The organism is Micromonospora sp. bgisy143, assembly GCF_057708145.1.
The window spans coordinates 1-114,359 of sequence record NZ_JBYIRN010000017.1 but is presented as its reverse complement, the minus strand read 5'-3'; the positions used below and the strand labels follow the sequence as shown (position 1 = coordinate 114,359).

The window sequence follows — 114,359 nt, the reverse complement described above, 5'->3', positions numbered from 1 at the left end:
CGACGCACTGGCCACGGCCTGCGACCGGGCACTGAACGCCGACGGCGCGCTCATCGAGGCACATCAGACTGACCGCGCCGATTCCATCGACCTGCACAGACGCACGATGCTGCGTGCCATGACGGCCTTGGCCGCCGCCCCAGCTGTCGCGCCCCTGGCCGGACTGGAGGCTCTTCGTCATGGCCTCGGCGACGCAGCGACTCCCGACCATGACGAGTGGGAGCAGATCGCCGCCGACTACGGCCACGGCTACTACCGACAACCCCGCTCCGCGTTGATGGCCCAACTGAGCGCTGACCTGACGGTGTTGCAACACCAGATCGCCGCCGACGCCGGCACGCGCCGCCCTGGTCTCCTGCGGGCTGCCGCGCGGCTATCCGTCATCGTCGCGTTGAGCCTCGTCGCGTCGGGCCACGTCGTGATGGGCCGCCGCTGGTGGCAGACCGCACGTCGGGTTGCCGACGAGTCCGGCGACGCCGATACCCAGGTGTTGGTGCGGGCGTGGAATGTGGTGAACGGCTGTTACGACGGACGTCCACCGTCGACGGTCATCGCCCTGTCGGACGAGGTGGTGCCTCTGCTGGGCCGGCAAGCCACGTCAGCGGCCTGCGGGCTGCTCGCCGGCCGGGCGCAGGCACTGTCGTTGGCCGGGCGGCATACGGAGGCGGTGGCAACGGTGCGGCAACTCGCCGAATTCGCCCAGCGGTTGCCGGCCGCGATCGCGAGGGACGTGGAGTCGCTGTGGGGGTGGCCGGAACATCGGGTCCACCACACCGAATCCTGGGTGTACACCCACGCCGGCCGGCTTGCGGACGCTGAGGTCGCGCAGGATCTGGTCCTCGGCCTGTATCCGGCGTCGCAGGCGCGGCTACGTGCGCAGGTGCAACTGCACCAGGCAGCCCGGCTGATTCGGGGCGGGCACGTTGCCGACGGACTGCGGCACGCCACCGACACCCTCGACGCACTGCCAGGCCACCTGCACAACCATTCGCTGCGTTCGGTGGCCGCTCAGGTCACGGACGCGGTACCCACGGTGGAACGGTCCAGGACGGGGTTCACTGATCTCGCCGAGCGGCTTCAGGCTTAAGGCTCCGCCACGATGCCCGTGACGTACACCCTGCACAGTCCCGAATCGGCGGTCGCCGTGTTTCCGGCGCTGGTCCGCCTCTACGCGGTCGTCTACGCCGAACCGCCTTACGCCGAGGGACCGGAGCAGGTGGCCGGCTTCGCCAGCTGTCTGCCCGACGAGTCGCGACGTCCGGGGTTCACCCTCGTCGCCGCCGCGGACACGGGCGATCTGGTCGGTGCGGCGTACGGGTGGACGATGGCCGCCGGCCGGTGGTGGACGCGTGCCGACATCGAGCCTCCGGCCGATCTTCGCGCTGCCGAGAAGTTCGCGGTCATGGAGTGGGTCGTGCATCCCGATCGGCGTGGCGAGGGGATCGGCGCGGAACTCATCCGCCGGCTCCTCGACGGGCGGCCCGAACGGTGGGCGACCCTCGCGGCCAACCCGGCCGCACCCGCCCGTGCCGTCTACCGGCGCGCGGGGTGGCAGCAGGTCGGCGGATCGGCGATGCCCGACGGCACACCCATGCACCTGCTCGTCCTGCCGTTACCCCCTGTGCCGGTCCGGCGTCGCTGACCTCCGGCCGCATCCGCCGTGCTGAGCGACGACAGAGGTCAGTGGCCGCCGGAGTGGCCCTCGGGCGACCGGCGCGGGGTGGGGATCGAGCGCACCGCGTACTCCTGCACGGCCGCCGCGTGGTCGGCCTCGTCCAGGATCCAGTCGGCGTGACCGGGGGCGTGCCGGCGGCTCAGCACGCCCTGCACGGTGTCCACCATGGTGGCGACGCCGGCCCGGGGTCGGCTACGCCAGAGCTGCTCACCCTCGGCGGTGATGCGGAACCACCCGTCGGCGACGGTGACCAGGCCCGCGCCGACCAGCCGCTGGACCGCGGCCTCCACCTCGTGCCGTTCGGGGATCGCGTGGTTCAGGTGGTCGGCGGTGGACAGCACGTCGGCCAGACGTACGCCTTCCGGCCGGCGGCTGGTCGCGGAGCGTCGGTGCCGCCCGGCGCCGCTCGCGATGACCAACGACACGAAGATCCAGGCGTCGCTCCAGCGCCAACCGTTCTCCCCCATGCAGAGATGATGACGGCGAGCGACGCGGAAGGGAACACCCACCCTCCAACGAGCCCACTTCCACCAGCGCGGCGTGCCGGTGCGTGAACGGTCGGTGAACGCCTCACGCGGCCGGGGCAGGCGACGGATCACCGGCGGTGACCGCCGATTCGTCGTCGCCGTCGGCCGCGGCCGGGGGCACCGCGACGAGCGGGATGAAGAACTGCGCCAGCGGGCCGATGGCCAACGCGTACGCTACGGTGCCCACTCCGACCGTGCCGCCGAGCAGCCAGCCCAGCGCGAGCACGGTGACCTCGATGACGGTACGCACCAGGCGTACCGAGAAACGGGGACGACGGGCGACGAAGCCGGTCATCAGCCCGTCGCGTGGACCGGGGCCGAGGCGGGCGCCGAGGTAGAGCGCGGTGGCCGCCCCGTTGGCGACGATCCCGGTGATCAACAGGGCGATGCGGACGGCGAGGGGGCCACCGGAGGGCAGCAGGACCAGGGTGGCGTCCACCACGAGGCCGACCACGACCACGTTGCTGACGGTGCCGAGGCCGGGCCGCTGGCGCAGCGGGATCCACAGCAGCAGCACCAGCGCGCCGACACCGATGGTGACCGTGCCGAAGGAGAGCCCGGTCAGCTCGGACAACCCCTGGTGGAAGACGTCCCAGGGGTCCAGGCCGAGGTCGGAGCGGACCATCAGGGCCATGCTCACCCCGTAGAGGACAAGCCCGGCGTAGAGCTGGCTGAGCCGTCGTACCGGCCGCTCCCGCAGATTGCCAATCAGTGCCATGCATGCCACCCTAGGTGCCAATCCTCCCGGAGGAAGAAGCCAATATCCGAGGAGTGGCCATGACCGGTCAGGTGCGAGGGGTCCAATTGGCGCGGCTGCTGGGGCAGTGGCACGCCCTGCCGGGCCGTCGCCGCAGCCCCGACTACGCCGCGCTCGCCGGTGCGGTACGCGGGCTGCTCGCCGACGCCCGGCTTCCCCTGGGCGTCCGACTGCCGGCCGAGCGTGAGCTGGCCGAGGCGCTGCGGATCAGCCGTACCACGGTCACCGCCGCGTACCGGGAGCTGCGCGAGACCGGCCACCTGGCCAGCCGCCGGGGCGCCGGCAGTTGGACGATGCTGCCCGGCAACCACCGGGTCGCCAGCACCGGCCTGTGGACCCCGCTGGACGACCGCGACATGATCGACCTCGGCGTCGCCGCGCTGGCGGCCCCGCCGCAGTTGCCCGCGGCCGCCCGGGCCGCCGTCGAGGATCTGCCCCGCTACCTGGGCGGCGCCGGCTACCACCCGACCGGCATCGGTGAGCTGCGCGAAGCGGTGGCCGCCGGCTACACCGCGCGCGGACTGCCCACCTCGGCCGACCAGATCATGGTCACCAGCGGTACCCAGCACGCCCTGGACCTGGTGCTGCGCCTGGCCCTGGCACCCGGCGGCAGCGTGCTGGTCGAGTCACCGACCTATCCCAACGCGCTCGCCGCGCTGGCCGGTCGACGGGCCCGGATCACCACGCACGGGCTGTCCGCCGAGGCCGGCGGCTGGGAGCCCGACCTGCTCCTGGGCAGCCTGCGGCAGACCCGACCCAAGCTGGCGTACCTGATCCCGGAGTTCCAGAACCCGACCGGGCACCTGATGCCCGCCGCGTTGCGCGAGCGGGTGGTCGCCGCCGCCCACGCCGTGGGCACCGACCTGATCGTCGACGAGTCCTTCGTCGACCTGCCGCTGGACGGCGTCGAGCTGCCCCCGCCCACCGCCGCGTTCGACCGGCACTCGCGGGTGGTCAGCATCGGGGGGATGAGCAAGCCGTACTGGGGTGGCCTGCGGATCGGCTGGGTACGCGCCTCCGCGCCGCAGGTGCAGCGGCTGGCCGCCGTCCGGGTCGGCGTGGACATGTCCAGCCCGGTGCTCGACCAACTCGTCGCGGTGCACCTGCTCGCCGACGCGGCGGCCATCGTCGCCGACCGTCGGGCGCAACTCGCCGCCCAGCGTGACGCGTTGCTCGGCGCGCTGGCGGACCGACTGCCGGACTGGCGGGTGACCGTGCCGCGCGGCGGCGTGACCCTCTGGGCCGAACTGGACGGCCCGGTCTCCAGCGCGCTCGCCCGGGCCGCCGAGGAGGTCGGCGTACGACTCGCGCCCGGGCCCCGGTTCGGTCTGGACGGCACCCTGGAACGTTTCCTGCGGTTGCCGTTCACCCTGCCGGCAGCCGAGCTGACGGAGGCGGTGGAGCGGATCGCCACGGTCCGGTACGACCTGGACCGCAGCGGCCGGCAGCGGTGGCCGGAGCCGTCCGTCATCGCCTGAGCGCGGGAACGCCGGTGGCCCCGCACCCGAGCGGGTACGGGGCCACGACGGTCCATTGCTACAGCTCGGCGAGCGTGCCGGCGTACATCTTGTCGATCTCGGCGGCGAAGTTGCCCTCCACGCCCCGACGCTTGATCTTCAGCGACGGGGTGATCTCGCCGTCCTCGATGGTCAGGTCACGCGGCAGGATCGCCACCTTCTTGATCGTCTCCCAGCGGTTCAGCTTCGCGTTGAGCTGGGCGACGTACTCCTCGACCATCGCCTGTGCCTCCGGCGAGGCGACGATCTCGGTGTAGTCGCGGCCCTCCAGCGGGCCGCCGGCCACCCAGCCCCGGATGGCGTCCGCGTCGAGCGTGACGAGCATCGTGCAGAAGTTGCGGGCCTGCCCGATCACCACCGCCTGCGAGGTGTACGGGCAGATGGCCTTGAACATGCCCTCGATGTGCGACGGCGCGATGTACTTGCCGCCCGAGGTCTTGACCAGGTCCTTCTTGCGGTCGGTGATCCGTAGGTAGCCCTGCTCGTCGAGGGTGCCGATGTCGCCGGTACGGAAGAAGCCGTCCTCGGTGAACGCGGCGGAGGTCTCCTCGGGCAGGTTGTGGTAACCGCGCATCACCGGCCGACCCCGCACCAGGATCTCGCCGTCGGTGTCGATCCGGCACTCCAGGTCGCCCATCGCCTTGCCCACCGTGCCGATGCGCAGCCCGTCCGGCGGGTTGACGAAGTTGCCGGCGCTGGTCTCGGTCAGGCCGTAGCCCTCCGAGATGGGCAGGTTGGCGGCGGCGAAGAACGTGGCGATCTCCGGGCTCAGTGGCGCGGCGCCGGAGACCAGCACCCGCATCCGGCCGCCCAGGCGGGCCTGGAGCTTGCTGAACACCAGCTTCTCGGCCAGCCCGTACCGGAACTTGAGCCCGGCCGGCACCGGCTTGCCGGCCTGCTCCAGCGCGACCTTCTCCTTGCCGACCTGCACGCCCCAGGCGAAGATCTTCGCCTTCGCGCCGCCGGCGCCCTGCGCGGTGGTCACCGCCCGGTTGTAGACCTTCTCGAAGACCCGGGGAGCGCCGCACATCAGCGTCGGTCGGATCACCGCGAGCAGGTCGACCAGCTTCTCCACCCGCCCGTCGACGTACGTCGGCAGGCCGACGTGGATCGCGCCGCAGAGCAACGTCTTGCCGAACGAGTGCGCCAGCGGCAGCCACAGGTACTGCAGGTCGTCGTCGCGCAGCAGCCCGACGTCGGCCTGCGCCACCGCCTCCCAGCACCACCCACCGTGCAACAGCTCGACGCCCTTGGGCTGGCCGGTGGTGCCGGAGGTGTAGATCAGGGTGGCCAGGTGATCGGGGCCGATGCCGGCCACCAGCATGTCGATCAGATCGGGCTCGTCGGCCAGTGCCCGGCTGCCCCGCTCTTCCAGCTCGGTGAGGGTGAGCTGGGGGATCGCGGCATTCGGGTCGGGGGTGCCGTCGAAGAGCACCACATGGGTCAGCGCCGGCAGGTCCGCTCCGGCGATCTTGGCGGCCTGCGCCGGGTTCTCCGCGAAGAGGACCCGCGAGGCGGAGTCAGCGATGATGTACGTCGCGTCCGCCGGCTCGGTGGTCGGGTAGACGGTGGTGGTCGCCCCGCCGGCACACATGATGCCGAGGTCGGCGACCACCCAGTCCAGCCGGGTGTTGGCGAGGATCGCGACCGGGTTCTCCTGGCCGACGCCGAGCGCGTGCAGGCCGGCGGCGACCGCCTTGGCGCGCTGGCCGACCTGCTCCCAGGTCAACCAGTGGGGCCCCGAGTCGTCAGGGGTCGGGGACGCGAACGCGTGCCGGTCGGGGGTGGCCGCCACGCGCTTGAGGAACATGTCCGGGATGGAACGGTACGGTACATCGAGAGCCATCGCTGTAGCCGCCTTCGGGGGTGGTGGCGTGACGGTCGTCACGTCATTTCGGTTACCGAAGAGTATTGCCTGATACCGGGCATCGGCTAGTGCCGGTGATCGTCCGGCGATCTCGTCACGCCGACCGGAGCGCCGAATCAGGCGTAGCGGGCAGCCACCACCGACCAGTCGTAGGTGGCCCGGACCCAGTTGCGCCGCGCGGCCAACGGCGAGTGCAGTGCCTCGACCCCGCTGGCCAGCAAGCCGTCCTCTGCCGCCTGGTACGCCAGCAGCCCCTGGTTGAAGCGGTCCGCCGCGGCCCGGAGCGCGTCCGTCTCGCCGAGGCCGCGCTCCTGGGCGATGACCGTCACCAGGTTGTGCGCGTCCGGATCGGACCGGCTCTCCTTGCCGTAGGAGAAGAGGTCGTTGCACCAGCACACCAGGTCCACCGCCAGCAGATCCAGGGCGGCCAGTGCCGGATCGGCCCGCCGGGCCGGCCCGGGTGGCTGCTCCGACGCGAGATCGGTCAGGGTGAGACAGGGGTGCACGCCGCCGATGTGCCGGCGCAGTTGGACGTACTCCGTCACCCCCGGCACCCGGCGTCGCTGCCGGTTGCTGGCCTCCCAGAGCAGGGCCAGCAGGTACTGGCGCACCTGGCTGACGAACCGCAGCAGCATCGACGCCTGGCCCTCGGCCCGGGTCCGGCGGCACAGGTCGTGCAGCGCGGCGCCCAGCGGACCGGCCTCCGGTGGTGGCGGGGCGGCCGGGTCGCCGGCGCGGTCCAGGACGCCGAGCAGGCCGGCGATGACCGGCGCCAGCCGGCCCGGATCATCCCCCAGGCCGTCCTCGTCGCAGGCGTCGTCCATCACGAAGAGCCAGGAGATCAGGTCGGTGAGAAGGCGCAGCCCCCGCACCGGCCCGTCCGGGCAGGCTCGGCCCGCCAGACCGGCGGCGTCCGCCCGTCGCAGGCGATGAATGTGACCGGAATCGACCAAGCCGAAAGCGCGCGCCCACTCGACGCTCTCAGTGGCCACCCCGTCCGTGAACTTGTGGCGCCCCGCCGTGAAGGAGGGTTCCCGTAGCGCCGAGATTGCGAAACTCCGCATCGTGTGCCCCCACATCGTGCCGCCCCGGCGCGGAACGGCGCGGTGAAGCGTACGGGAGGAGGTATCGGCACGCATCGTTGGGACTGAGGCATTCGTCCGGCATTGCTGTGACCGATTAAGCGCAGAAAGTCACATGCCCAGGCTGGCGTCGCGCAACTGCCGGGCCGACGAGGCGGAGCCGTCGAGCTGCACCCGGGCGACGCGTTGCCGGCCGGAGAGGAACAGGGTCAACTCGGCCGGAGCGCCCACCACCCGCAGTCGTTCGCCGCCCCGGCCGACGGAGACCTCGCCGTACCCGGGCGCCTGCACGTAGAGGTCCGCCGGGAAGCGGCGCAGCGCCAGCCGGGCCATCGGGGCGGCCCGCTTCCACAGGGTGGCCTGGAGGCCACGCGGCAGCTCGCGCGGCTGCCAACCCGCGACCGCCCGCCGCACGTCCTCGTGGTGGATGAAGAACTCCATCGTGTTGACCAACTCGTCGGTCAACGGGTTGCTGATCGGGCTCCACACCGGCGGTCGGCGTACCCGCGCCACCAGCTCCGGGTAGGGGCCGGCGGCGAGTCGGCGACGGACCCGTTCGGCGTACCCCCGCAGTGGTGCCAGCAGGATCCCGCCGGCCGCGTCCAGGCGGCGTTCGCGCAGCACCAGGTGCGCGGCGAGGTCGCGGGTCGCCCAGCCCTCGTTGATCGTCGGTGCGTCGGGCCCGAGGGCCAGCAGGAGATCGGCCAGCGCCTCGCGCTCGGCTCGGGCGTACCGCGACATGCGCCGATCGTAGGCCCGGACCTCCGTCGCCGCGCGTCGAGCGGGGCCCGCCGGTTCCGCTGGGCCCGGCCGGGAGTACGTGATGGTCGACATATCCCGTCCGGGTCGGCGGCACCGGTCCGCAACGGTAAGGATGAGGTAGATAATTGTGGCTTACGGCGGGGGAGAGCGTGGCGAGCAGGACAAGCCGGGACGTGCTCGGCAGAGGGCTGGGGGTTCTGCGGCAGGCGATCCGCGAGCAGCCACGGATCTTCACGGTTGCCGTGGTCGGCAGCGTGCTGTTCGGCTCGATGGTCATCGTCAGCGCGTACGTGGTGGGCGCGGTGGTCGGCGACGTGGTGGTGCCGGCGATCGCGCGCGGCGAGGTCGGCGTCGGGACGCTGGCGCTGGCGGCGGTCGCCCTGTTCGGGATCAGCGTGCTGCGGGTGGTCGGCATCTTCGGCCGCCGGCTCGGGGCCGGTTACATGCAGTACCGGCTCCAGGCCGCCTACCGTCGCCGGGTCACCCGCCGCTACCTGGACCTGCCGCTGTCCTGGCACCACCGCAACGCCACCGGCACGTTGCTGTCCAACGCCAACTCCGACGTGGAGGCGGCCTGGTACCCGATCGCGCCGCTGCCCTTCGCGGTGGGCACGCTGGTGATGCTGGTCGGCGCGATCGTCTCGCTGTTCGCCACCGACTGGGCCCTCGCGCTGGTCGGACTGGCGGTGTTCCCGGCGCTGTTCGCGCTCAACGTCGTCTACTCCCGCCGGATGGCGCCCCGCCAGGCCCGCGCGCAGCGGTTGCGCGCCGAGGTCAGCGGCATCGCCCACGAGAGCTTCGACGGCGCGCTGGTGGTCAAGACGATGGGCCGCGAGGCCCAGGAGACCGCCCGGTTCGCCGGCCGCGCCGGTGAGCTGCGGGACGCCCTCATCGCGGTCGGCCGGTTGCGCGGCGTCTTCGACCCGCTGCTGGAGACACTGCCCAGCCTCGGCACCCTGGCCGTGCTGGTGGTCGGGTCGTTCCGGCTGCGCCAGGGCGCGATCAGCGTCACCGAACTGGTCAGCGTCGCCTTCCTCTTCACCGTGCTGGCCTTCCCGGTGCGGGCCATCGGCTGGGTGCTGGCCGAGCTGCCGCGCAGCGTCGCCGGCTGGGACCGGGTGCGCCGGGTCCTCGACGCCACCGGCGAGATGCCGTACGGGCAGCGGGTGCTCGACCCGGCCACCCCGGGCCCGGCCACGCTCACCTTCACCGACGTGCACTTCTCCTACCCGCCGGCCGAGGCCCACGAGGCCGGTGCGCAGGTGCTCGGCGAGGTCGGCTTCACCATCCCGGCCGGCCGTACGGTCGCCCTGGTCGGGCCCACCGGCGCCGGCAAGTCGACAATCGCCTCGCTGGCCGTGCGCCTGGTCGACCCGGACTCGGGCACCGTCGTGCTGGACGGCGTGGACATCCGCGACCTGACCGCCGCGTCGCTGGCCGGCACGGTCGCGCTGGTGGCGCAGGTGCCGTTCGTCTTCGACGACACCGTACGGGCCAACATCGCCCTGGACCGGCCGGGCATCGACGACGAGGCCGTGTGGGCGGCGCTGCGCCTGGCCGAGGCGGACGGGTTCGTCGCGGCGCTGCCCGACGGGCTGGACACGATGGTCGGCGAGCGGGGCACCTCGCTCTCCGGCGGGCAGCGGCAGCGGCTCACGCTGGCCCGCGCGCTCGCCGGCCGGCCCCGCCTGCTGGTGCTCGACGACGCGACGAGCGCCGTGGACCCCCGCGTCGAGGCGGCCATCCTCGCCGGCCTGCGCTCCTCGGCCGGTGAGCCGGGGGTCCCCGCCGCGTCGATCCTCGTCGTGGCGTACCGCCGGGCCACCATCGCCCTGGCCGACGAGGTCATCTACGTCGAGCAGGGCCGGGTGGTCGCCCGGGGCACCCACACCGAGTTGCTGGCCACCGTGCCCGGGTACGTGGACCTGGTCACCGCCTACGAGCAGGCGGAGGTCGACCGCGCGCAGGAGCGCGCGTACGACGACGAGGTGGCGCCGCTGCCGTCGGGCCTGGAGATCGAGGTGGACCATTGAGTACGACCACGGTGACGACGGACGAGCGGGACGCGCGGACGGAGACGACCTGGCAGACGTTGCGGCGCGGGCTGGCGCTCTCGCCCGAGCTGCGGACCGGGCTGGCCGCCACCCTGGCCCTGGCGCTGGTCTACATGGTGGGCCGGGTGGCCGTTCCGGTGGCGGTCCAGCAGGGCATCGACCGGGGCATCGTCGGCGGTCTGAAGCTGGACGTCGTGTGGTCGGTGGTGGCGGTCACCGCGGCGATCCTGGTGGTCACCACCGCGTGCGGCTACCTGATGATGCGCCGGCTGTTCACGGTCAGCGAGACGGCGTTGGCGAACGTGCGGACGCGGGCGTTCCGGCACGTGCACGACCTGTCGATGCTGCACCAGCAGTCGGAGCGGCGCGGCTCGCTGGTGTCCCGGGTGACCAGCGACGTCGACCAGATCACCCAGTTCCTCCAGTGGGGCGGGGTGATCCTGCTGGTCAACCTGGGTCAGTTGGTGGTGACGACGGCCGTCATGCTGGCGTACTCCTGGCAGTTGACCCTGGTGGTGCTTGCGGCGTTCCTGCCGGCGGTGCTGGTCATCCGCCAGTTGCAGCGCCGCCTGGGCGCGGCGTACGCGACGGTGCGTCAGCGCACCGGCGCGTTGCTGGGCGCGATCGGCGAGAGCGTGGTGGGCGCGCCGGTGATCCGGGCGTACGGCATCGCGGGGCGCACCGAGCGGCGGCTGGACGAGGCCATCGACGCCCAGCGGGTCGCCCAGCAACGGGCCATCCGGATCAGCATCGTGGGCAGCTCGGTCGGTGAGTTGGCGGCCGGGTTGGCGCTGGCCGGCGTGGTGGTGCTCGGTGTGACCCTGGGCGTGGACGGCACGCTGTCGATCGGCCAGCTGACCGCGTTCCTGTTCCTGGTGACGCTGTTCATCCAGCCGGTGCAGATCGCCACCGAGGTGCTCAACGAGGCGCAGAACGCGATCGCGGGCTGGCGGCGGGTGCTGGACGTGCTGGACGTCGCCCCGGACGTCGCGGACCCCGGGGAGCAGGGCCGGGACCTGCCGATCGGTCCGTTGGACATCCGGTTCTCGGGGGTGCGGTTCGCCTACCCCGGCGGGCCGCCGGTGCTGCACGACATCGACCTGGAGATCCCGGCGAAGAGCCGGGTGGCCGTGGTCGGCGAGACGGGCAGTGGCAAGACCACCTTCGCGAAGCTGCTCACCCGACTGATGGACCCGTCGGCGGGCGCGGTGCTGCTGTCCGGGGTGCCGCTGGCGCAGGTGCGCTTCGACTCGCTGCGCTCGCGGGTGGTGATGGTGCCGCAGGACGGGTTCCTCTTCGACGCGACGGTGGGGGACAACGTGCGGTTCGCCCGGCCGGAGCTGACCGACGAGGAGCTGGCGGCCGCCTTCACGGAGTTGGGCCTGGCGGACTGGTTGGACGGTCTGCCCGCCGGCCTCAACACCCCGGTCGGGGAGCGTGGTGAGGCGTTGAGCGTCGGGGAGCGGCAGCTCGTCGCGCTGGCCCGGGCGTACGTGGCCGATCCGGATCTGCTGGTGCTGGACGAGGCGACCAGCGCGGTGGACCCGGCGACGGAGGTGCGGTTGCAGCGCACCCTGGACGCCGTCACCCGGGGACGGACGACCCTGGCCATCGCGCACCGGCTCTCCACCGCCCAGGCGGCGGACGAGGTCATCGTGGTGGACCGGGGGCGCATCGTGCAGCGGGGCCCGCACGACGAGTTGGTCCGCGACGCCGACTCGGTCTACGGGCTGCTGTACGCCTCCTGGCTGGAGCAGACCAGGTAACGGGTCGGTGTCACGGGCTTCCGCTGGTGGACGGGCTGGTCCTGGTGCTCTACGCTCCGGTTAGGTAAGGCTAACCTTTGAAGGAGGTTGCGCCATGCGGCCCAGCCCCGCCGAGATCGTCCGTACCCTCGTCGCCGGTCGCCTGCCCGGCCTCGTCCACCTGGCGCGCCGCCCGGGTCCGCACCATGCCCGGCACGTGACCGACCCCGACGGCCGGGTGCTGCTGCTGGTGCCGGTCGCCAGCCACCTGGGCGGCGCGCTCCAGCCGGCCGCCGGGGGCACCGACGTCGCGGTGGTCCTGGACGTCCTCGACCTGCCGCCCGCGGCCGGCGCTCCCGGTCTCGGGCGGGCCTGGGTCTCCGGCTGGGCCGCCGAACTGCACGACGACGAGGCACGCCGGGCCGCGGTCGACTTCGCCGCCGTCGAGCCGACCGGCGACCTGCTCGACGTGGGCGGCCGCTTCCGGCTGTTCCGCTTCGAGGTGGCCGAGGTCCGCTGGGAGCGGGCCGGCGTCGTGCACCGGATCGACCCGGGGGAGTACGCCGAGGCGGAACCGGACCCGGTGCACCCCTGCGAAGCCCTGCTGCTGGCCGACTTCGCCCGGCACGACCCCGCCGCCGTCACCGACTACCTGCGCCGGCAACTCGGGCTGACCGAGCACACCCCGGACGGACCGCCGCGGGTGGTGCGCATCGACCGCTACGGGCTGGTGGTCGCCCTCGGACGCCCCGGCGCACGACGCCGCGTCCGGCTGGCGTTCCCGTGCCCGCTCAGCGGCCCGGACGAGCTGGGCCGGCTGCTCCCGCCGCTGCGCCGCCCCGCCGACGCGTTCCCGCCCCGCTGAAACGGGGCCTAGATCGGCAGCGGCCCGGTCAGGTACCGCTGGACGCTGGGACCGATGGTGGCAACCAGGATCTCCGGATCGGCCGACGCGACCGGCTCCAGCCGCACCACGTGCCGGATCATGGCGAGCCCGATCAGCTGGGTGGCGACCAGCGAGCCCCGCATCGGGACCTCGGCCGGATCGACGTCGAGCTGGTCGAGCACCCGGCGCAGCACCTGCGTGGTGACGAACTCCCGCAGCAGCCGCGCGGTCCACTCGCTGTTCAGCACCGACCGCACCAGCGCCACCCCGGCGCTGCCGGCCGGCGAGTCCCAGATGCCGACGAAGGTCCGGACCAGGCGCTCGCCGACGCGGTCCTGGTCACCGGCCAGCACGCCCGGCAGCAGCTCGGCGGGGTCCACCGGAAAGTTCATCGCGGCCCGGAAGAGCTGGTCCTTGGTGCCGAAGTAGTGGTGCACCAGCGCCGGATCCACTCCGGCGGTGGCGGCGATGGCACGGATCGGGGCGGCGTCGAAACCGCGTTCGGCGAACGTCGCCCGCGCCGCGTCGAGGATCGCCTCCCGGGTGTCCGGGTTGCCGGGTCGCCGGCCGGTACGCCGCGTCATCGCCGCCCCTCGCTCGTCCGCTGACGCCGCCGGTCCGCCCGGCGGCGGGTGGCGACCCGCCCCGCGCGGGTCGCCGCCGGTCGGTCAGCCGGTGCGCCGGCGCAGCGTCGCCGCCGCGAGCACCAGCGCCAACACCACCGCGCCGAACACCACACCCACGTCCCGCCACATGGTCGCCGTCGGCTCGGCGTGGGCGCCGACCTCCTGCAACGCCTCGATGGCGTACGTCAGGGGCAGCGCGTCGCTGAGCCCCTGGAGCCAGCCGGCCATCTCGTCCCGGGCCACGAACAGTCCACACAGCAGGAGCTGGGGGATCACCACGACCGGGAGGAACTGTACTGCCTGGAACTCGGTGCGGGCGAAGGCGCTGCACAGCAGGCCGAGGGCGACCCCGAGCACCGCGTCGAGCACCGCGATCCCGATCACCAGACCGCTGCTGCCGAGCGTTCGCAGATCGAAGGCCCAGTACGCCAGCCCGGCCGCCAGGGTGGCCTGCACGGCGGCGGCCAGCCCGAACGCGATGCCGTACCCGAACAGCAGGTCGAGCTTGCCCAGCGGGGTGGTGAGCAGCCGTTCCAGGGTGCCGGAGGTGCGTTCGCGCAGCATCGCGATGCTGGTCACCAGAAACATGATCACGAAGGGGAAGGTGCCCAGCATGACCAACGCGACCCGGTCGAACACCGACGGCTGTCCCGGCGGTGTCGGCTTGTCGGCGTACATGTAGTAGACGAGCGTGAGCAGGACGGTCGGCACCACCACCAGCAGCGCGATGGTCCGCCGGTCGTGCCGGAGCTGGCGCAGGACGCGGCCGATGGTGGCCGCCAGGATCCGCCCGTTCATGAGTTTTCCCTTCCGGCCGACGCCTTCGCCTCGCCGGCCCGGATCAGCCGTAGGAACGCCTCGTCGAGGTCATCCACCCCGGCGGCGGCGCGGATCGCGTCCGGACTGTCGTCGGCGATCAGGCGTCCCTCCCGGATCAGCAGCAGCCGGTCGCAGCGGGCCGCCTCGTCCATCACGTGACTGGACACCAGCAGGGTGGTGCCGGCGGCGGCCATGGCGTGGAACCGGGCCCACAGATCGGCCCGCAGCACCGGATCCTGACCGACCGTCGGCTCGTCCAGGATGACCAGTTCCGGGTCACCCACCAGGGCGCAGGCCAGCGAGGCCCGACTGCGCTGGCCGCCGGAGAGGGTGGCGACCAGCTGGCCGGCCGCCTGGGCCAGCCCGACGGCGGTGACCGCCTCGTCGGCCTCGGCCCGGCCGCGCCCGTACAGGGCCGCGAAGTAGCGGGCGTTCTCCCGCACGGTCAAATCGGCGTAGACGCTCGGCGCCTGGGTGAGGTAGCCCACCCGGTGTCGCAGCGCCGGTGCGCCCGCCGGCTGGCCCAGCACGGTCACCGTGCCCGAGGTGACCACCTGCACGCCGACCACCGCGCGCATGAACGTGGTCTTGCCGCTGCCGCTGGGCCCGAGCAGACCGGTGACGGCGCCCTGCGGGACGGCGCAGGTGATGCCGTCCAGCACCCGCCGCCCACCCCGATCGACCACCAGGTCGCGGACGCCTATCGCGTCGTCCATCGCGCACCTCCCGAGAAACTCATCGTTTGTTGAATTCCACGCTAGAGCGGAGTGGGCTGCCCGCGCAACGGCCGGCCTGTCCGCTGGTGCCCGCCCTCGCGCCAAGCGTGACAACGGGCAGTAGGCTTCGGACCGGACAGCGGGTCCGGCAACGGGCATTGCGTGCTGATCGGACGTACGGCACGATGGCGCCGTGGGTCACGCTCCGTTACCGCACAGCGGATTTCTCGAGGACTGGGCCGCGCGGTTGCGGGACGCCGCCGAACGACCGGTCGTCGGCATCCTGCTGCGCGGCAGTCACGCCCGGCGGGCGGCCACCGCGCACAGCGACGTCGACCTCGACGTGCTGGTCGGTGGCTCGCCGTACGCCGCCCGCCGCGCGTACCTGGCCGAGACCGCCGGGCGGGTCACCCACGTCTCGGTGGCGGCGCGCGACGTCCGCTCCTGGGTGCACCGGCTCGGTGAGCCGGCCGACTGGGCGTTCGGACTGCCGGTCACCGCGCCGGCCCGGCTGCTCTGGGCGGATCCGCACTGGCGGCCCCGGATCGACCTGCCGGTGCTCTGCCAACCCGCCGAGCCGCCCCGGCTGGAGGAGCTGATCGCGCTGCTCGGCAAGGCCGCCGCCGCCCGGGCCGCCGCCGACCGCCTCGGCGTCCGGCTCGCCGTGGCGGACCTGGCCCGCCTCTGCCCCTCGGTGCTGCGCCCGGCGAACCCGTCGGTGCGGGTGTCGTCCCGACGCGCGGCGTTCGCGGCCGCCCTGGAACTGCCGGTCGCCCCGGCCGGGTACCGCGAGGACATGCTGCTCTGCCTCGGCCTGCGTCCGGGCGCCACCGGGCAGCTCTGGGCCGCCGCCGTGCGGCTGGTCGCCGGCATCCTGCCGTTGATCCGCCCGTACGCGGCGGAGATCGCCGACGCCTCCGGCGCCGACCTGGCCGACGCCCTGGTCGACGGCCGCCTCGACCGGTACGTGGCCCAACTGGCGCGGCCCGCGGGGCACCGGCCGCACCCTGGGCGGGAGCCGTCGCCGGTGCCCACGCCACGTGCGGGACAATGGGCAACTGTGCCCGTACCTGACGCGCCGGTGACCGGCGTCCCCAGCGAACCGGGCGGCCCGGTGGCGTCGCCGCCGGTCCGTCCGTCCCGGCTCGATCCGGCCATCGCCGCCCGGCTGCGCCGCACCCCCGACGGCCTGGTCGCCGCCGTGGTACGCGCGCACGACTCCGGCGAGGTGCTGATGGTCGCCTGGATGGACGACGAGGCGCTGCACCGCACCCTGACCACCGGCCGGGCCACCTACTGGTCGCGCAGCCGGCGCGAGTACTGGGTCAAGGGCGCCACCTCCGGGCACCACCAGTACGTCCGCTCGGTCGCCCTGGACTGCGACGGCGACGCGCTGCTGGTCAGCGTCGAGCAGGTCGGCGCGGCGTGCCACACCGGGCACCGGACGTGCTTCTTCACCGAGCTGCCGGTGACCACGCCGGACGCGCGGTGACCGCCGTGGGAGCGATCCGGCGCGACATCGCGGCCGCGAACGAGGGGCGGGTCGGCGGATGACCGACGGCGCGGTGAGCCCCGACCTGGCCACCTTCACCGAACTGGCCGCCCGCTGGCGGGTCGTGCCGGTCACCCGACGGCTGCTGGCCGACGCCGAGACCCCGGTGGGGGTCTACCGCAAGCTCGCCGGCGGGCCTGGCACGTTCCTGCTCGAATCGGCCGAGCAGGGGGTCGGTTCGGCGGGCATGGCCTGGTCGCGGTACTCGTTCATCGGCGTCCGGAGCAGCGCGACCCTCGTCGACCGGGACGGCGTGGCGACCTGGCTCGGGCAGCCCCCGGCCGGCCTGCCCACCGACGGTGACCCGGTGCGGATGCTGCGGGACACCGTCGCGGCGCTCGCCGGCCCGCCCGGCGATCCGGGCGACGGCCTGCCCCCGCTGACCGGGGGCATGGTCGGCTACCTCGGTTACGACCTCGTCCGCCGTTTCGAGCGGCTGCCCGAGCTGACCGAGTCCGACCTCGGGGTGCCGGAGCTGGGCATGATGCTGGCGACCGACCTGGTGGTGCTCGACCACTACGACGGCTCGGCGATCCTGGTCGCCAACGCGGTGCTGCCGCCGCTGGACGCCCCGGGCCGCGACGCGCACGTCAGCGCCGCGTACCACCACGCGGTGGGCCGCCTCGACGCGATGACCACCGCGCTGTCCCGGCCCATCCCACCGATGATCTCGACGGTCGCGCGCCCACCGGCCGGCGAGGTCGTCTGTCGTACGCCCGAGGGGGGCTACGTCAAGGCCGTGCAGGCGGCCAAGGAGGCGATTCGAGCCGGCGAGTGCTTCCAGATCGTGCTGTCCCAGCGGTTCGAGCGGGCCACCCACGCCGACCCGTTGGACGTCTACCGCGTGCTGCGCACCAGCAACCCCAGCCCGTACATGTACCTGCTGCGCTTCGACGGGTTCGACATCGTCGGCTCGTCCCCGGAGGCGCACCTGAAGGTCACAGCCGGTGCGGACGGACGGCGGCGGGCCCTGTTGCACCCGATCGCCGGCACCCGGCCGCGCGGCGGCACCCCGGCGGCCGACGCCGGTCTGGCCGCCGAGTTGCTCGCCGACCCCAAGGAGCGCGCCGAGCACGTCATGCTCGTCGACCTGGGCCGCAACGACCTGGGCCGGGTCTGCGAGCCGGGCAGCGTCCAGGTGCCCGAGTTCGCGACCATCGAGCGGTACAGCCACGTCATGCACATCGTCTCCACCGTGACCGGCACGCTGCGTGACGACCGGTCCGCGTTCGACGCGCTCGCCGCGACGTTCCCGGCGGGGACGCTCTCCGGCGCGCCCAAGGTGCGCGCCATGGAGATCATCGAAGAGCTGGAGCCGGTACGCCGGGGCGTCTACGGCGGCACGGTCGGCTACTTCGGCTTCGGCGGCGACCTGGACATGGCGATCGCCATCCGGACCGCGCTGATCCGCGACGGCCGCGCGTACGTGCAGGCCGGCGCCGGGGTGGTCGCCGACTCGGATCCGGCCGCCGAGGAGCAGGAGACCCGGGACAAGGCCGCCGCCGTGCTGGCCGCGATCGCCGCCGCCGAAACGCTCCGGGCTGCCCGATGAGCGCGGTGACCGACCACGAGCGGCCGGAGCCGGGTGGGCGGGCCGGGGCCGGTCGGCGCGGGCTGGCGTACGCGATGCTGCTCTGTCTTGCCGGCGCGGGCCTGGCGGTGTGGGCGGCGACCCGGGGCTGGTCGGTCGAGGTGACCGCGCGGCCGGCGCCGCTGCCGCCGGTGCGGGCGGCCCGCAGCGGGGCCGCCCTGCTGCCGTGGCTGCCGGCGCTGGCCGTGGTGGCGTTGGCCGGTGGTGGCGCGGTGCTGGCCACCCGGGGTCGGGTACGGCGGCTGCTGGGTGTGCTGCTCGGCGCGCTGGGCCTGGCGGTGGCGGCCGGTGCCGGCTATGGACTGGTCGCGGACCTCGGCGGGGTGGTGAGTCGGCAGTGGCCGGCGCTCTGCCTGGTCGGCGGTCTGCTCGTCGCCGTGGGCGGGGCGTGGACGGCGCTGCGGGGCGGCGGGTGGCCGACGATGGGTGCCCGCTACGAGCGACCGACGCGGACCGTCACGGAGAGTACGTCGACGACGGCTGCCGCCCCCGGTCCGATGGCCGGTCGGCGGACCACCGAGGCGTGGGACGCGTTGGACCGGGGAGAGGATCCGACGGCCGGCTGACGGCGCGTCCTCAGCCGACCGGCTGCCGGTCCCGCTGCGGGCGGCCGGCGACGGCGCGGGCGGCGGTCAGCTCGGCCACCAGGCGGTCCAGTTCGGCGCGTCGGTCGGCGCGGGCCCGGTCGGCGCAGACCGCCTCCCAGGCGTTGCCGCGGGCGGTGCGCATCCGGCCCTCGCCGACGACGGCCCGCTCCAGGGTGTGCACCACCCCGACGGCGAGCGACGCCATGGTCCGCGAGATGGTGGTCAGTCCGATGCTGGAGTTCGACTCGGCAGTATTCATGGCTCACTCCGCACGAGGAGTCGACGACGGTGGGGCAGGCGCGTCGTTGAGTCTGCCCGAGGACGATGCTGACCGGCCGACGTTTCGCCCGGGTGACCGCCCCGTCAACTGTCCCGCCACGCCCACGACCTGGGAGGGGCCGTTCGGCCTTGAGCTTGCTCACAACATCGACTGCCGTCGCTGCCGTCGGGCGGCGACCCGGAGTGGATGGCATGATCGATGGGTCGGCTCGGTACGAACGGGGTCGGCGGGCTCTCGTCCTGTGACGGCGGTCGATACCGGAGGTGGCGCTGCGTGACATCCCGTTCACGGCAAGTCGGCCATTATGCCGCAGGCCTTTTCGTGAGCAGCGCCATACCCCCGGCTCCCGGCCTCGGTCGGCTGCCCCTAGCATCGGCCCATGACACCCGGAGAGGGGAGTCCGTTGGTGACTGCTGAGCATGCGCACGCGGAGGGGGACGAGGCCGGTCAGGCGGCGTCCGTAAGCGTGCTCGACGAGATTCTGGCCGGCGTGCGCGAGGACGTCGCCCGTCGCCAGGAGCAGGTTCCGTTGGAACGGATCCGTGAACTGGCCGCGGCCGCGCCGCCGCCGCTGGACGCGTACGCGGCGCTGCGCAAGCCCGGTGTGGCGGTCATCGCCGAGGTCAAGCGCTCCTCACCGTCCAAGGGCCGGCTGGCCGAGATCGCCGATCCGGCCGACCTCGCCGTCGACTACGCGGCGGGCGGCGCGCGGGCGATCAGCGTGCTGACCGAGGGGCGCTGGTTCGGCGGCTCGCTGGACGACCTGGCCGCCGTCCGGGCCGCGGTCACCGTGCCGGTGCTGCGCAAGGACTTCGTGGTCTCCAGTTACCAGGTGCACGAGGCGCGCGCGCACGGCGCCGACCTGGTCCTGCTGATTGTGGCCGCCCTCGAGCAGAACGTACTGATGGGCCTGCTGGAGCGGATCGAGTCGCTGGGCATGACCGCGCTGGTCGAGGTCCACGACGAGGAGGAGGCCGACCGGGCGCTGGAGGCCGGAGCGCAGGTGATCGGGGTCAACGCCCGTGACCTGCGTACCCTTCAGGTGGACCGGTCGGTGTTCGAACGGATCGCGCCCGGCCTGCCGAGCAGCGTCGTCAAGATCGCCGAGTCCGGCGTGCGCGGCCCGCACGACCTGATCCGGTACGCCTCGGCCGGCGCCGACGCCGTGCTGGTCGGCGAGGGCCTGGTCACCCAGAAGAGTCCACGCGAGGCGGTGGCCGAACTGGTCAACGCCGGCAACCACCCGGCGACGCCCCGGCCGGTGCGCTGACCGCGCCGGTGTGCCGCCCCACCGAGAGGATTGTCCGATGAGCGCCGACGCGCTGGCCCCGGTGGCCGGTTCGCAGCCCGACTCCGCCGGTCACTTCGGTCGCTTCGGCGGCCGGTTCGTGCCCGAGGCCCTGGTGGCCGCGCTGGACGAGCTCGACGGGGCGTGGCGTACGGCGATCGCGGACGAGTCCTTCCGGGCCGAGTTCGGCGCGCTGCTGCGCGACTACGCCGGCACGCCGTCGCTGCTCTACGAGGCCCGCCGGTTCTCCGCGAAGGTCGGCGCCCGGGTGCTGCTCAAGCGGGAGGACCTCAACCACACCGGCGCGCACAAGGTCCGCAACGTGCTCGGCCAGGCGCTGCTCACCAAGCGGATGGGCAAGACCCGGGTGATCGCCGAGACCGGAGCGGGCCAGCACGGCGTGGCCACCGCGACGGCCGCCGCCCTGTTCGACCTCGAGTGCGTGGTCTACATGGGCGAGGTCGACACCGAGCGGCAGGCGCTCAACGTGGCCCGAATGCGGATGCTCGGTGCCACCGTCGTCCCGGTCACCACCGGCTCGCGCACCCTCAAGGACGCGATGAACGAGGCGATGCGCGACTGGGTGGCGAACGTCGACGCGACCCACTACCTGATCGGCACCGCCGCCGGGCCGCACCCGTTCCCGGCGATGGTGCGTGACTTCGTCCGAGGCATCGGTGACGAGGCCCGGCAGCAGTGCCTCGACCTGACCGGCGCGCTGCCGGACGCGGTCACCGCCTGCGTCGGCGGCGGTTCCAACGCGCTCGGCATCTTCCACGCCTTCGTCGGCGACGAGGACGTCCGGCTGTACGGCTTCGAGGCCGGCGGGGACGGGGTGGCCACCGGCCGGCACGCGGCCAGCATCACCGGCGGGTCGGCGGGCGTGCTGCACGGCACCCGCACGTACGTGTTGCAGGACGCCGACGGGCAGACCCTGGAGTCGCACTCGATCTCCGCCGGCCTGGACTACCCGGGCGTCGGGCCCGAGCACGCCTGGCTGCACGACACCGGCCGGGCCAGCTACCTGCCGGTCACCGACGAGGAGGCGATGGCCGCCTTCGAGTTGCTGTGCCGCACCGAGGGCATCATCCCGGCGATCGAGAGCTCGCACGCGCTCGCCGGCACCGTGACGCTGGCTCCGAAGCTCGCCGCCGAGCTGGGCCGGGATCCCACCATCGTGGTGAACCTCTCCGGCCGGGGTGACAAGGACGTGCACACCGCCGGGGACTACTTCGGCATCCTCGACAAGGAGCGCTGAGGTGAGTCGTATCGGAGTGGCCTTCGACAAGGCCCGGGCCGACGGACGGGCCGTCCTGGTGGGTTGCATGCCGGCCGGGTTCCCGTCCGTGCAGGGCAGCATCGCGGCCATGACGGCGATGGTCGAGGCCGGCGTCGACGTCATCGAGGTGGAGATCCCGTACTCCGATCCGGTGATGGACGGGCCGGTCATCCAGAAGGCCAGCGACATCGCGCTGGCCGGCGGGGTCCGTACGGCCGACACGATGCGCGTCATCGAGGCCGTCGCGGCGACCGGCGCTCCGGTCGTCACCATGACCTACTGGAACCCCGTCGAGCGGTACGGCGTGGACGTGTTCGCCCGTGACCTGGCCGCCGCCGGTGGCACCGGCCTGATCACGCCGGACCTGATTCCCGACGAGGCGGCCGAGTGGCTGGCCGCCTCGGACGCCCACGGGCTGGACCGCACCTTCCTGGTGTCGCCGTCGTCCACCGACGCCCGGCTCGCGATGACCGTCGAGCACTGCCGGGGCTTCGTCTACGCCACGGCGGTGATGGGGGTGACCGGCGCGCGGGCGCAGACCTCCGACGCCGCTCCGACGCTCGTCTCCCGGGTGCGCGGGGTCACCGACCTGCCCGTCGGGGTCGGCCTGGGGGTGGGCACGGGCGCGCAGGCGAGCACCGTCGCCGGGTACGCCGACGGCGTCATCGTCGGCAGCGCGCTGGTCCGGTGCGTGCTGGACGCCTCCTCCGAGGCCGAAGGGCTGGCCGCGCTGCGTACCCTGAGCGCCGAACTGGCCGAGGGCGTCCGCAACCCGGCCCGCTGACCGTTCGGACCGTTCGCGGCGCGGGCGCCGGGCCTGCCGTGCGTCGAAGACCGTGATGCCTGTGCGTCATCTTGATGACGCACAGGCATCAGGCTCTCTGGCGGGTGCGCTCCCGGTGCACAGGCTCGCCGACGACCGTTCGCCCGGCGCGGGGGCCGGTGTGTCGAGTCAGCGCCTGAGGGACGGGTCCGTCGCCGTCTCGCCGCGCTGTCCAGGGGGCTGACCGGCCTCCGGCCGATCGTCGCGAGCAGCGACCGGCCACGCCCGCGCGGCCGGTTCTCCCTCGGACGTGGGCCCGCTCCGGGTCACGGCCCGCAGTACGCCGGAGCGGCCGCCGAGCGCGTCGGTGACGGCCATCCGGGTGAGCGGGGTGACGGTATCGGGCAGCGCCGTGGGAATGTGCCACGTCAGCCGGCAACCCGGCCGGGGTTCGGCGGTCGAACCGTCGTCGTCGGCGGCGCGGGCGCGGAACACGTGCACCAGGATGTCGGGCAGCGGTCCGGCCCGCCCGGCCGGCGTGTGCGTGGCGGTCGCCGCGAGGTGGTACAGGCCGATCAGGTCGACGAGGTCGATCTCCCGGCCGGTCTCGGCGCGGATGTCGCGCAGCGCCGCGCGTACCGGGCTCTCCGCCGGACGGAGACGGCCGCCGGGCAGCGCGTACCGGCGCTCGCCCCGGCCCTGCCGGCAGAGCAGCACCCGGCCGGCGGCGTCGGTGACGACCGCGGCGACCGCCCAGGTGAGCGCGCTCATGGACAAAGAGCCTACGGCGGCGCAAACCAGAAGTCATCGGGTTCCGCTCGCGGCGGCCCGGGGTGCCGCTGCGGGGGTGCGCAGCGGTAGCGTGTGCACCCGTGACCATCGCCTCGCTGTCCCCCCAGGCGGCCCTGCCCAGTCCCAGCACCGCTGTCTGGCAGCTCGGGCCGTTTCCGCTGCGGGCGTACGCGCTGTGCATCATCGCCGGCATCGTGCTGGCCTGCTGGATGACCGAGCGCCGGCTGCGCCGGCGTGGTGCCGCGCCGGGTGCGGTGCTCGACATCGCCGTCTGGGCGGTGCCCGCGGGCATCATCGGGGCCCGGCTCTACCACGTGATCACCTCGCCGGAGAAGTACTTCGGCGCCGGCGGTGAACCGCTGAAGGCGTTCTACATCTGGGAGGGCGGCCTCGGCATCTGGGGCGCGGTCGCGGGAGGCGCGGTGGGCGCCTGGATCGCGGCCCGACAGCTCGGCATCCCGCTCACCGTGGTGGCCGACGCGCTCGCTCCCGGACTGCCGCTGGCCCAGGCGGTCGGCCGGCTCGGCAACTGGTTCAACAACGAGCTGTTCGGCGGCCGGACGACGCTGCCGTGGGGCCTGGAGATCCACCGGATGGACCCGGACAATCCGGGGCACGCGCTGCGCGACGACGCCGGCCAGCCGATCCTCGAACCGGGCCTCTACCACCCGACGTTCCTCTACGAGCTGGTGTGGAACGTCGGGGTGGCGGTACTGGTCCTGCTGCTGGACCGGCGTTTCCGGCTCGGCCGGGGCCGGGCGTTCGCGCTGTACGTGATGGGTTACACCGCCGGCCGGTTCTGGATCGAGTTGATGCGCACCGACGAGGCGAACCAGATCCTCGGCGTACGGCTCAACGTCTGGACCGCGGCCCTGGTCTTCCTCGGCGCGCTGGCCTACTTCGTGCGGGTCCGTGGCCCCCGGGAGTACCTGATCCCGATCGGCGCGGCGGCCACCCCCACGCCGTCCACCGACTCCGACCTGTCCCAGGTCGACATCTCCGCCCGTGAGACGAGCGCCCGCGCCGCCGCCCCGGAGGGCTACCGGGTGGTCAGCGAGGAGCAGTACGACACCTGGCGGGACACCGGCGTGGCGCCACCGGAGGCGGCCGACGAGGTGCGCCCGGAGGACGCGGAGCCTTCCGCCGACGACGCGACCGACGGTGACCAGGCCGCCGGCACGCCCGAGGCGCGCGACGAGGCCCGGGCCGACGCCACCGGCGTACGCCCCGCCGACCGGGACAGCTGAGCGGGGGCGGTCCGATGCGAAGCGCGGTGGTGGTCGGTGCCGGGGTCGGTGGCCTCGCGGTCGCCGGCGCGCTGGCCCGGTCCGGGTGGCAGGTCACCCTCCTGGACCGTGCCGAGCGGGTCCGCCCCGAGCCGACCGCCGTGGTGCTCTGGCCCAACGGCGTCCGCGCGTTGCAGGCCCTCGGCCTGGGCGCCGGGCTGGCCGCCATCGCCACGCCACTGCCCGACGGCGGGGTACGCCGTCCGGACGGGCACTGGCTGGTGCAGCCCCGGCCGACGCCGGCCGACCGGATGCCCGTGGTGGTGCACCGGGAGGACCTGCACGACGCCCTGATCGCCGGCCTCGGCGACCGGGTCGAGCTGCGTACCGGGGTGACCGTGCGGCACGTCCGCGTCGATCCGGGTGAACGGCCGGGGGTGAGCGACGGCCGGCACACGATCGAGGCCGACCTGGTGGTCGCCGCCGACGGTACGGACAGCGTCATCCGCCGCCAACTGGCCCCCGAAGCCGGCGTCGTCAGCTCCGGCTGCGCCGCCTGGCGGGCCGTCATCCCCTGGTACCGGGCACCCCGGCTGCCCGCCGATGCGCCGATCGCCGGCGAGGTGCTCGGCGCGGGCTACCGCTTCGTGGCCGCCTCGCTGGGCGAGCGGGGCTCCTCGGGTGGCTCCACGCGCGGTGGCATCTACTGGGTGGCCACGGCGGCCGGCGCGCCCCGCCCGGAGCCGCCGGAGACCCAACTCGCTCTGCTGCGCCGCTGGTACGCCGGCTGGCCCGCGCCGATCGGCGCGCTGCTCGACGCCACCGACCCGAGTGATCTGGTCCAGCAGGAGGTGCGCGAGCTTCGTCCGCTGCCCCGCGCGTACGGCTTCGGCGTCGGGCCGGGTGGGGTGGTGCTGCTCGGCGACGCGGCGCACGCCATGCCGCCGCACCTCGGGCAGGGCGCGTGCCTCGCCTTCGAGGACGCCGCCACCCTCGCCTCGCTGCTGCGCGAGGCCCGGCTACCGGACGCCGTGCAGACCTACGACCGGGTACGCCGTCCCCGGGCGGCGACCGTGGTCCGGCAGACCCGGCGCATGTCGGCGGTGTTGCAGACCCGGGGCCGGCTGGCGCTGCGGGCCCGCGACGCCGCGCTCGGCACGATCAACTCACGGCTGCTCTCCAGCGCCGCCGCCTCCGCGGCCCAGTGGCGTCCCCCGGCCTGACCGGCTCGTGCCGGCCCGGCCTGGCCTGACCGGCTCGTGCTGGGCCGGCCTGACCGGCTCGTGCTGGGCCGGCCTGACCGGCTCGTGCTGGGCCGGCCGGCCGGGCGTCGGCCGGGCGGCTCAGGGGACCAGGGCGGCGGGTTCGGCGATGCAGGCGGTGCCGATGCGGCGGAAGCCGGCCCGCAGGTAGACCCGGGCGATCTCCTCGCTGCCGGCGGAGAGGAAGACGAGCCCGGTACCGGCGGCGAGCAGTTCCCGGGCGAGGGTGGCCGTCAGCGCGGCACCCATCCCGCGTCGGCGGGCGGCCGGCAGGGTGGCCACTCCGGCGATCTCGGCGACGTCGTCCACCCGCATCGCCATGCCGCTGGCCAGCGCGCCCTCGGTCGGCGTGCCGGCCAGCGCGGAGATCCGTCGGCCGTCGGCGATGCGGGCGCGCTCCTCGTCGAGGGCGGCCAGCTCCAGCTCGGTGACCGCCGCGTCCCGCTCGGCCGGTCCGGCCTCGCCGGGCGCGGTGCCGGGGACGCCGAACGCCACGGCCGCCACGGCCCGCCGGGCGGCCACGTCCGCGGCGAAGTCGGGCGAGTCCGCCGCCAGCACCCGCACGGGTACGTCGGAGAGCGTCGCCGGGTCGGGCAGGGCGGCCGGGTCGAGGACCATCAGCGGGGCCTCCAGCACGGACAGCCCGGCCGAGCGGGCCACCGCGAGAAGCTCCGGGGTCGTCTCGTGCACCCACTCGAAGGCCTCCGGCAGGCCCAGCTCGCGCTGGCGGGCCCGTACGGACGTCACGTCGGCCAGCGACGGCGTCTCGGTGGCGCCGATCCGGGGCCGGGCGTAGAACGGCCAGCCGGCGCCCTCGCGGACGAACAGCACCAGCGCGCCGTGTTCCTCGACACCGGCGACGTCCCGGGGCACGGCGTCGTAGAAACGTTCCAACCGGTCGAAGATGTCCTTGCGCACCGAATCCACCGCGCGAGACTACACGTCCCAGACTCTGGACGGTGTGATCAATCTTGAGTGGCCTTGTGCCCCCAGCCCTAACGTAGACTCAATAGACCCACGGGCCGACGTCGTCCCCACCATGATCCAACCTGAGTGACGACAGGAGGCCCGGTGGCTCAGCCGTACGCGGATTCGACACAGCCGCACCCGCACAGCCCGCAGGCGTCCCCCACGCCCGGCCCCCGCCCGGAGGCCCAGGGCCTCTACGACCCGGCGCAGGAGCACGACGCCTGCGGGGTGGCCTTCGTGGCGGACCTGTACGGCCGACGGTCCCACTCCGTCGTCGCCAACGGGCTCGGCGCGCTCTGCCGCCTGGACCACCGCGGTGCCCGGGGCGCGGAGCCCAACACCGGCGACGGCGCCGGCATCATGATCCAGGTGCCGGACGCGTTCCTGCGTGCCGTCGCCGAGGTTCCGCTGCCGCCGGCCGGCGAGTACGCGACCGGCCTGGTCTTCCTGCCCGACGACGACGCCGCCGAGGCGCGCGCCCGTCGGGTGGTCGAGAAGTACGCGCTGGTCGAGGGCGCTGACCTGCTGGGCTGGCGGGACGTGCCGATCGAGCCGGACGGGCTCGGCGAGACCGCCCTGGCGGCCATGCCCCGGGTCCGACAGGTCTTCGTGGCCGCGCACCGCCTCACCGACTCGCCCGCCGGGCCGGCCGGCTCTCCGCTGCGCGGCATCGAGCTGGACCGGGTGGCGTTCTGCCTGCGCAAGCAGGCCGAGCGGGAGACCGCCGAGCGGGGCGTACCGGCGTACTTTCCGTCGCTGTCCAGCCGCACCATGGTCTACAAGGGCATGCTCACGCCCGACCAGTTGCCGGCGTTCTACCCGGACCTGCGCGACGAGCGGGTCGACAGCGCCATCGCGCTCGTGCACTCCCGCTTCTCCACCAACACGTTCCCCTCGTGGCCGCTGGCCCACCCGTACCGGTTCATCGCCCACAACGGCGAGATCAACACGATCCGCGGCAACCGGAACTGGATGCAGGCCCGCGAGGCGCTGCTGCGCTCGCCGAACGTGCCGGGCAACATTCGGCGGGTCTTCCCGGTCTGCACCCCCGCCGCCTCCGACTCGGCGAACTTCGACGAGGTGCTGGAGCTGCTGCACCTGGCCGGTCGGAGCCTGCCGCACGCGGTGCTGATGATGATCCCGGAGGCGTGGGAGAACGACCCCGGCATGCAGCCGGACAAGCGGGCGTTCTACCGCTTCCACGCGAGCCTGATGGAGCCGTGGGACGGGCCGGCGTCGGTCGCCTTCACCGACGGCGAGATCGTCGGCGCGGTGCTGGACCGCAACGGGCTGCGCCCGGGGCGCTGGTGGCAGACCAGCGACGGTCTCGTGGTGCTCGGCTCCGAGGCGGGCGTGCTCGACCTCGACCCGGCCCGCGTGGTGGCCAAGGGCCGGCTCCAGCCGGGCCGGATGTTCCTGGTCGACACCGTGGCCGGGCGGATCGTGCACGACGACGAGATCAAGTCCGAGTTGGCCGCCGCCGAGCCGTACGCCGAGTGGCTGCACGCCGGGCTGATCGAGCTGGACGACCTGCCGGCCCGCGAGCACACCGTCTACACCCACGACTCGGTGCGTCGCCGCCAGCAGACCTTCGGCTACACCCAGGAAGAGTTGAAGGTCCTGCTCGCGCCGATGGCGCGGACCGGCGCGGAGCCGCTGGGCTCGATGGGCACGGACACCCCGATCGCGCCGCTGTCGACCCGGCCACGACTGCTCTACGACTACTTCCACCAGCTCTTCGCGCAGGTCACCAACCCGCCGCTGGACGCCATCCGCGAGGAGCTGGTGACCAGCCTGGCGTCGACGATCGGGCCGGAGGGCAACCTGCTCGACCCGACCGCGGCGAGCTGCCGGCAGATCGTCCTGCCGCACCCGATCATCGACAACGACGAGCTGGCGAAGATCCTCTCCATCGACGAGGACGGTGACCTGCCCGGCTTCAAGGCCGTCCGGGTCTCCGGGCTGTACCGCGTGCGCGAGGGCGCGGCCGGGATCAAGGCGCGGCTCATCGAGATCTGCCGGCACGTCTCCGAGGCCATCGAGGACGGCGTGCGCATCCTGGTGCTCTCCGACCGGGACTCCAACGCCGATCTCGCGCCGATCCCGTCGCTGCTGCTCACCGCCGCCGTGCACCAGCACCTGGTCCGCGAGCAGACGCGGACGCAGGCGGCGCTGATCGTGGAGTCCGGCGACTGCCGGGAGGTGCACCACGCGGCGGTCCTGATCGGGTACGGCGCGGCGGCGGTCAACCCGTACCTGGCGTTCGAGTCCGTGGAAGACATGATCTCCACGGGCGCACTCGTCGGCGTCGAGTCGACGAAGGCGGTGCACAACTACGCCAAGGCGCTCGGCAAGGGCGTCCTCAAGATCATGTCCAAGATGGGTATCTCGACGGTCTCGTCGTACTGCGGCGCGCAGGTCTTCGAGGCGGTCGGCCTGGACAGCCGGCTGATCGACAGGTACTTCCGGGGCACCCCGAGCCGGATCGGCGGCGTCGGGCTGGCCGGCGTGCACGCCGAGGTGGCCGCCCGGCACGCGCTGGCCTGGCCGCCGGCGGGCACCGCCGACTCGGACCGGCTGGAGGTCGGCGGCGAGTACCAGTGGCGCCGCGAGGGTGAGCTGCACCTGTTCAACCCGGAGACGGTCTTCCTGCTGCAACACGCCACCCGCAGCCGGCAGTACGACGTGTTCCGCCAGTACACGTCGAAGGTGGACGCGCTCGCCGCGCAGGCCGGCTCGCTGCGGGGCCTGTTCACCCTGCGCACCGGGGTGCGTCCGCCGGTGCCGATCGAGGAGGTCGAGCCGGCCACCGAGATCGTCAAGCGGTTCGCCACCGGCGCGATGTCGTACGGCTCGATCTCGGCCGAGGCCCACGAGACGCTCGCCGTCGCGATGAACCGCCTGGGCGGCAAGTCCAACACCGGCGAGGGCGGCGAGGACGTCGAGCGGCTGCACGACCCGCTGCGCCGCTCCTCGGTCAAGCAGATCGCCAGCGGCCGGTTCGGCGTGACCAGCGAATACCTGGTCAACGCCGACGACCTCCAGATCAAGATGGCCCAGGGCGCGAAGCCCGGCGAGGGCGGCCAGCTGCCCGGCAACAAGGTCTGGCCGTGGATCGCCCGTACCCGGCACGCCACCCCCGGCGTCGGCCTCATCTCGCCGCCGCCGCACCACGACATCTACTCGATCGAGGACCTCGCCCAGCTCGTGCACGACCTGAAGTGCGTCAACCCGGCGGCCCGGGTGCACGTCAAGCTGGTCAGCGAGGTGGGCGTCGGCACCGTCGCCGCCGGCGTGGCCAAGCTCAAGGCCGACGTCATCCTGATCTCCGGTCACGACGGCGGCACCGGCGCGTCCCCGATGAACTCGCTCAAGCACGCCGGCACCCCGTGGGAGCTGGGCCTGGCCGAGGCGCAGCAGACGCTGCTGCTCAACAAGCTGCGCGACCGGGTCACCGTGCAGGTCGACGGCCAGCTCAAGACCGGCCGGGACGTCCTGGTCGCGGCGCTGCTCGGCGCGGAGGAGTTCGGCTTCGCGACCGCGCCGCTGATCGTCTCGGGCTGCGTGATGATGCGGGTCTGTCACCTGGACACCTGCCCGGTCGGCATCGCCACCCAGAACCCGGTGCTGCGTGAGCGGTACACGGGCACCCCGGAGTTCGTGGAGAACTTCTTCCTCTTCCTCGCCGAGGAGGTCCGGGGCTACCTGGCCGAGCTGGGCCTGCGCTCCATCGAGGAGGCGATCGGGCAGAGCGAGCTGCTCGACGTGGCCCCGGCGCTGTCGCACTGGAAGGCCCACGGCCTCGACCTGGCCCCCGTCCTGCACCTGCCGGAGCTGCCCGCCGGCACCGTCCGCCGCGGCGTACGCGCCCAGGACCACGGCCTGGAGCACGCGCTGGACAACGAGCTGATCGCGCTGGCCGCCCCGGCGTTCACCGAGGGCGCGCCGGTGCGGGTCGAGGTCGCGGTGCGCAACGAGCACCGCAGCGTCGGCGCGATGCTCGGTGGCGAGGTGACCCGCCGCTTCGGCGGCGACGGCCTGCCCGAGGACACCATCGAGTTCGTGCTGCACGGCACCGCCGGCCAGTCCTTCGGCGCGTTCCTGCCGAAGGGCGTCACCCTGCGGCTGCACGGCGACGCCAACGACTACGTCGGCAAGGGCCTCTCCGGCGGACGTCTCATCGTCCGTCCGGACGCCGCCGCGCCGTTCCTCGACCCCGACGCCGAGCCGGGGCAGCGCGCGGAGGACCAGATCATCGCCGGCAACACCATCCTGTACGGCGCGACGGCGGGCGAGGTCTTCCTGCGCGGCCGGGTGGGGGAGCGGTTCGCGGTGCGCAACTCCGGCGCGGTCGCCGTCGTCGAGGGCGTCGGCGACCACGGCTGTGAGTACATGACCGGCGGCACCGTGGTGGTGCTCGGCGCGACCGGCCGCAACTTCGCCGCCGGCATGTCGGGCGGCACCGCGTTCGTGCACCGGTTGGACCGGTCCCGGGTCAACGCGGAGCTGGTCGACCTGGCCCCGCTGCGCGAGCAGGAGCAGACGCTGCTGCACGAGCTGGTCCAGCGGCACGTCGCGGAGACCGGTTCGGCGGTCGCCGAGGAGCTGCTCAAGCGCTGGCCAGAGGCGGTGGCCGAGTTCACCGCCGTGGTGCCCCGCGACTACCGCCGGGTGCTGGAGATCATGAAGGCCGCCGAAGCCGCCGGCCATGACGTCGACGACGCGGTCATGAGCGCGCTCAGCGCGCCCGCCGCGCCCGTGCCGCCCGCGCCGCGGGCGGCCGCCCCGGAGGTGGCTCGTGCCTGACCCGAACGGTTTCCTGCGCTACGACCGGCGTCTGCCGGCCCGCCGGCCGGTGCCGGTACGGATCAGCGACTGGCGCGAGGTCTACCCGCCGGCCGGCGAGGAGCTGATCCGCGAGCAGGCCACCCGATGCATGGACTGCGGCATCCCGTTCTGCCACGACGGCTGCCCGCTGGGCAACCGCATCCCGGACTGGAACGACCTGGTGCGGACCGGCAACTGGGACGCCGCCGTGGAGTCGCTGCACGCCACCAACAACTTCCCGGAGTTCACCGGGCGGCTCTGCCCGGCGCCCTGCGAGGCGGCGTGCGTGCTCGGCATCGCCGGCGGCCAACCGGTGACCATCAAGCAGGTCGAGGTGGAGATCGCCGACGCCGCGGCGGCGCGCGGGTTCACCCCGCGCCCGATCCCGGCGCCGTCGGGCCGGTCGGTGGCCGTCGTCGGCTCCGGACCCGCCGGTCTCGCCGCCGCCCAGCAGCTCGCCCGCGCCGGTCACGCCGTGACGGTGTACGAGCGCGACGACGCGGTCGGCGGTCTGCTGCGGTACGGCATCCCCGACTTCAAGTTGGAGAAGCGGCACATCGACGCCCGGTTGGCCCAGCTCACCGCCGAGGGGGTGCGCTTTTGCACCGGCGTGAACGTGGGCGTCGACGTCACCGCCGAGCAGTTGCGTGCCGAGCACGACGCGGTGCTGCTGGCCTGCGGCGCGTTGCAGGGTCGGGACACTCCGGAGACACCGGGGCGGGCGCTGCGGGGCGTACACCAGGCGATGGCGCACCTGGTCGCGGCCAATCGGGCGGTCGCCACGGCGACCACCGACGAGGCCGCCGAGCACCGGTTGGCGCGGGCGGTGCTGCCCGACGGCACCCCGATCGACGCGGCCGGCAAGCACGTCGTGATCATCGGTGGTGGCGACACGGCGGCGGACTGCCTCGGTGTCGCACACCGGCAGGGCGCGGCGGGCGTGCACCAGCTCGACCTGTACCCGCAGCCGCCGACCGAGCGCGACGAGGCCCGGGACCCGTGGCCGACCTGGCCGTGGGTCCTGCGCAACTACCCGGCGCACGAGGAGGGCGGCGAGCGGGTCTTCGCCGTGGCGGTGCAGGAGTTCGTGGACGACGGCACCGGCCAGGTGCGGGCGGTACGGATCGCCGAGGTGACGGTCGAGAAGGTGGACGGCCGGCGGGTGGTGACCGTGGTGCCCGGCTCGGAGCGGGAGTTGCCCGCGGACCTGGTGCTGCTGGCGATCGGGTTCGAGGGCACCGAGCGGCAGCCGCTGCTGGAGCAGTTCGGGGTGGCCCGCAACGCCCGGGGCGCCGTCGACGCCCGGGACGACTGGCAGACCGCCGTCGACGGCGTGTTCGTGGCCGGTGACATGCACCGCGGCGCGTCGCTGATCGTCTGGGCCATCGCCGAGGGACGGGCGGCGGCCTCCGCGATCCACGGCTACCTGGGTGGTGTCGGCGCGCTGCCGGCCCCGGTCGGCCCGGCCGCGCAGCCGCTGGCCGCCCGCTAGCTGAGGGGGGTCCGGCCGGCGCGGCGGTTTCGCCGGGCCGGCCGGACATTCCCCGAGGTGAAACCATTCACAAATCTGGGCAAAAAGGTTTGAGTCGGCAAGACTTGTCGACCGCCGAACCGCGCCGCGATCGGCATGCCGTCATGTCGTCGATCGCTGGAGGTTCGTCGTGGCCACGGGTGCCACCTTCGCCGCGCTGCGCCACCGCAACTACCGGATCTGGGCGCTCGCCGGTTTCGTCTCCGTCATCGGCACCTGGATGCAGGTCCTCGGAGTCAACTGGTACGTGCTGAAGGAGACCGGCTCGGCGACCTCGATGGGCCTCGCCGTACTGCTCCAGGCGGCCCCCACGCTGCTGCTGAGCGTCTGGGGCGGGGTGCTGGCCGATCGTCTGCCCGCCCGTCCGCTGCTGATCGCCGCCCAGCTGGCCCACGCCACGTTCGCCGCGAGCCTCGCGGCGGTCGCCCTGACCGGCGTCGGCGGCCTGCCGCTGATCTTCGCGATCTCGTTGGCCAGTGGCGCTGTCTCGGCGATCGAGGGACCGGTCATGGGCCGCTGGTCCTCGACCCTGGTGGACCGCGAGACGCTGGGCAACGCGCTGGCGCTCGGTTCGCTCACCAACTCCGCCGGACGCATCCTTGGCATGAGCCTCGGGGCGGTCGGTGTCGCCGCCGTCGGCCCGGCGCTGCTCTTCGGCCTCAACGCGGTGAGCTTCGCCGCCGTGGTGGTGGCGCTGCTCGCGGTACGACCGGGGGCCGTGGCCGGCGCGGTGGCCGCCGACGGCCCGACCCGCCATGGGGTACGTGCCGGGTTCGCCTACCTGCGCGGACAACCCGTGCTGCTGCTCGCGCTCGCCCTGTCGTTCGTACTGGGCAGCCTGGGCCGCAACTACCAGGTGACGATGGCAGCGATGAGCGACGGGCCGTTGGCCGCCGGCGCGGCCGGCTACGGCGTCCTGTCGACGGTGTTCGCGGTCGGCACGGTGGTCGGCGCGCTCGTCGCCGCCCGGCGACGGTCGCTCAGCTACGGGACGCTGGTCGGCGCCGGCCTGGTGGCCAGCGGACTGCAGATCGTCGCGGGTCTCGTCCCGGGCGTCTGGAGCTTCGCCGCGGTGATCCTCCCGATCGCCGCCGCCGCGGTCGTCATCGACACCACCGTCGGCACCCGCGCCCAACTCGACACCGACGGCGCGATGCGCGGCCGGGTGCTGGCCGCCCTCGCGGTCACCGGATCGGTCTCGGCCGCGGTCGGCGCCCCGCTGCTGGGCTGGCTGGCGGAACACGCCGGGCCACGGCAGACGCTCGTGCTGGCCGGCTCGGTCGCCGCGATCGCCACCACGGCGGCGGCGGTCGCCCTGGACCGGCAACACGGCCGTGCCGCCTCCCTCACGCTTGTCGTTCCCCGGCCGCGCCATCCGGTACGTCGAGTGGCGTGGCGGGCGGCCCGCGTCGTACGGCCCGCCGGTGCGGTCTGCGTCGTCGCCACCGGTGGCACCGCCGCGCGTCCGCTGCGGCTGGGCGAACTGGCCCTCGCCGGTGAGGCCGCGCGGCACTGAGACAGCGGTCACCGCTTCCGGGACCAGGCGACACGAAGATCATCGTTACGCTGCGATCATGGACAACGAGGAGCGGTTGCGGCGTACCCGCCGGTGGCTGTGGATCGTGCTGATCGGCCTCTTCCTGAGCGGGGCCACCGCGTTTCCACTGGAGATCGAGGTGCGCTGGCTGCTGCGCGCGCTGGACCCGCTCGCCGGCCAGTTCCCGGCGCTCGTCAACTGGGTCGAGCGGGTCCACACCGGACTGGTGACGGCGGACCGGGACTACCCGTTCCTGCTCTACGGCACCGACTGGCTGGCCTTCGCCCACCTGGTGCTGGCGGTAGCGTTCTGGGGGCCGCTGCGTGACCCGGTGCGCAACGTCTGGGTGGTGCAGGTCGGCATGATCGCCTGCGCGGGCATCGTCCCGTTGGCGCTGATCTGCGGCCCGATCCGGGACATCCCGTGGTTCTGGACGCTCGTCGACCTCTCCTTCGCGGTCGGCGCGTTCCCGCCGCTCTGGTTCGCCTACCGACACATCCGCGCCGTCGAGGCGAGCACGGCCGAGCCGGCGCGCGACCCGGTCGACCCCGAATCCGACAGATGACGACGACGCCGGCCCGGCGGTTGACCACCTCTGCGCGTCCTTTGCTCTGCTTCACTCCACGCAACACCGCACGTCCGATAGTCGGACAACCGGTGTTGCGTCCGTTGAAGCAGAGCAAAGGACGCGTGGGGGAGAGGCGGCGGGGCGCAGCGGTGGCAGGTGAGATCGCTCCGGCGGGACCAGCGGGTACGCGGAAAGGCCCGCCGCACGGGCGACGGGCCTTTCCGGGTGACGACTGCCGCTAGTGCGACAGCAGGCGGTGCGCCTCGTGGGAGTCGCGGATCTTGGACCAGGACTTCGGCTCGGCCGGCGGGGCGGCCTTGCGGGCAGCGGTGGCCACGTCGGGGCGGCCGGCGGTGAACAGCCAGGTGGTGAAGAGATCGTCCAGGTCCAGACCGGAGATCCGTTCGGCCAGGGCCTGGAACTGCTCGATGGTGCCGTTGCCGTACCGGTGTTCGGCCGTCCACGCCGGCAGGATCGCGAAGAACGCGTCATCGCCCACGGCCAGCCGAAGCTGGTGCAGGGTCATCGCGCCCCGGTCGTAGACCGCGTCGTCGAACACCCGGTTCGCGCCCGGGTCACCCGGCAGCACCTGCCAGAACTCGTCGTCGGCCGGGTAGCTGGCGTAGGCGAAGTCGAAGACCTCCTGCGCGGTGCCCTCGCCCTGCTCCTCGGACCAGAGCCACTCGGCGTACGAGGCGAAGCCCTCGTTGAGCCAGATGTTGCGCCACTCGGCCACCGAGACCGAGTCGCCGAACCACTGGTGGGCGTTCTCGTGGGCCACCACGTACGTGTTGGCGCCGCGCCGCCAGAAGCCCGGGCCGTACACCGGGCGGGTCTGCGTCTCCAGGGCGAAGCCGATGCCGTCCACCGGGCCGGCCACGCCACCCTGCGCCTCGAACGGGTACGGGCCGAAGATCCCGCTCTCCCAGTCGACGATCTCACCGGTGCGCTCGATGCTGGCCCGCGCGGCCGGCCCGAGCGCGCCCAGCGACGCGCTGTACGCGTTGACCACCGGCTGGCCGCCCGGCGTGGTGTCGGTGACGATGTCGTACTGGCCGATGGCGATGAACGCCAGGTAGGTGGCGGTGGGGGAGGTGGTCCGCCAGATCCAGCGGGTGCGGTTGCCCGCCTCGGCCAGTGGCGGCCGAGGCTGCACGCCGTTGCTGATCACCTCGACGCCGGTGGGCACCGACACGGAGATGTCGAAGGTCGCCTTGTCCAGCGGGTGGTCGTTGCTCGGGAACCACCACCAGGCCGACTCGGGCTCGTTGACCGCGAGCGCCCCGTCGTCGGTACGCGTCCATCCGGTGTAGCCGCCGACCAGGGTCTCGGACGGCACCCCGGCGTAGCGCACCACGATGGTGAGCTGCTGACCCCGGGTGATGGTGCGGGCCGGGGTGACGACCAGCTCGTGGGTGCCCGCGGTGCCGGTCTCGGCCTCCCAGCCGTTGACCCGCACCGACTCGACGTCGAGCAGGAAGTCCAGGTTGAACGCCGACAGGTCCTGCGTCGCGGTGGCGAGGATCGTCGTGGTGCCGGTGAGCCGGTCGGTGGCCGGTTCGTAGCGCAGCCGGACGTCGTAGTGCGAGACGTCGTAGCCACCGTTGCCGTAGTCGGCGTAGTAGGTGTCGCCCAGGCCGGCCGCTCCGGGTTGCGGTGCGGCGGTGACGACCGGTCGGCCCCAGGCCGTCGGGCTGGCTGCGGCGGGCACGCCGGTGAGCATGGTGCCGGCGGTGGTGAGGGTCAGGGCGGCGGTGGCCGCCGTGAGGACTCGACGCACGAGGTGCACTCCCTCCATCGGGTTTTCGCACCGCAAACCTAATCGACAACCGTGAACGTCGCTGGCCCGCCGCGCGGGCCTCCTCGTCGCCACGATCCCAACGCGCGGGTCGGTTACTGTCCCGGCGTCACCGCTGTCCGTTAGGGTTTGCCCGAACCGGACGGTCGTGGCGTGGGAGGCGATGCGTGGGCAGGCTCGCGTCGGCGTACGGGCAGGCGGTCACCGCGCACCGGGCGGCCCGTACCCATCTGGACGCGGCCCGGGCCGTGCTCGGCGCGGCGCCGCCCCCGGCGCCCCGGGCCGGTGGGGCCGACCTCATCGCCCGGCTCGCGCGCCTCGGCGGCGCGTTGGCCACACCGACTCCCGGCGTCGCCACGCTGACCGACGACCCGGTGGCGGTACGCGTCGGCGAGGCGTCCACCGAGGACGGCGGGTTCGCGGTGCTCGTGCCGCTCGGCGGCGGCCACCACCTGGCCCTGGACACCGACGCACGGGACGGGCGGGTCGCCGCGCTGCTGCGGGCCTTGGTGCTGCGACTGGTGGCCACCGCGCCGCCCGGCCGGGTCCGGGTCGCCGGCATCGACACCGCCGCGCTGGGCGCGACCTTCGGTCCGCTGCGCCCGCTGCTCGACGCCGGGGTGCTCGACCCGCCGGCCACCAGCGAGGCCGAGGTGACCGCCCTGCTGGACGCCGCCGAACGGCACGCCCGCGCCGCCCAGCACGCCGAGCCCGCCACCCGGCAGCTGCTGCTGGTGGTCGCCACCGCCGCCCCCGCGCCCCGGGAGCTGGCCCGACTCGCCGCGCTCACCCACGCCGGCCCGGCCGCCGCCGTCTGCGTGCTCCTGGCCGGCCATCCGTCCCGGCTGCCCGGCGAGACGTCGCCGCCGCTGGGCAGCACCACCGCCGTCCGGCTGGCTGACGGGTACGCGCACGTCGGCGATCCGCCCGGCGCCCCGTTCAGCGCCGACGGCAGTGGCCTCGCCGCCCTCGTGCTGCTCGACGGTGACCCGCCGCCGGCCTCGGTGCGCGCGCTCGCCGAGCACGTCGGCGCCGTCGCCCGCCGCGCCGACGCGCTGCCCTTCGCCGCGCTGCTGCCCGAGCGACGCTGGGCCGAGTCGGCGGCCAACGGCCTGCGTACGGTCGTCGGCCGCGCCGCCGCCACGCCCCTGACGGTCGCCGCCGCCAGGCCGCTGACGGTCGCCTTCGACACCGCGCTGACGGTCGCCTTCGACGACGTCACCCCGCACTGGTTGGTCGGTGGGCGGACCGGCGCGGGCAAGACGGTCTTCCTCCTCGACGTCCTGTACGGGCTGGCCGCGCGGTACTCGCCCGCCGAGTTGCAGCTCTACCTGCTCGACTTCAAGGAGGGCGTGAGCTTCACCGAGTTCGTGCCCACCGGCCGCGACCCGTCCTGGCTGCCGCACGCGCGCGCGGTCGGCATCGAGTCCGACCGCGAGTACGGCCTGGCCGTTCTGCGGGAGCTGCGCCGCGAGGCACAGCGGCGGGCCACCGCGCTGAAGCGGCACGGCGTCACCAAGCTCGCCGACCTGCCGCGGGACAGTCCGCTGCCGCGCATCGTGGCCGTCATCGACGAGTTCCACGTGCTCCTGGCTGGCAACGACGCCCTGGCCCGCGAATCGGTCGACCTGCTGGAGGAATTGGCCCGCAAGGGCCGCTCGTACGGCATCCACCTGGTGTTGGCCAGTCAGAGCATGACCGGGATCGAGGCGCTCTACGGTCGGGCCGAGGCGATCTTCGGGCAGTTCGCGCTGCGGGTGGCGCTGCCCGGCGGCGGCGGTGTCCTCGACCAGCTCAACGACGCCGCCGGGGCGCTGCCGATCGGCACCGCCGTGGTCAACACCGCCGCCGGCGCGGTCGGCGCGGACACCGTCGTGCGCTTCCCCGACGCGCACGCCGCCGCCGCGGACCTCGCCGCGCTGCGCCACGAGTTGTGGCAGGCCCGCCCGCCGGGCTCGCGGGCCCCGGCGGTCTTCAAGGGGTACGAGGCGGCCCGGGTCGAGGACGATCCCACCTTCGCCGGGCTGCGCCCCGGCGGTCGACGCCCGATGGCGCTGGTCGGCCGGACGGTCGACGTGCACGGCACCACCGCGCTGTTCCTGATGGACGCCACGCCCGGCCGGCATCTCGCGGTCGTCGGCACCGCACCGGCCGGCGCGGACGTGCTGCGCGCGGCGACGCTGAGCCTGGCCCGTCAACACACCCCCGGCGACGTCCGGTTCCAGGTGGCCTCCCTGGTCACCGCCGCCGACCCGGTCGCCGCCGAGACCGAGGCCGCGCTACGCGCCGCCGGTCATCAGGTGCATCGCCTGGACGCGGCCGGGCTGCGCGATCGGATCGCCGCACTGGCCGCCGAGCCGACCGGCCGGGAATACCTGGTGGTGTTCGGGATGGACGCCGCCGCGCCGGTGCTCGGGGCGGCCGACCCGGTGACGTTCCGCTCCGGCCTGGACGACCTGCGTGCCGTGCTGCGCCAGGGGCCCGCCCAGGGCGTGCACCTGCTGGGCTGGTGGCGTGGCCTGCGCCGGCTCGCCGACGACCTCGGCGGCACCCAGAACCGCGACGACGTCGCCTGCCTCGTCGCGCTCAACGTGCCCGGTGCCGAATTGGCCCTGCACCTCGGGGTGCACGACCTGGCCTACACACCACGCGCCGACCGGGCGCTGCTGGTCGACCGGCACGACCAGCGGACCAGGTTGATCGTGCCGTTCGCCCGCGACGGGCACGAGCCGGACGGGGAGCGCTGACGGTGTCCTTCGAGGAGTACGCGGCGCTGGCCCGACAGCTCGCCGAGCACCGCCGCGCCGGTGAGATGGACGCCGCCGCCGAGTCCGCGCGCCGCCGCGATCTGCACGCCGCCGCCGACTACCTGCACCAGCGGCTGACCGCCCAGGGCCAGCGCCTGGACCAGCTCGGTCGTGCGATCGGCGTCGACCAACCACCGGCCGCCGCGCCGCCGACACCGCAGGCCGCCACCTCCGGCTGGGCCCCGCCGGGGGCGCCGGCCGACCCCGCGAACTGGCCCGGCCCGCCCACCGGATCCGGTCCGCAGGCCGCGCCGCGCTCGCCGACCGCGTCCGCTCCGCCCTCGGCGCCCGAACCTGGGGACGGGGATTCCGCCGGCGCAGCCGGCGGGCCGGGGCGGGCGGGTGTCGGGGCGTACCCCGAGCTGCCGGCAAGTCAGGCGCGGCTGGCGCTGCCGACGGCGGTGAGTCCGGCGGGCGGTGGGGTGCCCACGCAGCGCGTGGCGGCGGTCGATCCGGTGGTGGAGCTGGAGTTGGCGCGGCGGATGGCCGACGAGGCCGACCGGCACGGGCAGCAGGCCGAGTTGCTGGCCCAGCGGCCGGTGCTGCTGCCGACGTGGTCGCCGCTGGCGCGGGCGGTGGCCGTCTACGCGGCCTGCGGGGCGGCGGCCGGGGTCCTCATGCTGACGCTGGTGCTCGCGTCCGGGATCGGGCTGGTCGACGGCTTCACCCTCGGCGCGTGGATCTGCGCGGGCCTGCCGGCGCTGGCGTTCTTCGCCGGCTACCTGGTGCTGGGCCGGTGGGGGAAGCCCGCCATGGTCGCCGGTACGCCGCCGCGTTACCTGCCACTCGGGTTCGCGATCTGCTTCCTGCTGGTGCCGCTGGGGTACTGCGCCTACCTGGTGCTGTTCCGCGCCCTGCGCTGAGCCCCGCACCGTCCGGGGGTTTACGAACATCGATCGCATGTGTCAATGTGGTCAACGACCTGTGGCGGAGTGAGCAGGACACTCACATCCATGTCGGACGACCGCCGCCGGTTCCCTGTGGTAACGGGGGTTCGGGCGCATGTAGGGATGCGATCGGCCCCCGATCCAGTCATGACATCTGGCGAGGCGCTGTCCCCTGCCCACGGCAGCGGGCGCTCGTCTCGTGACAGACAAGCGGGGAGCCTGCATGTCCTACCCACGCACCAAGAAGGTCTTCACGCCCGGGGAGCTGCACGACCTCCGTCGGACGGTGGCGATCCGGTCGCAGACGCGCCGTAACCTGGCCGTCGATCCCCTGTACGCGAGCAGCCTGCCGCAGGAGGTCAGCATGCAGCTGACCTACCGGTGCAACCTGCGCTGCAACCACTGCTTCCAGTGGAACGAGCAGGGGTTCTTCCACAACTACGACAGCAAGCGCAAGCGTTCCGAGCTCGACCTCGACGTCGTCCGCGACGTGCTGGAGACGACCGCGCCCACCGCGGCGAAGGTCTTCCTCTGGGGTGGCGAGCCGCTGATGCACTCCCAGTTCGGCGAGATCGCCAAGCTGCTCGGCGCGGTGCCACGGGTCGTCAACATGTGCACCAACGGCCTGCTCATGCAGCGCAACGCCGAGCACCTGCTCACCATCGGGCCGCGGCTGAACCTGCTGGTCAGCCTCGACGGGTTCGAGGCCGAGCACGAGGCGTTGCGGGGCAAGGGGTCGTTCCAGCGCACCATGCGCAACGTCGAGGCGATGCTGGAACTGCAACGAAGCGGCGAGTACCAGGGAGAGCTGTCCGTCGCGTGCATGGTCAGCGAGGACATGGTCGGTCGGATGTACGAGTTCACCGAGTGGGCCGAGCGGACCGGTTTCAACTCGGTCTACTGGCTGCTGCCCTGGTACATCAGCCCGGACACCGCCTCGGCGATGGACCGGCTGTACGAGGAGTCGTTCTCGTGGCTCAACCCGCCCGAGCCGGGCGACAAGCCGACCTGGCACTCGTACACGTACCGGCTGCCCGAGCAGTACCTGCCGGTGCTGAAGGAGTCGATGGCCCGCCTCGCCGGCCGGGTGTGGGACCTGCGGGTGCGCTACCAGCCGCAGGTCGAGCAGGACGAACTCGACGACTTCATCCGGGGCACCTCCCGCCCGGCCCAGCGGCGCAGCCGCTGCCTGGCGGTGTCCAACCGGATCGAGATCCACGCGGACGGTCGGGTCAGCTCGTGCAAGTTCTTCCCCGAGTTCGTCATCGGTGACCTGGGCGAGCAGTCCATGAGCGAGATCTGGCAGAGCGAACGCTTCACCCAGGTGCGCGGCATCCTGCGCGAGAGCGGCCTGATGCCGGTGTGTTCGAAGTGCATCCTTCTCTACCTGAGCGGGGAGTGACACGCGTGCAAGACGTAATCACCCGGATGGCGGCCCTGCTGGCGCGCGTGCTGGAAGACCCGGCGCTCGCCGACGACGTGACGGCGGACACCAACCTGCTGCTCGACGTCGGCATCGACTCGCTGCACATGATCACGTTCCTGCTCGCGGTCGAGGAGGAGTTCGACGTCGAGATCGACTTCGAGTCGCTGGACACCATCCATCTCGAGTCGGTGAAGGCGTTCTGTCATTTCGCCCTCGACGGCGATGGCCGGTGAGGTGAGCGGGAGCGTCCACTTCGGCTCGTTCGACGCGGAAGCGGCGTGGCGGCCCGCGGATCTCGCAGGGCTGCCCGCCGGCCCGGCGGCGGCCGGCGCCCGTGGCATGGACGACCTGCTGGCCGCCGCGTGTGACCCGGGGGACCTGCTGCTGACCGCCGAGCCGATGGACGAGGTCCTGGTCGAGACGCTGGCCGCCGCCGGCATCGCCCCCCGGGTGGTGCCCGTGCCGGGTCCGCCGGACACCACCGTCGAGGAGCGCCTGGCCTCGGCCGGGCCCGCCGGGCTGCCACCGGTGGCCGGGTGGGCAGCCGCGTACTACGCCGTCCGGCCGGACACCGCCGGGGCGGTACGCCGACTCGGCCTGGCGGGCCCGGTGCCCGCCGTCGACGTGGTGGCCCGGGTCAACTCCAAGACCTGGTCGAACGACCTGGTCCGCGAGGCCGGCCTGCCCGGTGCCGCCGCCCTCGCCACCTCGCCCGCGCAGGTGCGGCGGCTGGTCCGGGACGCGCCCGGCGACGTCGTCCTCAAGGACCCGTTCGGGGTCACCGGGCGCGGCGCGCTGCGGGTCACCTCTCCCCGGATGCTGGACACCGTCGTCCGGCACCTGGAACGGCAGACCGCCCGGGGGGCCCGGGTGGAGCTGCTGGTGCAACACCTGTTCGACGTCGCGGCCAGCTTCTCCACCCACGTCGCCCTCGATCCGGCCGGCGTCCTGCGCTGGTGGGGCGTACAGCACGTCGACGACGACGGGTTCGCCTACCGGGGCTCCGGCCCGCTGCGCGCCGACCACCTGGCGGCCCTCGACACCGACGCGCACGCCGAGGCGATCGCGCGGGTCGGCGCGGCGCTGGCGGCGCAGGGCTACCACGGCCCGGTCTGCGTCGACGGGCTGCGGCTGCGGGACGGCACCGTCGTGCCCGTGCTGGAGGTCAACGCGCGACGCTCGATGGGGCTGGTGAACCTGCACCTCGACCGACGGGCCCGCACGGTCGGCCTGCGCTCCTGGCTGCGGTGCCGCTCGACCCCGGTGCGCGCCGACGGCGCCCTCGCCCGGCTGGTGTCCGCGCTGGACGGGGCGGACCTGTTGTTCCGTGGCGACCGTCCCGGCGTGCTGCCGCTGGCCGCGCACCCGCTCACCCCGCCCCGAGGGCGGCTCTTCTTCGCTGTGTTCGCGTCGGACGAACCGGACCGGGTGGCCCTCGACGCGCGGGTGGGCGACCTGCTCCGCGCGGCGGGCGCACCGAGTCCGGTCGCCTGACGCCCGACGATCGGAGCATCGATGGCGATTGTGCTGCTCACGTCGGGTGCCACGCTCGGCACCCACGTGCCGGCCCTCATCCTCGCCGGGCGGTTGCGCGCCCTGGGGATCGAGGTGCGCGTCGACGTGTTCGAGCGGCTGCTGCGCGCCGACGAACTCGACCGGCTGCGGACCGCCAAGCGGGCGTTCCGCGACAACTTCAAGCTCGCGGTGGCCGCCCAGCGGATGGTGCGCGACCAGGCGCCGGCGCTCGACGAGACCGCTGTCGACGCACTGCTGGACCGGTGGCGGGCCGCCGACGTCGACCAGTTGGTGATCTTCTCGGGCTTCTGGGTGCCGGTGGTCGAGCGGTACGAGGCGACAGCGGCGGGGCCGACCCGCGTCGACATCTGCCACCTCGACGCCGCCTCGACCGCCTCGTTCAACCTCTTCCGTTCGCGCACCGAGCACTACCGGCACGTCTGGATGTTCGACGCCGAGCGCGGCACCGCGCCCACCAGCATCCGTGTCGGCGACGAGGAGCCGGTGCCGTGGGCGCGACGGGAGCACCGCCTGCTGGCGCACGGTGGCGGCTGGGGCCTGGGCACCTACCGGTCCCGGGCCGCCGACCTGGCCCGCGCCGGGCTGCTCGTCGACGTGGTGACCCACGACCCGGCCGACGTGGCGGACCTGCCGCCGGGCTGCCGGGCCTTCATGATCGATCCCGGTTGGGAGGCGTGGCAGGACGGCGGCTTCCCCCCGTTCGGCGAGATCCTTGCCGACGGCACGGTGCGGTACCGCCGGGGCCACACCCACCACGACTCGTTCGACCTGGCCCGGCACCGCGTCGCGATGCTCTGCAAGACCGGCGGGGGCACCCTGATCGACTCGCTCTGGTCGGCCACGCCGATCGTCCTGCTGGCGCCCTTCGGCGCGCACGAGCAGGTCAACGCCGACCTGTGGCGCAGGTTGGGTTACGGCGTCACCGAGCAGGAGTGGCGCGACAGTGGATACTCGCTGGACCTGCTGGAATCGCTGCACCGCAACCTGCTGACCGCCCGCGAGGGAACCACCGACTACGCCGCCGAGTTGGCCGCCCGAGCCACCCAGGCCGAGGTCCCGGGGTGAGCGCGGTGTCCGCCCCGGCCACGGTGGTCGTCGGCGCCGACGGGTTCATCGGCGGGAGCCTGTGCCGTGCGCTCGAACGCCGGGGCCGTCCCCCGTGCCGGGTGCCCCGACCGCGCAGCACCGCCGACGAACACCGCTGCGCCGACACGATCCGCCGGTCCGACGTCGTCTTCTACGCCGCCGGCACCATCACGCCGGGGCGCGCGGCCGCCCGGCCCGAACTCATCGACCTCGACCAGCGGGCCCTCGACGCGGCGCTGGAGGCGTGCAAGCTGGGCGACCGCCGTCCCACCTTCGTCCTGCTGGGGTCGGGCGGAACGGCGTACCGGCCGGACCTGCCGGCGCCGCTGGACGAGACCTGCCCGACCGGTTCGGACAGCGTCTACGGCCGGGCCAAGCTGGCCCAGGAGCGCGCCCTGAGCGACGCCGCGGACCACCTGCGCCCCGTCGTGCTGCGGCCGTCCAACGTGTACGGTCCCGGCCAGCCGGCCCGAGGCGGTCTCGGCGTGGTGTCCCACTGGCTGCGGGCCGCCGCCGCCCGACAACCACTACAGGTGTACGGCGACCCGGCGACCCGGCGCGACTACGTCTACATCGACGACGTGGTGGCCGCCCTGCTGGCGGTCTGGGAGCGGCACCGGGACCCGCACGCCCGTGCGGCGCTCGACGGCACGGTCCTCAACATCGGCGCCGGCCGTCCCACCTCCCTCGTCGAACTGCTGGAGGTGGTGACCGCCACCGTCGGTCGACCGTTGACCGTCCGATACGCGGACCGGCGGAGCTTCGACCGGCGTGACGTGTGGCTGGACGTGCGGCGGGCGGCCGCGCTGCTGGGCTGGCGTCCCGTCACCGACCTACGGGCCGGCGTGGCGCGTACCTGGGCGGCGCTGACCGGCCCGGACGCCTGACCCCGCGTCAGAGTTGGCCGGTGCGGGCGGGCGTGGTCAGGGCTGGTGGGCCTGTTCCGGGGTGGGCGCGAAGTCTCGCATGCCGCGCAGCGGAGAGAAGTAGACCCACAACCCGGATGCCCAGACGCCGAGCGCGGCGATCACCAGGGTCTCGCGTACGCCGAGCCAGGTGCCGAGCGCGCCGCCGAGGACCGCGCCGATCGGCAGGGCGCCCCACACGATCCAACGCACCCCGGCGGTGAGCCGACCGAGCAGTTCCGGTGGGCACATCTGCTGCCGGTAGCTGATCTGCGCCGCGTTGTAGATCGCGCAGAGCGCGGCGAACCCGGTCATGCCGACGGTGTAAAACGCGACCCGCCAGCCCGGCTCGGCCAACGGCACGAGCAGCATCGTCCAGCCGAGACCGAGCAACGAGACCCAGATGATCCGGGCGGTGCCGACCCGCCGGGCCAGCCGACCAGAGGCGAGGCCACCGGCGATGCCGCCGGCCGTGCCCAGCGCCAACTGGACGGCCACCTCGGCCGGCGTCAACTTCAGGACCCGGACCAGGTAGATGACCGAGAGGGCGTAGATCACCTGGCTGAACACGTTCAGGGTGCCGCTGGCGGCCACGATCTTGCGGAGCACCGGGTGGCGGAACGCGAAGGCGAGTCCGGCGGAGATCTCCTCCCGCAGCCGGGGCCGAGGGCCCTCCGGTGCCGTCAGCTCCGGCTCCGACCTGCGGATCAGCAGCAGCGACACGGCGCTGACCGCGAACGACGCGGCGTCGATGAGCACGGTCCGCGCCGCGCCGAAGAGCGCGACCAGGCCACCGCCGAGGCCGATACCGGCGACCTGCGCCACCGAGTACGTCGTGCTGAGCTTGCCGTTGGCGTCGAGGAGCTGGTCGGAGCGCACCACCGTCGGCAGGTAGCACTGGTAGGCCACCTCGAAGAAGACCGAGCAGACGCTGCACAGGGCGGCCACCAGCCAGAGCTGGGCCATGGTGAGCTGCCCGGCGAAGAACGCCACCGGGATGGTGGCCATCGCGACGGCCCGCAGCAGGTTGCAGAGGACCATCAGTCGTCGCTTGCGCATCCGGTCGACGATCACCCCGGCCGGCAGCGCGACGAGCAGGTACGCGGCCATCCCGGCGGCCTGGAGCAGGCTCACCGAGAACGTGGACGCGTTCAGCACGGACACCGCGATGAGCGGGACCGCGAGCGTGGACACGGCGGACCCGGTCTCACTGAGGGTCTGGCCGGTCCACAGGGTCATGAAGTCCCGGTGCCGCCAGAGGCTGGGCGTCGCCGGGGCGGTGGTGGGCGGCGCGGTGGTGGTCATGCGACGTTCCTCGGGGCCGCCCCGACCAGCTCCAACAGGTCGTTCCGTATGGCGATGAGCAGCGCCTCCAGCTCCTGGCGGCGGTAGCCGTCGCGGATCACCCGTACGGTCAGCCGGACCGTCGAGTCGGCACTGGCCATCAGGTAGAAGTCCGGCCCGGTCGAGCGGATCGGCACGTGCCACTCGATCCGCGACTCCTGGATCTCGGCCGGCGGGCTGACCACCATGGGCGGGAGCAGGAACGTGAAGTGGTAACCCGGGTCGAGTGGCCCGCCCGCGCGTTCGATGTCCTCGCGGATGCCCGCCACCGCATCCGGGTCATAGACGCCGTGCTTGAGCGCCCGCATGTTCCGCACGTACAGGGTGCGTGCGGTCTGCGCGAACGCCTCGTCCGGCTCGGGCGCGGCGAGCAGCGGCACCCACTGGTTCATCGACGTGACGAGCGAGGTGACCGCCGGGTCGAAGCGGTTGGACGACATGGGATAGAGCAGTGCCGGTGTGTCGGTCGTGCCGGCCCGGATGATGGCGCGGCAGTACGCGGTCAACAGCACCGCCGCGACGGTGACGCCGATGCCGCGCGCCCCGGCCCGGAGCATCGGCTCGGGGATGCCGGTGTGCATCGTCGCCCGCAGCACCGGACCCGGTGCGGGCGGAGTCCGCCGGGGCGCCGCCGACAGGGTCTTGCGCCAGTACGACTCGGCCGCGAGCAGCGCCGCGTCCAGGTCCCCGGAGCGTTGCCGGGTGGCCAGGTCGGTCGGCTGCGGCGCGGGCGGCAGGTCCTCGCCGGCCAGCAGCGCGGCGAAGTCCCGTTCCATCGTGTTGATGCCCGCGCCGTCGGCCGCCATGTGGTGGATGACGACCATCACCGCGCGGGGTCCGTCGTCGCCCGTGGCCAGCCACACCCGCCAGGGCAGGTCGGTGGTGAGGGTGAACGGCCGCTGGATCTCCTCGGTCTCGATCCGGGACATCGTCGTCTCGCCGTCCGGCTGGCGCACCGCCGCGACCACGTCGGCGGCGGAGTGCACCGCGACGCGCTGCCGTGGGTCCTTCGGATCATCGACGTCGAAGGTGGTGCGCAGCGAGGCGTGTCGCATGCCGAGCGCGCCCACCGCACGCCAGACCTGCGCCGCGGTCACGCCCTCCGGCAACGACCAGGAGAAACAGAGGTTGCCCTCCCACCACTTCTCCGGCTGCATTCGCTCGATGTCCCGCCAGACGGAGAGTTGGCCGAGGGTCATCGGGTAGGTCGTTTCCGGGGTCACACCTGGTCCTTCCCGAGCGGGAACGGCTGTGCTGCCGGTGAGCGTGTGCCGCGTCGCGACACACGCTCACCGAGCTGAAAGGAAATGGGTCTGCGTCAGCCGGCCGAGTTGTTCTTCATCGCGACACCTCCCGAGAAAATGGTTGTCGGAAGTGAGGCCGTGGCCCTACGCCGTGCTTAGGGGTGCATGGCGCGCGTCGCCGTCAAATGACGATCGGAATCGCTGTGCAGTAATCCGATTGACGAATGTTTGAGCCGTCAGACAATTGTCCAGGTCGGATTCGGGTGCACTCCACGGCAACGCCGCAGTGCCCCTAGCCAGCATGGACGATGGCCGTCCGAGCGGAGCATTCGGTGGCGGATTGACTTCCAGTGATGGCCATGGAGCCGCGCACGGGCGAATGCAGTAAACGAACCGATTCCCCCGATACGTGACCCCGCCTCGGTTAGCAGGACTCCCACAGCATTCCGGCCACCTATGCCCGTGTCAACCCTCACATTGATCGATCTTGCTGTCTTGACCTGTATGGCCGGCGTGATTACGGTCGAGGCGACGGGCGCGTGCATCGCGTCCGGTCACGGGGGAGTCACAATGAGTACGACAGTCCTTTTCGGATCGTCGACGACAACGGTCGGCCCGACATGACCGGGCCGGGGCACGCCCTGGTCGTCGGTGCGGGAATCGCCGGCACGGCCGTCGCGCTGGTGCTGCGCCGCGCCGGCTGGCGGGTGACCGTCCTGGAGGCCCGGCCGGCGGGCGAGCGACCCCTCGGCTCGTCCCTGAGTCTCGCCGACAACGGCCGCGCCGTGCTGCGCGACCTGGAGCTGCTCGCCGAGGTCGAGGCCGCCGGCACGCCCACCCACCGCATCTCCTTCCACGACCACCGTGGCCGGGAGATCGGCAGCAACGACCAGGTGAGTACGCTGATCCGCCGCGACCGGCTCGGCCGGGTGCTGCGCGACGCGGCCCGCCGGGCCGGTGTCCGGATCGTCGAGGAGGCGCGGGTCGTCGGGCTGCGCGACGACGGGCCGGACGGGGTCGTCGCCGCCCTCGCCGACGGGTCGCGGCACACCGGCGAGCTGCTGGTCGGCGCCGACGGCGTGCACTCGTACACCCGTCGGTGGCTGTTCCCGGAGCACCCGCCGGCACGGTTCACCGGAGTGCTCGACGGCGGTGGGTCGGCCCCCGCGGTGGCCGGGGTCGCGCCCGACGGGGTGCTGCGCCTGACCTTCGGCGGCAACGCGTTCTTCGGCTACCAGGCGCTGCCGGGTGGCGAGGTGGTCTGGTTCCAGAGCATGGCGATCGCCGACGACGACACCACGGGCCCCCGGGCCGATCCGCTCAACCGGTGGCGGGACCGGCTCGTCGCGCTGCACGGCGGCGACCATCCGCCCATCCCCGCCATCCTCGACGCCAGCACCGGCCCGGTCATCCGATGGCCGGTGCACGACCTCGACCCGCCGCAGCGGTGGCACCGGGGGAGGGTGTGCCTGGTCGGGGACGCGGCGCACGCGATGCCGCCGCACGACGGGCAGAGCAGCTCCATGGCGCTGGAGGACGCCCTCGTCCTCGGGCGCTGCCTCGCCGCCGCCGACGTCGGTGCCGCCTTCGACAGCTTCCAGCAGCTCCGCGAGCCACGGGTGGCGACGGTCGCCGGGCTGGCCCGGCGTACCGGCAGCGTGAAGTTCCCGAGCGGCGCGCGGGAGCGGCGGGCCCGGGACGCCGTACTGGCGATGTTCATCCGGTCCGGCGTGGCGGCGTCCGAGGAGGTCAGCCGATACCGCCTGCCGGGGCTGACGGGCTCGCCCGCCGCAGCTCGGTCAGCTCGTGGTCCAGCAGGTCGGCCAGCCGCTCGAACCGGTCCGGCTGATTCTCGCGGGTGATGCCCCTGCTGGGCATCTCGACCGTCATCAACAGGTAGAGGTGCAGGCGGTAGAGGCTGAGCCGACGCAGGGCCGACTCGTCGAAGACCACCGGATCGGTCGAGGCGACCCGGTAGCCCCGCAGGAACGGGTTGTGCGGCTCGTCCTCCACCCGTCGGTAGATCAGCGGCGACACCAGGTCCATCAGCGGGTCGCCGAAGAGGAACCGCTCACCGTCCACGATGCCGCGCAGGTGCAGGTTGCCGTCGGCCTCGGGCTCGGCGAGCACGTTGCCGTCCCAGCCGTCGAAGTGCAGCAGCGCCGGCCGGCGTACCTCGTCCAGCACCGACGCGTACCGCTCGGGCAGCTCCCGGATCTTCTCCGGCGCGGTGGGCAGCGCGACGTCCCAGTCCGCCGCGTCGGCCAGCAGCCCGTCGAGCATGCCGGCGAAGGCCTCGCGCCACGTCGCGCCGCTCGCCCGAGGCGCGTCGTACCCGTAACGGTTTCCGCTCACCCGGTGCAGCGCGGCGATGGCGGCACCGAAGTCGTACCGGGCCGGGGCGTCGTCGAGGTGCTGTTCGGACTCCGTCCACTCCCGCAGCGAGCGGCCGGGAAGCAGGCCGCTGACCAGCCACTCGCCGAGTTCCGGATCGTCGCCGTGGTGCAGCAACGGCGGCACGGGCACCTGCGGCGCGTGCGCGGCCACGAGGCGGAAGTACCGCGCCTCGGCCGCGCACAGGCCCCGCTCGTAGCGCAGCAGCGGCACGTCGGGCCGGGGCGCCACCTTCAGCACCACCTCGCGCCCGTCGTCCAACGCCACCCACCACACCGTCGCGAAGCCACCCCCCGTGATCGGCCCACAGTCGGCCATCGCGTGGTCCGCGCCGAAGGACGCCTGCACGTAGCGACGTACCTGATCGTGGTCCAGTGGCCGCTGCGTGCGGCTCAGCGCTTCCACCCCGGCGTACCTTCCTCCCCGCTCGTGACGCCCGCCAGCGTGCCAGATTCGTCGGAAAATTACCGTCCTGCCTGCTGCTCGTCGCACGGGTCCGGTGGTTCGCCGTTCACCGCTCGGCCTCGGCGGTGGCCTTGACCAGGCGGGCGAAGAGGACGTCGGGGCACGGATAGTCCGCTCCGCAGCCGCACACCCACCTGCGAACCACCCGTGGCGGATGGGCGAACAGAGTGTCGTCGGCGTCCTCGACGTCCTGCGCGGACACGAGCTGCGAGGCTGGCGGGGGTGCGGCGGGTGGTGGGTCGGTGGGCTGGTCGTCGGGTCGATCGGGCATCGGGTACTCCCGTCCGGTCGTCTCCTCGCTGGTCACGCCCGGCCGGACGGGGGGACCGACCGACCGGGCGCCTTACCTGTGCGGTGGGGAAGGACCAACTCCGGGTTTGCAGACCTGGGAGCCGGTCGAAGGGGAGCTTATATAACAGGTAATGCAAGCGCAAGCGTTTACCGCACATCGCTTGCTATACAAAGTTGCTCGTGATCGAATGGCGGGGCAGACCTGGGAGACACCGATGCCCGCCAAAGCCAAGTGGGCGCTGATCGCCGACGGCATCCGCGCTCAAATCACGTCCGGCGAACTCGCGCCGGGAGACAAGTTGCCCTCGACCTCCGAGCTGTGCCGACAGCACGGCGTCTCGGCCATCGTCGTGCGCCAAGCCATCAACGCGCTCAAGATCGAGGGCTTGGTGGAGGGCGTCGGCGGCGTGGGCGTGTTTGTCGCCGATCGTTGACCGTTCGGCGTCCGCAGTCGCGGTGAATCCTTCGAGATCTTGGACAGTTGCCGTTAGCGCAGAACGCTAACTGTCCAAGATCTCGTGAGTCCGGCTGGGTTCGCTTGATCACTTGATGCGTACCAGTTGTCGAGGCTCTGCGCTGACTGGTGAGCATCAAGTGATCTCCGCCAACGGCGCCCCGCAGCTCACGATCGGGCGATCGGGCGGTCGCGGTGAGTTCGTGGATCTCGTACGCTCCCTTGTGGTCTCTGCCGGTGCGGTGGCGGAGGCGATGGTCGACCAGGGGGAGGGTGCGCGTGAGCGCAGCGCAGATCATCGCGAAGTTGGCGGCGGCGTCGCAGAAGCTCGAAGAGGCGAAGGCCAAGACCGCAGCGGCGGCCCAGGACGCGGCCGAGGCGCGCACTCTGGTCGCCGGCGCGCTGGAGGGCGTCGCCGCCGGGCCACTCGTCGGCATGATCGACGCGTACCGCCAGGCATTGGCGCAGGCGTCCCAGGGCGGTGAGCCGGCCAAGCAGCACGTCCAGGAGACGATCGCCAAGGTCCGCGCGCTGGGAAATTGACCACGGGTGGTGGTGGCGCAACCCACCAACCCGGCAGCGTGCGCGTGTGGCCGATGACCAGGGGTGCGATTCGGTAGGCTTCTCGGTATGACCGGATCGGTGAGCAAGAAGTCGTTCTCGCTTCCCCAGGACGTGGCGGAGCGCCTGGAGCGTGAGCCCAACGCCAGCGCGTACGTAGTCGACACGATTCGGGCGCGGATGCGTGCCGAGGATCTCGACGCTGAATTGGCCCGCCGGGGCATGACCGTGACGGCGGAGGGGCAGGCCCGGGCCAGGGCGCAACGCGCCCAGGTCGAGCAGGAGTGGTCGCCTGGTCGACGTGCCGCGCTGCGGGACCGTTCACGCCGCGCGGCCGCCGAAATGCTCGATGGTCCCGGCAGTCAGGCCCCGGCAGCGTGATGGATCCGAACGGGCCGGCGGTCCGGCTGATACTGGACCGGTCCGCGCTGCTCGGCTATCTGGCCGGATCCATGGATGTCGCCGAGCCCATCCACGAGGTGGCTCACGATGGGGTCCGCTTCGGGGTGCCGGCTGTCGTGGCGGCCGAAGTGCTGGCGGTGGTGGACGATCCGGGTGATCGGGCGCTGCTGCACCGACTGCTCGAACGTCCGGCCTGTGCAGTGTTGCCCACCTGGGGTGAGGACTGGCAGGAGTTGGCGTACTGGCGTGTCGTTACCGGTCGGGTTGACTTCGCGGCCGTCGTGATGGCTGTGCTGGAGCACGACGCCTCGGTGTTGACGAGCGAGGGTAAGGCATACGGCGACGGCGGCGACCTTCCGGTCATTCGCTTCCCTGGCTAGCCGGGACGCGCCAGCGACGACGGCGCGCCGGCCGGCGATCCTGCCGGCCGACCGACGCGCCGTCGACGGGGCTCACTTCCGCTTGATGCGGACCGTCTGCTCGAACCGTGGGTAGTCGCAGACGTCCTGATTGCACAGTTCGAAGCCGCCGCTGATCAGCGCCACTCCGGGGTTGAGGGCCAGCCCGCCGCCCTCCACCCAGGCGCGTCCGGTGACGGTCTGCGGCTCTCCGGTGCACGAGTCGAGCGGGGCCCAACCGCTCGCGTACGCGACCCGGTCGCCGGAGCGTTGCCGGACGATCAGTTCGGTGGCGCCGGACAGGCCGGGGTCGCAGGTCACGGTGAGGGTGATGTCGACGGCGACGCCCCGGGCGACAAGGGTCGCCGAGGTGACGTCGACGGTGCTGGCCGCGCTCGCCGGCGTCGGTGTGAGCAGCGCGACCAGGGACAGCCCGAGCAGCGCGGTGATGGTGGTGATGCGGCGCACGACGTACTCCTTCACGGGAGTGGTTGGTCCGGTCACCCTAGCCCCGCTCGGCGTTTGCGAATATCGATGGAACGCGCGATGTTCGCCCACCGAGCGGCCGATGACCGCAGCCGCGACGGCGGCAGATCCGGGTCATGACGCCAGCAGGTCGAGTGCGCCGCCGACGAGGAAGAGCCCGGCCGCCACCCAGCGGAGCAGGTGCAGTGGCCGGGTCTGGTCGAGCAGTGCGCCGTAGGCCGAGAGCACCGACCCCCAGAGGCGGTAGCCGACGGCGGCGAGGGCCAGCCGTACGGCCGGAAGGACGACGGAGGCGGAAACGACCAGGGCGAGCAGGATGCCGACGGACGTCGAGGTCCGCTCCCACACCCAGTCGTCGGCGCGCACCATGCAGACGGCGATCGCCAGGATGGCGACGACGGCAAAGTACGGGACGACGCTCTTGCGGGTCGCCTCCGCATCGCGGATCAGGTCACGCTGGTCGGCGGGCAGTTGGTCGGCGAGCAGGCCGTTGATCCGACGCACGACGTACTCGAACTGGTCCGGACAGAGGGTTTTCTCGTGCCGGTCGCGACAGGTGTGCTCCCCGGGCAGGGCGGCCCGCACGCTCTCGTGGAAGTCGCGGTACTCGCCGAGGGACAGATGTACGCCGTTGGGGACGCTGGTCGGTGGCCGCGTCGCCAGGATCAACCCACGGCGGGGGACCGTCTGGGCGACGTCATCGCGAACCGTCTCGTGCAGCAGCACGAGCCGACCGACCTGGCGCTTGCGCCGCATCCGGTGGAACGTCCGGCCAGCCCGAGCGGCGGACGCCGCTCCCCGTCGCCGCAGTTTCCCGGGGTCGGCGAGATCCACCAGGATGGTGAGCCCGGCCAGGTAGAGCATCGACTTGCCCAGGCGACCCCAGAAGACCATGGTCAGGCCGAAAAGCTCCAGGTTGTCCGTGGGCCTTCCCGCGATCCACGCGGCGACGACGTCGAACAAGCCACCCATGCGAACTCCGACCGGTAGCGACGAAGGCCAACACGTCGATGGTCCCAGCCGGGGCAAGCGCCGGTACGGTCAGGCGCGCGAGCGGGGCAGGCAGCACTTCTTGTACTTGGCGCCCGAGCCACACCAGCAGGCGTCGTTGCGGCCCGGCGGCCAGGGGGTGATGCCGTCGTCGTCGAGGCTGTCGGCGTACTCGTCGAGGGTTTCCTCGTCGATGGGGTCGGCACCGGCGAAGGCCGCCAGGCCCTCGACGCTGCCCGCCACGACGCCCAGGCCGACGCCGCCGCCGATTCCGGACGCGTCGACCAGGGCGCGCTCGGTCTGGGCGCGATGCTCGTCCCAGGTGCTCGGGTAGCTCTCGGTCAGGGCCGGCCAGCGCACCAGCAGCGCGTCGAACTCCGGCTTCGGCCAGAAGAGCAGCGTGGCCGGGCCGTCGTCGAACGCGTCGGCGGCGTGGCTGGCCGCGTCGCGCAGTCGGTCGGCGAGGGTGTCGTGCTCGTCGTGCGGCAGGCCCAACTCTTCGCGCAGGTCGTGCCGCCGCTGGGCCAACCCGAAGATCATGGCGGCGGCGGTGTCCTGGGCGTCCTCGGACTCGTACTGGTGGGTGCGGCTGCGGTCCACCATCGCGTCGAGTGCCGCGGTGAGCCAGTCGACCGCCGTCTCGGCGTGGCCGGACTCGGCCAGCTCGTCGACCAGGTGGACGGCGTCGGGATCGGTCTCCAGCAGCGGGCGCAGCTCAGACAGCTCCGCCAGGCCCTCGTCGACCCGGCCGAGGCGCAGCAGCAGGCCGCCACGCACGGCCCGGCCGTAGGTGTTGTCGTCGGGCTGTTCGGCGATGGCCCGGGTGGCCAGGGCGAGCGCGTCGGCCAGGTCGCCGGCCTGCTCCAGGATGTCGGCGGCGACCAGCAGGGCGTACCCGGTGTCGGCGGGGTCGGCGACCCGGCCCTCGTCGACGGCGCTGACCAGCTCGGTGACCAGCGCCGCGGGGTCGGGGCTTCCCGGACTCACGGCGCCGATCTCGTCGATGCGGTCGGTGGTCAACATCTCGGGCATGGGCACATCCTGAGCGACGAGCGACGACGGGTGACGACCGGCCAGCGTACCCCCGGAAAGGGCGCAGCCCGGGCGGCGAACCGCCCGGGCTGCGCCGCGGCCCTCAGCGGGTCGCCGGCATGGTGGCGAACTCGCCGGCTAGCTCGGACTCGACGATCGCCGTGGCGGACGGCCGGCGACCGGCCGACGCCCGCCGGGCGGACGGGACGGCGAGGGCCGCGAGCGCGGCGGCGAGGGCGATCGCCGTGAGGAGGAGAAACCCGGCCGTGAAGCCGGCCTCCCGGGGCAGGCCGCTGGCCTGCGGGTGGGCGGTGATCACGCCGCTGACCACGGCCGCGCCGATCGCGCCGCCGATGGTACGGATGTTGGCGTTCATGCCGGTCGCCACGCCGGTCTGGCTGGCGGGCACGCTGGCGACGATGAGGTTGGCCATCGACGCGAAGGCCAGACCGATGCCGAGGCCGACCAGACCACCGGCGACGGCGACCTCCCAGCGGGTGTCGTGCGCGGCGGCGAGCATCGCGGACGCCGCCACGTTGAACGCCGCGCCCGTGGCGAGCTGCGCCTTGGCGCTGAACACGGCCTGGAGCCGGCCGGCGACGAGGCCCGCGACGAACATCGCGACAAGCATCGGCAGCATGAGCAGACCGGCCTGGCTGATGCTGGCGCCGAAGCCGTAGCCGGCGGCGGTCGGGGTCTGCACGAACTGCGGCAGGAAGGCGTACACGGAGAACATCGACCCGCCGTAGAGCAGGGCGACCAGGTTGGTGGTCCAGACACCCGGCAGGCGCATCATCCGCATGTCGATCAGCGGGTTGGTCGAGCGCAGTTCGGCGACCAGCCAGCCGACCAGCAGCACCACGGCGAGGGCCAGCAGGCCGAGCACCCGGGTGCTGGTCCAGCCCCAGGCCGCGCCCTGGCTGATGGGCAGCAGCAGCGCGACCAGCCAGCCGGAGAGCAGCAGGGTGGCACGCCAGTCGATCCGCCCCGGGGTACGCACCGGCGACTCGGGGATGAACAGGTGCGCGGCGACGGCGGTCAGCCCCACCACGACCAGCGGAATCCAGAACAGCCACCGGTAGTCCAGCGCGGTGACGATCGGGCCGGCCAGCACCACGCCCAGGCCACCGCCGGCGGCGACGATCGCCGAGATGGCGGCGACGGCGCCGGAGACCCGTGCGGCGGGGAACTCGTCGCGGATGATGCCGAACGACAGCGGGAAGACCGCGCCGCCGATGCCCTGCACGACCCGGGCGACGATCAGCACGCCGATGTTCGGCGCGATGGCGGCCACCAGGCAGCCGAGGGCGAGGGCGGCGAGCGAGACGACCAGCATCCGCTCCTTGCCGACCATGTCGCCGACCCGTCCGAGGATCGGCGTGAAGATCGAAGCGGAGAGCAGGTAGGCGGTCAGCACCCAGGTCACGGTGTTCTGGGAGGTGTGCAGGTCCTGCTGGATGGTCGGCAACACCGGGGTGATCAGCGACTGAAGCATCGCGAAGAATCCGGCGCCGGCCGCGAGCACGGTGAAGGTGAGCCGACGCGAGCCGCGTCGAGAGGTCACTGCCACGAGAGAAAACTCCTGAAATGGTACGGAAGGAGACGTCTGTCACCCGTCGTCGGCGGCGGGCAGGTTGTCGGGTCCGGGCGATCGGGTGGCCAGGCGGATCGGGCGGGTCCCGAGGTAAGCTATCCGGAGGCAGGCCTCCGGGAGTTCCGGAGGGGTGCCTCCACTAAGCTAGCGGAGGGTTGCCTCCGGATGCAACCAGGACGAGGTGACGCACGTCATGACCACCGCGGGGCAGGTGCCCGAGGTCTTCGCGCAGCGGCCCAAGCGGGCCGACGCGCGGCGTAACTACGACGCCCTGATCGCCGCGGCACGCGACGCCTTCGCCGAGAACGGCGCCGCCGCCTCCCTGGAGGACGTGGCCCGCCGGGCCGGGGTGGGCATCGGCACGCTCTACCGCAACTTCCCGACCCGGCGGCACCTCTTCGAGGCCGTCTACGTCGAGGAGGTCCGGGCGCTGAGCCGCTCCGCCGAGGATCTGGCCGAGCTGCCCCCGTGGGACGCCCTCGTCGCCTGGCTGCACCGCTTCGTCGCGTACGTCGCCACCAAGCGGGCGCTCGCCGAGCAGTTGCTGCACGACTCGGAGATCTTCGGAACCTGCCGGACGGAGATCTACGCCGCCGGCGAACCGCTGATGCGTCGCGCCCAGACGGCCGGTGCGGTCCGCGACGACGTCGGCTTCGACGACGTGGTGCGCCTGATCAGTGGGCTCACGATGGCCCAGTTCCCGTCGCCCGAGCAGCGCGACCGTGTCCTCGGTGTGGCCCTGGACGGGTTGCGTCCGACGGCCGCCACCCGCTGACCACGCTCACTCGTCGACCAGCACCAGCCACTCGTCGTCCAGGCGTCTGACCGCCGTGCCCGCCGGCCAGCGGTGACCCGGATCCACCACCGCCCGGGCCTGCTCCACCTGGGGTGGCCGGCTGAACTGCGCGTCCCGGAAGCTGGCCATGCGGTGGAACCGGGCCCGGCCGAAGTTCGCGGCGTCGGTGAAGCGGGCCCGATCGAACGACGCCTCCCCTTCGAAGATCGTCCAACGGAACAGCGCCATGTTCGCGAAGCGGGCGTTGTAGAAGCTGGCCGATTGGCCAAACTCGCTGTGCTCCATGGACAGGGCGCCGTCGAAGACCGACTCCCGGAAGGTGGTGTCGTTCTCGAAGCGGGTCGCGTCGAAGCTGGTGGGCTGACCGAACGTCGCCCCGCGGAACGAGGTCTGCCAGGCGAAGAGGGACCGCCGGCAGGACAGGCCGTCGGCGAAATCGGCCTTGTCGAAGCTCGCGAGGCCCTGGACGCGGGCGTCGTCCAGGACGACCTCGCCGCCGGCCGTGAGGCCGTCGAGGGTCAGGTCGCCGAAGCTCGCCGCTCGTAGCAGCAGGCGCCCCGTCGTCGTCGCGCCCGCGAAGCTGGTCGTGCCGGTGAACGCGGCCCCCGTGAAGGTCGCGTCAACGAGGGTGCAGCCCCCGGCGTCGAAGTCGACGAGCGCGGCGCCGGCCAGGTCCAGCGTCACGCCCGGCCAGTACGCCGTCTCGTCCTGGTCGCGCAGGTGTCGGGTCAGGACCCGCTGCGCGGTGCGCCGGACCTCCGACTCGCGCGGTTCGTCGTTCGGCGGCGACATCCGCAGGTACGCGCAGAGCACCGCCACGATCGTCGACCGCTGCGAGGGATTGTCCTGGCCGAGGCGTTCCAGCGCGTGCAGCCCGCCGAGGCGTACCGCCGCGGTGTCGTTGCCGAGCAGCTCGACCGCCCGGGTGTAGAGCTCGGTGAGCCGGCGTTCGGCGGCGTCGTGCTCGGCCGCGGTGGACTGCCGGTCCTGCTGGCGCTGCGCGGCCTCGGCCACCGACTCGGCGTGCGCCTGCACCCGGTCCCGGTGCGCCTGGTCGCGGGCGGCGACGGTCTCCTGGTGGCGCTGCGCCCGCTCGGTGATCCACTGCCGACGCGCGGCCAGCAGCAGGGCCAGCCCGCCACCGGTACCCGCCACCACGCTCAGGCCGGTGCGGATCGCGTCGATGCGCAGCGTGGCCCGGGTGTCCGGCTGGACGGCCCGGTCGGCCTCGGTGAGCAGCAGGTCGAGCACCAGCCAGCCCAGCGCGGCGGCGAGCAGCAGGCCGACCAGCACCAGCCACCACGGCATCACTCGCAACTGACGCTCGGGAGGTTCGTCGGCGGCCACGGCCACAGCATGCCATCGGTCGTCGGGACGCGGGGGTGTGCCGGTGCGCCCGGTGTCCGGTGTGGAGCGTGACCGGTTTGCCGGTTTGCGCCGTCGGCGGGACAACGGGTTACCGGCGCGTAACAAGTCATTGACGTTGCCGAATTGTTGCGGGCATCATCGTCGCACGGTCGACCGGACACCCCCACCCACCTGCCCGGATCGTCGGGCGCCTCCCCCCGGAGGTGCAGCCATGCTGCTCCGAAAGACCGTCCTCGTCCTGTCCCTGGCCACCGCCGCCCTGCTCGCCTCGACGGGAACGGCGACCGCCGCACCCGCCGCCTCGGCCACCGTCTCCGCCGCCGCGGCCAACCCCGTCATCGTGGTCGGCGGGCTCAGCGGAGTCGCCGTCGCGTACGAGCCGATCGCCGCCCGGCTGCGCGCCGACGGCTACCGCACCTTCGTCTATCAGCTGCCCGGGCTGGGCCTCGGCGACATACCCGCCTCGGCCCGCGCGTTCGCCGGGTACGTCGAGCAGGTACGCGCCAACACCGGCGCGACGACCGTCGACGTCGTCGCCCACTCCGAGGGCGGCCTGGTCAGCCGCTACTACCTGAAACGGCTCGGCGGCACCGCCACCGTCGGCCGGTACGTCAGCCTGGGCACACCCCAGTACGGCACGTACGTCGCCAACATCGTGGCGTTCCTCGGCCTCGGTAGCTGCGCCGGCGTCGTCGCCTGCCAACAGATGACCATCGGTTCGGCGTTCCTCGCCGACCTCAACGCCGGCGACGACACCCCCGGGTCGGTGCGCTACACCACCATCCGCACGCTCCAGGACGAACTGGTCCGCCCGACCGGCAACGCCGCCGTCAACGACGGCGCGACGAACGTGCTCATCCAGTCGTACTGCCCGCTACGGGTCGTGGGGCACCTGGGTCTGGTGCTCGACGGCACGGCGTACACCATCGTGCGCGGCGCCCTGGTCGACGGCCCGGTGCGACCCAACTGCCTCGCGGTCTGAGCACGTCGGTGCGGCGGTCCGCCGGGGACCGCCGCACCCCCGCCCGCGACGGCCACTGTCGGGTACGTGACGATCCTCGGAAACGGTGTGGCAGACATCAGATGTCCTCGATAGCCTGCTCCGGCCGTCCACTCCCGACAGTGTGGACGTGGTCCGTCGAGAGGAAACAGTGGGCATGACCGAGCCGCAGCGGGTGCCGCCGGAGAGCACCCCGCCGACAGTGCCGCAGCTCGACGTCCGGGCCGCCGAACCCCCGGCCGCCGACCCTCCGCCGCCCACCGGCGGGTTCGCCGACCGACCACCGGGCTACCCGAACGCCCTGGTCTGGCTGCGCGCCGGAATCCTGCGGGACTGGCGGGGCGTGCTCGGCGCGTTCGTCGCCACCTGGTTCTACCTGCCGATCGCGTTGCTCCTGGCGTTCTGGGGCGGTCTCAGCTTCGCCGCCATCGGCCTCTTCGCCGGTGGCACCGGCGCGGACGACCAGATCCCCACCGCGCTGCGCGACACGCCGCTGATCGGCTCGCTGCTGGACGCGTTCCTCAGTCGCTCCGGCGGGGTGCTGGGCGGCGTGGCCGGCTTCGCGGTCGGCTTCCTCGCCGGCTTCCTCGCCGTGCTGGTGCTGCCCTGGCTGACCGTCGCGGACGAGCCGCTCGCGCTGCTTACCGGCCTGATCGGCACGGTCGTCGCGGCAGCGTTGATCGGCGTCGTCTACACGCTGTACCGGGTGCTGCTCGAACCGAGCCTGCTGGTGGTGTCCGGCGCGCGCCAGCCCAGCCGCCGCGAGAACGCGCGACTGCGTCCGCTGCTGGACGACTGCGCCCGGCGACTCGGCCTGCCGAACGTGCCGCGGCTGCTCATGGAGGACGACCCGGTCCTGAGCAACGCCCGCACGTACGCCCGGCACGTGGTGGTCACCACCGCCGTGCTCGGCGAGCCGGACGACGAGGTCGCGGCGCTGCTCAGCCACGAGCTGGTGCACTGGCGTACCGGGGACGAGATCACCAGCGCCTTCGTCCGCGGCGTCGGCCTGCCGCTCACCCTCGCCCACGCCCTGCCCACCTGGCTGATGCGGACGTTCCCCCACCCGGCCACCAACTTCGTGGTGTTCCTGTTCTTCTGGCCGGTGCTGCTCACCATGCGGTACGTGGTGCTGCCGCTGCACGCCCGCGACGTCCGGGTCGCCGAGTACCGGGCCGATCTGGGGGCGGTGCTGACCGGGCACGTCGACGGGCTGCGGCGCATCCTGGAGCGACGGCTCTCCTTCGAGAGCGGACGCAGCGGCTGGGACGAGGCGGTCTGCGCCACCCACCCGCCGCACGAGCTGCGGCTCGACGCGCTGGAACGGGCCTCGATGGTCGGCGCACCCGCCCACATCGGCGTACCCGCCGACGCGGCCGCGTCCGTCACCGCCGAACGGCTGTTCGGCCACAGCGGTCCGGTCGGCACCCGCCGTACCTGGCTGCTGGTCGGCGTCATCGCCCTCGTCGCCTGCCTCGGCACCAGCGGGCTGAGCGTGATCCAGTGGGCGTTCTTCCGTCCGCAGGCGACGGTCGACGGATTCTTCTCGGCCCTCGCCGACTCCGACAGCGAGGCCGCGCTCGACCACCTCGCCGACTCCGGCGAGGGCACCGACCACAAGCTGCTCGCCCAACTGCTGCGCGGCAAGGGCTATCAACCACCGACCGACGTCGAGGTCACCTCGCTGGAGCGGGACGGCGACACGGCCACCGCCACGGTGGCGTACCGGCTGGGTGACGCGCGGCAGACGGCCACCCTCACCCTGCGCCGCGAGGAGGAGACCACCGCCGGTCTGTTCCACGGCTGGCGTCTGGACGGTGGGCCGATACCGCTCAACTCGTCGATCGCCGAGCCGGGCGTACGCCTCAACGGGGTGGAGCTGCCCGTCGCCACCGAGGGGCCGCCGCTGGTGCTGCTGCCCGGCCTCTACACGGCGACCGGCCCGTCCAGCGCGCTGAGCGAGACGCCGGCGCAGACCCTGCTGGTCGGCCCGGGGCAGGGCTCGGCGGCCCTGGAACTGGCCCCCGTGCTGAAGCCGACGGCGGTCGAGGCCGTCCAGACCCGGGTACGCGCCTGGTTGGACGAGTGCGCCAAGCAGACGGTCGCCGCCCCGCCGGGCTGCCCGTTCCGCTACTACGGCGGGTCGGCGCAGAAGGTCACCTGGAAGATCTTGGAGTACCCGAAGGTCGCCGTCGAGCTGAGCGGCCCGAGCACCGCCCAGGTGTCCACGCCGCTGGAGGGCCAGGGCCGGGTGCAGGTCAGCGGCACCACCACGTACTTCGGCACCAGCTCGCCGTTCAGCGACGACGACGCGCTGACCGTCACGGGTCTGGCCACCGCCGACGGGGACGCCGTCACCTTCCAACCCGCCTCCGAGTGACCGGGAGACCCACCGTGACCGACAGCGACGCCGCTGCCCGGCTGCCCGTACGGCTGACCATCAACCCCCGGCAACGGCAGCCCGCGGCGGTCGACCTGTTGACCTGGATCCACCGCCGCCCGGAGTACCGGCCGGTGGTCCGGGCCGCCGGCGGTGGCGGGGGACGGCCCGGCTTCAGCGACGCCGTGATCATCGCGGTGCTGGCCCAGGGGCTGCTGCCGGGGCTGTTCAACCTGTTGCAGTCCTGGGTGGACCAGCAGCGCACCGAGGCGAGCATCCGGATCCAGTCCGGGGACACCGAGGTGGAGTTGCAGGTCAGTGGGCGCACCGACTCGGCCCGCCTGCTGGCCCAGGCCACCGAGGCGCTACGCGCCGCCCGCGAGATCGGCCCGGACGCCGTCGACTGAGTCCACGGCGTCCGGGCCGGCGCGGTCAGCTCGCCTTGGCCAGCGCCTCGAACTCGTCGTCGGTGAGTCGTACGTCGGCGGCGCCCACGTTCTCCTCCAGGTGCGCCACCGACGACGTGCCCGGGATGGGCAGCATCACCGGCGACCGACGCAGCAGCCAGGCCAACGCGAGCTGTGCGGGCGTCGCGCCGTGCGCGTTGGAGATCGCGTCCAGCGGGCCGCCCGGCCGGGCCAGCTCCCCGGTGGCGATCGGGTACCACGGGATGAACGCCAGGTCGTTGCGCTCGCAGTAGTCCAGCACGTCCTCGGCGCTGCGGTTGGCGAGGTTGTAGAGGTTCTGCACGGAGACGATCTCGGTGATCGCCCGCGCCTGCTCGATCTGCTCCACGCTGACCTCGGACAGCCCGATGTGCTGGATCTTGCCCTCCTGCTTCAGCAGTGCCAGCTCACCGAGCTGGTCGGCCAGCGGAACCTGCGGGTCGATCCGGTGCAGCTGGTACAGCGGGATGCTGTCCAGGCCCAGGTGACGCAGGCTCAGCTCGCACTGCTGACGCAGGTACTCCGGGCGACCCACCACCCGCCAGTCGCCCGGTCCGGCCCGGGTGAACCCGGCCTTGGTCGCGATGACCAGGTCGTCGGCGTACGGGTGCAGCGCCTCGCGGATCAGCAGCTCGGACACGAACGGCCCGTACGAGTCGGCGGTGTCGATGAACGTCACGCCCAGCTCGATCGCCCGACGCAGCACCCGGACCGCCTCGGCGGGGTCCTTCGGATCACCCCACACGCCGGGGCCGGTGATCTGCATCGCCCCGTAGCCGAGGCGGTTGACCGTGATGTCACCCCCGATCCGGTACGTGCCGGACGCCTTCGCGGGCTGCTTACTGATGTCGGTCGCCATAAGCCCATCCTTCATCATCTTCACGCCGTGGCGGGGACAGGACGACACTCCGCCACCGGGTGATCGTCCCCCGGGATCCGCCCGTCATGCCGCGGCCCGCCCGATTGTGTGCCGGGACACGGGTGGCGCTCTCCGTGTCCGGTCTGCTACGCCTGAGTCGAGTCGGCGCGGCCGGCCCGGGGGAGGCGCGATGTGGCGACGGTTCAGACCTGACCCGGTGGGTCGGTTGCGGGAGCGGCTGGACCGCTTCGCGGCCACCGGCGACCGGCGGGCGGTCCTCGACTCCGGCGCGATCCACGACGCCGAGGCCGTCGTCGAGCTGGTGACCGCCACGCCCACGGACGGGCCGCTGCCCGAGCGGGTCGCCGAGGGCATGTCCCTGCTGGCCAGCCTGCACTGGTACCGCTACCGACTGCTGCCGTCGGGCGAGGACGCCGACGACCTCGACCAGGCGTTGCGGCTCACCGAGTTCCTGCTGCGCTTCGCACCGGAACGGGTGCCGCAGCCGCTGCGGGAGCTGCTGCGCTCCCGACCCGCGCCTGCGGACCAGGCCCGACCGCCGCGCCCCCGGACCGCCCCGACGTCGCGCCCCCGGACCGCCCCGACGGGCAGCACCGCCCGCGACGGCGCGGCGAACGCCCGGTACGTCGAGGCCGTCCTGCTGATGGCGGCGGCCGAGACCAACCGCGACTACCGGGCGGCCGACCAGGCCGAGGCGCTGCTGCGGCAGGCGCTCACGGCCACACCCGCCGGAGCGCCGGAGCGGCTGCACTACCTGTCCGCCCTCGGCAAGGTGCACCGCGACCAGTTCCAGCACCTCGGCCGGCGGCGGGCCCTGGCGGCGGCCGTCGAGGCGCACCGGGAGAGCCTGGAGGCCACCGGCGTCGGTGACCCGGACCGTCCGGTACGGCTGTTCAACCTCGGCAACGTGCTGGGCGACACGTACGACGTCGACCACGACCCGGCCGCGCTGGACGAGGCGATCACCGCGCTGCGGGACGCGGTCCGGGTCGCCGCGCCGGGCACGCCGGTGCGCACGATGGCCCGGATGAACCTCGGCCAACGGCTGCGCGACCGGTGGCGGCTGCACCGGCGGCCACGCGACCTCGATGAGGCCGTCGACGCCTTCGCGGCGGCCCGGGACAGTGCCGATCCCCGGGTCGCCGCGCTGCACGGCGCCGCACTCGCCGAGCGGTTCGCCCGTGACCGGACGCCCGCCGACCGGGACGCCGCCATCGAGGCGTACCGGTCGGCGTTGACCGGGTTCGGTGGCCTCACCCCGGACCTGGCCGGCACCGCCCAGTTCGGGCTCGCCAGCCTGCTCGCCGAGCGGCACCTGACCGCCGCCGACCCGGCCGACCTCGACGCGGCGATCGACGCGTACCGGGCCGCCGCCGGCTCCGGGTCGCCGCCCGACGGGATCGACGGCGACGAACTGCGGCACGTCGCGGGCGGTCTCCTGATCACCCGGTACGAGCTGCGGCGACGGGCCGACGACGTCATCGATGCGGTACGGCTGCTGCGCGCCGGCGTGGCCGCCGCCCGGGACCCGGTCCAGCGGGCGTACCGGCTCGCCGACCTCGGTCACGCGCTCGCCCTGGGCCACGCCGACCTCGGCGGGGTGAGCGCGTTGCGCGAGGGCCGCGACGCGCTGACCGAGGCGGAACGGCTGCTGCCCCGGCCCGATCCGCTGCGCCCGCACGTCCTCAACAACCTCGGCAACACCCTGCGCGAACTCGCCGACCTGGCCGGCGAGCCGGAGCTGCTGGAGCCGGCCGCGGTCGCGCTGCGATCGGCCGTGGCCGCCGCCGCGCCGGACGACACCTCCCTGCCCCGCTACCGCTCCAACCTGGGCCTGGTGCTGCACGCGCTGTTCGCCTCGACCCAGGACCTGGCGACCCTGACCGAGGCGATCCAGGTGCTGGCCCGGGTGGTCGACACGACGCCACCCGGGCACCCGGACCGCCTGCCGGCGCTGACCAACTACGGCTCCGCGCTGAACCGCCGGGTCGAACTGGTGGTCGAGGGCGCGCTGCCCGCCGACGGCCGGACCGCCGACGAGGTCGCGGCCGGCGTCGTCCGGGACTCCGACACCGCCGTGGCCGGGCTGCGCGAGGCCGCCGAGCTGGCCGAACAGCAGGCCGACCCCACCGAGTACGCCCAGACGGTCGGCACCTACGCGCTGGCCCACCTGCTGCGGCACCGCCTCAGCGGTGACCTGCCGGCGCTGGACGAGGCGGTTCGGCTGCTCGACCGGCTGAGCCGGCGGCCGGTGGCCGACGCGGACCGGCACCGGATCCTCACCAACCTCGGCAACGCCCTCCTGCTGCGCCACCAGGCCGGTCCCGCCGACGCCGACGCCACCGCCATGCTGGCCGCCTACCGGGCGGCGGTCGACGCGCTGGCACCCGAGCACCCCGCCCGCACCATGTGCCTGAGCAACCTGGCCACCGCCCTGGAGCGGGTCGCCGAGACCGGCCGGGACGGCTCCGGCGCGCCGGCCGAGGCGACCGCCGCGCTGCGTGCCGCCGCCCACGTCGAGTCCGCCCCGTCGCTGCTGCGGGCGACCGCCGCCAGCCGGTACGCGGCACACGCCGCCCGGGCCGGCGACCTATCGGCCGCGCTCGACGGGTACACCACCGCCATCGAGCTGATCGACCTGGTGGCCTGGCACGGCATGGACCCCGACGACCAGGCCCGTCTGCTCGGCCGCTTCCCCGGACTGGCCAGCGACGCCGCGGCGGTCGCCGTCGCCCTGGACCGCCCGGAGCGCGCGGTCGAACTGCTCGAGTACGGCCGTGGCGTCCTGCTCACCCGCGCCCACGACGCCGGTGCCGACCTGGCCGCGCTGCGCGCGCAGGCGCCTCGCCTGGCCGCCCGGCTCGCCGACGTCCAGGCCGCCCTCGACGACTTCCCGTCGCGGTCGTCGGCCGGGCCGGTGTCGCCGATCGGGTGGGACGGCCCCGGGGTGGCGGCCACCGGCGCGGGAGCGACCCCGGAGCAGCGGTACGACCTCGCCACCCGCCGCCGCCGGTTGCTGGCCGAGATCCGCGACCGGCCCGGCTTCACCGACTTCCTCCGTCCGCCACCGTTCGACGAGCTGGCCCGGGCCGCCGCCGACGGTCCGGTGGTACTGGTCAACGTCGCCGACCGGCGCTGCGACGCGCTGGTCGTCGCCGACGGCCGGGTCACCGTGGTGCCGCTGCCGGAGCTGACCCTGGCCGAGCTGATCGTGCGGACGTCGCAATTCCTGAGCGCGATCGCGCTGCTCACCGAGCCCTCGCCGGAGGACGTCCCGCAGCCCGAGGTACGGCGTCGGCACGCGCTGGCCCGCGCCGAGGTGGCCGGGACGCTGGACTGGCTGTGGCGGGTGGTCGCCGCACCCGTACTCGACGTGGCCCTGCCCACCCGGCCCGCCACCGACGCCGCGCCGACGGCCGGTGCCGGGCCCCGGCTGTGGTGGTGCCCCACCGGCGTGCTCACGCTGCTGCCGCTGCACGCCGCCGGCCCGCTCGACCACGGCGACGGGGTGCTCGACCGGGTGGTCCCGTCGTACACCGCGTCGCTGCGGGCGCTGACGCACGCGCGCCGGGGCGTCCCGGCGCGGCCCGACCCAGTCGACGAGGCGCTGTTCGTCGGCATGCCGGAGACGGCGGGTCTGGCCGACCTGCGCGGCGTCGCGCAGGAACAGGAGATCGTCCGGCGGCACCTACCCCGGGTACGTTCCCTGCTCGGACCGCAGGCCAGCCCCGACGCGGTGCTCGACGCCCTGCCCGAGCAGCCCGTCGCGCACCTGTCCTGCCACGGCACCCAGGACCTGCGCGCCCCGGCCCGGGGTCACCTCGAGCTGGCCGGCGGCCCGCTGAGCGTCCGCGACCTGTGGCGGCCGGCGGGACGCCCGGCCGCGCTGGCCGTCCTCTCCGCCTGCGAGACGGTACGCGGTGGAGCGGCCCTGCCCGACGAGGCGCTGACCCTCGGCACGGCCTTTCAACTGGCCGGGTTTCGGCAGGTCATCGGCGCGCTCTGGTCCATCTCGGACGCGCTGACGGTCCGGCTCTGCGCCGACCTGTACGACGGGCTCGCGGTGCCCGGCGGGATCGCACCGGACCGCGCGGCCGTGGCCCTGCACGCGGCGGTCCGTCGGCTCCGCACCGCCCTACCCGACCATCCGGACACCTGGGCCGGCTACGCCCACCTGGGCCCCTGACCGTGGCGTGCACCGCCAGGGGGATCAGCGGCCGGGGGCGTACCAGGTCACGCCGACCGCCGCGACCAGCAGCGCGGTGCACAGCAGCACCAGCCCCACCCCGATGCGCAGCGACCGGACCGCCGCCACCGCCTCCTGATGGTCACCGAGCGGGGCCGGCGGGAGGGCCGCCACCGGGGTCACCGTCAGCCGGCCGTGCGCCGCGCGGAGCAGCGCGAGCGCTCCGGTCACGCCCGCGACCAGCGCGGCGAGCAGCAGCAGACCGACCAGGACGTCCCAACCCGGCGCGAGGGTGCTCACGTCGGAGCGGCCCCGGATCAGGCTGAACCCGACCAGCGCCACCAGCAGGCCACCCAGGCCGTTGCGCCAGGCCAGCGCCGCCGCGCGGACCCGCTCCAGCTCGCCCCGCAACAGCCCGGCGAGCTGCTGCGCGCGGTGCAGGTCGGCCACCGTGGCGGGCGGGCCGGGACGCAGACGGATCACGCCTCGACCTCCAGCCGCAGCGTCCAGTACGCCCCGCAGCCCCGCAGCCCGGCGGGGCACCCCGGGTGCTCGACCTCGCACTCGCACAGCAGCGTCCGGTAGCCCGGGTCGGGCGACGCTGCGTCCTTGCGGTAGACCTCGTCGACGAGGGTGGTGGCGCTCGCGTGGCCGCACCGGGGGCAGGGGCCGCTGAGCACCACCGCGACCTCGAACTCCTGAGCCCGGAAGTCCGCGGCGGCCCGCGCGGCGTACGCCTCGTCGGTCACCTCGGCGTACGGCAGTGGACCCGACACCGGCTCGTCGTCGCGCATCCCGACCTCCCCGCCACCGACGTCTGGACCGTCCACCGTATCCGGTGACCACACCGGGTACGCCCCCGTGCCCGTGTCCGCGTCCCGACTCTCCGACGGACCGACGAGGGGGAGTTGGCCGGAGCGACAGGTGTCGCCCTCCTCGGCGTGCGAGGCTGGGCGCGTGCCGGTGACGCCGGCTCGGGCGGCCGGCCCGGTGCGTGCCGGCGACGGCGAAAGGGAGCGCCATGGCGGGAGCGCCGCAGGTCGACTTCGCGCTCGACACGTACGAGTGCATCGTGATCTATCCCGGCGCGGCCGGACGGGCCCTGCCCCCGGAGACCTTGCAGCGGTTGCAGGCCGAACACGCCGAGCACATGCGGGCGCTGCAACGCGGCGGGATCATCCTGGTCGCCGGCTCGGTGGACGGCCCGGCCCGTACCCCGGAGCCGCCGATCGGCTTCGGGCTGGCCCGCACCGGCAGCGTCGAGGACGTGCGCAGCGTGCTGGAGGCCGACCCGGCAGTGCAGGCGGGCCTCTACCGGGTGGACGTGTTGACCTTCCTCTGCCCGGCCGGCTCGTTGGAGTTTCCCCTGGTCAAGGCCGGTAGCTGAGCGTCGGTCCGGCGGCTGGTGACGGTGCCTCGGCACACGCCGCCAGGGGCCGTCGCCGGGAGCGGGCCGACACCGGCTCGGCGCGGAGGCGTACGATTCCCGGCGCGCGGTCGCCGTTGCCCGTCGCCACCACGTTCCCGGTGCGCTTGCGCCCGCCGGCCCGACGCGTGCCACGCGTCGTTGGACACCTGTTCCGCTGCCTGCAAGGGGTCGGCCCCGAGTCCGACCTGAAGGAGAGACTAGCCTGATGGGCGTGACACGCCGCGCGAAGATCGTCTGCACTCTTGGTCCCGCCACCTCGTCCCCGGAGCGCATCCGGGGCCTCGTCGAGGCCGGTATGAACGTGGCGAGGCTCAACTTCAGCCACGGCAGCCACGAGGACCACGAGGCCGTCTACCGGATGGTCCGGGAGGCGTCCGAGGCGGCCGGTAAGCCCGTCGCCGTCCTGGCCGACCTGCAGGGTCCCAAGATCCGCCTCGGCAAGTTCGCCGACGGCCCGCACGAGTGGCGCACCGGCGACTCCGTCGTGATCACCAGCGACGACATCATCGGCACCAAGGAGCGGGTCTCCTGCACCTACCGGAAGCTGCCGCAGGAGGTGAAGCCCGGCGACCGCCTGCTGATCGACGACGGTCGGGTCGCCGTGGAGGTCACCGACGTCACCGGCAACGACATCCGCTGCCTCGTCACTGAGGGCGGCCCGGTCTCCAACAACAAGGGCGTCTCGCTGCCCAACGTGGCGGTCAGCGTGCCCGCCATGTCGGACAAGGACGCCGAGGACCTGCGCTTCTCCCTGGGGCTCGGTGTCGACCTGGTGGCGCTCTCCTTCGTCCGCTCGGCCGAGGACATCAAGCTCGTGCACGGCATCATGGCCGAGGAGGGCGTGTTCCGGCCGGTGCTGGCCAAGGTCGAGAAGCCGGAGGCCGTGGAGCACCTGGAGGCCATCGTGCTGGCCTTCGACGGCGTGATGGTCGCCCGCGGTGACCTCGGCGTCGAGATGCCGCTGGACCAGGTGCCGCTGGTGCAGAAGCGGGCGGTGCAGCTCTGCCGGGAGAACGCCAAGCCGGTCATCGTTGCCACCCAGATGCTCGACTCCATGATCGAGAACTCGCGCCCCACCCGGGCGGAGGCCTCGGACGTGGCCAACGCGGTGCTCGACGGCGCGGACGCGGTCATGCTCTCCGGCGAGACCAGCGTCGGCAAGTACCCGGTGCTGACCGTGAGCACCATGGCCAAGATCGTGACGACGACCGAGTCCGGCTCGATCGGTGTGCCCCGGCTCCAGCACGACCCGCGTACCCACGGCGGCGCGCTCACCGTGGCCGCCTCGTCGATCGCCCGGGCCATCAACGCCAAGGCGCTGGTCGCCTTCTCGCAGACCGGCGACACCGTACGGCGGCTCTCCCGCCTGCACTGCGACCTGCCGCTGCTCGCGTTCACCCCGGTCCCCGAGGTGCGCGACCAGCTCGCCCTCACCTGGGGCGTGGAGACCTTCCTGATGCCGTTCGTGCAGCACACCGACGACATGTTCCGCCAGGTCGACCAGGCGCTGCTCGGGCTCAACCGGGCCAACCCCGGCGACTACGTGGTCATCGTCGCCGGCAGCCCGCCCGGCACCCCCGGCTCGACCAACACGCTGCGCGTGCACCAGCTCGGCTCGCTGGTCGACGCGGCGTCGGCGCGGGCGCTGCAGTGAGCGACGGTCGGGTCGCGGTCGGCCAGGCGGCGGTCGACCAGCTGCTGGAGGTGCTCGACCTCGACTCGACCGGGGAGATGACCTTCCGGGGGATGAGCCCTCCGGTCGGCCCACAACGGGTGTACGGCGGCCAGGTTGCCGGTCAGGCCCTGGTCGCCGCCGGCCGCACGGTGGACCCGGAACGGTTCGTGCACTCGCTGCACGGCTACTTCGTCCGCCCCGGCGACCCCGCCGAGCCGATCGAGTACCAGGTGGAGAACATCCGCGACGGCCGGTCGTTCTCGGTGCGCCGCTCGGTCGCCCTCCAGCACGACAAGCCGATCTTCTTCATGTCGGCGTCGTTCCAGCGGGCCGAGGAAGGGCTGGACCACCAGGCCCCCGCCCCGCTCGACGTGCCGCCGCCGCAGGACGTGCCGACGATGTCCGACCGGCTCGCCCGCTACCCCGAGCGGCTGGGCATCTGGGGGCAGATCCCCCGGCCCATCGACGTGCGCTACGTGGGGGAGCCCGGCTGGGTCCGTCCCGGTGACCGGCCGGCCGACCCGCACCAGCGGGTCTGGATGCGCATCGACGGCAAGCTGCCCGACGACCCGCTGCTGCACGCCTGCGCGCTCACGTACGCCTCCGACCTCACCCTGCTGGACTCGGTGCTCTCGGTGCACGGCGAGGTGTGGGGGCCGGGAGGTGTGGTCGGCGCGAGCCTGGACCACGCGCTCTGGTTCCACCGGCCGTTCCGCGCCGACGAGTGGTTCCTCTACGACTGCTGGAGCCCGTCGGCGTCCGGTGCGCGAGGTTTGGCGACCGGCCGGATGTTCACCACGGACGGCCGGCAGATCGCCAGCGCCGTCCAGGAGGGTCTGCTGCGCCGCGTCGGCGCCTGACCCGACCGGTCACGCCTGGTGGATGGCCTCGCCGGCGATCTCGATCTGCACGGTCTTGCCGACCAGGACGCCGCCGCTCTCCAACGCGACGTTCCAGAGCAGGCCGTAGTCCTCGCGGTTGATCTCCGCGGTCGCGCTGAATCCGAAGATGTTCTGCCCGTACGGATCACGACGCGCGCCGCCGAAATTCACCTGTAGGTTCACCGCGCGGGTGATCCCCTTCACCGTCAACTCACCGGCGAGCACAAATCGATTGGGCTCGGATTGCGGCGGGGGATTGTGACTTCTGCCTCGTCCACCGAGTCGGTTGCTACGCAGGCGTGCCCAGTAGAAAATCGGGTCGTCGTTGCTCTGCCACGCGATGCCCGTGCTTCGATATTCGAGCGTGGGATAACGCTCCACGTCGAGGAAGTCGGCGCTTTTCAGATGGGTGTCCCGGTCGGCGCTCCCGGTGGAGATGCTCGCCGCCGCGATGGTGGCGGTCACCCCGGAGCGCAGCGGATCCTCCGCCACCGTGATCTCCGCGGTCGCCTCGGCGAACTCGCCGCGAACGGGACTCACCATCATGTGACGGGACAGGAAACCGATCCGCTTGTGCGCCTGATCGAGGCGGTAGGTGCCGGCGATCGGGATGGTCATGCCATCCCAGGTGCGTGTGGCGACATCGGTCATCGTGTTGCCTTCCCCCCGGGTTGTTCAATGTCCGGCCCGAACCCCGCTGACCGGTCGGACAGGCATACTGCCCGCCCAGCATAAGGACGCTTCGGAATCGTCCTTTCGGGCCCCACCGGGTAGTGGATCAAGGCGTACCTCGTTATTGGTTATTCGTCGATGCGTGACCGATCGGCCGAGGGCCGCCGGTCCCGGCGGATGACCTGCGGGCTAACCTTGCCGGCATGCGTCTCTCCGCCCGGGTCGACTACGCCCTCCGTGCGGCCGCCGAACTGGCCGCGACGGCCAGCGGCCCCGGGCGGGGCCGGCCGGTCACCGCCGACCAGATCGCCCGTGCGCAGGAGATTCCGCCGAAGTTCCTGGAGAGCATCCTGTTGCAACTGCGCCGGGGTGGCATCGTGCACGCCCAGCGCGGCCCGGAGGGCGGTTACTGGCTGGCCCGCCCGGCCGAGGAGATCTCCCTTGCCGAGGTGATCCGGGTGATCGACGGGCCCCTCGCGCACGTGCGTGGGCAGCGCCCCGAACAGCTCGGCTACCACGGCCCGGCCCGTGCCCTCCAGGAGGTGTGGATCGCGCTGCGCGCCAGCGAGCGCGAGATCCTGGAACTGGTCAGCGTCGCCGACGTGGCCGCGGGCGCGCTGCCCGCGCGGGTCACCGAGCTGGCCGCCGACCCCCGCGCCTGGATCTGACCTCTCTCCCGGTCTTCCGGGGTTGACCCGCCGGCGTCCCATCCACCGATCAGACACTTGACCCCGGCTCCACCGTGCCGCATTGTCGACCAAGTCGATAGGAGATACCGAAAAGTCAGGGGGCGCTCGTGCGCAAGCTACTGGTCCTCGCTCTGGTCGGGCTCGTCGCGCAGTTGATCGATGGTTCGCTCGGCATGGCGTACGGGCTGACCTCCTCCACGTTGCTGCTGGTCGTCGGGGTCGCTCCCGCCGCCGCCTCGGCGTCGGTGCACCTGGCCGAGATCGGCACCACGCTCGCCGCCGGGGTCGCGCACTGGCGATTCGGCAACGTCGACTGGCGGGTGGTGACCCGCATCGCGCTGCCCGGCGCGATCGGCGCGTTCGCCGGCGCCACCCTGCTCAGCTCGATCTCCACCGAGGCGGCCGCGCCGTGGATGGCCGCCATCCTCTTCACCCTGGGCACGTACCTGCTGGTGCGCTTCGCCCGGCCGCTGCGCACCGGCCGGGTCGGCGGGCCGCTGCGCGGACGGTTCCTCGGCCCACTCGGCCTGGTCGCCGGCTTCGTCGACGCGACGGGCGGCGGGGGCTGGGGCCCGGTGGCCACCCCCGCGCTGCTGGTCTCCGGCCGGCTGGAGCCGCGCAAGGTGATCGGCTCAGTCGACACCGCCGAGTTCGTGGTCGCCGGCGCGGCCAGCGTGGGCTTCCTGATCGGGCTGGGCTCCGAGGGCTTCCTGCTGCCCACCGTCGTCGCCTTGCTGATCGGCGGGCTCATCGCCGCCCCGCTGGCCGCCTGGCTGGTCCGCATCGTCCCCGCCCAACTGCTCGGCGCGGCCGTCGGCGGCGTCATCGTGCTGAGCAACGCCCGCACCCTGATCCGCTCCGCCGAGCTGGACGGCCCGCTCCGCCCCACCCTCTACGCCCTGCTGGCCGCCGGCTGGCTGACCGCGCTGCTCTTCGCCGTACGGGCCCTGCGCCGCACCCGTCGAGCCCGCGCCACCGCCGCGGCCGCCGTGACGGCCCCGGCCCCGGCGTCGGACGCTGGATTGCCGGTGCTTCCCGAGCCGGCCACCGTCCTCCCCGGCGCTGCCGACGGCAGCGCACCGGCCGACCTCAGCGTGGCGGGAACGCCGGGAGCGCGCTGACCCGCGCGACGGCTGGCTGGGGCGAAGCTCCTCAGCCACCCGTCGGCGTTCGCGGCGGCGTGCCTTCCCCGGTGAGCGTGATGCCTGTCCGTCATCAAGATGACTCAGAGGCATCACGCTCATTCGAGTCCTCGCCTCCGCAGGGGGCGAGATGCGGCGTTGCCGCCGGCCATCAGCCCTGCCGAGCGGCAGCCCGGGACGCGGCTCCTCCGCCGCCGTCGCGGCGGGAGGTCGACCGCGGATCGGTGATGCGGCGGTGTCTACAGGCGGCGACGCCGCGACGTCGGCGATCTGGCGGGGTCACCGCGCCGTGATACCGCCACATCGGCGACCTGGCGCGGGCCCGTCGATCGGTGGCGATCGGGCAGGCCGTGGCGCCCGGGCCCGTCAGCGCGTCAGCAGCTTGTCCGCTGCCTCGGCGAGCAGCGTCCACGTCTCGTCGATGTGCGCCTCGGTGGTCTGCGGTGAGCCGACGGCCAGCCGCAGGATGTACCGGCCGGCCACCCGGGTGTGGGTCAGGTGCGCCCGCCCGGTGGCGTTGACCGAGGCCAGCAGTTCGGCGTTCGTGTCGTCGTCGGCGCGCAACCGGAAGCAGACCAGCGAGAACGGGTGCGCCGCCGCCAGCTCGAACCGGTCGTCGGCGCGGACGTGATCGGCGAACCGGGCGGCCAGGGCGACCCCGGAACGGATGTGCGCCCGCAGCCCCTCGACCCCGTACCAGCGCAGCACGAACCACAGCTTCAGCGCCCGGAACCGACGACCCAGGGGCACCTGCCAGTCCCGGTAGTCCAGCACCGCGCCCGACTCCGAGGCGGCGTTGCGCATGTACTCCGGCAGCACGGTCAGCGCCTCGACCAGCTCGCTGCGGTCGGCGACCCAGAACGCGTCGCAGTCGAAGCCGGTGAGCAGCCACTTGTGCGGGTCGAAACAGTACGAATCGGCGTACTCCAGACCGGCGTGCGACCAGCGCAGCTCGGGGCAGACGGCGGCGGCTCCGGCGTAGGCCGCGTCGACATGCAGCCAGATGCCGTACTCGGCGCAGATCGCCCCGATCTCCGCCACCGGGTCGATGGCGGTGGTGGAGGTGGTGCCGATGGTCGCGACGACGATGGCGGGTACGTCCCCGGCGGCCAGATCCGCCTCGATCGCGGCGCGCAACGCGTCCGGGCGCAGCGCCTGGGTGTCCGGGTCCACGTCGAGCGCCCGGACACCGTCCGCGCCCAGCCCGGCGATCCGCGCGGCCTTCTCGATGGAGGAGTGCCCGTGCACCGACGTGTACGCGCGGTAGCGCCGGTCGATGCCGGCGCCGCGCCACCGACCCCCGCTGGCGCGGTGCAGCGCGGCGAGGGTGGCCACCAGGGTCGCCGAGGACGCCGAGTCCTGGATGACGCCGCCACCGGACCCGGTCGACGAGAAGCGCGGCGGCAGGTCGAGCAGTTCGGCCAGCCAGTCCATCATGACCGTCTCGAGTTCGGTGCAGGCCGGGCTCGTCGCCCACATCATGCCCTGCACCCCGAGACCGGAGCTGACCAGGTCACCGAGCAGGCTCGGACCGGAGGTGTTGGCCGGGAAGTAGCCGAAGAAGCCGGGGTGCTGCCAGTGCGTCAGCCCCGGCAGGACGATGGCGTCCAGGTCGGCGAGGAACGCCTCGACCGGTTCACCGCCGGTGGCCGGCGGGGAGCCCGGCAGGGCCTCGGCCACCGTGCCCGGCGGGTCGGCGGAGGTGACCGGTCGCTGGTGCAGTGTCGTCCAGTAGTCGGCGATCCAGTCGACGACGGCGTGGCCGGCGCGGCGGAACTCGTCCAGGTCCATGTGCGGGGCGTTCACCCGGCCGAGTCGATCAGGTGGCGTGGGGGACGGTCAAGAGCCGCACGGCGTGACAGTCGTCGATATTGCGGACCGGAAAGCGCTTGCCCTACGATGCGGCTGAGCCGGATCCGAGTACCAGGGCGTCAACCCCCGACCAGATCGCCGTTCGCCGCCGCCGCGGCGGGCCGTCCACCGCGCCACCCGGGCAGGGCAGGTGGACCAGAGCGGTCACCACCGGATCCCCCGGAGGCAGTTCATGCACCCGTCAAGACAACGGCTGACCGTGCTCGCCGCCGCGACGGCAGCGGCCGTCGTGGCCGGCGCCGCAGGTGCGGTCGTCGCCTCGGCCGCCGCCGTCGGCTGTCGCGTCGACTACCAGGTCACCAACGAGTGGCAGGGCGGCTTCGGCGCCAACGTCACCATTACCAACCTCGGCGACCCGATCAACGGCTGGACCCTGGCCTGGTCGTACGCCGCCGGTCAGCAGGTCTCCCAGGCCTGGAACGCCACCGTCAGCCAGTCCGGCGCGCAGGTGAGCGCCCGCAACGTCGACTACAACGGCGCGCTCGCCACCAACGGCACCGCCTCGTTCGGGTTCAACGCCTCCTGGACGAGCAGCAACCCGGCGCCGGCCAGTTTCACGCTCAACGGCGTCACCTGCACCGGCGCGCCCCCCACGGGCGAGCCGACGACTCCGGCCCCGACCACCCCGCCACCGACCACTCCGCCACCGACCACTCCGCCACCGACCACCCCGCCGCCGACGACGCCGCCGCCCACCAACCCGCCGGCCGGCGCGAAACAGCTCGAGAACCTCGACCGAGGGCTGGTCAGCGTCCGCTCCGGCAACGGCAACCTGGTCTCCTGGCGGCTGCTCGGCACCGAAACCTCCGGCGTGTCGTTCAACCTCTACCGCGGCACCACCAAGGTCAACGCCAACCCCATCACCGGCGCCACCAACTACCTCGACAGCGGCGCGGCGGCCGGCTCGACGTACACCGTGCGGGCCGTGGTGGGCGGCACCGAGCAGGCGGCGTCCGCGCCCGCCCTGCAGTTCGCCAACGGCTACCTGGACGTGCCCCTCCAAGTGCCGGCCGGCGGCACCACCCCCAGCGGCGAGAGCTACACCTACAGCGCCAACGACGCCTCCGTCGGCGACCTCAACGGCGACGGCAGCTACGAGATCGTCCTCAAGTGGGACCCGTCGAACGCCAAGGACAACTCCCAGTCCGGCTACACCGGCAACGTCTACGTCGACGCGTACACCCTGACCGGCACCCGGCTGTGGCGCATCGACCTGGGCCGCAACATCCGGGCCGGCGCGCACTACACCCAGTTCCAGGTGTACGACTACGACGGCGACGGCCGCGCCGAGGTGGCCATGAAGACCGCCGACGGCACCCGTTCCGGCACCGGCCAACTCATCGGCTCGTCGTCGGCGGACTACCGCAACTCCAGCGGCTACGTGCTGTCCGGCCCGGAGTACCTGACCATGTTCAACGGCCAGACCGGCGCGATCGCCTCCACCGTCAGCTACGACCCGCCGCGCGGCACCGTGTCGTCCTGGGGCGACTCGTACGGCAACCGGGTCGACCGGTTCCTCGCCGGCACCGCCTACCTGGACGGCCAGCGCCCGTCACTGATCATGGCGCGGGGCTACTACACCCGGGCGGTGATCGCGGCCTGGGACTTCCGCAACGGGTCGCTGACCAAGCGCTGGACGTTCGATTCCAACTCCTCCGGCAACGGCGCGGCCGCCGGACAGGGCAACCACCAGCTCTCCGTGGCCGACGTCGACAATGACGGCCGCCAGGAGATCGTCTACGGCGCCGCCACCATCGACGACAACGGTCGACTGCTGTACTCCACCGGCAACGGGCACGGCGACGCCCTGCACGTCGGGGATCTCGACCCGGGCCGCGCCGGCCTGGAGGTGTTCAAGGTCGACGAGGACGGCAGCAAGCCCAGCTCCTGGTTCGCGGACGCGCGTACCGGTCAGATCCTGTGGTCCACGCCGGCCTCCGGCGACAACGGCCGGGGTGTCTCCGCGGACATCTGGGCCGGCAGCCCCGGCGCGGAGTCCTGGTCGGCGGCGGTCTCCGGGCTGGCCAACACCCGTGGGCAGAACATCGGCCGCAAGCCGTCGTCGACGAACTTCCTCGCCTGGTGGGACGGTGATCCGGTACGCGAACTGCTGGACGCCACGAAGATCGACAAGTACGGCACCGGCGGCGAGACCCGACTGCTCGACGGCAGCGGGGTCGCGTCCAACAACGGCACCAAGTCCACGCCGTCGCTCTCCGGCGACATCCTGGGCGATTGGCGCGAGGAGGTGATCTGGCGGACCACCGACAGTCGGGCGCTGCGCATCTACAGCACACCCACCCCGACCAGCACCCGGATCTACACGCTCATGCACGACCCGCAGTACCGGGTGGCCATCGCGTGGCAGAACACCGCCTACAACCAGCCGCCACACCCGGGGTTCTTCATCGGCGACCAGATGTCGAGTCCACCCACCCCGAACATCTACCTACGCTGATCTGACCCTGGCGGTACTGATCGCGTTCGCCTAGGGTGGCAGGCACCGGGCCGCAGCCGCGGAATCCGCACAGCTGCAGCCCGGTGCTCCACACCGCGGCATTCCCGACCCGTCCCGACCGGGAATGCCGTACCACCACCGGCACCAACATTAGGCACCGTCCGGGTCGCGGGAGTGACGCTGACGTGAAGATCGTGTTTCACGCGTCCCGGCGCAGGCCCCCGGCGACCTTCTCGGCGATCAACTCGTACGACCGCACCCGGTCGGCCACGTCGTACACCAGCGTGGTGAGCATCAGCTCGTCCGCGCCGGTGCGCTCCTGCAACTCGCCGAGCTGCCGCCGTACCGTCTCCGGCGACCCCATCGCCTGACCCTCGCGCCGTTGCAGCACGAACTCCCGCTCGAACTCCGTGTACGGGTACGCCGCCGCCTCGTCCGGCGTCGACAGCGGCTCCGGGCGTCCGGAGCGCAACTTCAGGAACGACAGCGCGCTCGGCCCGGCCAGCCACTCGGCCCGCTCGTCGGTGTCGGCGCAGACCGCGTTGACGGCCACCATCGCGTACGGCTCGTCCAGCCACTGCGACGGCCGGAAGTTCTGCCGGTACAGCGCCAGCGCCGGCAGCGTGTTCGCCGCGCTGAAGTGGTGCGCGAACGAGAACGGCAGACCCAGCAGACCGGCGAGCTGCGCGCTGAAGCCGCTGGACCCCAGCAGCCACACGGCCGGCTGCTCACCGCGGCCCGGGGTGGCGACGATCTGCCCCGGCTTCTCGCCGCTGAAGTAGTTCATCAGGTCGGCCAGCTCGCGCGGGAAACCCTCCGCCGACAGGCCCTCCATGGTGCGCCGCAACGCCAGCGCGGTCACCTGGTCGGTGCCCGGCGCCCGGCCGATGCCCAGGTCGATCCGGCCCGGGTGCAGGGCCTCCAGGGTGCCGAACTGTTCGGCCACCACCAGCGGCGCGTGGTTGGGCAGCATCACCCCGCCCGAACCCAGCCGGATCGTCGACGTGTTCGCCGCCAGGTGCGCCAGCAGGACCGCCGGCGCGGAGCTGGCGATCGCCGGCATGTTGTGGTGCTCGGCCACCCAGAACCGGCGGTAGCCCAGCTCCTCGGTGCGTCGGGCCAACTCGGTGGTGGCCCGCAGGGCGTCGCCGGCGGTGGCGCCCCGCGCGACCGGGGCAAGATCAAGAACAGACAACGGTACGGTGATCACACGTTGTGCCAACTCCCCGGCCTGCCCGTTCATTCCGGCCGCCGGTCAGCCCACCCCCCGCGCCTGCTCGAAGATCAGGCTGGTCTGGGTGTGCTGCACCACCGGATCGACCGCCAGATGGTCCAGCACGAAATCCCGCAGCGCGTCACCTGACGCCGCCCGTACGTGCAGCACGTAGTCCTCCGCGCCCGCCACATGGAACACCGACACCACACCGGGCAGCCGCACCGACCGCGCCCGGAACGCGTCCACCGCCGCCCGCTCGTGCGCCGTCAACCGCACCGACACCAGCGCCTGCAACGGCAGGCCCAACGCCGCCGGATCCACCTCCGCGTGGAAACCCCGGATCGCCCCGCGCTCACGCAACGCCCGGGTACGCGTCAGACACGTCGACGGCGCCACCCCCACCCGCTCGGCGAGCGCGTTGTTCGGCAAACGACCGTCCGCCACCAACTCGGTGAGGATCGCGCGGTCCACCTCGTCCAGCGGCGGATACCGCCGCACATCGTTCGGTTCAGGGGGCATCCCAGCATCGTCCCCCGAACCAGCGACCAAAACCAGGGCTCCTGGCAGAATCATCTGCCAAACCGTTGCCCGTACACCGGCAGATGTTCGACCCTACCGGCATGACGACGGTGGACACCCGGGCCGTACACGCCGGCCGCGACGACCTGCGCACGCTCGGCGTGCACGTGCCACCGATCGACCTGTCCACCACCAACCCGCTGCCCTCGGTCGACGACGGCGGCAACGCGTACGAACACCTCGCCACCGGCGGCACCCTGCCCGCCGACGCCAGCGCCGTCTACCAGCGGCTCTGGAACCCCACCGTGGCCCGCTTCGAAACCGCCCTCGCCGAGTTGGAGGGCACCCCCCAGGCCGTCGCCTTCGCCAGCGGCATGGCCGCCCTCACCGCCACCCTGCTCGCCGCCACCCGCGACGGGCACCGCCACCTCGTCGCCGTCCGCCCCCTCTACGGCGGCACCGACCACGTCCTCGCCACCGGCCTGCTCGGCACCACCGTCACCTGGGCGCACCCCGACCAGGTCGCCGCCGCCATCCGCCCCGACACCGCCCTCGTCGTCATCGAGACACCCGCCAACCCCACCCTTGACCTCGTCGACATCGCCGCCCTCGCCACCGCCGCCGGCGACGTACCCCTGCTCGTCGACAACACCGTCGCCACCCCCGTCCTGCAACAACCCGCCCGCCACGGCGCCGCCCTCGTCCTGCACAGCGCCACCAAGAGCATCGGCGGCCACGGCGACGTCCTCGCCGGCGTCGTCGCCTGCGACGGCACCTGGGCCACCCGCCTGCGCCAGGTCCGCGCCGTCACCGGCGCGATCCTGCACCCCCTCGGCGGCTACCTCCTGCACCGCGGCCTGCAAACCCTGCCGCTGCGGGTCCGCGCCCAACAGGCCACCGCCGAGAAGCTCGCCGGCTGGCTCGCCGACCACCCCGCCGTACACCGGGTCCACCACCCCTCGGTGTACGACCCGGCGGCGCTCGTCGGCCGGCAGATGTCCGGACCCGGCAGCCTGCTGGCCTTCGAGGTACGCGGTGGCGCGCCCGCCGCCGCCACCGTCGCCGCCGCCTGCCGGCTCATCACCCACGCCGTGTCCCTCGGCGGCGTCGACACCCTCATCCAGCACCCCGCCTCGCTCACCCACCGACCCGTCGAGGGCGACGCGAAGCCCGCCGGCGCGCTGCTCCGCCTCTCCGTCGGTCTCGAAGACCCCGAGGACCTGCGCGCCGACCTCGCCCAGGCGCTCGCCGCGCTCGCCTGATCAGCGCAGCTCGCGGTTGCCCAACACCCGGGTCGGCGCGCCCTCCCGGGCCACCCGCAGCATCGCCCGGCCGATCCCGTCCGTCGTCGTCACCTGGTTCGGCAACAGCCGCCGCAACACCGGAAACAGCGGACGGGTCACCGCGTAACCGATCCGGTAGGCCCGCGTCCGCGACACCGCCCCGTACGTCGGCTGGATGAACCCCGGACGCGCCGCGTACCCGTTCGGCAACAGCTCCATGATCGCGTTCTCGGCGCGGCCCTTGACCCGCGCCCACATCACCCGGCCCTGCCCGGTCGAGTCGGTGCCGACGCCGGAGACGTAGACGAACGTGACCTGCGGGCTCACCTCGGCCAGCAACCGCGCCGCGGCGAGCGGGTAGTCGTAGCTGACCCGGGTGTACGTCGCCTCGTCCAGGCCCAGCGACGAGACGCCCAGGCAGTAGAAACACGCGTCGACGCCGGTCAGCTCCGCCCGTACCGACTCCAGGTCACCGACGTCGGCGACGGTCACCTCGCGCAGCTTCGGGTCCCGCTGACCGGTCGGCCGGCGGCCGACGGTGAGCACCTCCCGCACGTCCTCGGCGAGCAGGCACTCCCGCAGCACGCCCTGCCCCACCATGCCGGTCGCACCGAAGACGACCACCCGCATCAGATCCACCCCTGTCATCGGTCCCGCCACAGGCTCCCACGCCGGATGCCGCCGTCCCTACGCCGGTCGATCATGAAGTTATTGCCTGCGACATCGGCGTGTCGGCGCAATAACTTCATGATCAACCGGGCCGGGCGGGTGGGCTGGCCGGTGGACGGGGCGGGGGTCAGGACTTGGGGCCGACGTGTCGGTCGAGGGTGGCGACCGCCTCGCGGCGCGCCACCGACAGCGAGTTGCGGCGGTTCATTCGCCAGGCGATGCCGAGCAGGTCGAGGCTCCACTGGCAGAGCCCCATGATGTCGGTCGACTCGTTGACGAACATGTAGCGCGGGTAGACGTACTCCTTGCCCCGCACGGTCACCCGGTTGGCGAACCGGCAGCCGTCGGAGTGGAACAGTCCGCGCACGAAGTCGCCGGGGTGGCTCTCGACGAGCGACCGCTGCCAGTCGGCCAGGACGATCGGTCGCTCGTGCTTCTTGCCGGGACCGTGCTGGGGGAACAGACACGGCCAGTGCGTGCCGTAGCTCTGCACGCTGACGCAGCCCTGCTTCTGCACGCGTTGCACCTTGCTGGCGAGCACCGCGCGCATTGCCACATCGCAGGCTTCGATGAGGTCGGGCCAGGCATCAGCGCAGTAGATCCGCAGGACCGGCACCCGCGCCGTCGTAACCAGGTGGCCGTCGCCGAGATAGAGGCCAAGCAGGTAGACGTAGGCGGCGGGGTCTGTCGGACTATCGACACCTTGGCGGCAGCGGAAACACCGGTGTTGCGTGCCCCCGAAGCGAGCTTCGGGGCGGTCGTTGCACCAGTGCCAGACCGTCTCGTACGGCAGGCCGGCGGCGCGAGCCGTGTCGGCGACCGTGTTGCCGGCCAGGAACATCTGCCGTGCTCGTGCGCGAATCTCGGGTGGATGCACGAGAGAATTCTCGAACACCCGTACGACATCTTTTGTGGTGCCCTCGGTGGGATTCGAACCCACACTGTATGGAGTTTGAGACCATTGCCTGCTGCCAGTTGGGCTACGAGGGCGCTTCCCTGATTCGGCCCTGACAGGATACCCACTACGCTGAGGGCGGTGACACCCGGCTGGGCGGGTGTCGGGTTCGAACTGGTGGGGGTAGGGCTGGTGGCTGAGACGCCGACGGATGCCGAGCGCAGGCGCGTGCTGATCGCCGAGGACGAGGCGCTGATCCGGCTGGACCTCGCCGAGATGCTGGTCGAAGAGGGCTACGAGGTGGTGGGGGAGGCCGGCGACGGCGAGACCGCCGTGCGCCTCGCCGAGGAGCTGAAGCCCGACCTCGTCATCCTCGACATCAAGATGCCGATCATGGACGGGCTGGCCGCCGCCGAGCGCATTGCGGGAGCGCGGATCGCCCCGGTGATCATCCTCACCGCGTTCAGCCAGCGGGACCTGGTGGAGCGGGCGCGGGCGGCGGGCGCGATGGCGTACCTCGTGAAGCCTTTCCAGAAGAGTGACCTGGTCCCGGCGGTGGAGATCGCGTTGTCGCGGTACTCGGAGGTCGCGGCCCTGGAGGCCGAGGTCGCGAGCCTGACCGACCGCCTGGAGATCCGTAAGACGGTGGAGCGGGCCAAGGGCGCGCTGATGACGACGTACGGGATGACCGAGCCGCAGGCGTTCAAGTGGATCCAGCGCACGGCGATGGACCACCGGATGACCATGAAGGAGGTCGCCGAGCGGATCCTCGCGGAGACCGCTGGCGGCGAGGTGGCGCAGCAGCCGAGCGTCTGACCGCGCGGGGCCGCCGGGGGCGGCCGGTGGTGGTTAGCATCGACGGGTGTCCGTCCGACGGGTGATCGCGGTGTTCGGCCTGTTCGCGCTGCTGCTGGCGGGCTGTGACGGTCCGTCCGGGCCGAGCGGCGGAGGGTCGACGGCCGCCGCCGGTCCGGCGTCGCGGCCGGCGTGGCAGGCGGTGACGCTGCCGGCGCCGCCGGGTGGCGCGGGTCGCCTGCTGGTACGCGATGCGGCGGCGTGCGCGGGCCGCTGGTTCCTGGTCGGTGGTGTCGCGGACGCGTCGGGTGGGACCCGTCCGGCGGCGTGGACCAGTGTGGACGGTACGACGTGGTCGGTGCTGCCGGTGCGGGCGGATTCGTTCTACGGCAAGCAGAACGTGCTGTCGTCGGTGGCGTGTCGGGACGGTCGGGCGGCGGTGATCGGCGCGAAGGTCGGCGGGGCGCACGGTTATCCGCGGGTGAGCACGTGGCGGCAGGTGGCCGACGGCGCGCTGGTCGAGGTGCAGGCGTCGTTCGAGACGTACGGCGGGCCGAAGGCGGTGAACGTGTCCCGCCTGGCGGCGGGTCCGTCGGGTTGGTTGATCGTGGGTAACCGGTCGGCGGGTGCGGCGTCCTGGGTGTCGTCGCCGCCTGCGGCGGATTTCGCGCTGGTGGAGGGCGCGCCGGGCCTGGCGAGCGACGCCGCGGGGGTGACCTGGGCGTTCGACGCGGTGGCGACGTCGTCGGGCTGGCTGGCGGTGGGTGGTCTGTTGCCGGCCGGTCGGATCGACCGGGATCCGGCGGTGTGGTCGTCGCCGGACGGGCGGTCGTGGCAGCGCACGGTGTTGCCGGGTGGCCCGGAGTACGAGGAGTTGCAGCGGGTGGCGCTTGCCGGCGGGATGCCGGTGGCGGTCGGGTTGCGGGGCGCGACGTTCGGCGCGTGGCGGCAGGAGGCGGCCGGCTGGGTGTCGGCGGGGGCGTTCGGGCGGCGGTCGGACGCGGGTGTGCCGCAGGTGGCGTCGCTGGTGGCGGCGGATGGTCGGTTGTTCGCGGCGGTGACGGACGGGGCGCGCTACTCGGTGTGGGTGTCGACCGACCGGGGTGGGTCGTGGCGGGAGGCCGCGTTGCCGTCGGAGGTGACAGCCGGTGCCGACCGGGACGTGGCGGTGGTGGCCGTGGGTGACCGGTGGTGGGTGGCGGTGGACGACGGTTCGCGGTCCGGCCTGTGGTGGGCGAGCGGGTCGGACGGGTGAGAGCAGGGCCCGCTGTCTCACATATTGGGCAGGCGGGCGGTCAACGTTTGTGCTGCTCACGCTGCATCTTCGGCGCGAAATACGGGAACGAACGGCCCTGTCGGGGCACCGACCGGGCGCGGGCTTAAGGACCGATCGACGGATTCACCTGTTACGCGCATCGACAGGATTGCCCGCATCTTCGTAACGGTTTCGCAGACCCCACGTTCAGCCCTTCCGGGACGGTGTGCGGTGTCGGTACGCTCCGCCATCACGAGCCGTTACGCAGGGGGCGTCCCTGCGGGGTGGGTGGATCTGCGGTCTGCGCGCTGTCGCCGTCACTACGGGTCAGCCGCGTCCGCATCTGGAGGAGGTCAGGAAGCCGTGAGGCGAAGCTATGTACGGGCGCTGGGTACCGTTGCGCTCGCCGCGACCCTGGTGGTCGCGGCTGGTTGCCAGGATTCCGGTGGCGGCGACGGTGGGACCGCGTCCGGTGACTGCGGTGGCAAGATCGCGATCTTCGGCGCGTTCACCGGTGACAACGCGGGTCTGGTGATCCCGTCGCTCAACGGCGCGAAGCTCGCCGTGAAGCAGTTCAACGAGGCGAACCCGAACTGCAAGGTCACCATGCAGGAGTTCGACACCCAGGGCGACCCGGCGGTCGCGACCCCGTTCGCGAACCAGATCGCGGGCGACCAGTCGTTCCTCGGTGTCATCGGTGGTCACTTCTCCGGTGAGTCGGACGCCACCATGCCGATCTACCAGGCGGCCGGCCTGGCGATGGTCAGCCCGTCGGCGACCCGTACGGACCTCACCCAGAAGGGCAACACGTCCTTCTACCGGGTCGTCGGCAACGACGGCACGCAGGCCGGCGCGGTGGCGAGCTACCTGAAGGCGCAGAACGCGCAGAAGGTCTTCATGGTCGACGACGCCAGCGCGTACGGCGCGGGCATCACCGACGAGCTGGGCAAGCAGCTCGGCCCGCTGGTGGTCAACAAGGACAAGATCCAGGAGCGGCAGGCGCAGTTCGACGCCACCATCTCCAAGATCAAGTCGGCGCAGGCGGACTACGTCTTCTACGGCGGTTACACCCGTGAGGCCGCGCCGCTGGTGAAGCAGATGCGCGCCGCCGGCGTCCAGGCCAAGTTCGTCGGCCCGGACGGTCTGTACGACCCGGCGTTCCCGAAGGGCGCCTCCGGTGGCGCCGAGGGCGCGATCATCACCTGCCCGTGCCTCCCGGCCGACAAGGCCGGCGGCACCTTCTCGGCCGACTACCAGAAGGAGTACGGCATCGCGCCGGGTTCCTACGGTGCTGAGGGCTTCGACGGCGCGAAGATCTACCTGGACGCCTTCAAGGACGGCAAGAAGACCCGGGCGGACATCCTGGCGTACGTGAAGTCGTACGACAAGCAGGGTGTGTCGAAGTACATCAAGTTCGACTCCAAGGGCGACGTCGACCCGACCAAGGTCGTCATCTGGGCCTACCAGATCAAGGGCGAGGCCATCGAGCCGCTGCAGGAGCTCAAGCTCAGCTGACGCCATGGCGATGGAGTGCGGCCGGGGTATCTCACCCCGGCCGCGCTCGATTCAAGGAGACCCCCGGTGCATTTCGATGAACTGATCGGTCATCTCGGCCAGCACACGGTCGATGGCCTTTCCAAGGGCGCCATCTACGCCCTGATCGCCCTTGGCTACACCCTCGTCTACGGCGTCCTTCGTCTGATCAACTTCGCGCACTCCGAGGTCTTCATGGTCGGCACCTTCGCGGTGCTGATCCTGTGGAACCAGCTCGGGGTGGAAAATAACCCGCCGATCGGCCAGGCCATCCTGTTCCTGGTCCTCGGCCTGATCGTCGCGGCGGTCGCGTCCGGCGGCACGGCGCTGGCGCTGGAGCGGGTCGCGTACCGGCCGCTGCGGCGCAAGAACGCCCCGCCGCTGATCTTCCTGATCACCGCGATCGGTCTGTCGCTGGTGTTCGTGGAGCTCTTCGGACAGGTGCTGCCCGAACTCCTCGGTGGCGCGCTGCCGGACGTGTTCGGCCGGCCCCGGCAGATCGTCGGTATGCCGACGATCATCCAGCAGGAGACCCTGTTCACGATCGGCAACACGGCGATCACGAACATCCAGTTGATCGTGTTCATCGCGGCCGTGGCCATGATGGCGGTGCTTGACTGGTTCATCAACCGCACCCGGTACGGCCGGGGCGTGCGGGCAGTCGCGCAGAACCCGGAGACGGCCGCGCTGATGGGCGTCAACCAGGAGCGCGTGATCATGCTGATCTTCGTGCTCGGTGGCATCATGGCCGGCGCCGCCGCTCTGCTGTGGAGCATGCGGTTCGGGTTCACCCAGAACAGCATCGGCTTCGTGCTCGGTCTGAAGGCGTTCACCGCTGCCGTCCTGGGCGGCATCGGTAACCTGCGCGGCGCGCTGCTGGGCGGCCTGTTCCTCGGCATCGTCGAGGTCTACGGCGCCACCCTGTTCGCGTCCAACTGGGAGGACGTCATCGCCTTCGTGGTGCTGATCGTGGTGCTGATGTTCCGGCCCACCGGTCTGTTGGGCGAGTCGCTCGGGAGGGCCCGCGCATGATCGACAAGATTCGCTCCGCAGATCAGCGCCGGGTGTCGCTGCTGACCGGCATCGGCGACCGTTGGCGGGCGCTCACCAAGTGGCAGCAGGCCCTCGGGCTGGTCGCCTTCGTGGCGATCCTCTACTACCTGCCGCTGCTCGGCATTCCGGGCCTGACCTGGTTGCGTACCGACTCGATCCAGGGCGGTAACAACTGGGCCGGTGTGCTCTTCGTCTGCGCCATCTACGTGCTGGTCGCGATCGGCCTGAACGTGGTGGTCGGCCTCGCCGGCCTGCTCGACCTCGGCTACATCGGCTTCTTCGCCATCGGGGCGTACAGCGTGGCGCTGTTCGGTTCGGTGAACTCCCCGGTGGTGAAGTGGATCCAGCAGGAGTTCGACCTGCCGCCGACGTGGGCGGTGACCTGGGCGATCTGTCTGTTCATCGCGATCGTGCTGACGATGGTCTCCGGGGTGCTGCTGGGCTGGCCGACGCTGCGGCTGCGCGGCGACTACCTGGCCATCGTGACGCTGGGCTTCGGTGAGATCATCCGGATCGTGGCCCGTAACGCCACCGGCCTGACCAACGGGCCGGTCGGCATCTCGGCCATCCCCGGTCCGGAGGGCGCGCCCTCGGCGGACAACAAGGTGTTCGGTCTGATCGACGCGAAGCCGTGGTACTGGTTGGCGATCACGTTCGTGCTGATCATGGTGTTCCTGGTCCGTCGGCTGGAGCACAGCCGGGTGGGCCGGGCCTGGCTCGCGGTCCGCGAGGACGAGGACGCCGCCGCGGTGATGGGCGTGTACCCGTTCAAGTTCAAGCTCTGGGCGTTCGCCATCGGCGCCGCGCTCGGTGGCCTGTCGGGCTTCCTGTTCGGCAGCCGGAACGCGTTCATCGACCCGACGCAGTTCAACGCGAACCTGTCCATCCTCTTCGTCGCGATGGTCGTGGTCGGCGGCTCCGGCAACATGCTCGGTGTCTCGCTCGGCGCGGTGCTGCTGGCGTACCTGCCGGAGCGGTTCCGCGACTTCGCTGACTACCGGTGGCTGGTCTTCGGTCTGGCCATGGTGCTGGTGATGATCCTGCGTCCGCAGGGTCTGATCCCGAGTCGGCGGCGTGCTCGCGAGTTCCAGGACCGCGCGGCCGAGGCAGAGGAGGCGCCCGCTCATGTCTGACCAGACCACCGACACCGTGACGCCGAAGATCCCGACCCAGCCAGGGCCGCGGCAGGTGCTGCTGGAGGTCGACGACGTCACGCTGCGCTTCGGCGGCGTCGTCGCCCTCGACAAGATCAATTTCCAGATCTACGAGGGTGAGATCCTCGGTCTCATCGGGCCGAACGGCGCCGGCAAGACCACCAGCTTCAACGTGATGACCGGCGTCTACCGGCCGACCTCCGGGGCGGTCCGGTTCCAGGGCCAGAAGGTGACCGGCCGCAAGCCGCACCAGATCAGCCAGCTCGGCATCTCCCGCACGTTCCAGAACATCCGTCTCTTCCCCGAGATGACGGCGCTGGAGAACGTGATGGTCGGGACGGACTCGCGGCACAAGACGAGCGTGCCCGGGGCGCTGTTCCGGCTCTACCGGGTACGGCCCAAGCCGGAGGAGCTGCCCCAGGTCACCGCCGCGTCCGGGCTCGCCCGGACCTGGCAGCAGGTGCGCCTGTCGGCCGCGAAGATCTTCGGGCTGTCGCGGCACATCCTGGAGGAGCGGGCCGCCGAGGCCAAGGCCCTGGAGCTGTTGCGCTTCGTCGGAATCGCCGACCGGGCGAACGACGAGGCCCGCAACCTGCCGTACGGCTACCAGCGGCGGTTGGAGATCGCCCGCGCGCTGGCCACCGAGCCGAAGCTGATCTGCCTGGACGAGCCGGCCGCCGGCTTCAACCCGGCGGAGAAGGAGGAGCTCCTCACCCTGATCCGCAATATCCGTGACATGGGTCTGACCGTCCTGCTCATCGAGCACGACATGCGGCTCGTCATGGGCGTCACCGACCGGATCGTGGTGCTGGAGTTCGGCCGCAAGATCGCCGAGGGTCCGCCCGCGGAGGTCAGTCGCGATCCGAAGGTGATCGCCGCGTACCTGGGGGAGCCCGCCGATGAGCCTGCTTGAGCTGGAGAACGTCGCCGTCGCGTACGGCCGGATCGAGGCGCTGCACGGAATCAGCCTCACCGTCGACGAGGGTGAGGTGGTGGCCCTGATCGGCGCGAACGGCGCCGGCAAGACCACCACCATGCGGGCCATCTCCGGGACCCGGTCGCTCGCCGGCGGGCGGATCACGTTCAACGGCGAGGACATCAGCAAGCTCCGGGCCGACCTTCGGGTGGTGCGGGGGTTGTGTCAGTCGCCGGAGGGTCGGCAGATCTTCCCCGGCATGACGGTGATGGAGAACCTGGACATGGGGGCGTACACCCGGCGGGACTCCGCCGGCATCGCCGCCGACCTGGACCGGGTGCTGACCCTCTTCCCGCGGCTGGCCGAACGGCGCAAGCAGGCCGGCGGCACCCTCTCCGGCGGCGAGCAGCAGATGCTCGCGGTCGGTCGGGCGCTGATGAGCCGTCCGAAGCTGCTGCTGCTCGACGAGCCGTCGATGGGTCTCGCCCCGCTGGTGATCCGGCAGATCTTCGACATCATCACCGAGATCAACCAGCAGGGTACGACCATCCTGCTGGTCGAGCAGAACGCCCAGCAGGCCCTGTCGCGGGCGCACCGCGGCTACGTGCTGGAGACCGGCCGGATCGTGAAGGAGGGGTCCGGGCAGGACCTGCTGCACGACCCGTCGGTCAAGGAGGCGTACCTCGGCGTGGCCTGAGCCACGGCGTACCGGTGGCCGGTCGTCCCCTGGTGGGGCGGCCGGCCACCGGCGTTCGGGCCGGTGGCGCGTTTTCCGCCGCCGGTGCGGTGCCGCCACCCGGGGATGTCGGTGCGACGGACTAGAGTCGCTGCCGTGACAGCTACGACGCCGCGCCTGCTCCTCGTCGACGGACATTCCCTGGCATACCGGGCTTTCTTCGCCCTGCCGGTGGAAAACTTCTCCACCACGACGGGTCAGCCGACCAACGCGGTGTACGGCTTCACGTCAATGCTGATCAACGTCCTGCGGGACGAGCAGCCCACCCACATCGTGGTGGCGTTCGACGTCTCCCGCCGGTCCTTCCGCACCGAGAAGTACGCGGAGTACAAGGCCGGCCGCAGCGAGACCCCGACCGACTTCAAGGGCCAGGTCAGCCTGGTCAAGGAGGTCCTGGCGGCGTTGCAGATCCCGGTCGTCGAGATGGAGGGCTACGAGGCCGACGACGTCATCGCGACGCTCGCCTGCCAGGCCCGCGACCAGGGCATGACGGTGCTGATCAGCACCGGCGACCGGGACGCGTTCCAGCTCGTCGGCGACCAGGTCACCGTGCTCTACCCGCGCAAGGGCGTCTCCGACCTGGCCCGGATGGACCCGGCGGCGATCGAGGCGAAGTACGGCGTCGGGCCCGAGCGGTACCGGGACCTCGCCGCGCTGGTCGGCGAGACCAGCGACAACCTGCCCGGCGTGCCGGGTGTCGGGCCGAAGACCGCCGCCAAGTGGATCACCACCTACGGCGGGGTGGAGGGCGTCATCGCCCGCGCCGACGAGATCAAGGGCAAGGCCGGCGACAGCCTGCGGGGGCGGCTCGCCGACGTGATCCGCAACTACGAGATCAACTGCCTGGTCTCCGACCTGGAGCTGCCGCTGCGCCCGGAGGACGCCCGCTGGGCCGGGTGGGACCGCGAGGCCGTGCACCAGGTCTTCGACACGCTGGAGTTCCGCATCCTGCGCGACCGCCTCTACCAGTACCTGGAGGCCGTCGAGCCGGAGGCCGAGTCCGGCTTCGACCTGACCGGCGAGGTGCTCACCGAACCGGGCGCGCTCACCGCCTGGCTGGACGCCCACGCGCCGACCGGCACCTCGGTGGGGCTCGCGGTCAAGCTCGACACCGGCCCCAACCGCCGGCACACCGCCTCGATCACCGGGCTCGCGCTGGCCAGCGCCGGTGGCGCGGCCGCCTGGGTCGACCCCAGCGGGCTCGACGCCGCCGACGAGAGCGCCCTGGCGTCCTGGCTGGCCGACCCGCAGCGGCCCAAGGTGCTGCACGACAGCAAGCCCGCGGTGCTGGCCTGCGCCGCGCACGGCTGGGAGCTGACCGGCATCGTCCGCGACACCCAGATCGCCGCGTACCTGGCCCGCCCCGACCAGCGCTCCTACGACCTGACCGACCTGGCCCTGCGGTACCTGCACCGCGAGCTGCGGGTGGACGCGCCCGAGACCGGTCAGCTCACCCTCGACGGGCTGGGCGACGAGGGGGTGGCCGAGCAGAACCTCATGCTCCAGGCCCGCGCCACCCTCGACCTGGCCGACTCGATCGACGCCGAGCTGTCCCGCGACGGCGAGCAGTCCGCGCGGCTGATGGCCGGGGTCGAGCTGCCGCTGATGCGGGTGCTCGCCGGCATGGAGCGCACCGGCATCGCCGCCGACACCGACTATCTGTCCGAGTTGGAGGCGCACTTCGCCGCCGAGGTGAAGGCCGCCGCCCAGGGCGCGTACGAGGCGGTGGGACGGGAGTTCAACCTCGGCTCGCCCAAGCAGTTGCAGGAGATCCTCTTCACCGAGCTGGGCCTGCCGAAGACCAAGAAGATCAAGACGGGTTACACCACCGACGCCGACGCCCTGCAGTGGCTCTACGCGCAGCAGCCCCACCCGGTGCTGGCCCACCTGCTGCGCCACCGCGACGTGGCCAAGCTCAAGTCGACGGTGGACGGTCTGCTCAAGTCCGTCTCCGACGACGGCCGCATCCACACCACCTTCAACCAGACGGTGGCCGCCACCGGCCGGCTCTCCTCCACCGAGCCCAACCTGCAGAACATCCCGATCCGCACCGAGGAGGGCCGGCGCATCCGCCGCGCCTTCGTGGTGGGTGACGGGTACGAGTGCCTGCTCACCGCCGACTACAGCCAGATCGAGATGCGGATCATGGCGCACCTCTCGTCGGACGACGCGCTCATCGACGCGTTCAACTCCGGCGCCGACTTCCACGCCGCCACCGCCTCGTCGGTCTTCGGCGTCCCGGTCGACGAGGTCACCCCGGACCAGCGGCGCAAGATCAAGGCCATGAACTACGGCCTCGCGTACGGGCTCAGCGCGTTCGGCCTGTCCCAGCAGCTGACCATCAGCACCGAAGAGGCACGCGGGCTGATGGAGAATTACTTCGCCGGCTTCGGCGGGGTGCGCGACTACCTGCACCAGGTGGTCGCCAAGGCCCGCCAGGACGGCTACACCTCGACCATCCTCGGCCGTCGCCGCTACCTGCCGGACCTGGTCAGCGACAACCGGCAGCGCCGCGACATCGCCGAGCGGATGGCGCTCAACGCCCCCATCCAGGGATCGGCCGCCGACATCATCAAGGTGGCGATGCTGCACGTCGACACCGCGCTCGCCGACGCCGGGCTGCGCTCCCGGATGTTGCTGCAGGTGCACGACGAGCTGGTCTTCGAGGTTGCGCCCGGTGAGCGCGAGGCCCTCGAAGCGCTGGTACGGCGCGAGATGGGCGGCGCGTACCCGCTGTCGGTGCCGCTGGAGGTGTCGGTGGGCGAGGGGCGGGACTGGAACAGCGCGGATCACTGATCTTTTTGGTTGCGGTTGGGGGGTTCCGGGGGCAGCCCGACCCGCTCCGGGCGGTCAGGCTTGATCCCTGCGCGGGTCGGGCTGCCCCCGGAACCCCGACCGGCTTGACCTGGTCGCGTTGCTGCCCGGCCATCGCCCAGGGTGTGGTCATGCCTCGTGGGTGGGGTTACTTGAGGGGGTCGTGGCCCCAGTTCATGAGGGACCAGCGCCACTTCGTGTCGCGCACGTCGCCGGACGGGCGCTGTGCCATGTGCCGACGGACGTAGCCCACCACCTTGCGCATGTGCTTGTAGTCCGCCTCGGAGAGGTCGGCGCGCTTGCGGCGGAGCAAGTTGATGATCTTCCGGCCGGATTCGTGGCCCACGGACTCGCCGCCACCGGTACGGCCGCCCTTGTGCCAGCCGACCTGCTTCGACTCGTCGGTCTCCAGCCACGTCGACAGCTCACCGGGCTTCATGTTCACCGCCTCGGTGAACTCCCGGTAGGTGTCCCGGCCCTGGTCGTCAGCCTTGCTCATGACGCAACGCCTCCGGGCGGTGGGCCACGTCGCGGCCCGTGCCGTCGCTGCGGACCCGGTACTGCGGGTCGGCCGGGGACGCGTTCACCGCCCGTCCGCGAATACGGGTCCGTTCGGTGATCGTGCCCTGCACCACGCCGTACGCGCGGCTGCCGTGTGCCGACCAGGAGACGTGGTCGCCCTTGTGGAATCGCTGTTCGGCCATGCCCCGGGCTACCCGACCCCGTCGGGGTGAAACGGCTACGGCGTGATCTCGGCGATCGGCAGCTTGATGTCGAACGGCTCGGCCAGCTCGATCACGTCGGCGCCGTCGGCGACCAGCTCGTACTGCCGCTCACCGCCCGGGCCCACCCGGTCGCCGATCCGGTACGCGTAGACGTGCACCGGGTCCTGCTCGATCCGCCAGTAGTAGGGTATGCCGGCGGCGGCGTACTCACCGGGCTTCGCGAACCGGTCGATCCGCCGCGTGCCGGGCGAGACGATCTCCACGGCGAGCATGACATCCTCCGGCCGCAGCAGATAACGGTTCGAGGGCACGCTGGCTTGGCACAGCAGGACATCGGGCCGGCGGACCGTGTTGCGGCTGAAGGCGATCCCGATGGCCTGGGCCGCGCGGAGCCCGATCGGTGCATGAGACCGCAGCCACAGATACAGCAGGCTGGAAAGGTCTTGGTGGCCCAAGGTGGGCAGGGGCGGCACCTGAACGACTCCATCGACAAGCTCGACGCGTGGGGCGCCGTCCGGCAGGGTGAGGAGGTCGTCCAACGTGTGGTCGGCACGCTGCTGGCGGGCTTGGTCCGGTCGCCAAGGTTCCGGTGAGATCGGCGTCGGCTCTCTGGTCACGACCACCCAACGCCCGCCGGACGCGGGTCGGGCGGACAACGGGTGCGGCGCGCTCAGTCGGCGGGCTTCTCGGTGACGAAGATGGCGGTGCCGGGGAAGAGCCGTCCGCGCAGCGGGCTCCACTGGCCCCAGATTCCCTCGTGCCCCGGGGGCCACTCCGGCTCCACGAGGTCCAGCAGCCGGAACCCCGCGCCGACGAGTTCCCGGATCCGGTCGCCGAGGGTCCGGTGCTGCTCCACGTACGTGGCCACGCCGTTCTCGTCCTGCTCGACGTAGGGGGACCGGTCGAAGTACGAGTGCACCGCCTTCAGCCCGCCCTCGCCGGGGTCGTCGAGGAAGATCCACCGCATCGGGTGGGTCACCGAGAACACCCACCGGCCGCCCGGGCGCAGCACCCGGTGCACCTCGGCGAGCAGGGCCGCCGAGTCGTCCACGAACGGGATCGCCCCGAACGCCGTGCAGGCCACGTCGAACGACTGGTCGGCGAACGGCAGGGCGAGGGCGTCGGCCTGCACCAGCGGTACGCGTACCCCGGAGGTGTCGGCGGCTTTGGCGGCGTGCCGCAACATGCCGGCGGACAGGTCGAAGGCGACCGGCCGGGCGCCCTGGGTGGCGAGCCAGCGGGCGGCCGCGGCAGCACCGCAACCCACCTCGAGCACCCGCCGCCCGGTGACGTCGCCGAGCAGGTGGGCGTCCGCCTCGCGCAGCCCCTCCGGGCACCAGACGAAGTCCACGTCGCCGAGGAACGTGCCGTGCTCGGCCTGGTAGTCGTCGGCGTCGGCGTCCCACCAGCCGCGGTTGGCCCGCCTGACCTCGGCGTCACCCACCCGGCGCCGGGTCACCCGGCTGTCGTCATCCACCCGCTCACGCTAGGCCCCACCCACCCCGTCGGGTACGGCGGGCGCGACCACCGCCCGGGCCACGGTGTCGGCGTTGATCGACTCGGCGTCCACGAAATCGGGGCGTCCAGGCCAACCGGACACCCCGATTTCCAGGAAGCCGGGCCGATAAAGCTGGAGCCCTGGGGCCGCTGTGACGTACGAGACAGGAGGGGTCGTTTCCGGGCGATTGTTCGGCTTTCGCAGGTCGTCGCGCGGCGAGGAGACGGGAGGGCTTGCACGCTGTGGTAATGCGCACGGTAGGCTAGACGATGCGCTCGCGGATCGTGTGTCTCGGCAGGGAGCAGGTGCGCGGTCGTCGGAGCCACATCATGATCTCACTAGGCGATCGTTCGGTGTGTCCGGCGACGGATCCGCTGGCGCGAACAGGTCACCGCGACACCAGCCTGCTGTGACAACCCACCGACCGGAGCAACCGCCCACATGACGAGCAGCATCGAGGCCCCCTCGAGCGCCACCCGGGTCACCCACGACGATCTCGGTTCCGAGGAGGCTTTCCTCGCCGCGATCGACGAGACCATCAAGTACTTCAACGACGGCGACATTGTCGAAGGCACCGTCGTCAAGGTCGATCGGGACGAGGTCCTGCTCGACATCGGCTACAAGACCGAGGGTGTCATCCCCTCTCGGGAGTTGTCGATCAAGCACGACGTCGACCCCGCCGAGGTTGTGACGGTTGGCGACCACATCGAGGCCCTGGTCCTCCAGAAGGAGGACAAGGAGGGGCGTCTGATCCTCTCCAAGAAGCGGGCGCAGTACGAGCGGGCCTGGGGCACGATCGAGAAGATCAAGGACGAGGACGGTGTCGTCCGCGGCTCGGTCATCGAGGTCGTCAAGGGTGGTCTCATCCTCGACATCGGCCTGCGCGGCTTCCTGCCCGCGTCCCTGGTCGAGATGCGGCGCGTGCGTGACCTGCAGCCGTACGTCGGGCGCGAGCTCGAAGCCAAGATCATCGAGCTGGACAAGAACCGCAACAACGTGGTGCTGTCCCGCCGGGCCTGGCTCGAGCAGACGCAGTCCGAGGTGCGTACCGAGTTCCTCAACAAGCTGCAGAAGGGCCAGGTCCGCAAGGGCGTCGTGTCCTCGATCGTCAACTTCGGCGCGTTCGTGGACCTCGGCGGCGTCGACGGTCTGGTGCACGTCTCCGAGCTGTCCTGGAAGCACATCGACCACCCGTCCGAGGTCGTCGAGGTGGGCCAGGAGGTCGAGGTCGAGGTCCTGGACGTCGACCTGGACCGCGAGCGCGTCTCCCTGTCGCTGAAGGCGACGCAGGAGGACCCGTGGCGGCAGTTCGCCCGTACCCACGCGATCCAGCAGATCGTGCCGGGTAAGGTCACCAAGCTGGTTCCGTTCGGTGCGTTCGTCCGCGTGGACGACGGCATCGAGGGCCTGGTCCACATCTCCGAGCTGGCCGAGCGCCACGTGGAGATCCCGGAGCAGGTCGTGCAGGTCGGCTCCGAGGTCATGGTCAAGGTCATCGACATCGACCTGGAGCGCCGCCGGATCTCGCTGTCGCTCAAGCAGGCCAACGAGGGCTTCGTCGAGGGCGAGGAGCACTTCGACCCGACCCTCTACGGCATGGCCGCGACGTACGACGCCGAGGGCAACTACATCTACCCGGAGGGCTTCGACCCGGAGACGGGCGAGTGGCTCGAGGGGTACGACAAGCAGCGCGAGACCTGGGAGAACCAGTACGCCGAGGCCCGTCAGCGTTGGGAGGCCCACACCAAGCAGGTGCAGACCTCTCGCGCCGCCGACGCCGAGGCCGCTGCCAACCCGGCTCCCGCCGTCCCGGCTGCCACTGGCGGCACCACCTCCTCGTCCAGCCCGGCCCCGAGCCGGCAGAACGAGGAGCCGGCCGGCACCCTGGCTACCGACGAGGCGCTCGCCGCTCTGCGGGAGAAGCTCGCCGGCGGTAAGTGACCCGCTAGCACGACGACAGGCCCCGTCTCCCGCGATCCTCGGATCGCCGGAGGCGGGGCCTTCGCCGTGCCCGCCGCGCTCGGGCCGCGGTGACCAAACGGCGGAGGCGACGGCGGGGGCAGTGGTCACCGTGCGTCCTCTGCTCTGCTTCAACGGAGGAAACGCTCGATGTCCGATTACCGGACGGCAGGTGTCTCCTGGGTTGAAGCAGAGCAAAGGACGTGCGTGACACGTCGGGACCGGGCAGCCCGCCGGTTCCCCGTGGGATGGACCTGTTTGGCGGGTGGCCCGCGATCCGGTTGACTGTCCTGGTGCTGAGGGTGGGATTGACCGGCGGGATCGGGTCGGGCAAGAGCGCGGTGGCCGCGCGGCTGGTGGAGTTGGGCGCGGTGCTCGTCGACGCCGACCAAGTCGCCCGGGAGGTCGTCGCGCCGGGCACCGAGGGTCTCGCGGAGATCGTCGCCACCTTCTCCTCGGCGGTGTTGGACGCCGACGGCGCGCTGGACCGCGCCGCGCTGGGCGCGCTGGTCTTCTCCGACGAGGCCGCCCGCCGCCGGCTGGAGGCGATCACCCATCCCCGGGTGCGGGCACGTACCGCCGAGCTGGTCGTGGCGGCGGCACCGGACGCCATCGTCGTCAACGACGTACCGCTGCTGGTGGAGGTGGGGCTCGCCCCGACGTACCACCTGGTGGTCGTGGTGCAGACGGCCGTGCCGACCCGACTGGAGCGACTGACCCGCGACCGGGGGATGGACCGCGCGGAGGCCGAGCGGCGGATCGCCGCCCAGGCCGACGACGCCCGCCGGCGGGCGGTCGCCGACGTGGTGGTGACCAACGACGGGAGTCTGGCGGCGCTGCACGCCGCCGTGGACGCGCTGTGGCGGGGGCGGCTGCAACCCTACGAGCACAATCTGCGGCAACGGCGGGTCGCGTCGCCGCCCGCGCGCGGCGACGCGGCGGAGGTCGACGCGAGCTGGCCCGAGCAGTACGCCCGGGTGGCGGCCCGGATCCGCCACGCGCTCGCCCCGGCGGACCTGCGGATCGACCACATCGGCGCGACCGCGGTGCCCGGCCTTGCCACCGACGACGTGATCGACGTGCAGGTCGCCGTGCCGAGCCTCGCGGACGCCGACGGGCCGCTCGCCGAGCGGCTGGCGGGCGCCGGGTTCCCCCGAGTCCCGGGGCACTGGTGGGACGACCCGCGTCCGGCCGGCCGGGGGCGGTGGGAGAAGCGGCTGCACGGCAGCGCCGACCCCGGTCGTCCGGTGCGGCTGCACGTGCGGGCCGTGGACTCGCCCGGCTGGCGGTACGCGCTGCTGATGCGGGACCACCTGCGCGCCGACCCCGATCGACGGGCGACGTACCTGCTGCTCAAGCGCGATCTGGTGGACTCGGCACCGCACGTCGGTGGATCCGGCACGGCCCGCGACCCCTGGTTCGACGAGGAGTACCTGCGGGCCGAGCAGTGGGCCGCGCAGACCGGCTGGCGACCCTGACCCCTGGTCAGCGTCCCCGGGGCGGGCGAGCGGCGGCGCGCGGTGGCGGCGGGAGGCGGGGCACCACGGCGGGAGCGAGGTCCAGCTGCGCCCACGCGCCGGAGCCGCTGCGCAACTCCACCCGGCGCAGCGAGCCGTCCCGGTCGATCCAGTAGCGCAGCAGCGCGGCGTCGGTGCGGAACTCCACCACGTCCACCGTCCGCCCGTCGGCGAGGTCCTCGCGGACGCGCACCGGCGCGCCCCGCCCGGCCGCCGGCCCGGCAGCGGCCACCGCGGCGTCGACCAGCCGGTCCAGGTCGTCGCGGGCGGAGCGGGTGGTCCGCCACGCCCCGGCCGGGACCGGGAACGGCGGTCGCCCGGGCGTCTCGGCCGTGCCACCACCACCGGCGTCGGCGGGTACGTCCGTGCGGGACAGGCTGGCGGCGTCCCGGTGCAGCAGGGTCCGGCGATCGGGTACGCCCAGGTCGGCGACCGCCAGGTAGGCGGTACGGGCGGTCCAGCTCAACCAGCCGGCGCCCCGCAGGTTGACCTCGACGCCCACCGGCGCGACCAGCGTCAGCGTGGCACCGCCCTGGCCGCGCAGCCGGGCCGGCAGGGCGTCCCACCGCCGCTGCTCGGCCGCCGTGAGCGCCCGGGGCAGGCCAGGTCGGCCGCCGAGCGCGTCCACCGGATGCAGGGTGGGACGGTCGATCCGGTCGAGCAGCACGGTGACCGGTCCGACACCGGGCAGCCGGGTCACCAGCTTGTGCAGCCGGCCGTCCCGGTCGAGCCAGTAGCGGGCCGACACGTCCGTGCCGGCCGCCGGCGTGCCGGACGTTGCCGCGGCACTGGCGGCCGGTGCGATGGCGGTGGCGGGGGCGGCGGTGGGCGGAGCGGCGGTCAGTGACCCCTGGAACACGTCCACCGGTCCGGCCGCGACCACCTCCTGGGCGATCCAGCGTGCGTCACCACCCGTCGGGGCCGGGTCCGGGCGGTCGGCGGCGAGGCCGAGGAGCAGGTCGAGGAGCGATGCCAGGTTCGTGCCGGGCGTCAGGTGCCGCAGTCGCCAGCGGTCCGTCGGCGGTACCAGCGGAGGCGCGGCCGGGGTGGGCACGGCGGTCGGGTCGGGCCGGACCACCAGGACCGGACCGGCGCGCTGCACCAGGCCCCGGTCGCTGCCCGCCCCCGGCCCGCCCACGTCCAGGTAGAGCAGGGGGCGCGACCAGTCCACCCAGCCCACCAGTTCGGTACGGGCGGCGCCCTCGCCGGCGGTGACATGCACTCCGGCGCGCAGGTCACGCAGGTTGGTGACCCGCACGGCGGCCAGCCGCTCAGCCTCGGCGACGGTCAGCGGCCGGGTCGGCGCGGGCGGGTCCGGCGCCCAGCTCAGCAGCCCGAGCACCAGCGCCGCCGCCGACGTCACGGCGGTCAGGGCGAGCAGGAGCAGCAGCGTACGCCGGCGCCGGCTGGCCCGGGCCGGCCCGCCGCCGTGGCCGGTGCCGTGGCCGGTGCCGTCGACGCCCGGGGCGTGGTCGTCGACGCCGGCCCGGGTGGCGTGCTCCCTGACGCCGGCGCGGGTGGCGCGCTCCCGGACACCGCGTCGGGCGCTGCGGTCCCCGGCGCTGTCCGTGGCGTTGGTCCGGGCGTTGCGTTTCGTGGTGCCGGTTCGGGCGTTGCGGTCCCTGCTGCCGGCCCGGGTGGTGCCGTTCGTGGCGTCGGCGCGGGCGTTGCGGTTCGTGGCGTCGGCCCTGGGGGTGCCGGCTCGGGCTCTGCCCTTCGTGGTGTCGGCCGGGGTGGTGCCGTTCGTGGCGTCGGCCCGGGTGGTGCTGCCCGTGGCGTCGGCCCCGACGCTGCGGTTCGTGGTGCCGGCGCGGGTGGTGTCGGGCGAGGGCGCCGGGGCTCCAGAGGTGTCCACGGATGTGAAACGGGTGGGACGGCACGGGGTGACGAGGCCGGGGTGAGGAGCAGGGGCGCTCGCGGCGGCCGGTCTGCGCCGTGAGCGCGACCACACGGGTGCGCACGCCGGACGAGCCGGGTGCTGCGACCGCTGTGCCGGGGGCGGCCGGCCGTGATGTCAGCCTGGCCACCGGCCCGGTCGGCCGCCGCGAGCGGCCTACACGAAGAGGGTAGTCCCGGTGACATGGGCCACACAATGGGAATATTGAAGCCGATCACGTACCCTGCGCGACGGCCCGAACATGTCGGACCTGCGGCGTACCGTTGATGGCATGGCGCTCGACATTCCTCGGCTCGACGGCCGCTTCCAGGTCATCAGCGACTACCAGCCGGCCGGCGACCAGCCGACGGCCATCGACGACCTTGAGCGCCGGGTGCGGCGCGGCGACCGGACCTCGGTCCTCCTCGGCGCGACCGGCACCGGCAAGAGCGCCACCACCGCGTGGCTCATCGAGCGGCTGCAGCGCCCCACCCTGGTGCTCGCCCCGAACAAGACGCTCTGCGCGCAGCTGGCCAAGGAGTTCAGTGAGCTGCTGCCGCACAACGCGGTCGAATACTTCGTGTCGTACTACGACTACTACCAGCCCGAGGCGTACATCCCGCAGACCGACACCTACATCGAGAAGGACTCCTCGATCAACGAGGAGGTCGAGCGGCTGCGGCACTCGGCGACGATGTCGCTGCTCACCCGCCGCGACGTGATCGTCGTGGCCACCGTCTCGGCGATCTACGGTCTGGGCACCCCGGAGGAGTACCTGGACCGGGCGGTGAAGGTGAAGGTCGGTCAGGACCTCGACCGCGACCAGTTGCTGCGCCGGCTGGTCGACATCCAGTACACGCGCAACGACATGGCCTTCCAGCGGGGTACGTTCCGGGTCCGCGGTGACACCTTGGAGATCATCCCGGCGTACGAGGAGTTGGCGGTCCGCATCGAGCTGTTCGGCGACGAGGTGGAGAAGCTGTACTACCTCAACCCGTTGACCGGTGACGTGGTCCGCGAGGTCGACCAGTTGGTGATCTTTCCGGCGACGCACTACGCGGCGGGTCCGGAGCGGATGGAGCGGGCCATCCGGGACATCGAGACGGAGCTGGCCGAGCGGCTGGCCGAGCTGGAGCGCCAGGGCAAGCTGCTGGAGGCGCAGCGGCTGCGGATGCGCACGACGTACGACATCGAGATGATGCGCCAGGTGGGCTTCTGCTCCGGCATCGAGAACTACTCGATGCACATGGACGGGCGGCTGCCCGGCAGCCCGCCGCACTGCCTGCTCGACTACTTCCCGGACGACTTCCTCACCGTGGTCGACGAGTCGCACGTGACGATCCCGCAGATCGGCAGCATGTACGAGGGCGACGCCTCCCGCAAGCGGATGCTCATCGACCACGGGTTCCGGCTGCCCAGCGCCGCCGACAACCGGCCGCTGCGGTTCGACGAGTTCCTGGAGCGGGTCGGCCAGATGGTTTGCCTCTCCGCCACCCCCGGCACCTGGGAGTTGGAGCAGGCCCAGGGCGAGTTCGTCGAGCAGGTCATCCGCCCCACCGGGCTGGTCGACCCGGAGGTCGTGATCAAGCCGACCAAGGGCCAGATCGACGACCTGATGCACGAGATCAAGCTGCGGACCGACCGGGACGAACGGGTGCTCGTCACGACGCTCACCAAGAAGATGGCCGAGGACCTGTCGGACTACCTGCTGGAGAACGGCGTCCGGGTGCGTTACCTGCACTCCGAGGTCGACACGCTGCGCCGGGTCGAGCTGCTGCGGGAGCTGCGCAAGGGCGAGTACGACGTGCTGGTCGGCATCAACCTGCTCCGGGAGGGTCTCGACCTGCCCGAGGTGTCGCTGGTGGCGATCCTCGACGCCGACAAGGAGGGCTTCCTGCGCAGCGGCCGGTCCCTGATCCAGACCATCGGACGGGCCGCCCGTAACGTGTCGGGCCAGGTGCACATGTACGCCGACAAGATCACGCCGTCGATGGCGGCGGCGATCGACGAGACCGACCGGCGTCGCGCCAAGCAGATCGCGCACAACGAGGCGCACGGCATCAGCCCGGAGCCGCTGCGCAAGAAAATCCACGACATCCTGGACGACATCTACCGCGAGGCGGAGGACACCGAGAACTCGCGGGTCGGCGGCGCGGTCCGCCAGCTCTCCCGGGGTAAGGCGCCGGTCAAGGAGACCCGCAGTCGCAGCCGGTCGACCGCCGCCACCACGTCCCGGGAGGGGATGGCCCGCGCCGACCTCGCCCAGCTCATCCAGGAACTCAACGACCAGATGCTGGCCGCCGCCCGCGAGCTGCAGTTCGAGCTGGCGGCGCGGATCCGCGACGAGGTCGCCGACCTGAAGAAGGAACTCCGGGGGATGGACGCCGCCGGGGTGAAGTGACAGCTGGGCCCGCCCAGGCACGACCGACACGGTCACGAGTGGCGTGGGCGGGCGTGGCACGGTTTGGGCTCGGCGCGGACGGCCCGGGTGCGACCGCGCGTGGTTGTGGTGTGGAGCGTCCGGCAGCGGCTCGCGGTTGATCTCCCCGCCGAGCCGGTCACCGTTGACCGGCGTGGGCGGGCGTGTCTCGGCCACGCGCCGGGTGGGCGGTTCGTGCGGCGAGCGGGAGGGGCGGTCGGGTGCGATGACGCCGGTCGACGACGAGATGGTCCTCGGGGTGCCCGAGATCCGCCTGCGTCCGTTCGTCGACAGGTACATCGGCTACCGGGAACGCGCGGACATCCCCCTGGTCCGCCGGGAGACCGCTGGTGCCTTCGTGGTGCTGATCCTGGGGTGGGGCGCGCCGCTGGACGTGGCCGATCCGCGCAGCGCCGAGCGTGGGGTCGAGCGGGTCGACTCGTTCGTCGCCGGCACCTTCGACGGCTGGTGCACCACCCGCACCGTGGGCGTGGGGGAGGGCGTGGAACTGCTGCTGACGCCGCTGACCGCCCGGCGCGTCCTCGGCCTGCCGCTCGGTGAGCTGACGAACCGGGCAGTGGGCCTCGGACACCTGCCCGGCCGCTGGCTTGAGCAGCTACGGCGCCAGTTGGCCGACGCCCGGGGCTGGCCGCAGCGCTTCGCGCTCCTGGACGCGGCACTCGCCAATCGCCTGGCGGCGTCCCCGCCCGTCGACGCCCGCCTCGACTGGGCCTGGCGATGGCTCACGGCGAGCGGTGGGCGCGGCGGTGTCGGCGAGCTCGCCGCCGAACTGGGGTGGAGCCGGCGGTATCTGGCGGCCCGATTCCGGGAGGACGTCGGCCTGCCACCGAAGACGGCGGCCCGGTTGATGCGCTTCCAACACGCGCACGCTGCGCTGCAGGGTGCCGCCGCGACCGGATCGCCGCCCGGACGTGGAGGGGCTGTCGACTGGGCCGAGGTGGCCGTCCGGTGTGGCTACTACGACCAGTCGCACCTCATCCGGGACTTCCACCAGTTCGCCGGCGCCACACCGGCGGCGCTGCTCGCCGCACGCTCCCCCGTCTGAAGCGAGACGCCGTGGGGTGTGGGGCCGGCGGGCGGGGACGGGCAGCCACCGAAGCCGCATGGTCAACTCCAGATCGCCGATCTGGCGGTGTCCGGCCGCCCTGATGCCGCCACGTCGGCGACCTGGTGTGGATCAACGTTCACGATCGACTCGGGTTCAGGGAAGTGGGGGCGTCCCGACCGCGCCGACAGCCCGGTTTGCGGGAACTTGGGAGTCGGCCCGTCCCAGCGCGGCGGTCCGGCGCAGGTTGGGCTACCCGGGTCACATTCGTCCAATCGGGGAGTCGACTCCGGGCCGGAGACTTGTCGCTATGCGAACCGTCTATCCGATCCTTCGTTATCCCGACCCCCGCGCCGCGATCGACTGGCTCTGTTCCGCGTTCGGCTTCCAGGTGCACGCCGTGCACGAGGCGCCGGACGGCGCGGTCGCCCACGCCGAGCTCGTCCTCGACACCGGCATGATCATGCTGGGCCCTCGGGTCGGCCCGGAGTCCCCGGCGACCGTGGACGACTGGTCCGTGTACGTGGCCGTGCCCGACGTCGACACCCACTGTGCCCGAGCGCGTGCCGCCGGGGCGGACATCACCCGGGAGCCGTTCGACACCGACTACGGGTCCCGCGACTACGCCGCCCGCGACCTCGCCGGCATCCTCTGGTCGTTCGGCACCTACCGGCCGTGAGTCACCCACTGGCCGTGAGCCACCCACCGGCTCTGAACCACCCACCGCCGCGAGTCACCCACTGGCCTTGAGGCACGCACCGCCGTGAGTCACCCACCGCCGTGAGTCACCCACCGGCCGTGAGCCACCCGCTGGCCGTGAGTCACCCACCGGCCGTGAACCACTCACCGGCTCTGAGCCACCCGCTGGCCGTGAGTCACCCGCCCGCCGTGAACCACTCACCGGCTCTGAGCCACCCGCCGGCCGCGAATCACCCGCCCGCCGTGAACCACCCGCCGGCCCTGAGCCGCGTGTCGGCCCTGAGTCGAGTGCCGACTCGCTTGCGCCTACCGGCCTGAGCCCTGACCAGGGAAGGAAGGCTTCGACGGTAAGGGATTTCCCCGCCTCGCGTGATCGCTTCAGTTGCGGTGCGCAAGCGTGCTATTGCACTGGGTGATCGTGCTGCGTACGCTCCCTCGATGGGGAGGCGGGGATGCCGTTGCCAACAAGTCCTGTCATTCGACGCGCGCGCCTCGGCGCTGAGCTGCGTCAGCTACGCCGGCGCGAGGCGCTGACCCTGGAGCAGGTCTGCGACCGGTTGGGCTGGGCGTCGACGTCCAAGCTGTCCCGCATCGAGCTGGGCCAGAGCCGGCCGGATCTCGCCGACGTGCTGGATCTGCTCGACGTCTACCAGGTGCCCGCACCGGCCCGGGACGCGTTGATCGTGATCGCCCGGGACGCGGCCACCAGCCGCGGGTGGTGGAAGACGCTCGGCGAGATGAGCGAACGGCAGCGCGTCTACGCCGAGCTGGAGGCGGGCGCGGCCGACATCGTCGAGTACCAGCCGGCGCTGGTGCCGGGGCTGCTCCAGACGCCGGCGTACGCCCGGTCGCGGGTCGCCGCCGGTGTGCTGCTCACCCCGGACGTCGACGTGGAGGCCGAGGTGCGCGCCCGGGCGTTGCGGCAGGAGGTGCTGCGCCGGGCCGACCCGCCGCGCTACACGGCGGTGCTCGCCGAGGCGGTGTGCGATCCGGGCGACCTGCCGCTGGACGTCTGGCGGGAGCAGTTGCGGCACCTGGTGGCGGTGACCGGGCTGGCCCACGTGACGGTGCGGTTGCTGCCCCGCGGGTTGGCCGGCGGCGGGCTGCACCCGCTCACGCCGTACTCCTGGTATGCCTTTCCCGACCCGGCGGACCCGCGGACGGTGATGCTGGAGGCGTTGACCACCGACGTGCGCCTGGCGACCGTGCTCGACGTCGACAGGTACGAGCGGATGACCGAGGCGTTGCTGGCGGCGGCGTTGTCTCCGGAGGAGACGGTCACCGCGTTGGCCCGCCGGGTCGGGCAGTAGGGCTCACTCGCGCGGTCACCGGGCCCGGCGCCCCCGAGCCCGTCGGGACCGGCGACCCGCGCGTGCGGGAGGCACGATAACCGCGGGGTACGACAGGTCCACTCAGGCCGGTACGTCGAGGAAGTGCTCGACCACCGGCGGCCCGGCGAAGTGCGGCCCGATCAGCCCGCGCCACTGGGTGAACCGTTCGGTGTCCCGGAAGTTCTTCTCGTGCGCCTCGACCGAGTCCCACTCCACCAGCAGCACGAACCGGGTGGGGGACTCGATGCCCCGGGTCATCCGCACCGACCGGCAGCCGGGCGTGCCGGCGAGCACCGGGTGACCCTGGGCGTACGCGGCGGCGAACGCGTCCTCGTGTCCGGGCAGTACGTCGATCAGCGCGACCTCAAGCACCATGCCGGCAAGCCTCCCACGGCCCGGGGTCGTACGGGTGCCGTGGGGTCTGTTCCGGCGTCGAGACACGTCCTAAGGTCTGACGACATGATCATCGACTGGCTCACCGGCACCGCGTTCCGGGTGGGAGGCGTCGGCACGACCTGGGCGGAACTGCTGGGGTTCGCCACCGGCGTGCTCAACGTGTGGCTGGTGGCCCGGCAGCGCGTCGCCAACTGGCCGATCGGCATCGCCAACGTGCTGCTGCTCATGCTGCTGTTCTGGACGGCCGGGCTGTACGCCGACGCCGGGCTCCAGGTCGTGTACGTGGCGCTCGGCTGTTACGGCTGGTGGTACTGGTTGTTCGGGGGCGAGGAGCGGACCCGGCTGACGGTGAGCAGGACCGGCGGGCGCGAGTGGGTGGCGCTGGCGGTCGTCGGGGTGCTGCTCACCGGCGCGCTCTGGGTCCTGCTGGACCGGGCCACCGACTCGACGGTGCCGCTGCCGGACGCGCTGACGACGGCGCTGTCCCTGCTGGCGACGTACGGGCAGACCCGCAAGCGGGTGGAGAGCTGGTGGCTGTGGATCACGGCCGATCTGATCTACATCCCGTTGTACGCCTACAAGGGGCTGCACCTGACGGCCGTGCTGTACCTGGTCTTCCTCGCCCTGTGCGTGGTCGGGTTGCGGGCCTGGCGGGCCGATGAGCGCCGGCTCGACCGGGCGACCCCGACGCCGCCCGGCCCGGCCCCGGTGACCGCGTGAGCGGGCCGACGCCCGCGCGGCGCCCCGAGTTCGGGCACGGGATGGTGGTGGGGAAGTTCTACCCGCCGCACGCCGGGCACCACGCGCTGATCGCGGCGGCGGCCGCCCGCTGCGCCACGGTCACCGTGGTGGTGGCGCCGTCGCGCCGGGAGTCCATCCCCCTCACCGCCCGGCTGGACTGGCTGCGCGAGGCGCACGCGGACACCCCGTGGGTCCGGTTCGTCGGCCGGTACGACGACCATCCGGTGGACTACGCCGACCCGGCGGTCTGGGACGCGCATTGCGCGGTGTTCCGGGAGGCGGTCGGTCCGGAGCGGGTGGACGCCGTCTTCTCCTCCGAGGCGTACGGGGAGGAGTTGGCCCGCCGTTTCGGGGCCGTACCCGTGGCGGTTGATCCGGATCGGCGGACCGTGCCGGTGTCCGGGACGGCGGTCCGCGCGGACCCGGCGGCTCACTGGCGGTGGCTGAGTCCGCCGGTGCGGGCCGCTCTGGTGCGGCGGGTGGTGGTGGTCGGCGCCGAGTCGACGGGCACCACCACGATGGCCGAGGCGCTCGCCGCGCACTACGGCACCCTCTGGGTACCGGAGTACGGGCGGGAGTTGACGGCCCGCAAGCTCGTCCGGCTGCGGGAGCGGTCGCCCGAGGCGACGATCTTCGACGTCGGCTGGGACCGCGAGGACTTCCGTGAGGTGGTGCGCGAGCAGCAGGCGGCCGAGGACGCGGCGGCCCGGTCGTCGGGGCCGTTGCTGTTCTGCGACACCGATGCGCGGGCCACCGCGGTCTGGGAGGAGCGCTACCTGGGCAGCGCGTCGCCGCAGGTGCGGGCGGCGGCCCGCCGGCCGGCGCTCTACCTGTTGACCGACCATCGGGGTGTGCCGTTCGCCGACGACGGGTTGCGCGACGGCGAGCACCTGCGGGCCTGGATGACCGGGCGGTTCCGTGCCGAGTTGGCCGGCTGCGGGGTGCCGGTGGTGGAGTTGACCGGGTCGCACGCCGAGCGGCTGGCGCGGGCCGTGCAGGTCTGCGACGAGCTGCTGGCCGCCGGCTGGTCGTTCGCGGACCCGATCACCGCACCCGACACACTAGCCTCCTAGGACGGCTGAGGGGGTGTGCCGTGGGCACCGCCCGCCCCAGGTGTGATCACGGCGCGTGGTGGGCAACAATGGTCCCCGAGGAGGGGAGTATTCCCCCGCGACGAAGTCGTCAGCACGGACGATCGCCGGATTCTCGGCGACCGACCCGGCTCCGTCGGTCGCCGTCCCGTTCGCGGGTCGGGGGCGGAAGAGACCTCCGACAGTCACCAGAGCGAGCGAGAGCGGCACGCCGGGCCCGGCAGGGGCGTACGGTGTGCCCGACGCCGCGTGTCTGCCGGAGGAATGAACGTTGGACGTGTCCGGGTTGGTGTGGGCGGGAACCCTCGTCGCACTGTCTGCGGTGCTGCTCGTCGATCTACTGATCATCGGCCGGCGCCCGCACGAGCCGAGCGTGCGCGAGTCGAGCCTCTGGGTCGCCTTCTACGTCGGCCTCGCCCTGCTCTTCGGCGTCGGTGTCTGGCTGACCGCTGGGGCCAGTTCGGCGGGGCAGTTCTACACCGGCTGGCTCACCGAGTACAGCCTCTCGGTGGACAACCTCTTCGTCTTCGTCATCATCATGGCCCGGTTCGGGGTGCCCCGGCAGTACCAGCAGAAGGTGCTGCTCATCGGCATCGTGCTGGCGTTGGTGATGCGCGGCGGGTTCATCGCCGCCGGCGCGGCGCTGATCTCACAGTTCTCCTGGGTCTTCTACATCTTCGGCGCGTTCCTCATCTACACGGCGGTCAACCTGGCCCGCCAGGGTGAGCCGGACGAGGACGAATTCTCCGAGAACATCCTGATCCGGTGGAGCCGCCGGGCGCTGCCGATCTCCAAGGGCTACGACGACGCGAAGCTGACGACCCACGAGAACGGGCGGCGGCTGTTCACGCCGATGCTGATCGTGATGATCGCGATCGGCACCACCGACCTGATCTTCGCGCTGGACTCGATTCCGGCGATCTTCGGCATCACCCAGGAGCCGTACCTCGTCTTCACCGCGAACGTGTTCGCGCTGATGGGGCTGCGTCAGCTCTACTTCCTGCTCGGTGGCCTGCTCGACCGGTTGATCTACCTGAGCTACGGGCTGGCGGTCGTGCTGGGCTTCATCGGGGTCAAGCTGGTGCTGGAGGCGCTGGCCGACAACAACCTGCCGTTCATCAACGGCGGGAAGCACGTCGCGTGGGCGCCGCACATCCCGATCTGGCTGTCCCTGCTGGTCATCATCGGCACGCTGGGCATCGCCACCGTCGCCAGCCTCATCAAGTCCGCCCGGGACCGGCGTCGCGAGCTGGCCGAGGCCCGACGCTGACGCGTTGCCGGCCGGGCCCGGTGACGGGTCCGGCCGGTCAGACCCGGTGCACGCCCACCAGGGTGGCCGTCCGGTCGGCCGGCAGGGGCTCCTCCACCACCCGCCGCCGCCGGTAGCAGGCGTGCAGCATCCGTCGGTCGGCGGAGCCGTCGGCGGCGGCGGTGACGATGCCGATGTGGTGGATCTTGCGGCCCGGCCGGGCGAAGAAGTAGAGGTCGCCGGGGCGTTCCGCGCCCAGGTCGAGGGGGGTCGTCGCGACGGCCTGGTCGTCGGCGTCGCGGGGGAGGAACACGCCGAACCGCCGCCAGGCCAGGTGGACGAGGCCCGAGCAGTCGATGCCGTACGCCGACAGCCCGCCCCAGATGTACGCCACGTCCAGCAGTCGCTGGGCCACCGCGAGCGCGTCGGTGGCACCGGGTGGGCCGCTCTGCGGGGCGACGACGTGCCCGTCGGGCAGCCAGAGCGGCGCGTCCCGGCCGGGAACGTGGACTGCCCGCCAGCCGTCGCGGGCCGGACCGGCCGCAACGAGGCGGGTGCCCACGACGACGCCCGGCAGCACCACCGGCCCGTCCGGGGCGGCGTGCAGCCCGGTGACGGTGGCGTCCACGACGAGCGGGTCGCCGCCGACGACGACGGGGTCCTGCGGGGTCAACTGGTCGGCGGGGAGCCAGCCCGGGTAGCCGCGGGGATCGAGCTTGGCGGCCGGCTGCTCGACGGCCACCACCCGGGCCCAGCCGTCCGGGCGCAGCTCGTCGATCAGCACCCGCTCGCCGAGGAGAAGCTGACTCAGCACGCAGTCGCCGACCTGCTGGTCGGTGTCCAGGCCGGAGACCCAGGTCGGGATGTCGACGCCGGCGGTGAGCGCGGGACCGTCGACCGCACGGACCGCCTCGGGCGATGACCACAGCGTCGCCACCGCGACCCGGACGACGGCCTCGCGGCCCGGTTGAAGCTCCACGTCGACCCCCAGCTCGTGTCGGCTGTCCGGGGAAACCCTATGAAGAAAAGCGACGATCCTCAACCACGAGTCTGCATCTTTACTTCAGTCAGGCCGGAGATGCCCAGGCCAGGCGCGTCCGGCAGGACCACCGTCGGCCCTTCGTAGCGGATCCCGCCCTGCACCGGCGACCAGGCCAGCCACCACGCCGCGTCCAGGTCGGCGACCGCCGTGGTGCCGTACGCGGCCACCAGACTCGCCGCCGCGCCGATGCCGACCTGACTCTCCATCATCGACCCGACCACCGTGCCGAGCCCGTGCGCGCGGGCCAACTCCAGCAGCGTGCGCGCCGGGTGCAGCCCACCGCACTTGGCCAGCTTGACGTTCACCAGGTCGGCGGCCCGGCGACGGATCACCTCCACCAGGTCGCGGACCCCGAAGACCGCCTCGTCGGCCAGGATCGGCACCGACACCCGGTCGCTGACCCACGCCAGCCCGTCCAGGTCCCACCGGGCCACCGGCTGCTCGACCAGCTCGACGTCCAGCTCGGCGTCCTCGATGCCCCGGATCACCCGGACCGCCTCGCGCGGCGTCCAGCCCTGGTTGGCGTCGAGTCGGATGCGCACGCCGGCGCCGACCGCCGCCCGTACCGCCCGTACCCGGTCCAGGTCACCGGCCGCGTCCGTGCCGACCTTGAGCTTCAGCACGCCGAAGCCGTCGGCCCGCCGCTGGCGCGCGGCCGCCGCCAGGTCGACCGCGTCGCCGGCGGCGAGGGTGACGTCCGTCGGGACCCGCAGGGTCGTGCCGCCGAGCAACCGCGCCAGGGGTACGCCCAAACGCCGCGCCGCCAGGTCGTGCAGCGCCACGTCCACCGCCGCCTTGGCCGCCTCGTTGCCGACCACCGCCCGCTGCACCTCGGCACAGCGGGCGACCAGGTCGTCCGGGTCGCGTCCGGTGAGCAGCGGACCGAGCAGTTCCCGGACGCAAGCGTCCGCCCCGGCCACCGAGGCGCCGGTGACCTGCCACACCTGCGGCGCCTCGCCGAAGCCGGACCGACCGTCGGCGTCGACCAACTCGACGATCAGGGTGTCCACCGTGGTGGTCCGGCGCAGCGCGGTGACGAACGGGGTGTGTAAGGGGGCGGAAACCCGGTGGGTGCGTACCGCCGAGATCGTCATGTGCGGCACCCTATACGGAGGAACACGGCGGGAGGGTAGGCCGGATGGTCGTACGGGACTGGCAACTGGTGGGCGCGCCGAACGCCCGTGACCTGGGTGGCCTCGTGGGTGCCGGTGGTCGCCGGGTCCGCGCCGGCCAGCTCATCCGCACCCCGGCGCTGGGTCGGCTCACCGACGAGGACCTGCCGGTGCTGGCGAAGCTGGGCCCGGCGTGCGTGCTCGATCTGCGCGACGGCACGGAGATCGACGTCGCGCCGCCCGACCGGCTGGCCGGCGAGCCACGGGTGGCACACCTGCCGGTGCACGACCCGGAGCACCCCGTCTTCACGTACGTCTCGGCGGTGCTGCTCGGGCACGACCTCGACGCGTACGCCGAGTTGGCCCGGCAGGGCACGGCCGGGGCGATGGCCGAGATCTACCGCTGGTTCGTCACCGGTGAGTCGGCCCGGCGCAACTTCGGCGCGGCGGTACGCCTGGCCGCCGATCCGGCGAACCTGCCGCTGGTCTACCACTGTTCGGCCGGCAAGGACCGCACCGGCTGGCTGACCGTCGTCCTGCTCACCGCCCTCGGGGTCGACGAGGAGGCGATCCGCGCCGACTACCTGCGCAACAACGCGCTGACCGAGAGCCTGCGGGCGGTGCTCGTCGAGGCGCTGCGCCGCCGGCAGCCCGCGTTGGACGTCGACGCGGTGCGGCCGGTGCTGGAGGTCCGCGCCGGGTATCTGGACGCGGGTTATGCGGAGGTGCGGCGGGTGCACGGCTCGTTCGACGCGTACCTGCGCGACGGGTTGGGGGTGACCGACGAGGTCGTCGGGGCGCTGCGGGCGAACCTGTTGGAGTGAGCCGGCCGGGCCTCAGAGCCGGTGGCGGGCCGCCCACGCCTGGGCCGAGACGCGGGCGAGGAGTTGGCAGGCGTCGTCGTCGCGGTCGGTCAGGTCCGTGGTGGTGCAGACGGCGATCACGTACGGCGGGGCGTCGTCGGGCAGCACCACGCCGACAGCGTGGCGCACCCCGCGTACCCAGCCGTTCTTCAGCGCGATGCGGGTGCCCTCGGGCAGACCGGCGGCCAGGTCCTCGCGGTGCTCCTGGGCGAGCAGCACGTCCAGCATGGCGGCGCAGCCGGCCGGCGAGGCCAGGCGGCCGGGCGTGGTCGCGCCGGCGGCGAGCGTGCCCAGCAGGGCGGCCAGGTCGGCGGCGGTGACGGTGTTGGTGATGCCGGCGTCGCGGGCCGCGAAGTCCTCGATGCCGCGCCCGGTGACGCTGTCGCGGGCGCCCGCGAGGGCCCACACCTCGGCCACCGCCGGCAGTCCGACGTGTGCGATGACCAGGTTGGTGGCCAGGTTGCTGGACCGGACGATCATCCGCTCGGCCAGCCAGCGCAGCGTCGCCGTCCCGCCGAGCCGGTCCCAGACCGCGTCGTCGTTGTCGTAGTGCGCGGCGCAGGAGAAGCGCGCCGCGCCGGGCTGGGCCGAGTCGAACTCGTTGACCACCGGGACGTCGGCGGCCAGGTCCAGCGTGCCGGCCTCGGCGGCCCGGTACAGCGCGGCCAGCACCGCCACCTTCATGGTGCTGGCGGCGTAGTGACCGGCGCGGGCGTGACGGGTCCAGGTCGGGGGCGCGTCGAGTCGACCCACGTACGCCGAGACGGTGCCCGGCACCGCGTCCAGAGAGGCGTCGAGATCATCCCAGGTCATGCCGGTGACCGTAGTCGACCCGACGAGGCCGGGCGGACGTACCCCGGTCGGGAAACGAACGGGCG

The 114,359-nt window shown here is 72.7% G+C and carries 98 protein-coding genes, 1 tRNA gene and 2 pseudogenes (1 of these 101 running past the window's edge); 61 read left to right on the top strand and 40 right to left on the bottom strand.

Going from position 1 to position 114,359, the window contains the following annotated elements; genetic code table 11:
* Together AC3EN4_RS20335 and AC3EN4_RS20330 are read left to right on the top strand one after the other, a co-directional pair.
* On the top strand, positions 1 to 1,087 hold the 3' portion of the coding sequence (locus tag AC3EN4_RS20335) for a helix-turn-helix domain-containing protein (protein WP_435207341.1). 131 nt of this gene lie to the left of the window's left edge; only the last 1,087 of its 1,218 coding nucleotides appear in the window; its start codon lies beyond the left edge, outside the window; the stop codon is at positions 1,085 to 1,087.
* Positions 1,088 to 1,099: 12 nt separating this feature from the next.
* Positions 1,100 to 1,642: a GNAT family N-acetyltransferase gene (locus AC3EN4_RS20330; RefSeq protein WP_435207340.1), complete on the top strand. Its 543-nt coding sequence runs from the start codon at positions 1,100 to 1,102 to the stop codon at positions 1,640 to 1,642.
* Positions 1,643 to 1,680: 38 nt separating this feature from the next.
* Here AC3EN4_RS20330 and AC3EN4_RS20325 read toward each other — a convergent pair whose 3' ends face one another.
* Positions 1,681 to 2,142, bottom strand: coding sequence for a hypothetical protein (locus tag AC3EN4_RS20325; RefSeq protein ID WP_435207339.1), 462 nt, complete (start codon positions 2,140 to 2,142; stop codon positions 1,681 to 1,683).
* A gap of 103 nt (positions 2,143 to 2,245) precedes the next feature.
* Complete coding sequence (gene yczE / locus AC3EN4_RS20320; protein WP_435207338.1) at positions 2,246 to 2,920, bottom strand: membrane protein YczE; 675 nt, start codon at positions 2,918 to 2,920, stop codon at positions 2,246 to 2,248.
* Between the two features lie 59 nt (positions 2,921 to 2,979).
* Here yczE and yczR point away from each other — a divergent pair, with 59 nt between their 5' ends.
* On the top strand, positions 2,980 to 4,437 hold the full coding sequence (gene yczR, locus AC3EN4_RS20315; protein WP_422736033.1) for a MocR-like transcription factor YczR: 1,458 nt from the start codon (positions 2,980 to 2,982) through the stop codon (positions 4,435 to 4,437).
* A gap of 58 nt (positions 4,438 to 4,495) precedes the next feature.
* Here the strand turns inward: yczR and AC3EN4_RS20310 are convergent, their stop codons facing one another.
* From AC3EN4_RS20310 to AC3EN4_RS20300, 3 genes are all read right to left on the bottom strand, one after another.
* The gene (locus tag AC3EN4_RS20310; protein WP_435207337.1) at positions 4,496 to 6,322 is read right to left on the bottom strand and encodes an AMP-dependent synthetase/ligase; all 1,827 of its coding nucleotides are present in this window, start codon (positions 6,320 to 6,322) and stop codon (positions 4,496 to 4,498) included.
* Positions 6,323 to 6,459: 137 nt separating this feature from the next.
* A complete protein-coding gene (locus AC3EN4_RS20305) occupies positions 6,460 to 7,215 on the bottom strand; it encodes a terpene synthase family protein (RefSeq protein ID WP_435207336.1) in 756 nt (251 codons plus the stop codon).
* Between the two features lie 321 nt (positions 7,216 to 7,536).
* Complete coding sequence (locus tag AC3EN4_RS20300) at positions 7,537 to 8,166, bottom strand: TIGR03085 family metal-binding protein (protein WP_435207335.1); 630 nt, start codon at positions 8,164 to 8,166, stop codon at positions 7,537 to 7,539.
* Between the two features lie 170 nt (positions 8,167 to 8,336).
* Between AC3EN4_RS20300 and AC3EN4_RS20295 the strand changes: the two genes are divergently transcribed.
* The 3 genes from AC3EN4_RS20295 (at position 8,337) to AC3EN4_RS20285 (ending at position 12,851) form a co-directional block, all read left to right on the top strand.
* Positions 8,337 to 10,220 (top strand): ABC transporter ATP-binding protein, encoded by a 1,884-nt coding sequence (locus AC3EN4_RS20295; RefSeq protein ID WP_435207334.1) that lies wholly within the window; start codon positions 8,337 to 8,339, stop codon positions 10,218 to 10,220.
* A complete protein-coding gene (locus tag AC3EN4_RS20290) occupies positions 10,217 to 12,007 on the top strand; it encodes an ABC transporter ATP-binding protein (RefSeq protein WP_435207333.1) in 1,791 nt (596 codons plus the stop codon). The genes AC3EN4_RS20295 and AC3EN4_RS20290 overlap by 4 nt, the downstream gene beginning before the upstream one ends.
* Before the next feature lie 94 nt (positions 12,008 to 12,101).
* Entirely contained in the window at positions 12,102 to 12,851 is a 750-nt protein-coding gene (locus tag AC3EN4_RS20285) for a DUF2470 domain-containing protein (RefSeq protein WP_435207332.1), read from the top strand.
* An 8-nt stretch (positions 12,852 to 12,859) separates the two neighbouring features.
* Here AC3EN4_RS20285 and AC3EN4_RS20280 read toward each other — a convergent pair whose 3' ends face one another.
* The 3 genes from AC3EN4_RS20280 to AC3EN4_RS20270 all read right to left on the bottom strand — a co-directional run bounded on the left by AC3EN4_RS20280 (position 12,860) and on the right by AC3EN4_RS20270 (position 15,033).
* Positions 12,860 to 13,456: a TetR/AcrR family transcriptional regulator gene (locus AC3EN4_RS20280; protein ID WP_435207331.1), complete on the bottom strand. Its 597-nt coding sequence runs from the start codon at positions 13,454 to 13,456 to the stop codon at positions 12,860 to 12,862.
* 84 nt (positions 13,457 to 13,540) lie between these two features.
* The gene (locus AC3EN4_RS20275; protein WP_422736025.1) at positions 13,541 to 14,296 is read right to left on the bottom strand and encodes an ABC transporter permease; all 756 of its coding nucleotides are present in this window, start codon (positions 14,294 to 14,296) and stop codon (positions 13,541 to 13,543) included.
* Positions 14,293 to 15,033: an ABC transporter ATP-binding protein gene (locus AC3EN4_RS20270; RefSeq protein WP_435207330.1), complete on the bottom strand. Its 741-nt coding sequence runs from the start codon at positions 15,031 to 15,033 to the stop codon at positions 14,293 to 14,295. Before AC3EN4_RS20270 ends, AC3EN4_RS20275 begins: the two co-directional genes overlap by 4 nt.
* Before the next feature lie 193 nt (positions 15,034 to 15,226).
* Between AC3EN4_RS20270 and AC3EN4_RS20265 the strand changes: the two are divergent.
* The 4 genes and pseudogenes from AC3EN4_RS20265 to AC3EN4_RS20250 all read left to right on the top strand — a co-directional run.
* A pseudogene (locus AC3EN4_RS20265) lies at positions 15,227 to 15,907 on the top strand (phosphoribosyl-AMP cyclohydrolase); the annotation flags it as partial.
* Between the two features lie 186 nt (positions 15,908 to 16,093).
* Positions 16,094 to 16,525: a phosphoribosyl-AMP cyclohydrolase gene (hisI, locus tag AC3EN4_RS20260; protein WP_435207369.1), complete on the top strand. Its 432-nt coding sequence runs from the start codon at positions 16,094 to 16,096 to the stop codon at positions 16,523 to 16,525.
* 58 nt (positions 16,526 to 16,583) lie between these two features.
* The gene (locus AC3EN4_RS20255) at positions 16,584 to 18,137 is read left to right on the top strand and encodes an anthranilate synthase component I (protein WP_435207329.1); all 1,554 of its coding nucleotides are present in this window, start codon (positions 16,584 to 16,586) and stop codon (positions 18,135 to 18,137) included.
* Positions 18,134 to 18,742, top strand: coding sequence for a Trp biosynthesis-associated membrane protein (locus AC3EN4_RS20250; protein ID WP_435207328.1), 609 nt, complete (start codon positions 18,134 to 18,136; stop codon positions 18,740 to 18,742). The genes AC3EN4_RS20255 and AC3EN4_RS20250 overlap by 4 nt, the downstream gene beginning before the upstream one ends.
* Before the next feature lie 10 nt (positions 18,743 to 18,752).
* On the opposite strand, the gene AC3EN4_RS20245 is transcribed toward AC3EN4_RS20250, so the two are convergent.
* Entirely contained in the window at positions 18,753 to 19,022 is a 270-nt protein-coding gene (locus AC3EN4_RS20245; RefSeq protein WP_422736021.1) for a hypothetical protein, read from the bottom strand.
* 487 nt (positions 19,023 to 19,509) lie between these two features.
* On the opposite strand from AC3EN4_RS20245, the gene trpC reads away from it, so the two are divergent.
* The 3 genes from trpC to trpA are packed head-to-tail and all read left to right on the top strand — an operon-like array spanning position 19,510 to position 22,394.
* The gene (gene trpC, locus AC3EN4_RS20240) at positions 19,510 to 20,313 is read left to right on the top strand and encodes an indole-3-glycerol phosphate synthase TrpC (RefSeq protein ID WP_039906616.1); all 804 of its coding nucleotides are present in this window, start codon (positions 19,510 to 19,512) and stop codon (positions 20,311 to 20,313) included.
* Positions 20,314 to 20,350: 37 nt separating this feature from the next.
* The gene (gene trpB, locus AC3EN4_RS20235; protein WP_435207327.1) at positions 20,351 to 21,589 is read left to right on the top strand and encodes a tryptophan synthase subunit beta; all 1,239 of its coding nucleotides are present in this window, start codon (positions 20,351 to 20,353) and stop codon (positions 21,587 to 21,589) included.
* A gap of 1 nt (position 21,590) precedes the next feature.
* On the top strand, positions 21,591 to 22,394 hold the full coding sequence (gene trpA / locus AC3EN4_RS20230; RefSeq protein ID WP_435207326.1) for a tryptophan synthase subunit alpha: 804 nt from the start codon (positions 21,591 to 21,593) through the stop codon (positions 22,392 to 22,394).
* 168 nt (positions 22,395 to 22,562) lie between these two features.
* On the opposite strand, the gene AC3EN4_RS20225 is transcribed toward trpA, so the two are convergent.
* On the bottom strand, positions 22,563 to 23,144 hold the full coding sequence (locus tag AC3EN4_RS20225) for an NUDIX hydrolase (RefSeq protein ID WP_435207325.1): 582 nt from the start codon (positions 23,142 to 23,144) through the stop codon (positions 22,563 to 22,565).
* Between the two features lie 101 nt (positions 23,145 to 23,245).
* Between AC3EN4_RS20225 and lgt the strand changes: the two genes are divergently transcribed.
* Together lgt and AC3EN4_RS20215 are read left to right on the top strand one after the other, a co-directional pair.
* Positions 23,246 to 24,412, top strand: coding sequence for a prolipoprotein diacylglyceryl transferase (lgt, locus tag AC3EN4_RS20220; protein WP_435207324.1), 1,167 nt, complete (start codon positions 23,246 to 23,248; stop codon positions 24,410 to 24,412).
* 14 nt (positions 24,413 to 24,426) lie between these two features.
* Entirely contained in the window at positions 24,427 to 25,614 is a 1,188-nt protein-coding gene (locus AC3EN4_RS20215; protein ID WP_422736016.1) for an FAD-dependent oxidoreductase, read from the top strand.
* A 120-nt stretch (positions 25,615 to 25,734) separates the two neighbouring features.
* Here the strand turns inward: AC3EN4_RS20215 and AC3EN4_RS20210 are convergent, their stop codons facing one another.
* On the bottom strand, positions 25,735 to 26,571 hold the full coding sequence (locus AC3EN4_RS20210; protein WP_435207368.1) for a GNAT family N-acetyltransferase: 837 nt from the start codon (positions 26,569 to 26,571) through the stop codon (positions 25,735 to 25,737).
* Between the two features lie 153 nt (positions 26,572 to 26,724).
* Between AC3EN4_RS20210 and gltB the strand changes: the two genes are divergently transcribed.
* The 4 genes from gltB (at position 26,725) to AC3EN4_RS20190 (ending at position 35,082) form a co-directional block, all read left to right on the top strand.
* A complete protein-coding gene (gene gltB, locus AC3EN4_RS20205) occupies positions 26,725 to 31,428 on the top strand; it encodes a glutamate synthase large subunit (protein ID WP_435207323.1) in 4,704 nt (1,567 codons plus the stop codon).
* Positions 31,421 to 32,941 (top strand): glutamate synthase subunit beta, encoded by a 1,521-nt coding sequence (locus AC3EN4_RS20200; protein WP_435207322.1) that lies wholly within the window; start codon positions 31,421 to 31,423, stop codon positions 32,939 to 32,941. Before gltB ends, AC3EN4_RS20200 begins: the two co-directional genes overlap by 8 nt.
* A 169-nt stretch (positions 32,942 to 33,110) precedes the next feature.
* Positions 33,111 to 34,496 (top strand): MFS transporter, encoded by a 1,386-nt coding sequence (locus AC3EN4_RS20195; RefSeq protein ID WP_435207321.1) that lies wholly within the window; start codon positions 33,111 to 33,113, stop codon positions 34,494 to 34,496.
* 58 nt (positions 34,497 to 34,554) lie between these two features.
* Positions 34,555 to 35,082: a hypothetical protein gene (locus tag AC3EN4_RS20190; protein ID WP_435207320.1), complete on the top strand. Its 528-nt coding sequence runs from the start codon at positions 34,555 to 34,557 to the stop codon at positions 35,080 to 35,082.
* Between the two features lie 241 nt (positions 35,083 to 35,323).
* Here the strand turns inward: AC3EN4_RS20190 and AC3EN4_RS20185 are convergent, their stop codons facing one another.
* On the bottom strand, positions 35,324 to 36,865 hold the full coding sequence (locus tag AC3EN4_RS20185; RefSeq protein WP_435207319.1) for a M1 family metallopeptidase: 1,542 nt from the start codon (positions 36,863 to 36,865) through the stop codon (positions 35,324 to 35,326).
* Positions 36,866 to 37,050: 185 nt separating this feature from the next.
* Between AC3EN4_RS20185 and AC3EN4_RS20180 the strand changes: the two genes are divergently transcribed.
* From AC3EN4_RS20180 to AC3EN4_RS20150, 7 genes are all read left to right on the top strand, one after another.
* The gene (locus AC3EN4_RS20180) at positions 37,051 to 39,630 is read left to right on the top strand and encodes an FtsK/SpoIIIE domain-containing protein (protein ID WP_435207318.1); all 2,580 of its coding nucleotides are present in this window, start codon (positions 37,051 to 37,053) and stop codon (positions 39,628 to 39,630) included.
* Positions 39,631 to 39,632: 2 nt separating this feature from the next.
* Positions 39,633 to 40,553: a hypothetical protein gene (locus tag AC3EN4_RS20175; protein WP_435207317.1), complete on the top strand. Its 921-nt coding sequence runs from the start codon at positions 39,633 to 39,635 to the stop codon at positions 40,551 to 40,553.
* A gap of 247 nt (positions 40,554 to 40,800) precedes the next feature.
* Entirely contained in the window at positions 40,801 to 41,979 is a 1,179-nt protein-coding gene (locus tag AC3EN4_RS20170; protein ID WP_435207316.1) for a radical SAM protein, read from the top strand.
* Between the two features lie 26 nt (positions 41,980 to 42,005).
* Positions 42,006 to 42,236: an acyl carrier protein gene (locus AC3EN4_RS20165; RefSeq protein ID WP_435207315.1), complete on the top strand. Its 231-nt coding sequence runs from the start codon at positions 42,006 to 42,008 to the stop codon at positions 42,234 to 42,236.
* Positions 42,226 to 43,497: an ATP-grasp domain-containing protein gene (locus AC3EN4_RS20160; protein ID WP_488179841.1), complete on the top strand. Its 1,272-nt coding sequence runs from the start codon at positions 42,226 to 42,228 to the stop codon at positions 43,495 to 43,497. The genes AC3EN4_RS20165 and AC3EN4_RS20160 overlap by 11 nt, the downstream gene beginning before the upstream one ends.
* Positions 43,498 to 43,518: 21 nt before the next feature.
* Positions 43,519 to 44,604 carry a hypothetical protein gene (locus AC3EN4_RS20155; protein ID WP_435207313.1) on the top strand — a complete coding sequence of 362 codons (1,086 nt, stop codon included), beginning with the start codon at positions 43,519 to 43,521 and terminating at the stop codon, positions 44,602 to 44,604.
* On the top strand, positions 44,601 to 45,512 hold the full coding sequence (locus tag AC3EN4_RS20150; protein WP_435207312.1) for an NAD-dependent epimerase/dehydratase family protein: 912 nt from the start codon (positions 44,601 to 44,603) through the stop codon (positions 45,510 to 45,512). The genes AC3EN4_RS20155 and AC3EN4_RS20150 overlap by 4 nt, the downstream gene beginning before the upstream one ends.
* A gap of 36 nt (positions 45,513 to 45,548) precedes the next feature.
* On the opposite strand, the gene AC3EN4_RS20145 is transcribed toward AC3EN4_RS20150, so the two are convergent.
* Positions 45,549 to 46,835, bottom strand: coding sequence for an MFS transporter (locus AC3EN4_RS20145; protein ID WP_435207311.1), 1,287 nt, complete (start codon positions 46,833 to 46,835; stop codon positions 45,549 to 45,551).
* Positions 46,832 to 48,097 (bottom strand): condensation domain-containing protein, encoded by a 1,266-nt coding sequence (locus AC3EN4_RS20140; RefSeq protein WP_435207310.1) that lies wholly within the window; start codon positions 48,095 to 48,097, stop codon positions 46,832 to 46,834. The genes AC3EN4_RS20145 and AC3EN4_RS20140 overlap by 4 nt, the downstream gene beginning before the upstream one ends.
* A 641-nt stretch (positions 48,098 to 48,738) precedes the next feature.
* Between AC3EN4_RS20140 and AC3EN4_RS20135 the strand changes: the two genes are divergently transcribed.
* Positions 48,739 to 49,980 (top strand): FAD-dependent oxidoreductase, encoded by a 1,242-nt coding sequence (locus tag AC3EN4_RS20135; protein ID WP_435207309.1) that lies wholly within the window; start codon positions 48,739 to 48,741, stop codon positions 49,978 to 49,980.
* On the opposite strand, the gene AC3EN4_RS20130 is transcribed toward AC3EN4_RS20135, so the two are convergent.
* Both AC3EN4_RS20130 and AC3EN4_RS20125 read right to left on the bottom strand, forming a co-directional pair.
* Positions 49,868 to 50,917 carry a phosphotransferase family protein gene (locus tag AC3EN4_RS20130; RefSeq protein WP_435207308.1) on the bottom strand — a complete coding sequence of 350 codons (1,050 nt, stop codon included), beginning with the start codon at positions 50,915 to 50,917 and terminating at the stop codon, positions 49,868 to 49,870. The two genes, AC3EN4_RS20135 and AC3EN4_RS20130, sit on opposite strands and share 113 nt — an antisense overlap.
* Positions 50,918 to 51,023: 106 nt before the next feature.
* Positions 51,024 to 51,248 carry a hypothetical protein gene (locus AC3EN4_RS20125; protein ID WP_435207307.1) on the bottom strand — a complete coding sequence of 75 codons (225 nt, stop codon included), beginning with the start codon at positions 51,246 to 51,248 and terminating at the stop codon, positions 51,024 to 51,026.
* A gap of 208 nt (positions 51,249 to 51,456) precedes the next feature.
* On the opposite strand from AC3EN4_RS20125, the gene AC3EN4_RS20120 reads away from it, so the two are divergent.
* From AC3EN4_RS20120 to AC3EN4_RS20105, 4 genes are all read left to right on the top strand, one after another.
* The gene (locus AC3EN4_RS20120) at positions 51,457 to 51,702 is read left to right on the top strand and encodes a winged helix-turn-helix domain-containing protein (RefSeq protein WP_435207306.1); all 246 of its coding nucleotides are present in this window, start codon (positions 51,457 to 51,459) and stop codon (positions 51,700 to 51,702) included.
* 299 nt (positions 51,703 to 52,001) lie between these two features.
* Entirely contained in the window at positions 52,002 to 52,265 is a 264-nt protein-coding gene (locus tag AC3EN4_RS20115; protein WP_422735994.1) for a DUF6244 family protein, read from the top strand.
* 87 nt (positions 52,266 to 52,352) lie between these two features.
* Positions 52,353 to 52,664 (top strand): hypothetical protein, encoded by a 312-nt coding sequence (locus AC3EN4_RS20110; protein ID WP_435207305.1) that lies wholly within the window; start codon positions 52,353 to 52,355, stop codon positions 52,662 to 52,664.
* A complete protein-coding gene (locus AC3EN4_RS20105) occupies positions 52,664 to 53,065 on the top strand; it encodes a hypothetical protein (protein WP_435207304.1) in 402 nt (133 codons plus the stop codon). The genes AC3EN4_RS20110 and AC3EN4_RS20105 overlap by 1 nt, the downstream gene beginning before the upstream one ends.
* Positions 53,066 to 53,137: 72 nt before the next feature.
* On the opposite strand, the gene AC3EN4_RS20100 is transcribed toward AC3EN4_RS20105, so the two are convergent.
* The 4 genes from AC3EN4_RS20100 to AC3EN4_RS20085 form a co-directional block, all read right to left on the bottom strand.
* On the bottom strand, positions 53,138 to 53,551 hold the full coding sequence (locus AC3EN4_RS20100; protein ID WP_435207303.1) for a hypothetical protein: 414 nt from the start codon (positions 53,549 to 53,551) through the stop codon (positions 53,138 to 53,140).
* A 132-nt stretch (positions 53,552 to 53,683) separates the two neighbouring features.
* Complete coding sequence (locus AC3EN4_RS20095) at positions 53,684 to 54,541, bottom strand: hypothetical protein (protein ID WP_435207302.1); 858 nt, start codon at positions 54,539 to 54,541, stop codon at positions 53,684 to 53,686.
* Between the two features lie 69 nt (positions 54,542 to 54,610).
* Positions 54,611 to 55,591: an SEC-C domain-containing protein gene (locus AC3EN4_RS20090; protein WP_435207301.1), complete on the bottom strand. Its 981-nt coding sequence runs from the start codon at positions 55,589 to 55,591 to the stop codon at positions 54,611 to 54,613.
* A gap of 103 nt (positions 55,592 to 55,694) precedes the next feature.
* Positions 55,695 to 57,155 (bottom strand): MFS transporter, encoded by a 1,461-nt coding sequence (locus AC3EN4_RS20085; RefSeq protein WP_488179840.1) that lies wholly within the window; start codon positions 57,153 to 57,155, stop codon positions 55,695 to 55,697.
* Between the two features lie 223 nt (positions 57,156 to 57,378).
* On the opposite strand from AC3EN4_RS20085, the gene AC3EN4_RS20080 reads away from it, so the two are divergent.
* Positions 57,379 to 57,960, top strand: coding sequence for a TetR/AcrR family transcriptional regulator (locus tag AC3EN4_RS20080; protein WP_435207299.1), 582 nt, complete (start codon positions 57,379 to 57,381; stop codon positions 57,958 to 57,960).
* 6 nt (positions 57,961 to 57,966) lie between these two features.
* Here AC3EN4_RS20080 and AC3EN4_RS20075 read toward each other — a convergent pair whose 3' ends face one another.
* A complete protein-coding gene (locus tag AC3EN4_RS20075) occupies positions 57,967 to 59,328 on the bottom strand; it encodes a pentapeptide repeat-containing protein (protein WP_435207298.1) in 1,362 nt (453 codons plus the stop codon).
* Between the two features lie 232 nt (positions 59,329 to 59,560).
* Here AC3EN4_RS20075 and AC3EN4_RS20070 point away from each other — a divergent pair, with 232 nt between their 5' ends.
* The 3 genes from AC3EN4_RS20070 (at position 59,561) to AC3EN4_RS20060 (ending at position 63,136) form a co-directional block, all read left to right on the top strand.
* Positions 59,561 to 60,331 carry an esterase/lipase family protein gene (locus AC3EN4_RS20070; RefSeq protein ID WP_435207297.1) on the top strand — a complete coding sequence of 257 codons (771 nt, stop codon included), beginning with the start codon at positions 59,561 to 59,563 and terminating at the stop codon, positions 60,329 to 60,331.
* Between the two features lie 175 nt (positions 60,332 to 60,506).
* The gene (locus AC3EN4_RS20065; protein ID WP_435207296.1) at positions 60,507 to 62,729 is read left to right on the top strand and encodes a M48 family metalloprotease; all 2,223 of its coding nucleotides are present in this window, start codon (positions 60,507 to 60,509) and stop codon (positions 62,727 to 62,729) included.
* Positions 62,730 to 62,743: 14 nt separating this feature from the next.
* Complete coding sequence (locus AC3EN4_RS20060) at positions 62,744 to 63,136, top strand: effector-associated constant component EACC1 (protein WP_435207295.1); 393 nt, start codon at positions 62,744 to 62,746, stop codon at positions 63,134 to 63,136.
* Positions 63,137 to 63,161: 25 nt separating this feature from the next.
* Here AC3EN4_RS20060 and AC3EN4_RS20055 read toward each other — a convergent pair whose 3' ends face one another.
* On the bottom strand, positions 63,162 to 64,034 hold the full coding sequence (locus tag AC3EN4_RS20055; RefSeq protein WP_422735978.1) for an aldo/keto reductase: 873 nt from the start codon (positions 64,032 to 64,034) through the stop codon (positions 63,162 to 63,164).
* Positions 64,035 to 64,224: 190 nt separating this feature from the next.
* Between AC3EN4_RS20055 and AC3EN4_RS20050 the strand changes: the two genes are divergently transcribed.
* Positions 64,225 to 68,241 carry a CHAT domain-containing protein gene (locus AC3EN4_RS20050; protein WP_435207294.1) on the top strand — a complete coding sequence of 1,339 codons (4,017 nt, stop codon included), beginning with the start codon at positions 64,225 to 64,227 and terminating at the stop codon, positions 68,239 to 68,241.
* Positions 68,242 to 68,265: 24 nt separating this feature from the next.
* On the opposite strand, the gene AC3EN4_RS20045 is transcribed toward AC3EN4_RS20050, so the two are convergent.
* Together AC3EN4_RS20045 and AC3EN4_RS20040 are read right to left on the bottom strand one after the other, a co-directional pair.
* Positions 68,266 to 68,724, bottom strand: a complete 459-nt coding sequence (locus AC3EN4_RS20045; protein WP_435207293.1) for a hypothetical protein — start codon at positions 68,722 to 68,724, stop codon at positions 68,266 to 68,268.
* Positions 68,721 to 69,035 (bottom strand): hypothetical protein, encoded by a 315-nt coding sequence (locus tag AC3EN4_RS20040; RefSeq protein ID WP_435207292.1) that lies wholly within the window; start codon positions 69,033 to 69,035, stop codon positions 68,721 to 68,723. Before AC3EN4_RS20040 ends, AC3EN4_RS20045 begins: the two co-directional genes overlap by 4 nt.
* 227 nt (positions 69,036 to 69,262) lie before the next feature.
* On the opposite strand from AC3EN4_RS20040, the gene AC3EN4_RS20035 reads away from it, so the two are divergent.
* From AC3EN4_RS20035 to AC3EN4_RS20025, 3 genes are all read left to right on the top strand, one after another.
* Complete coding sequence (locus tag AC3EN4_RS20035; protein WP_435207291.1) at positions 69,263 to 69,628, top strand: YciI family protein; 366 nt, start codon at positions 69,263 to 69,265, stop codon at positions 69,626 to 69,628.
* Between the two features lie 247 nt (positions 69,629 to 69,875).
* Complete coding sequence (gene pyk / locus AC3EN4_RS20030) at positions 69,876 to 71,324, top strand: pyruvate kinase (RefSeq protein ID WP_422735973.1); 1,449 nt, start codon at positions 69,876 to 69,878, stop codon at positions 71,322 to 71,324.
* Positions 71,321 to 72,205, top strand: coding sequence for an acyl-CoA thioesterase (locus tag AC3EN4_RS20025; protein WP_435207290.1), 885 nt, complete (start codon positions 71,321 to 71,323; stop codon positions 72,203 to 72,205). The genes pyk and AC3EN4_RS20025 overlap by 4 nt, the downstream gene beginning before the upstream one ends.
* A 9-nt stretch (positions 72,206 to 72,214) precedes the next feature.
* On the opposite strand, the gene AC3EN4_RS20020 is transcribed toward AC3EN4_RS20025, so the two are convergent.
* Complete coding sequence (locus tag AC3EN4_RS20020) at positions 72,215 to 72,877, bottom strand: YceI family protein (protein ID WP_422735971.1); 663 nt, start codon at positions 72,875 to 72,877, stop codon at positions 72,215 to 72,217.
* Positions 72,878 to 73,101: 224 nt separating this feature from the next.
* On the opposite strand from AC3EN4_RS20020, the gene AC3EN4_RS20015 reads away from it, so the two are divergent.
* Positions 73,102 to 73,566 (top strand): RrF2 family transcriptional regulator, encoded by a 465-nt coding sequence (locus AC3EN4_RS20015; RefSeq protein ID WP_030334362.1) that lies wholly within the window; start codon positions 73,102 to 73,104, stop codon positions 73,564 to 73,566.
* A gap of 128 nt (positions 73,567 to 73,694) precedes the next feature.
* Complete coding sequence (locus AC3EN4_RS20010) at positions 73,695 to 74,708, top strand: sulfite exporter TauE/SafE family protein (protein ID WP_435207289.1); 1,014 nt, start codon at positions 73,695 to 73,697, stop codon at positions 74,706 to 74,708.
* Positions 74,709 to 75,095: 387 nt separating this feature from the next.
* Here the strand turns inward: AC3EN4_RS20010 and AC3EN4_RS20005 are convergent, their stop codons facing one another.
* Positions 75,096 to 76,535, bottom strand: coding sequence for a pyridoxal-dependent decarboxylase (locus AC3EN4_RS20005; protein WP_435207288.1), 1,440 nt, complete (start codon positions 76,533 to 76,535; stop codon positions 75,096 to 75,098).
* A 238-nt stretch (positions 76,536 to 76,773) separates the two neighbouring features.
* Between AC3EN4_RS20005 and AC3EN4_RS20000 the strand changes: the two genes are divergently transcribed.
* Complete coding sequence (locus AC3EN4_RS20000; protein ID WP_435207287.1) at positions 76,774 to 79,059, top strand: rhamnogalacturonan lyase family protein; 2,286 nt, start codon at positions 76,774 to 76,776, stop codon at positions 79,057 to 79,059.
* Between the two features lie 199 nt (positions 79,060 to 79,258).
* Here AC3EN4_RS20000 and AC3EN4_RS19995 read toward each other — a convergent pair whose 3' ends face one another.
* Together AC3EN4_RS19995 and AC3EN4_RS19990 are read right to left on the bottom strand one after the other, a co-directional pair.
* Entirely contained in the window at positions 79,259 to 80,269 is a 1,011-nt protein-coding gene (locus AC3EN4_RS19995; RefSeq protein WP_435207367.1) for an LLM class flavin-dependent oxidoreductase, read from the bottom strand.
* A gap of 45 nt (positions 80,270 to 80,314) precedes the next feature.
* Positions 80,315 to 80,794: an Lrp/AsnC family transcriptional regulator gene (locus AC3EN4_RS19990; protein WP_422735966.1), complete on the bottom strand. Its 480-nt coding sequence runs from the start codon at positions 80,792 to 80,794 to the stop codon at positions 80,315 to 80,317.
* A gap of 83 nt (positions 80,795 to 80,877) precedes the next feature.
* Here AC3EN4_RS19990 and AC3EN4_RS19985 point away from each other — a divergent pair, with 83 nt between their 5' ends.
* Entirely contained in the window at positions 80,878 to 82,056 is a 1,179-nt protein-coding gene (locus AC3EN4_RS19985; RefSeq protein WP_435207286.1) for a trans-sulfuration enzyme family protein, read from the top strand.
* On the opposite strand, the gene AC3EN4_RS19980 is transcribed toward AC3EN4_RS19985, so the two are convergent.
* From AC3EN4_RS19980 to AC3EN4_RS19970, 3 genes are all read right to left on the bottom strand, one after another.
* Complete coding sequence (locus AC3EN4_RS19980; RefSeq protein WP_435207285.1) at positions 82,057 to 82,725, bottom strand: NAD-dependent epimerase/dehydratase family protein; 669 nt, start codon at positions 82,723 to 82,725, stop codon at positions 82,057 to 82,059.
* Between the two features lie 148 nt (positions 82,726 to 82,873).
* On the bottom strand, positions 82,874 to 83,623 hold the full coding sequence (locus tag AC3EN4_RS19975) for a transcriptional regulator (protein WP_435207284.1): 750 nt from the start codon (positions 83,621 to 83,623) through the stop codon (positions 82,874 to 82,876).
* Between the two features lie 35 nt (positions 83,624 to 83,658).
* A tRNA-Leu gene (locus tag AC3EN4_RS19970) sits at positions 83,659 to 83,736 on the bottom strand.
* Between the two features lie 97 nt (positions 83,737 to 83,833).
* Between AC3EN4_RS19970 and AC3EN4_RS19965 the strand changes: the two genes are divergently transcribed.
* The 8 genes from AC3EN4_RS19965 to polA all read left to right on the top strand — a co-directional run bounded on the left by AC3EN4_RS19965 (position 83,834) and on the right by polA (position 93,879).
* Complete coding sequence (locus AC3EN4_RS19965) at positions 83,834 to 84,457, top strand: ANTAR domain-containing response regulator (RefSeq protein WP_355049623.1); 624 nt, start codon at positions 83,834 to 83,836, stop codon at positions 84,455 to 84,457.
* A gap of 46 nt (positions 84,458 to 84,503) precedes the next feature.
* Positions 84,504 to 85,691 (top strand): hypothetical protein, encoded by a 1,188-nt coding sequence (locus AC3EN4_RS19960; protein ID WP_435207283.1) that lies wholly within the window; start codon positions 84,504 to 84,506, stop codon positions 85,689 to 85,691.
* Between the two features lie 363 nt (positions 85,692 to 86,054).
* Positions 86,055 to 87,206 (top strand): branched-chain amino acid ABC transporter substrate-binding protein, encoded by a 1,152-nt coding sequence (locus tag AC3EN4_RS19955; protein ID WP_435207282.1) that lies wholly within the window; start codon positions 86,055 to 86,057, stop codon positions 87,204 to 87,206.
* A gap of 66 nt (positions 87,207 to 87,272) precedes the next feature.
* Complete coding sequence (locus AC3EN4_RS19950; RefSeq protein ID WP_422735960.1) at positions 87,273 to 88,256, top strand: branched-chain amino acid ABC transporter permease; 984 nt, start codon at positions 87,273 to 87,275, stop codon at positions 88,254 to 88,256.
* On the top strand, positions 88,253 to 89,410 hold the full coding sequence (locus tag AC3EN4_RS19945; RefSeq protein ID WP_435207281.1) for a branched-chain amino acid ABC transporter permease: 1,158 nt from the start codon (positions 88,253 to 88,255) through the stop codon (positions 89,408 to 89,410). Before AC3EN4_RS19950 ends, AC3EN4_RS19945 begins: the two co-directional genes overlap by 4 nt.
* Entirely contained in the window at positions 89,403 to 90,344 is a 942-nt protein-coding gene (locus AC3EN4_RS19940) for an ABC transporter ATP-binding protein (RefSeq protein WP_435207280.1), read from the top strand. The genes AC3EN4_RS19945 and AC3EN4_RS19940 overlap by 8 nt, the downstream gene beginning before the upstream one ends.
* A complete protein-coding gene (locus tag AC3EN4_RS19935) occupies positions 90,331 to 91,044 on the top strand; it encodes an ABC transporter ATP-binding protein (RefSeq protein WP_422735957.1) in 714 nt (237 codons plus the stop codon). The genes AC3EN4_RS19940 and AC3EN4_RS19935 overlap by 14 nt, the downstream gene beginning before the upstream one ends.
* Positions 91,045 to 91,179: 135 nt before the next feature.
* On the top strand, positions 91,180 to 93,879 hold the full coding sequence (polA, locus tag AC3EN4_RS19930) for a DNA polymerase I (RefSeq protein WP_435207279.1): 2,700 nt from the start codon (positions 91,180 to 91,182) through the stop codon (positions 93,877 to 93,879).
* A 169-nt stretch (positions 93,880 to 94,048) separates the two neighbouring features.
* Here the strand turns inward: polA and AC3EN4_RS19925 are convergent.
* The 4 genes and pseudogenes from AC3EN4_RS19925 to AC3EN4_RS19910 all read right to left on the bottom strand — a co-directional run.
* Positions 94,049 to 94,396 (bottom strand): annotated as a pseudogene (locus AC3EN4_RS19925) (DUF3140 domain-containing protein); the annotation flags it as partial.
* On the bottom strand, positions 94,383 to 94,601 hold the full coding sequence (locus tag AC3EN4_RS19920; RefSeq protein ID WP_422735955.1) for a hypervirulence associated TUDOR domain-containing protein: 219 nt from the start codon (positions 94,599 to 94,601) through the stop codon (positions 94,383 to 94,385). The gene AC3EN4_RS19920 and the pseudogene AC3EN4_RS19925, both read right to left, overlap by 14 nt.
* Positions 94,602 to 94,636: 35 nt before the next feature.
* The gene (locus AC3EN4_RS19915) at positions 94,637 to 95,239 is read right to left on the bottom strand and encodes a Uma2 family endonuclease (protein ID WP_435207278.1); all 603 of its coding nucleotides are present in this window, start codon (positions 95,237 to 95,239) and stop codon (positions 94,637 to 94,639) included.
* A 53-nt stretch (positions 95,240 to 95,292) separates the two neighbouring features.
* Positions 95,293 to 96,099, bottom strand: a complete 807-nt coding sequence (locus tag AC3EN4_RS19910) for a class I SAM-dependent methyltransferase (RefSeq protein ID WP_435207277.1) — start codon at positions 96,097 to 96,099, stop codon at positions 95,293 to 95,295.
* A gap of 462 nt (positions 96,100 to 96,561) precedes the next feature.
* On the opposite strand from AC3EN4_RS19910, the gene rpsA reads away from it, so the two are divergent.
* Both rpsA and coaE read left to right on the top strand, forming a co-directional pair.
* Entirely contained in the window at positions 96,562 to 98,061 is a 1,500-nt protein-coding gene (rpsA, locus tag AC3EN4_RS19905) for a 30S ribosomal protein S1 (protein WP_421472229.1), read from the top strand.
* 311 nt (positions 98,062 to 98,372) lie between these two features.
* Positions 98,373 to 99,557: a dephospho-CoA kinase gene (gene coaE / locus AC3EN4_RS19900; RefSeq protein ID WP_435207276.1), complete on the top strand. Its 1,185-nt coding sequence runs from the start codon at positions 98,373 to 98,375 to the stop codon at positions 99,555 to 99,557.
* Positions 99,558 to 99,564: 7 nt separating this feature from the next.
* Here coaE and AC3EN4_RS19895 read toward each other — a convergent pair whose 3' ends face one another.
* Positions 99,565 to 101,451 carry a hypothetical protein gene (locus AC3EN4_RS19895; protein WP_435207275.1) on the bottom strand — a complete coding sequence of 629 codons (1,887 nt, stop codon included), beginning with the start codon at positions 101,449 to 101,451 and terminating at the stop codon, positions 99,565 to 99,567.
* A gap of 313 nt (positions 101,452 to 101,764) precedes the next feature.
* On the opposite strand from AC3EN4_RS19895, the gene uvrB reads away from it, so the two are divergent.
* From uvrB to AC3EN4_RS19875, 4 genes are all read left to right on the top strand, one after another.
* Positions 101,765 to 103,873, top strand: a complete 2,109-nt coding sequence (gene uvrB, locus AC3EN4_RS19890) for an excinuclease ABC subunit UvrB (RefSeq protein ID WP_435207274.1) — start codon at positions 101,765 to 101,767, stop codon at positions 103,871 to 103,873.
* 172 nt (positions 103,874 to 104,045) lie between these two features.
* On the top strand, positions 104,046 to 104,957 hold the full coding sequence (locus tag AC3EN4_RS19885) for a helix-turn-helix domain-containing protein (protein ID WP_435207273.1): 912 nt from the start codon (positions 104,046 to 104,048) through the stop codon (positions 104,955 to 104,957).
* 310 nt (positions 104,958 to 105,267) lie between these two features.
* The gene (locus tag AC3EN4_RS19880; RefSeq protein ID WP_435207272.1) at positions 105,268 to 105,636 is read left to right on the top strand and encodes a VOC family protein; all 369 of its coding nucleotides are present in this window, start codon (positions 105,268 to 105,270) and stop codon (positions 105,634 to 105,636) included.
* A 472-nt stretch (positions 105,637 to 106,108) separates the two neighbouring features.
* On the top strand, positions 106,109 to 106,966 hold the full coding sequence (locus tag AC3EN4_RS19875; protein WP_422735947.1) for a helix-turn-helix domain-containing protein: 858 nt from the start codon (positions 106,109 to 106,111) through the stop codon (positions 106,964 to 106,966).
* 102 nt (positions 106,967 to 107,068) lie between these two features.
* On the opposite strand, the gene AC3EN4_RS19870 is transcribed toward AC3EN4_RS19875, so the two are convergent.
* Entirely contained in the window at positions 107,069 to 107,362 is a 294-nt protein-coding gene (locus AC3EN4_RS19870; RefSeq protein WP_422735946.1) for an antibiotic biosynthesis monooxygenase family protein, read from the bottom strand.
* 84 nt (positions 107,363 to 107,446) lie between these two features.
* On the opposite strand from AC3EN4_RS19870, the gene pnuC reads away from it, so the two are divergent.
* From pnuC to AC3EN4_RS19855, 3 genes are all read left to right on the top strand, one after another.
* Positions 107,447 to 108,103, top strand: a complete 657-nt coding sequence (gene pnuC / locus AC3EN4_RS19865) for a nicotinamide riboside transporter PnuC (protein ID WP_435207271.1) — start codon at positions 107,447 to 107,449, stop codon at positions 108,101 to 108,103.
* Positions 108,100 to 109,197 (top strand): AAA family ATPase, encoded by a 1,098-nt coding sequence (locus tag AC3EN4_RS19860; RefSeq protein WP_435207270.1) that lies wholly within the window; start codon positions 108,100 to 108,102, stop codon positions 109,195 to 109,197. The genes pnuC and AC3EN4_RS19860 overlap by 4 nt, the downstream gene beginning before the upstream one ends.
* A gap of 289 nt (positions 109,198 to 109,486) precedes the next feature.
* Positions 109,487 to 110,485, top strand: a complete 999-nt coding sequence (locus AC3EN4_RS19855) for a TerC family protein (RefSeq protein WP_435207269.1) — start codon at positions 109,487 to 109,489, stop codon at positions 110,483 to 110,485.
* Positions 110,486 to 110,522: 37 nt separating this feature from the next.
* On the opposite strand, the gene AC3EN4_RS19850 is transcribed toward AC3EN4_RS19855, so the two are convergent.
* Together AC3EN4_RS19850 and AC3EN4_RS19845 are read right to left on the bottom strand one after the other, a co-directional pair.
* Positions 110,523 to 111,443 (bottom strand): C40 family peptidase, encoded by a 921-nt coding sequence (locus tag AC3EN4_RS19850; RefSeq protein WP_435207268.1) that lies wholly within the window; start codon positions 111,441 to 111,443, stop codon positions 110,523 to 110,525.
* 59 nt (positions 111,444 to 111,502) lie between these two features.
* Complete coding sequence (locus tag AC3EN4_RS19845; protein WP_435207267.1) at positions 111,503 to 112,600, bottom strand: mandelate racemase/muconate lactonizing enzyme family protein; 1,098 nt, start codon at positions 112,598 to 112,600, stop codon at positions 111,503 to 111,505.
* A gap of 44 nt (positions 112,601 to 112,644) precedes the next feature.
* Here AC3EN4_RS19845 and AC3EN4_RS19840 point away from each other — a divergent pair, with 44 nt between their 5' ends.
* Entirely contained in the window at positions 112,645 to 113,442 is a 798-nt protein-coding gene (locus AC3EN4_RS19840; protein WP_422735940.1) for a tyrosine-protein phosphatase, read from the top strand.
* Positions 113,443 to 113,454: 12 nt separating this feature from the next.
* On the opposite strand, the gene AC3EN4_RS19835 is transcribed toward AC3EN4_RS19840, so the two are convergent.
* Positions 113,455 to 114,294, bottom strand: a complete 840-nt coding sequence (locus AC3EN4_RS19835; RefSeq protein ID WP_435207266.1) for a serine hydrolase — start codon at positions 114,292 to 114,294, stop codon at positions 113,455 to 113,457.
* Between the last annotated feature and the right edge of the window lie 65 nt (positions 114,295 to 114,359).

What these genes read in the sequence shown, in the direction of transcription:
- AC3EN4_RS20330 (WP_435207340.1), top strand. Translation starts at nt 1,100, where the DNA reads ATGCCCGTGACGTACACCCTGCACAGTCCCGAATCGGCGGTCGCCGTG.
- AC3EN4_RS20325 (WP_435207339.1), bottom strand. Translation starts at nt 2,142, where the DNA reads ATGGGGGAGAACGGTTGGCGCTGGAGCGACGCCTGGATCTTCGTGTCG.
- yczE (WP_435207338.1), bottom strand. Translation starts at nt 2,920, where the DNA reads ATGGCACTGATTGGCAATCTGCGGGAGCGGCCGGTACGACGGCTCAGC.
- yczR (WP_422736033.1), top strand. Translation starts at nt 2,980, where the DNA reads ATGACCGGTCAGGTGCGAGGGGTCCAATTGGCGCGGCTGCTGGGGCAG.
- AC3EN4_RS20310 (WP_435207337.1), bottom strand. Translation starts at nt 6,322, where the DNA reads ATGGCTCTCGATGTACCGTACCGTTCCATCCCGGACATGTTCCTCAAG.
- AC3EN4_RS20300 (WP_435207335.1), bottom strand. Translation starts at nt 8,166, where the DNA reads ATGTCGCGGTACGCCCGAGCCGAGCGCGAGGCGCTGGCCGATCTCCTG.
- AC3EN4_RS20285 (WP_435207332.1), top strand. Translation starts at nt 12,102, where the DNA reads ATGCGGCCCAGCCCCGCCGAGATCGTCCGTACCCTCGTCGCCGGTCGC.
- AC3EN4_RS20280 (WP_435207331.1), bottom strand. Translation starts at nt 13,456, where the DNA reads ATGACGCGGCGTACCGGCCGGCGACCCGGCAACCCGGACACCCGGGAG.
- AC3EN4_RS20275 (WP_422736025.1), bottom strand. Translation starts at nt 14,296, where the DNA reads ATGAACGGGCGGATCCTGGCGGCCACCATCGGCCGCGTCCTGCGCCAG.
- AC3EN4_RS20270 (WP_435207330.1), bottom strand. Translation starts at nt 15,033, where the DNA reads ATGGACGACGCGATAGGCGTCCGCGACCTGGTGGTCGATCGGGGTGGG.
- AC3EN4_RS20255 (WP_435207329.1), top strand. Translation starts at nt 16,584, where the DNA reads ATGACCGACGGCGCGGTGAGCCCCGACCTGGCCACCTTCACCGAACTG.
- AC3EN4_RS20250 (WP_435207328.1), top strand. Translation starts at nt 18,134, where the DNA reads ATGAGCGCGGTGACCGACCACGAGCGGCCGGAGCCGGGTGGGCGGGCC.
- AC3EN4_RS20245 (WP_422736021.1), bottom strand. Translation starts at nt 19,022, where the DNA reads ATGAATACTGCCGAGTCGAACTCCAGCATCGGACTGACCACCATCTCG.
- trpB (WP_435207327.1), top strand. Translation starts at nt 20,351, where the DNA reads ATGAGCGCCGACGCGCTGGCCCCGGTGGCCGGTTCGCAGCCCGACTCC.
- AC3EN4_RS20225 (WP_435207325.1), bottom strand. Translation starts at nt 23,144, where the DNA reads ATGAGCGCGCTCACCTGGGCGGTCGCCGCGGTCGTCACCGACGCCGCC.
- AC3EN4_RS20215 (WP_422736016.1), top strand. Translation starts at nt 24,427, where the DNA reads ATGCGAAGCGCGGTGGTGGTCGGTGCCGGGGTCGGTGGCCTCGCGGTC.
- AC3EN4_RS20190 (WP_435207320.1), top strand. Translation starts at nt 34,555, where the DNA reads ATGGACAACGAGGAGCGGTTGCGGCGTACCCGCCGGTGGCTGTGGATC.
- AC3EN4_RS20170 (WP_435207316.1), top strand. Translation starts at nt 40,801, where the DNA reads ATGTCCTACCCACGCACCAAGAAGGTCTTCACGCCCGGGGAGCTGCAC.
- AC3EN4_RS20165 (WP_435207315.1), top strand. Translation starts at nt 42,006, where the DNA reads ATGGCGGCCCTGCTGGCGCGCGTGCTGGAAGACCCGGCGCTCGCCGAC.
- AC3EN4_RS20160 (WP_488179841.1), top strand. Translation starts at nt 42,226, where the DNA reads ATGGCCGGTGAGGTGAGCGGGAGCGTCCACTTCGGCTCGTTCGACGCG.
- AC3EN4_RS20155 (WP_435207313.1), top strand. Translation starts at nt 43,519, where the DNA reads ATGGCGATTGTGCTGCTCACGTCGGGTGCCACGCTCGGCACCCACGTG.
- AC3EN4_RS20145 (WP_435207311.1), bottom strand. Translation starts at nt 46,835, where the DNA reads ATGACCACCACCGCGCCGCCCACCACCGCCCCGGCGACGCCCAGCCTC.
- AC3EN4_RS20135 (WP_435207309.1), top strand. Translation starts at nt 48,739, where the DNA reads ATGACCGGGCCGGGGCACGCCCTGGTCGTCGGTGCGGGAATCGCCGGC.
- AC3EN4_RS20125 (WP_435207307.1), bottom strand. Translation starts at nt 51,248, where the DNA reads ATGCCCGATCGACCCGACGACCAGCCCACCGACCCACCACCCGCCGCA.
- AC3EN4_RS20120 (WP_435207306.1), top strand. Translation starts at nt 51,457, where the DNA reads ATGGCGGGGCAGACCTGGGAGACACCGATGCCCGCCAAAGCCAAGTGG.
- AC3EN4_RS20110 (WP_435207305.1), top strand. Translation starts at nt 52,353, where the DNA reads ATGACCGGATCGGTGAGCAAGAAGTCGTTCTCGCTTCCCCAGGACGTG.
- AC3EN4_RS20105 (WP_435207304.1), top strand. Translation starts at nt 52,664, where the DNA reads ATGGATCCGAACGGGCCGGCGGTCCGGCTGATACTGGACCGGTCCGCG.
- AC3EN4_RS20095 (WP_435207302.1), bottom strand. Translation starts at nt 54,541, where the DNA reads ATGGGTGGCTTGTTCGACGTCGTCGCCGCGTGGATCGCGGGAAGGCCC.
- AC3EN4_RS20090 (WP_435207301.1), bottom strand. Translation starts at nt 55,591, where the DNA reads ATGCCCGAGATGTTGACCACCGACCGCATCGACGAGATCGGCGCCGTG.
- AC3EN4_RS20080 (WP_435207299.1), top strand. Translation starts at nt 57,379, where the DNA reads ATGACCACCGCGGGGCAGGTGCCCGAGGTCTTCGCGCAGCGGCCCAAG.
- AC3EN4_RS20070 (WP_435207297.1), top strand. Translation starts at nt 59,561, where the DNA reads ATGCTGCTCCGAAAGACCGTCCTCGTCCTGTCCCTGGCCACCGCCGCC.
- AC3EN4_RS20065 (WP_435207296.1), top strand. Translation starts at nt 60,507, where the DNA reads ATGACCGAGCCGCAGCGGGTGCCGCCGGAGAGCACCCCGCCGACAGTG.
- AC3EN4_RS20055 (WP_422735978.1), bottom strand. Translation starts at nt 64,034, where the DNA reads ATGGCGACCGACATCAGTAAGCAGCCCGCGAAGGCGTCCGGCACGTAC.
- AC3EN4_RS20050 (WP_435207294.1), top strand. Translation starts at nt 64,225, where the DNA reads ATGTGGCGACGGTTCAGACCTGACCCGGTGGGTCGGTTGCGGGAGCGG.
- AC3EN4_RS20040 (WP_435207292.1), bottom strand. Translation starts at nt 69,035, where the DNA reads ATGCGCGACGACGAGCCGGTGTCGGGTCCACTGCCGTACGCCGAGGTG.
- AC3EN4_RS20035 (WP_435207291.1), top strand. Translation starts at nt 69,263, where the DNA reads ATGGCGGGAGCGCCGCAGGTCGACTTCGCGCTCGACACGTACGAGTGC.
- pyk (WP_422735973.1), top strand. Translation starts at nt 69,876, where the DNA reads ATGGGCGTGACACGCCGCGCGAAGATCGTCTGCACTCTTGGTCCCGCC.
- AC3EN4_RS20020 (WP_422735971.1), bottom strand. Translation starts at nt 72,877, where the DNA reads ATGACCGATGTCGCCACACGCACCTGGGATGGCATGACCATCCCGATC.
- AC3EN4_RS20015 (WP_030334362.1), top strand. Translation starts at nt 73,102, where the DNA reads ATGCGTCTCTCCGCCCGGGTCGACTACGCCCTCCGTGCGGCCGCCGAA.
- AC3EN4_RS20000 (WP_435207287.1), top strand. Translation starts at nt 76,774, where the DNA reads ATGCACCCGTCAAGACAACGGCTGACCGTGCTCGCCGCCGCGACGGCA.
- AC3EN4_RS19990 (WP_422735966.1), bottom strand. Translation starts at nt 80,794, where the DNA reads ATGCCCCCTGAACCGAACGATGTGCGGCGGTATCCGCCGCTGGACGAG.
- AC3EN4_RS19985 (WP_435207286.1), top strand. Translation starts at nt 80,878, where the DNA reads ATGTTCGACCCTACCGGCATGACGACGGTGGACACCCGGGCCGTACAC.
- AC3EN4_RS19980 (WP_435207285.1), bottom strand. Translation starts at nt 82,725, where the DNA reads ATGACAGGGGTGGATCTGATGCGGGTGGTCGTCTTCGGTGCGACCGGC.
- AC3EN4_RS19945 (WP_435207281.1), top strand. Translation starts at nt 88,253, where the DNA reads ATGATCGACAAGATTCGCTCCGCAGATCAGCGCCGGGTGTCGCTGCTG.
- AC3EN4_RS19940 (WP_435207280.1), top strand. Translation starts at nt 89,403, where the DNA reads ATGTCTGACCAGACCACCGACACCGTGACGCCGAAGATCCCGACCCAG.
- AC3EN4_RS19935 (WP_422735957.1), top strand. Translation starts at nt 90,331, where the DNA reads ATGAGCCTGCTTGAGCTGGAGAACGTCGCCGTCGCGTACGGCCGGATC.
- AC3EN4_RS19920 (WP_422735955.1), bottom strand. Translation starts at nt 94,601, where the DNA reads ATGGCCGAACAGCGATTCCACAAGGGCGACCACGTCTCCTGGTCGGCA.
- rpsA (WP_421472229.1), top strand. Translation starts at nt 96,562, where the DNA reads ATGACGAGCAGCATCGAGGCCCCCTCGAGCGCCACCCGGGTCACCCAC.
- uvrB (WP_435207274.1), top strand. Translation starts at nt 101,765, where the DNA reads ATGGCGCTCGACATTCCTCGGCTCGACGGCCGCTTCCAGGTCATCAGC.
- AC3EN4_RS19880 (WP_435207272.1), top strand. Translation starts at nt 105,268, where the DNA reads ATGCGAACCGTCTATCCGATCCTTCGTTATCCCGACCCCCGCGCCGCG.
- AC3EN4_RS19875 (WP_422735947.1), top strand. Translation starts at nt 106,109, where the DNA reads ATGCCGTTGCCAACAAGTCCTGTCATTCGACGCGCGCGCCTCGGCGCT.
- AC3EN4_RS19870 (WP_422735946.1), bottom strand. Translation starts at nt 107,362, where the DNA reads ATGGTGCTTGAGGTCGCGCTGATCGACGTACTGCCCGGACACGAGGAC.
- pnuC (WP_435207271.1), top strand. Translation starts at nt 107,447, where the DNA reads ATGATCATCGACTGGCTCACCGGCACCGCGTTCCGGGTGGGAGGCGTC.
- AC3EN4_RS19845 (WP_435207267.1), bottom strand. Translation starts at nt 112,600, where the DNA reads ATGACGATCTCGGCGGTACGCACCCACCGGGTTTCCGCCCCCTTACAC.
- AC3EN4_RS19840 (WP_422735940.1), top strand. Translation starts at nt 112,645, where the DNA reads ATGGTCGTACGGGACTGGCAACTGGTGGGCGCGCCGAACGCCCGTGAC.
- AC3EN4_RS19835 (WP_435207266.1), bottom strand. Translation starts at nt 114,294, where the DNA reads ATGACCTGGGATGATCTCGACGCCTCTCTGGACGCGGTGCCGGGCACC.